This window comes from Streptomyces sp. NPDC058000 (genome assembly GCF_042886435.1).
GTDB lineage: Bacteria > Actinomycetota > Actinomycetes > Streptomycetales > Streptomycetaceae > Streptomyces.
This window is the reverse complement of the sequence record NZ_JBHVQS010000028.1, coordinates 1-110,286: the sequence shown is the minus strand read 5'-3', so window position 1 is coordinate 110,286 and position 110,286 is coordinate 1. Positions and strand designations below refer to the sequence as shown.

At 69.8% G+C, this 110,286-nt stretch carries 92 protein-coding genes and 4 pseudogenes; 54 read left to right on the top strand and 42 right to left on the bottom strand.

The window, feature by feature from the left end:
• Nucleotides 1-185: hypothetical protein (locus tag ACFVT2_RS25295; protein WP_390021568.1), on the bottom strand; the 185-nt coding region annotated here is incomplete at its 3' end.
• A 298-nt stretch (nucleotides 186-483) separates the two neighbouring features.
• Here ACFVT2_RS25295 and ACFVT2_RS25290 point away from each other — a divergent pair.
• The 4 genes from ACFVT2_RS25290 (at nucleotide 484) to ACFVT2_RS25275 (ending at nucleotide 9,441) form a co-directional block, all read left to right on the top strand.
• Nucleotides 484-2,766: a LamG-like jellyroll fold domain-containing protein gene (locus ACFVT2_RS25290; protein WP_390021566.1), complete on the top strand. Its 2,283-nt coding sequence runs from the start codon at nucleotides 484-486 to the stop codon at nucleotides 2,764-2,766.
• 125 nt (nucleotides 2,767-2,891) lie between these two features.
• Nucleotides 2,892-5,021: a glycerophosphodiester phosphodiesterase family protein gene (locus tag ACFVT2_RS25285; protein WP_390021564.1), complete on the top strand. Its 2,130-nt coding sequence runs from the start codon at nucleotides 2,892-2,894 to the stop codon at nucleotides 5,019-5,021.
• 135 nt (nucleotides 5,022-5,156) lie between these two features.
• Nucleotides 5,157-9,077, top strand: coding sequence for a polymorphic toxin-type HINT domain-containing protein (locus tag ACFVT2_RS25280; protein WP_390021562.1), 3,921 nt, complete (start codon nucleotides 5,157-5,159; stop codon nucleotides 9,075-9,077).
• Nucleotides 9,078-9,114: 37 nt separating this feature from the next.
• Nucleotides 9,115-9,441, top strand: coding sequence for a hypothetical protein (locus tag ACFVT2_RS25275; protein WP_390021560.1), 327 nt, complete (start codon nucleotides 9,115-9,117; stop codon nucleotides 9,439-9,441).
• A gap of 1,003 nt (nucleotides 9,442-10,444) precedes the next feature.
• Here ACFVT2_RS25275 and ACFVT2_RS25270 read toward each other — a convergent pair.
• The 3 genes from ACFVT2_RS25270 to ACFVT2_RS25260 all read right to left on the bottom strand — a co-directional run bounded on the left by ACFVT2_RS25270 (nucleotide 10,445) and on the right by ACFVT2_RS25260 (nucleotide 15,153).
• The gene (locus tag ACFVT2_RS25270) at nucleotides 10,445-10,753 is read right to left on the bottom strand and encodes a hypothetical protein (RefSeq protein ID WP_390021559.1); all 309 of its coding nucleotides are present in this window, start codon (nucleotides 10,751-10,753) and stop codon (nucleotides 10,445-10,447) included.
• Nucleotides 10,754-11,216: 463 nt separating this feature from the next.
• On the bottom strand, nucleotides 11,217-14,039 hold the full coding sequence (locus ACFVT2_RS25265) for a SpoIIE family protein phosphatase (protein WP_390021558.1): 2,823 nt from the start codon (nucleotides 14,037-14,039) through the stop codon (nucleotides 11,217-11,219).
• Between the two features lie 145 nt (nucleotides 14,040-14,184).
• Nucleotides 14,185-15,153, bottom strand: coding sequence for a cyclase family protein (locus ACFVT2_RS25260; protein WP_390021556.1), 969 nt, complete (start codon nucleotides 15,151-15,153; stop codon nucleotides 14,185-14,187).
• Between the two features lie 422 nt (nucleotides 15,154-15,575).
• Here ACFVT2_RS25260 and ACFVT2_RS25255 point away from each other — a divergent pair, with 422 nt between their 5' ends.
• Nucleotides 15,576-17,213: an APC family permease gene (locus ACFVT2_RS25255; protein ID WP_390021555.1), complete on the top strand. Its 1,638-nt coding sequence runs from the start codon at nucleotides 15,576-15,578 to the stop codon at nucleotides 17,211-17,213.
• 401 nt (nucleotides 17,214-17,614) lie between these two features.
• Here the strand turns inward: ACFVT2_RS25255 and ACFVT2_RS25250 are convergent, their stop codons facing one another.
• Nucleotides 17,615-18,301 (bottom strand): RES family NAD+ phosphorylase, encoded by a 687-nt coding sequence (locus ACFVT2_RS25250; protein WP_390021553.1) that lies wholly within the window; start codon nucleotides 18,299-18,301, stop codon nucleotides 17,615-17,617.
• A 3-nt stretch (nucleotides 18,302-18,304) separates the two neighbouring features.
• Entirely contained in the window at nucleotides 18,305-19,075 is a 771-nt protein-coding gene (locus ACFVT2_RS25245) for a hypothetical protein (protein ID WP_390021552.1), read from the bottom strand.
• Between the two features lie 231 nt (nucleotides 19,076-19,306).
• Between ACFVT2_RS25245 and ACFVT2_RS25240 the strand changes: the two genes are divergently transcribed.
• The 13 genes from ACFVT2_RS25240 to ACFVT2_RS25180 all read left to right on the top strand — a co-directional run bounded on the left by ACFVT2_RS25240 (nucleotide 19,307) and on the right by ACFVT2_RS25180 (nucleotide 40,916).
• Nucleotides 19,307-20,650, top strand: a complete 1,344-nt coding sequence (locus ACFVT2_RS25240) for a hypothetical protein (protein WP_390021551.1) — start codon at nucleotides 19,307-19,309, stop codon at nucleotides 20,648-20,650.
• Entirely contained in the window at nucleotides 20,640-22,745 is a 2,106-nt protein-coding gene (locus ACFVT2_RS25235; RefSeq protein WP_390021549.1) for an AAA family ATPase, read from the top strand. The genes ACFVT2_RS25240 and ACFVT2_RS25235 overlap by 11 nt, the downstream gene beginning before the upstream one ends.
• Nucleotides 22,736-23,410 (top strand): 4Fe-4S single cluster domain-containing protein, encoded by a 675-nt coding sequence (locus tag ACFVT2_RS25230; RefSeq protein WP_390021548.1) that lies wholly within the window; start codon nucleotides 22,736-22,738, stop codon nucleotides 23,408-23,410. The genes ACFVT2_RS25235 and ACFVT2_RS25230 overlap by 10 nt, the downstream gene beginning before the upstream one ends.
• Nucleotides 23,398-23,955 carry an FHA domain-containing protein gene (locus ACFVT2_RS25225; RefSeq protein WP_390021547.1) on the top strand — a complete coding sequence of 186 codons (558 nt, stop codon included), beginning with the start codon at nucleotides 23,398-23,400 and terminating at the stop codon, nucleotides 23,953-23,955. Before ACFVT2_RS25230 ends, ACFVT2_RS25225 begins: the two co-directional genes overlap by 13 nt.
• A 61-nt stretch (nucleotides 23,956-24,016) precedes the next feature.
• On the top strand, nucleotides 24,017-27,184 hold the full coding sequence (locus ACFVT2_RS25220; RefSeq protein WP_390021545.1) for a hypothetical protein: 3,168 nt from the start codon (nucleotides 24,017-24,019) through the stop codon (nucleotides 27,182-27,184).
• A complete protein-coding gene (locus ACFVT2_RS25215; RefSeq protein ID WP_390021543.1) occupies nucleotides 27,181-31,221 on the top strand; it encodes a CHAT domain-containing protein in 4,041 nt (1,346 codons plus the stop codon). Before ACFVT2_RS25220 ends, ACFVT2_RS25215 begins: the two co-directional genes overlap by 4 nt.
• A 34-nt stretch (nucleotides 31,222-31,255) precedes the next feature.
• Nucleotides 31,256-31,816, top strand: a complete 561-nt coding sequence (locus tag ACFVT2_RS25210; protein WP_390021541.1) for a hypothetical protein — start codon at nucleotides 31,256-31,258, stop codon at nucleotides 31,814-31,816.
• Nucleotides 31,817-32,326: 510 nt separating this feature from the next.
• Nucleotides 32,327-33,613, top strand: a complete 1,287-nt coding sequence (locus ACFVT2_RS25205) for a phenylacetate--CoA ligase family protein (RefSeq protein ID WP_390021540.1) — start codon at nucleotides 32,327-32,329, stop codon at nucleotides 33,611-33,613.
• Nucleotides 33,610-34,941 carry an MFS transporter gene (locus tag ACFVT2_RS25200; protein ID WP_390021538.1) on the top strand — a complete coding sequence of 444 codons (1,332 nt, stop codon included), beginning with the start codon at nucleotides 33,610-33,612 and terminating at the stop codon, nucleotides 34,939-34,941. Before ACFVT2_RS25205 ends, ACFVT2_RS25200 begins: the two co-directional genes overlap by 4 nt.
• Nucleotides 34,938-36,152 (top strand): GNAT family N-acetyltransferase, encoded by a 1,215-nt coding sequence (locus ACFVT2_RS25195; RefSeq protein WP_390021537.1) that lies wholly within the window; start codon nucleotides 34,938-34,940, stop codon nucleotides 36,150-36,152. Before ACFVT2_RS25200 ends, ACFVT2_RS25195 begins: the two co-directional genes overlap by 4 nt.
• The gene (locus tag ACFVT2_RS25190; RefSeq protein ID WP_390021535.1) at nucleotides 36,149-37,312 is read left to right on the top strand and encodes an acyl-protein synthase; all 1,164 of its coding nucleotides are present in this window, start codon (nucleotides 36,149-36,151) and stop codon (nucleotides 37,310-37,312) included. The genes ACFVT2_RS25195 and ACFVT2_RS25190 overlap by 4 nt, the downstream gene beginning before the upstream one ends.
• Nucleotides 37,312-39,981: an acyl-CoA reductase gene (locus ACFVT2_RS25185; RefSeq protein ID WP_390021533.1), complete on the top strand. Its 2,670-nt coding sequence runs from the start codon at nucleotides 37,312-37,314 to the stop codon at nucleotides 39,979-39,981. The genes ACFVT2_RS25190 and ACFVT2_RS25185 overlap by 1 nt, the downstream gene beginning before the upstream one ends.
• A gap of 254 nt (nucleotides 39,982-40,235) precedes the next feature.
• Nucleotides 40,236-40,916: an alpha/beta fold hydrolase gene (locus ACFVT2_RS25180; RefSeq protein ID WP_390021531.1), complete on the top strand. Its 681-nt coding sequence runs from the start codon at nucleotides 40,236-40,238 to the stop codon at nucleotides 40,914-40,916.
• Here ACFVT2_RS25180 and ACFVT2_RS25175 read toward each other — a convergent pair.
• Complete coding sequence (locus tag ACFVT2_RS25175) at nucleotides 40,847-42,280, bottom strand: glycosyltransferase 87 family protein (RefSeq protein ID WP_390021530.1); 1,434 nt, start codon at nucleotides 42,278-42,280, stop codon at nucleotides 40,847-40,849. The two genes, ACFVT2_RS25180 and ACFVT2_RS25175, sit on opposite strands and share 70 nt — an antisense overlap.
• A gap of 113 nt (nucleotides 42,281-42,393) precedes the next feature.
• Here ACFVT2_RS25175 and ACFVT2_RS25170 point away from each other — a divergent pair, with 113 nt between their 5' ends.
• The gene (locus ACFVT2_RS25170; RefSeq protein ID WP_390021528.1) at nucleotides 42,394-43,548 is read left to right on the top strand and encodes a molybdopterin-dependent oxidoreductase; all 1,155 of its coding nucleotides are present in this window, start codon (nucleotides 42,394-42,396) and stop codon (nucleotides 43,546-43,548) included.
• Nucleotides 43,545-43,982 carry a hypothetical protein gene (locus ACFVT2_RS25165; RefSeq protein ID WP_390021527.1) on the top strand — a complete coding sequence of 146 codons (438 nt, stop codon included), beginning with the start codon at nucleotides 43,545-43,547 and terminating at the stop codon, nucleotides 43,980-43,982. The genes ACFVT2_RS25170 and ACFVT2_RS25165 overlap by 4 nt, the downstream gene beginning before the upstream one ends.
• Here the strand turns inward: ACFVT2_RS25165 and ACFVT2_RS25160 are convergent.
• The 3 genes from ACFVT2_RS25160 to ACFVT2_RS25150 are packed head-to-tail and all read right to left on the bottom strand — an operon-like array spanning nucleotide 43,964 to nucleotide 46,052.
• A complete protein-coding gene (locus ACFVT2_RS25160) occupies nucleotides 43,964-44,641 on the bottom strand; it encodes a class I SAM-dependent methyltransferase (protein WP_390021525.1) in 678 nt (225 codons plus the stop codon). The genes ACFVT2_RS25165 and ACFVT2_RS25160 overlap by 19 nt on opposite strands.
• A complete protein-coding gene (locus ACFVT2_RS25155; protein ID WP_390021523.1) occupies nucleotides 44,638-45,261 on the bottom strand; it encodes a DUF2064 domain-containing protein in 624 nt (207 codons plus the stop codon). The genes ACFVT2_RS25160 and ACFVT2_RS25155 overlap by 4 nt, the downstream gene beginning before the upstream one ends.
• On the bottom strand, nucleotides 45,258-46,052 hold the full coding sequence (locus tag ACFVT2_RS25150; protein ID WP_390021522.1) for a glycosyltransferase family 2 protein: 795 nt from the start codon (nucleotides 46,050-46,052) through the stop codon (nucleotides 45,258-45,260). Before ACFVT2_RS25150 ends, ACFVT2_RS25155 begins: the two co-directional genes overlap by 4 nt.
• A 123-nt stretch (nucleotides 46,053-46,175) precedes the next feature.
• Here ACFVT2_RS25150 and ACFVT2_RS25145 point away from each other — a divergent pair, with 123 nt between their 5' ends.
• Together ACFVT2_RS25145 and ACFVT2_RS25140 are read left to right on the top strand one after the other, a co-directional pair.
• Nucleotides 46,176-46,889, top strand: coding sequence for a response regulator transcription factor (locus tag ACFVT2_RS25145; protein WP_390021520.1), 714 nt, complete (start codon nucleotides 46,176-46,178; stop codon nucleotides 46,887-46,889).
• 2 nt (nucleotides 46,890-46,891) lie between these two features.
• Complete coding sequence (locus ACFVT2_RS25140) at nucleotides 46,892-48,004, top strand: sensor histidine kinase (RefSeq protein ID WP_390021574.1); 1,113 nt, start codon at nucleotides 46,892-46,894, stop codon at nucleotides 48,002-48,004.
• A gap of 15 nt (nucleotides 48,005-48,019) precedes the next feature.
• Here ACFVT2_RS25140 and ACFVT2_RS25135 read toward each other — a convergent pair whose 3' ends face one another.
• Entirely contained in the window at nucleotides 48,020-49,303 is a 1,284-nt protein-coding gene (locus ACFVT2_RS25135) for an MFS transporter (RefSeq protein WP_390021519.1), read from the bottom strand.
• 139 nt (nucleotides 49,304-49,442) lie between these two features.
• Nucleotides 49,443-50,348, bottom strand: coding sequence for a S1 family peptidase (locus tag ACFVT2_RS25130; RefSeq protein ID WP_390021518.1), 906 nt, complete (start codon nucleotides 50,346-50,348; stop codon nucleotides 49,443-49,445).
• A gap of 306 nt (nucleotides 50,349-50,654) precedes the next feature.
• Here ACFVT2_RS25130 and ACFVT2_RS25125 point away from each other — a divergent pair, with 306 nt between their 5' ends.
• Together ACFVT2_RS25125 and ACFVT2_RS25120 are read left to right on the top strand one after the other, a co-directional pair.
• Nucleotides 50,655-51,227, top strand: coding sequence for a TetR/AcrR family transcriptional regulator (locus ACFVT2_RS25125; RefSeq protein WP_390021516.1), 573 nt, complete (start codon nucleotides 50,655-50,657; stop codon nucleotides 51,225-51,227).
• Nucleotides 51,228-51,326: 99 nt separating this feature from the next.
• A complete protein-coding gene (locus ACFVT2_RS25120) occupies nucleotides 51,327-52,511 on the top strand; it encodes a GDSL-type esterase/lipase family protein (protein ID WP_390021515.1) in 1,185 nt (394 codons plus the stop codon).
• Nucleotides 52,512-52,604: 93 nt separating this feature from the next.
• Here ACFVT2_RS25120 and ACFVT2_RS25115 read toward each other — a convergent pair whose 3' ends face one another.
• On the bottom strand, nucleotides 52,605-53,162 hold the full coding sequence (locus ACFVT2_RS25115; RefSeq protein ID WP_390021514.1) for a helix-turn-helix domain-containing protein: 558 nt from the start codon (nucleotides 53,160-53,162) through the stop codon (nucleotides 52,605-52,607).
• Between the two features lie 65 nt (nucleotides 53,163-53,227).
• On the opposite strand from ACFVT2_RS25115, the gene ACFVT2_RS25110 reads away from it, so the two are divergent.
• On the top strand, nucleotides 53,228-54,094 hold the full coding sequence (locus ACFVT2_RS25110) for an alpha/beta fold hydrolase (protein WP_390021512.1): 867 nt from the start codon (nucleotides 53,228-53,230) through the stop codon (nucleotides 54,092-54,094).
• 273 nt (nucleotides 54,095-54,367) lie between these two features.
• On the opposite strand, the gene ACFVT2_RS25105 is transcribed toward ACFVT2_RS25110, so the two are convergent.
• The 6 genes from ACFVT2_RS25105 to ACFVT2_RS25080 form a co-directional block, all read right to left on the bottom strand.
• Nucleotides 54,368-55,267: an aminoglycoside phosphotransferase family protein gene (locus tag ACFVT2_RS25105; RefSeq protein ID WP_390021511.1), complete on the bottom strand. Its 900-nt coding sequence runs from the start codon at nucleotides 55,265-55,267 to the stop codon at nucleotides 54,368-54,370.
• Nucleotides 55,268-55,364: 97 nt separating this feature from the next.
• Nucleotides 55,365-55,715 carry a hypothetical protein gene (locus tag ACFVT2_RS25100; RefSeq protein ID WP_390021509.1) on the bottom strand — a complete coding sequence of 117 codons (351 nt, stop codon included), beginning with the start codon at nucleotides 55,713-55,715 and terminating at the stop codon, nucleotides 55,365-55,367.
• A gap of 715 nt (nucleotides 55,716-56,430) precedes the next feature.
• Nucleotides 56,431-57,279 carry an MBL fold metallo-hydrolase gene (locus ACFVT2_RS25095; RefSeq protein WP_390021508.1) on the bottom strand — a complete coding sequence of 283 codons (849 nt, stop codon included), beginning with the start codon at nucleotides 57,277-57,279 and terminating at the stop codon, nucleotides 56,431-56,433.
• Nucleotides 57,279-57,857, bottom strand: coding sequence for a TetR/AcrR family transcriptional regulator (locus ACFVT2_RS25090; RefSeq protein ID WP_390021506.1), 579 nt, complete (start codon nucleotides 57,855-57,857; stop codon nucleotides 57,279-57,281). Before ACFVT2_RS25090 ends, ACFVT2_RS25095 begins: the two co-directional genes overlap by 1 nt.
• A 153-nt stretch (nucleotides 57,858-58,010) precedes the next feature.
• Nucleotides 58,011-59,528, bottom strand: a complete 1,518-nt coding sequence (locus ACFVT2_RS25085; RefSeq protein ID WP_390021504.1) for a cellulase family glycosylhydrolase — start codon at nucleotides 59,526-59,528, stop codon at nucleotides 58,011-58,013.
• A 371-nt stretch (nucleotides 59,529-59,899) separates the two neighbouring features.
• On the bottom strand, nucleotides 59,900-61,285 hold the full coding sequence (locus tag ACFVT2_RS25080; RefSeq protein WP_390021503.1) for an MFS transporter: 1,386 nt from the start codon (nucleotides 61,283-61,285) through the stop codon (nucleotides 59,900-59,902).
• A gap of 174 nt (nucleotides 61,286-61,459) precedes the next feature.
• On the opposite strand from ACFVT2_RS25080, the gene ACFVT2_RS25075 reads away from it, so the two are divergent.
• Nucleotides 61,460-62,911: an aromatic amino acid ammonia-lyase gene (locus ACFVT2_RS25075; protein WP_390021502.1), complete on the top strand. Its 1,452-nt coding sequence runs from the start codon at nucleotides 61,460-61,462 to the stop codon at nucleotides 62,909-62,911.
• A gap of 224 nt (nucleotides 62,912-63,135) precedes the next feature.
• Here ACFVT2_RS25075 and ACFVT2_RS25070 read toward each other — a convergent pair whose 3' ends face one another.
• Nucleotides 63,136-63,981, bottom strand: a complete 846-nt coding sequence (locus tag ACFVT2_RS25070; RefSeq protein WP_390021500.1) for an alpha/beta fold hydrolase — start codon at nucleotides 63,979-63,981, stop codon at nucleotides 63,136-63,138.
• Nucleotides 63,978-64,571, bottom strand: coding sequence for a TetR/AcrR family transcriptional regulator (locus tag ACFVT2_RS25065; protein WP_390021499.1), 594 nt, complete (start codon nucleotides 64,569-64,571; stop codon nucleotides 63,978-63,980). Before ACFVT2_RS25065 ends, ACFVT2_RS25070 begins: the two co-directional genes overlap by 4 nt.
• Nucleotides 64,572-65,153: 582 nt before the next feature.
• Here ACFVT2_RS25065 and ACFVT2_RS25060 point away from each other — a divergent pair.
• Nucleotides 65,154-66,413 carry a phophatidylserine decarboxylase associated domain-containing protein gene (locus ACFVT2_RS25060; RefSeq protein WP_390021497.1) on the top strand — a complete coding sequence of 420 codons (1,260 nt, stop codon included), beginning with the start codon at nucleotides 65,154-65,156 and terminating at the stop codon, nucleotides 66,411-66,413.
• Nucleotides 66,414-66,590: 177 nt separating this feature from the next.
• Here ACFVT2_RS25060 and ACFVT2_RS25055 read toward each other — a convergent pair whose 3' ends face one another.
• A complete protein-coding gene (locus tag ACFVT2_RS25055; protein WP_390021496.1) occupies nucleotides 66,591-66,806 on the bottom strand; it encodes a DivIVA domain-containing protein in 216 nt (71 codons plus the stop codon).
• A 476-nt stretch (nucleotides 66,807-67,282) separates the two neighbouring features.
• Between ACFVT2_RS25055 and ACFVT2_RS25050 the strand changes: the two genes are divergently transcribed.
• From ACFVT2_RS25050 to ACFVT2_RS25005, 10 genes are all read left to right on the top strand, one after another.
• The gene (locus ACFVT2_RS25050) at nucleotides 67,283-67,837 is read left to right on the top strand and encodes a nuclear transport factor 2 family protein (protein ID WP_390021495.1); all 555 of its coding nucleotides are present in this window, start codon (nucleotides 67,283-67,285) and stop codon (nucleotides 67,835-67,837) included.
• Between the two features lie 525 nt (nucleotides 67,838-68,362).
• Entirely contained in the window at nucleotides 68,363-68,530 is a 168-nt protein-coding gene (locus ACFVT2_RS25045; protein WP_390021493.1) for a hypothetical protein, read from the top strand.
• A 316-nt stretch (nucleotides 68,531-68,846) separates the two neighbouring features.
• A complete protein-coding gene (locus tag ACFVT2_RS25040; protein WP_390021491.1) occupies nucleotides 68,847-70,313 on the top strand; it encodes a radical SAM protein in 1,467 nt (488 codons plus the stop codon).
• Between the two features lie 111 nt (nucleotides 70,314-70,424).
• Nucleotides 70,425-72,308, top strand: coding sequence for a carbamoyltransferase C-terminal domain-containing protein (locus ACFVT2_RS25035; protein WP_390021490.1), 1,884 nt, complete (start codon nucleotides 70,425-70,427; stop codon nucleotides 72,306-72,308).
• 136 nt (nucleotides 72,309-72,444) lie between these two features.
• Nucleotides 72,445-73,347, top strand: coding sequence for a phytanoyl-CoA dioxygenase family protein (locus tag ACFVT2_RS25030; RefSeq protein ID WP_390021488.1), 903 nt, complete (start codon nucleotides 72,445-72,447; stop codon nucleotides 73,345-73,347).
• Nucleotides 73,340-74,704 (top strand): MFS transporter, encoded by a 1,365-nt coding sequence (locus ACFVT2_RS25025; RefSeq protein WP_390021487.1) that lies wholly within the window; start codon nucleotides 73,340-73,342, stop codon nucleotides 74,702-74,704. The genes ACFVT2_RS25030 and ACFVT2_RS25025 overlap by 8 nt, the downstream gene beginning before the upstream one ends.
• A 3-nt stretch (nucleotides 74,705-74,707) precedes the next feature.
• Nucleotides 74,708-75,637 (top strand): NAD(P)/FAD-dependent oxidoreductase, encoded by a 930-nt coding sequence (locus tag ACFVT2_RS25020; protein ID WP_390021485.1) that lies wholly within the window; start codon nucleotides 74,708-74,710, stop codon nucleotides 75,635-75,637.
• Nucleotides 75,638-75,679: 42 nt separating this feature from the next.
• A complete protein-coding gene (locus tag ACFVT2_RS25015) occupies nucleotides 75,680-76,597 on the top strand; it encodes an SGNH/GDSL hydrolase family protein (protein ID WP_390021483.1) in 918 nt (305 codons plus the stop codon).
• An 11-nt stretch (nucleotides 76,598-76,608) separates the two neighbouring features.
• On the top strand, nucleotides 76,609-76,812 hold the full coding sequence (locus tag ACFVT2_RS25010) for a hypothetical protein (RefSeq protein ID WP_390021481.1): 204 nt from the start codon (nucleotides 76,609-76,611) through the stop codon (nucleotides 76,810-76,812).
• 1 nt (nucleotide 76,813) lies between these two features.
• Entirely contained in the window at nucleotides 76,814-78,706 is a 1,893-nt protein-coding gene (locus ACFVT2_RS25005) for a carbamoyltransferase (protein WP_390021479.1), read from the top strand.
• 321 nt (nucleotides 78,707-79,027) lie between these two features.
• Here ACFVT2_RS25005 and ACFVT2_RS25000 read toward each other — a convergent pair whose 3' ends face one another.
• Complete coding sequence (locus ACFVT2_RS25000) at nucleotides 79,028-79,651, bottom strand: class I SAM-dependent methyltransferase (RefSeq protein ID WP_390021478.1); 624 nt, start codon at nucleotides 79,649-79,651, stop codon at nucleotides 79,028-79,030.
• Nucleotides 79,652-79,983: 332 nt separating this feature from the next.
• Between ACFVT2_RS25000 and ACFVT2_RS24995 the strand changes: the two genes are divergently transcribed.
• Nucleotides 79,984-81,048: a serine hydrolase domain-containing protein gene (locus ACFVT2_RS24995; protein WP_390021573.1), complete on the top strand. Its 1,065-nt coding sequence runs from the start codon at nucleotides 79,984-79,986 to the stop codon at nucleotides 81,046-81,048.
• A gap of 189 nt (nucleotides 81,049-81,237) precedes the next feature.
• On the opposite strand, the gene ACFVT2_RS24990 is transcribed toward ACFVT2_RS24995, so the two are convergent.
• The gene (locus ACFVT2_RS24990) at nucleotides 81,238-81,843 is read right to left on the bottom strand and encodes a TetR/AcrR family transcriptional regulator (protein WP_390021476.1); all 606 of its coding nucleotides are present in this window, start codon (nucleotides 81,841-81,843) and stop codon (nucleotides 81,238-81,240) included.
• 59 nt (nucleotides 81,844-81,902) lie between these two features.
• Between ACFVT2_RS24990 and ACFVT2_RS24985 the strand changes: the two genes are divergently transcribed.
• Complete coding sequence (locus ACFVT2_RS24985) at nucleotides 81,903-82,946, top strand: hypothetical protein (RefSeq protein WP_390021475.1); 1,044 nt, start codon at nucleotides 81,903-81,905, stop codon at nucleotides 82,944-82,946.
• A gap of 255 nt (nucleotides 82,947-83,201) precedes the next feature.
• Here ACFVT2_RS24985 and ACFVT2_RS24980 read toward each other — a convergent pair.
• A pseudogene (locus ACFVT2_RS24980) lies at nucleotides 83,202-83,432 on the bottom strand (hypothetical protein); the annotation flags it as partial.
• The gene (locus ACFVT2_RS24975) at nucleotides 83,350-83,682 is read right to left on the bottom strand and encodes a hypothetical protein (RefSeq protein ID WP_390021473.1); all 333 of its coding nucleotides are present in this window, start codon (nucleotides 83,680-83,682) and stop codon (nucleotides 83,350-83,352) included. The gene ACFVT2_RS24975 and the pseudogene ACFVT2_RS24980, both read right to left, overlap by 83 nt.
• 171 nt (nucleotides 83,683-83,853) lie before the next feature.
• On the opposite strand from ACFVT2_RS24975, the gene ACFVT2_RS24970 reads away from it, so the two are divergent.
• Nucleotides 83,854-84,750, top strand: a complete 897-nt coding sequence (locus ACFVT2_RS24970; protein ID WP_390021472.1) for an aminoglycoside phosphotransferase family protein — start codon at nucleotides 83,854-83,856, stop codon at nucleotides 84,748-84,750.
• A gap of 66 nt (nucleotides 84,751-84,816) precedes the next feature.
• Here the strand turns inward: ACFVT2_RS24970 and ACFVT2_RS24965 are convergent, their stop codons facing one another.
• From ACFVT2_RS24965 to ACFVT2_RS24955, 3 genes are all read right to left on the bottom strand, one after another.
• Nucleotides 84,817-84,984, bottom strand: a complete 168-nt coding sequence (locus ACFVT2_RS24965; RefSeq protein WP_390021471.1) for a hypothetical protein — start codon at nucleotides 84,982-84,984, stop codon at nucleotides 84,817-84,819.
• Between the two features lie 501 nt (nucleotides 84,985-85,485).
• Nucleotides 85,486-85,815: a hypothetical protein gene (locus tag ACFVT2_RS24960; protein WP_390021572.1), complete on the bottom strand. Its 330-nt coding sequence runs from the start codon at nucleotides 85,813-85,815 to the stop codon at nucleotides 85,486-85,488.
• Nucleotides 85,816-86,133: 318 nt separating this feature from the next.
• Entirely contained in the window at nucleotides 86,134-87,066 is a 933-nt protein-coding gene (locus tag ACFVT2_RS24955; RefSeq protein ID WP_390021470.1) for a LysR family transcriptional regulator, read from the bottom strand.
• A gap of 117 nt (nucleotides 87,067-87,183) precedes the next feature.
• On the opposite strand from ACFVT2_RS24955, the gene ACFVT2_RS24950 reads away from it, so the two are divergent.
• Complete coding sequence (locus ACFVT2_RS24950) at nucleotides 87,184-88,029, top strand: alpha/beta fold hydrolase (protein WP_390021468.1); 846 nt, start codon at nucleotides 87,184-87,186, stop codon at nucleotides 88,027-88,029.
• On the opposite strand, the gene ACFVT2_RS24945 is transcribed toward ACFVT2_RS24950, so the two are convergent.
• From ACFVT2_RS24945 to ACFVT2_RS24935, 3 genes and pseudogenes are all read right to left on the bottom strand, one after another.
• Nucleotides 87,950-88,264 carry a zinc ribbon domain-containing protein gene (locus tag ACFVT2_RS24945; protein ID WP_390021570.1) on the bottom strand — a complete coding sequence of 105 codons (315 nt, stop codon included), beginning with the start codon at nucleotides 88,262-88,264 and terminating at the stop codon, nucleotides 87,950-87,952. The two genes, ACFVT2_RS24950 and ACFVT2_RS24945, sit on opposite strands and share 80 nt — an antisense overlap.
• Nucleotides 88,155-88,391, bottom strand: a pseudogene (locus ACFVT2_RS24940) (hypothetical protein); the annotation flags it as partial. The gene ACFVT2_RS24945 and the pseudogene ACFVT2_RS24940, both read right to left, overlap by 110 nt.
• 75 nt (nucleotides 88,392-88,466) lie before the next feature.
• Nucleotides 88,467-89,366 (bottom strand): NADP-dependent oxidoreductase, encoded by a 900-nt coding sequence (locus ACFVT2_RS24935; RefSeq protein ID WP_390021467.1) that lies wholly within the window; start codon nucleotides 89,364-89,366, stop codon nucleotides 88,467-88,469.
• 312 nt (nucleotides 89,367-89,678) lie between these two features.
• Here ACFVT2_RS24935 and ACFVT2_RS24930 point away from each other — a divergent pair.
• Both ACFVT2_RS24930 and ACFVT2_RS24925 read left to right on the top strand, forming a co-directional pair.
• Nucleotides 89,679-89,850 (top strand): annotated as a pseudogene (locus tag ACFVT2_RS24930) (transposase); the annotation flags it as partial.
• Nucleotides 89,842-90,264 carry a hypothetical protein gene (locus ACFVT2_RS24925; RefSeq protein WP_390021575.1) on the top strand — a complete coding sequence of 141 codons (423 nt, stop codon included), beginning with the start codon at nucleotides 89,842-89,844 and terminating at the stop codon, nucleotides 90,262-90,264. The pseudogene ACFVT2_RS24930 and the gene ACFVT2_RS24925, both read left to right, overlap by 9 nt.
• 169 nt (nucleotides 90,265-90,433) lie before the next feature.
• Here ACFVT2_RS24925 and ACFVT2_RS24920 read toward each other — a convergent pair.
• Nucleotides 90,434-90,541: pseudogene (locus tag ACFVT2_RS24920) on the bottom strand (toxin Doc); the annotation flags it as partial.
• 45 nt (nucleotides 90,542-90,586) lie between these two features.
• Here ACFVT2_RS24920 and ACFVT2_RS24915 point away from each other — a divergent pair.
• A complete protein-coding gene (locus ACFVT2_RS24915; protein ID WP_390021466.1) occupies nucleotides 90,587-91,075 on the top strand; it encodes a hypothetical protein in 489 nt (162 codons plus the stop codon).
• 41 nt (nucleotides 91,076-91,116) lie between these two features.
• Here ACFVT2_RS24915 and ACFVT2_RS24910 read toward each other — a convergent pair whose 3' ends face one another.
• From ACFVT2_RS24910 to ACFVT2_RS24895, 4 genes are all read right to left on the bottom strand, one after another.
• Complete coding sequence (locus ACFVT2_RS24910) at nucleotides 91,117-91,359, bottom strand: hypothetical protein (protein WP_390021464.1); 243 nt, start codon at nucleotides 91,357-91,359, stop codon at nucleotides 91,117-91,119.
• A gap of 281 nt (nucleotides 91,360-91,640) precedes the next feature.
• Complete coding sequence (locus tag ACFVT2_RS24905) at nucleotides 91,641-92,510, bottom strand: IS5 family transposase (protein WP_390021462.1); 870 nt, start codon at nucleotides 92,508-92,510, stop codon at nucleotides 91,641-91,643.
• 254 nt (nucleotides 92,511-92,764) lie between these two features.
• On the bottom strand, nucleotides 92,765-93,448 hold the full coding sequence (locus ACFVT2_RS24900; RefSeq protein WP_390021460.1) for a hypothetical protein: 684 nt from the start codon (nucleotides 93,446-93,448) through the stop codon (nucleotides 92,765-92,767).
• 30 nt (nucleotides 93,449-93,478) lie between these two features.
• Nucleotides 93,479-94,287 (bottom strand): IS5 family transposase gene (locus tag ACFVT2_RS24895; RefSeq protein WP_390021459.1). Its coding sequence is split into 2 segments (ribosomal slippage): nucleotides 93,479-93,933 and nucleotides 93,933-94,287, totalling 810 coding nucleotides; the frame shifts between segments, so codons are not numbered across the junction.
• A gap of 284 nt (nucleotides 94,288-94,571) precedes the next feature.
• Between ACFVT2_RS24895 and ACFVT2_RS24890 the strand changes: the two genes are divergently transcribed.
• A complete protein-coding gene (locus ACFVT2_RS24890) occupies nucleotides 94,572-95,582 on the top strand; it encodes an aldo/keto reductase (RefSeq protein ID WP_052859355.1) in 1,011 nt (336 codons plus the stop codon).
• A 6-nt stretch (nucleotides 95,583-95,588) separates the two neighbouring features.
• On the opposite strand, the gene ACFVT2_RS24885 is transcribed toward ACFVT2_RS24890, so the two are convergent.
• Nucleotides 95,589-95,747, bottom strand: a complete 159-nt coding sequence (locus ACFVT2_RS24885; RefSeq protein ID WP_358946533.1) for a hypothetical protein — start codon at nucleotides 95,745-95,747, stop codon at nucleotides 95,589-95,591.
• Nucleotides 95,748-95,926: 179 nt separating this feature from the next.
• Here ACFVT2_RS24885 and ACFVT2_RS24880 point away from each other — a divergent pair, with 179 nt between their 5' ends.
• The 3 genes from ACFVT2_RS24880 (at nucleotide 95,927) to ACFVT2_RS24870 (ending at nucleotide 99,090) form a co-directional block, all read left to right on the top strand.
• On the top strand, nucleotides 95,927-96,766 hold the full coding sequence (locus ACFVT2_RS24880; protein WP_390021458.1) for an IS5 family transposase: 840 nt from the start codon (nucleotides 95,927-95,929) through the stop codon (nucleotides 96,764-96,766).
• Between the two features lie 355 nt (nucleotides 96,767-97,121).
• Nucleotides 97,122-97,712 (top strand): snapalysin family zinc-dependent metalloprotease, encoded by a 591-nt coding sequence (locus tag ACFVT2_RS24875; protein WP_390021457.1) that lies wholly within the window; start codon nucleotides 97,122-97,124, stop codon nucleotides 97,710-97,712.
• A gap of 382 nt (nucleotides 97,713-98,094) precedes the next feature.
• Nucleotides 98,095-99,090, top strand: coding sequence for a hypothetical protein (locus ACFVT2_RS24870; RefSeq protein WP_390021456.1), 996 nt, complete (start codon nucleotides 98,095-98,097; stop codon nucleotides 99,088-99,090).
• A gap of 632 nt (nucleotides 99,091-99,722) precedes the next feature.
• Here ACFVT2_RS24870 and ACFVT2_RS24865 read toward each other — a convergent pair.
• The gene (locus ACFVT2_RS24865) at nucleotides 99,723-100,175 is read right to left on the bottom strand and encodes a VOC family protein (protein ID WP_390021454.1); all 453 of its coding nucleotides are present in this window, start codon (nucleotides 100,173-100,175) and stop codon (nucleotides 99,723-99,725) included.
• Between the two features lie 304 nt (nucleotides 100,176-100,479).
• Nucleotides 100,480-101,391: a LysR family transcriptional regulator gene (locus ACFVT2_RS24860; protein WP_390021453.1), complete on the bottom strand. Its 912-nt coding sequence runs from the start codon at nucleotides 101,389-101,391 to the stop codon at nucleotides 100,480-100,482.
• A gap of 195 nt (nucleotides 101,392-101,586) precedes the next feature.
• On the opposite strand from ACFVT2_RS24860, the gene ACFVT2_RS24855 reads away from it, so the two are divergent.
• The 3 genes from ACFVT2_RS24855 to ACFVT2_RS24845 all read left to right on the top strand — a co-directional run bounded on the left by ACFVT2_RS24855 (nucleotide 101,587) and on the right by ACFVT2_RS24845 (nucleotide 105,391).
• Nucleotides 101,587-102,375, top strand: coding sequence for an alpha/beta fold hydrolase (locus ACFVT2_RS24855; protein WP_390021451.1), 789 nt, complete (start codon nucleotides 101,587-101,589; stop codon nucleotides 102,373-102,375).
• The gene (locus ACFVT2_RS24850) at nucleotides 102,372-104,366 is read left to right on the top strand and encodes an AMP-binding protein (RefSeq protein WP_390021450.1); all 1,995 of its coding nucleotides are present in this window, start codon (nucleotides 102,372-102,374) and stop codon (nucleotides 104,364-104,366) included. Before ACFVT2_RS24855 ends, ACFVT2_RS24850 begins: the two co-directional genes overlap by 4 nt.
• Before the next feature lie 761 nt (nucleotides 104,367-105,127).
• Nucleotides 105,128-105,391: an acyl carrier protein gene (locus ACFVT2_RS24845; protein ID WP_390021449.1), complete on the top strand. Its 264-nt coding sequence runs from the start codon at nucleotides 105,128-105,130 to the stop codon at nucleotides 105,389-105,391.
• A gap of 196 nt (nucleotides 105,392-105,587) precedes the next feature.
• On the opposite strand, the gene ACFVT2_RS24840 is transcribed toward ACFVT2_RS24845, so the two are convergent.
• On the bottom strand, nucleotides 105,588-105,740 hold the full coding sequence (locus tag ACFVT2_RS24840) for a hypothetical protein (protein WP_390021448.1): 153 nt from the start codon (nucleotides 105,738-105,740) through the stop codon (nucleotides 105,588-105,590).
• A gap of 58 nt (nucleotides 105,741-105,798) precedes the next feature.
• On the opposite strand from ACFVT2_RS24840, the gene ACFVT2_RS24835 reads away from it, so the two are divergent.
• The 3 genes from ACFVT2_RS24835 (at nucleotide 105,799) to ACFVT2_RS24825 (ending at nucleotide 108,595) form a co-directional block, all read left to right on the top strand.
• A complete protein-coding gene (locus ACFVT2_RS24835) occupies nucleotides 105,799-106,677 on the top strand; it encodes an acyl-CoA dehydrogenase family protein (RefSeq protein WP_390021446.1) in 879 nt (292 codons plus the stop codon).
• A gap of 17 nt (nucleotides 106,678-106,694) precedes the next feature.
• Nucleotides 106,695-107,879 carry an acyl-CoA dehydrogenase family protein gene (locus ACFVT2_RS24830; RefSeq protein ID WP_390021445.1) on the top strand — a complete coding sequence of 395 codons (1,185 nt, stop codon included), beginning with the start codon at nucleotides 106,695-106,697 and terminating at the stop codon, nucleotides 107,877-107,879.
• A gap of 134 nt (nucleotides 107,880-108,013) precedes the next feature.
• Nucleotides 108,014-108,595 carry a flavin reductase family protein gene (locus ACFVT2_RS24825; RefSeq protein ID WP_390021443.1) on the top strand — a complete coding sequence of 194 codons (582 nt, stop codon included), beginning with the start codon at nucleotides 108,014-108,016 and terminating at the stop codon, nucleotides 108,593-108,595.
• A 251-nt stretch (nucleotides 108,596-108,846) separates the two neighbouring features.
• Here the strand turns inward: ACFVT2_RS24825 and ACFVT2_RS24820 are convergent, their stop codons facing one another.
• Nucleotides 108,847-109,734 (bottom strand): helix-turn-helix transcriptional regulator, encoded by an 888-nt coding sequence (locus ACFVT2_RS24820; protein ID WP_390021441.1) that lies wholly within the window; start codon nucleotides 109,732-109,734, stop codon nucleotides 108,847-108,849.
• Between the last annotated feature and the right edge of the window lie 552 nt (nucleotides 109,735-110,286).

Sequence of the window (110,286 nt, the reverse complement as noted above, 5' to 3'; positions counted from 1 at the left end):
GTCCGTGAGTTCATGTCGCCGCACCATACGACGCACCTGCCCAGCCCAAGCACTGATCCACCAACCCCAGCAAGAGCCATCAGAAACGGCCTAGGGGCAAGGCTGTGCGGGGCGTGGGAGGCGATGAGTTCTGCAGACGTCCTCTTTAACTTCCCTTGACAGATTGTTGAGTCGTAGGCCAGCATGCACGAAATGTGCGCGCCGGAACGTTACGGGTCGCGGTAGGGGGAATAGGCGGTTTGACCGTGATCTGCGCCCAACCGAAGCATGCCCGAAACCTCTTGGTGCGCGGCATGTCTGAATGGTTGGGGGTTACTTATGAGATCGCATGTCAAGTTAAGACGGCCGGTTACCGTGACGTTGGCGGCATCAGTCGCGGTAGCCGTTTGGTGCGGCGGGCCATTGGCCGGCATTGCACAGGCCGCCGGTGAGGGACTGGGGTCCCTCGTAGAGGATTATGCGTACCCGGATCGAGACAAGCTGTTGGCCGAAAAGGGGCTGAAGCTACTCTCTGGAGACGGCAACATCACGCTGGCCGACTGCACCGCAGGCAACGACCTGGTGCAAATACGAAGCCGCGACGCCGGATTGGTGTGCTTCCAGGTCTCCGGCCCAGTGGGCTACCTGTCCATGGAGATCGAGAAGACCTACCTGGCAAAGTCCGAAGACCGTGCCGGCGTGACGGCCACGGTCAGCATCGAAGACGCGGCAACCAAGGAGACGAAGGTCCAGAAGGTCGACCTCGAACCTGGCCAGTGGAAGGCACTGGGCGAAGGGGGCGACCCGAAGCTCACATCCACGCTGCTGGAACTGAGCGTCGGTCAGGGCAAACCGGGAGCGGCCTTGTCGGGTGACGCCGCCCGACCGTGGCTGGCGCGCCTGACGGTGAACGACCCGGGGCACGACGGCGGGCGGAGCTGCAGCGGAGCCCTGGTCGACAGTTCCTGGGTGCTCACCGCGGCCAGTTGCTTCGCCGACGATCCCAGCACCGCAGTGCCAGTGGTGAGCACGACGACGCCCAAGGCCGTGGCGCTTCTCTCCGGACACGCTCCGGTGAATATCAAGTACCTGGTGCCCCGCAGAGACAGGGACATGGTGCTGGCCAGGCTGGCCACCCCGATCACCAACGTCCCCCCGGCCACGCTCGCCGGGAGTGCACTCCCGGACGGAACTGCTCTGAGCACCGCCGGGTACGGTCGCACCGGCACCACATGGGTGCCCTCCGGCCCGCACAATAGCGACGTGACCCAGAGCAGCAACACTGCCACCACCTTGGAGCTGGCAGGTGGCCGCATCTGCAAGGGCGATGCCGGCGGCCCGATCGTCGACGGCAGCGGACGCATCACGGCGGTACAGAGCCGCGCCAGCCACGCCGGCTGCCTGGGGCAGGCAGGAGACGGCACTACAGCAACCGCCGCCCGCATCGACAACATCACGGACTGGCTCGCGAACAATAGCTTCACCGGCACGTCACGGATGACGCTGGATGAGGGTGGGGGTTCGGGGCGTGTGTCGGGTGGTGTGCCGGAGGAGTTTGTTGCGGAGCTGGCCGGTGGTGCTGAGTTGGGTGCTGTGGGCAAGGTTGGTTCGGCGCTGAAGCTGAATGGGACGTCGGCGTATGCGGCGACGGCGGGGCCGGTGGTGGACACTACGAAGTCGTTCTCGGTGTCGGCTTGGGTCAAGCTTGACAGCAAGGACCGCAACCACACCTTCTTGTCGCAGGCCGGTGATCGTGCCAGTGGGTTGCAGCTGTATTACTCCAAGGACCTCGACAAGTGGGTCTTCAACCGCCACGCCAGCGACACCGACAGCACCACGATCGTGCGTGCGGTGAGCAAGGATGTCGCGCAGGCGGGTGTGTGGACGCATCTGACCGGTTCCTACGATGCGGAGAAGCAGAGCCTCTCGCTGTTCGTGAACGGTCAACTTCAGCAGTCGACGGCGTTCACCACTCCCTGGCGGGCCAATGGTGGCTTTCAGATTGGGCGTGTGCGTTACCGCGGTGGTTGGCAGGAGAACATGGCTGGCCTCGTCGATGACGTGCGCCTCGTCCAGTCCGCCGCCACCTCGGCCGATGCCCAGGCCCTCGCTAACGGCCAACTCCCCGCGCAACTTCAAGAACTCGCCACCTTCACCCTGGATGAAAAGTCCGGCAGCGCGCGTGTCAGCGGTGGCAAGGGCGCAGGCTCTGTCGCGACGTTGGCCGGAGACGGTGCCCAACTTGGTGTCGAGGGGAAGTTCGGCACTGCCCTGCACCTCAACGGCACTTCCGGATACGCGGCGACGGCGGGGCCGGTGGTGGACACCACGAAGTCGTTCTCGGTGTCGGCCTGGGTCAAGCTCGACAACAAGGACCGCAACCACACGTTCCTGTCGCAGGCCGGTGACCGCGCCAGCGGATTCCAGCTCTACTACTCCAAGGACCTCGACAAGTGGGTCTTCAACCGCCACGGCGGTGACACCGATACCACCGCCATCGTTCGCTCCATCAGCGTCGATGCCGCGCAGGCCGGTGTGTGGACCGAGCTGACCGGCGTGTACGACGACACCGCCAAGACGATCCAGCTGTTCGTCAACGGCAAAGCCCAAACAGCAGCCGCCTTCACCACACCGTGGCAGGCCCGCAGCGCCCTCCAGATCGGCCGCCTCTTCTACAAAGGCGCCTGGCAGGAACACTTCGCCGGAACCATCGACAACATCCGCCTTTGGGACCGGACCGTCGGGGCCGAGGACATCGCCAACGAAGGCATCCGCGTCAAGAAGTAGCGGCTAACGCACCGCATCCCTCTTCGGGGTCTGTTCCGGCCTGCTCTGTCGGAGCAGACCCCGATCCTCACAAGCGCGAGAGCATTCTCCTGCGCGCTTTCACGTGCATTCAATGAGGATTTGAAATGAAAATGCCGGGCAGGGTCAAGCTGCCGTTGATTTCGATATCGGCGCTGTCAGTGGCCCTCTGGACACTCGCGTCCTGTGGCGTAGTCGGACCTTCGACTGATGCGCAAGCCCTGGGTGTCGATGTCCCTCCGATGGTTGAGAAGGCAAATTTCCCGCTGGACGAGGTTGCGGGAACGGCACGTGTGTCGGGTGGCGTACCAGCAGAGGTTGTCGCGGAGCTGGCCGGCGGTGCCGAGCTGGGAGCTACCGGCAAATCCGCTACAGCTCTAAAACTCAACGGTACCTCTGCCTACGCAGCTACAGCAGGACCCGTGGTGGACACCACCAAATCCTTCTCCGTATCCGTCTGGGCCAAGCTCGACAACAGGGATCGCAACCACACTTTCCTCTCCCAGGCCGGTGACCGCGCCAGCGGATTCCAGCTCTACTATTCCAAGGGCCTCGACAAGTGGGTCTTCAACCGCCACGCCGCTGACACCGACAACACTGCCATCGTTCGCGCGCTGAGCAGGGATGTGGCGCAGGCGGGTGTGTGGACTCACCTGACCGGTTCCTACGACGCCGAAAAGCAGACCATCTCGCTCTTCGTGAACGGCCAACTCCAACAGACGACGGCGTTCACGTCGCCCTGGCGGTCCAATGGGGGCCTCCAGATCGGCCGTGTGCACTACCGCAGCGGTTGGCAAGAGAACATGGCCGGCCTCATCGACGACCTACGCCTCGTTCAATCGGCCGTCACCCCAGCCGACGCCCAAGCCCTCGCCAACGGCCAACTCCCCACGCATCTTCAGGAACTCGCCACCTTCACCCTGGACGAGAAGCCTGAGAGTGCACGTGTGAGCGGCGGTAAGGGCGCAGGCTCGGTCGCGACGTTGGCCGGAGACGGTGTCCAATTAGGCGTTCCGGGGAAGTCCGGCACTGCCCTGCACCTCAACGGCACCTCCGGATACGCGGCGACGGCGACGCCGCTGGTGGACACCACCAGATCCTTCTCGGTCTCGGCTTGGGTCATGCTCGACAACAGGGATCGCAACCACACCTTCTTGTCGCAGGCCGGTGACCGCGCCAGCGGATTCCAGCTCTACTATTCCAAGGACCTCGACAAGTGGGTCTTCAACCGCCACGCCAGCGACACCGACAACACCGCCATCATCCGTTCCATCAGCGTCGATGCCGCGCAGGCCGGTGTGTGGACCGAACTGACAGGTGTGTACGACGACACCGCCAAGACGATCCAGCTGTTCGTCAACGGCAAGGCCCAAACAGCGGCTGCCTTCACCACACCGTGGCAGGCCCGCAGCGCCCTCCAGATCGGCCGTCTCCTCTACAAAGGCGCCTGGCAGGAACACTTCGTCGGAACCATCGACAACATCCGCATTTCTGACCGAAGTTCACCTGCCAAATGCCACCGCAGTGACGTCGTCGGACACCGTGGCGCACCGAAGCTCGCCCCGGAAAACACGATTGCCTCACTCCAGGCGGCGATCGACCGCGGAGCGGACTGGATCGAGACCGATGTCCAGTTCACCAAGGACGGCCAGCCCGTCATCATGCACGACGCGACCGTGGACCGGATGACCAATGGCAAGGGCCGAATCGACCAACTCAGCGCCGAAGAAATCTCCAAGCTCACCGTCATCGGTGGGGGACACGTGCCCACCCTGGAAGAAGTGCTGACGCTGCTCAAGGGCAGGACGACCCGTCTCCTGCTGGAAATCAAGGGAACCCAGACCCCAGCATCCGTTGACCACGCACTCAGACTGGTCTCCGAAGCCGGACTGACCCAGCGCACGATGGCCCAATCATTCGACGAAGACGTGGTGCGCTACGCCGCCGCCTCCCCATACAAGACCAAGATCGCCTTGCTGCGCGACAACCTCGATACGGACCCCGTGGCAACCGCCCGAAAGTTCTCACTCAGCGCGTATGCCGTCAACTTCAAGGGGCTCTCCGTCTCACCTGCAGCAGTCGATCAGCTCAAGTCCGCCGGCGTCGAGGTCTTCGTATGGACGGTCGACCGCGACAGCGATTGGCAAGCCGCCACGACGTGGGGCGTCGACGGCATCATCACCAACCGCGCGGATGAACTCATCCAATGGCGGAACGCCCTGTGCACCACTAAGTAAGCCTCGATAGCTGCCACTTCGACCATGGTCCTCCAGCCGCTGCGGCTGGAATCCAGCGAGCCTCGACTCGCATAGCGGTAAAGGAGAAAGGCATTGTTAACCAGACACAGACGGGTGCCTGGCTGGCGCGGTGTGATGGCATCGTTGATAGCCCTGGGGCTCGTCGCCGGCATGAACGTGCACGCCGTCGCAGCGGAGGAAACACCCGTCTACGACAAGGCAGACGTCCTAGAGGCATGGAAAGCAGGCGGCCCGGGAGTACGCCGGGCAGCCGAGGCCGTTCTGATCGGGTCTGGCGAGGACGTGAGCACGTTCATGTCCCAGGAGCTGCCGGCCCTTGAAGAGGAGGACCTGCGTGTCCAGGTCTCCCAGATCATGGCTATGGGCGGTCCGGGGGTGGGCGAAGCCGCTAACACCGCACTCGACGGGGGCGTCAAAGAGCTACAGGACTTTCTTGACACGACCTACGTCAAAGCCTATGACGATGATCTGCAGGTCCGAGTCGCGCAGATCATGGCAGCAGGTGGCCCCGGGGTGAAGGAAGCGGCGGGCAAGGCCCTCGATGGCTCCGCCGACGACTGGTACAAGTTCATCTCCACGGGACAGTTCAAGTCGCGTGAGGACGACAACCGGGTCCAGGTCTCACAACTGATGGTGGCGGGCGGCCCCAACGTCAAGAAGCTCGCGCAGCAGGCTCTTGACGGCTCCGCTGAGGACCTTCAGGAGTTCCTCGATGATGGCTGGCAGGTGGCTGCTGCACGGGACCAGGAGACGCTCAGCGTCTCTCAGCTGGCCCAGCTCGCCGATAAGGCCCAGAAGCGGGCTACGGAACTGACCGAGAAGGCCAACGAAGAAGCTTCCAAGGCAGAGAAGGCAACAGGCCGGGCCAAACAGGCGGCGGCGGAGGCTGCCGAGGAGGCCAAGCAAGCCGAGTCCTCGGCCGGCAAGGCAGCAGCAGCGGCTCGTCAGGCAGCAGACGCGGCCGACCGTGCCGCTGAGTCAGCACGCACAGCGGTCACGGCGGCCGCAGGGGCCAACAAGGCGGCGCGGGTTGCCGCCAGCGCCGCAGCGCAGGCGGCGTATGCCGCCAGCCGGGCAGGCAGCGCCGCGGCCAAGGCCAGGTCGGCCGCCGCTGCCACAGCCAGCGATGCCTCCCGAGCAAAGGAGGCACGCGAAGCCGCGGTGAAGGCGAGAGACACCGCAGCAGGCGCCAAGAAGGCGGCAGAGGCTGCCGAGCAGGCCGGAATCGCTTCCGACAACGCCGCCAAAGCGGCTGGAGCAGCAGCCAGGGCTGGCGCCAACGCAGCTGCCGCAGCTGCATCGGCAGCCGAAGCCGGACGATGGGCCGGCCGAGCGGGCGGCAAGGCGGCTGAAGCCCAAGCGGCGGCGGCCCGGGCCAAGCGACTCGCAGACCAGGCCACGCGCGCGGCCAACGCCGCGCAGTCGAATGCCAATCGAGCCGCCGAAGCAGCCCGGCAGTCGCGCGACGCTGCCAACGACGCTGCACAGCATGCCGAGGCCGCAGCCGCTGCCGCGGACAAAGCCGCCGACGAAGCGGGCAAGGCAGTAGACGCCGCCAAGGCATCCACCGAAGCAGCGAACGCGGCAACCACGGCCGCCGACAACGCCCAGAAGGCAGCCACCCAAGCCAGGAACGTTGCCAAACTGGCCCGCGACACCGATGCCGAGCGCCTGGCCGAGCAGGAGAACGAGAACATCCTGGCGGCCGAGGAGGCCAAGAACGCCGAAGACTCCCGCATCTCTGCTGCCCAGTGGGAGGCGGGAAGGATCCAACAGCTCAACGCAGACACAAAGAAGCTGTGGCAAGAAGCCACCGAGGCGACCGACCCGAAGGTCACTACCGCCAAGGGCAGGCAGGTCGCAGTCAACCTGCTCAATTCCGGCGGAGCATGGGCGAGTGCCGCGGCCAAGACGGCTCTGACGGGCGTCGACGCCGACGTGTCCGAATTCGTCCACTCGGGGTTGGCCTTGGCCCTGGAACAGGACGACCGTGCCAGCGTGGCACACATCGCCACCACGACCGAGAAACCTGCGCAGCAGCAGGCCGCCCTTGCCGCCATCGACAAGCCGATCGATCAGGTCCGGGATTTCCTCCGCACCCGCACCTACCCCGGCAAGGAGGACGACGACCGCATCGCCGTCGCCCAGATCATGTCTGCCGGCGGTCCGGGAGTGAAAGCCGCGGCCAACAAGGCCCTCGACGGCAACGCGGCCGAACTGCAAAACTTCCTGGAAGTAGGCCAGTTCAAGGCCCGTGAGGATGACGATCGCGTCGCAGTCACCCAGGCCATGACAAAGGGAGGCGCCGAGGTCAAGGCCGCGGCACAAGCGGCGTTGTCCGGGCCAGCCTCTGGACTGCGATTATTCTTGCAGAGCGGTTTGTATAAGGCGCAGCAGCGCGATGCCAACGCCGCTGCCCACACCGCTGAGATCGACATCCTGCTGGCGGCTGCTGACAAGTCAGCAGCGATCGCGCAGAAAGACGCAGCCGAGGCACAGCGCGTCGCTGCATATGCGCGCAAAAAGGCCGAAGAAGCTGTCAAGTGGGCAGATGCTGCAAAAGAGTCTGCCGACCAAGCCTCTAAGGCCGCTGAGCGCGCCAACAACTCAGCCAACCAGGCGGCGGAATCCGCCAACCAGGCAGCGGAATCCGCCAAGAAGGCCAAGAACGCTGCCGCGGCTGCGCGGAAGGATGCCAGAGCGGCAGATCTTTCAGCGCAGCAGGCTGAGCATTCTGCGACCCGCGCATTGGTTTATTCGTCAGAGGCGAGCTTCTCGGCGTATCAGGCGGGACTTTCTGCCGAGGCCGCGGGGAAGGACGCCACGCAGGCAGCGAAGGTGACTACTGAGGCACGGAAAATTGCCGCCGAAAAACTGGCAGCGGAACTAAAAGCTCAGGTAGACAAAGAGATTCGCGAAAGCAATAAAGAGGTATCAGAGAAAGAACGCCGTGCGGCTCTGGAGAAGTTGTTGGTGGAGACGCGCTCCCAACTTATGGCGAAGGGAGAGCTTAAACCTGGCGAGACGGTCCTGGCCTGTGGAACTTACGGCGCTGGGGGCATGGAATGCATTGAGCACACTTACCTTGATCGACTGATCGCATGGTGGGTAGGTGCTGACGAGATCGAAAAATGCCTGAGCACCCCGTCGATGTCGTGTCTCCCTGATCTCGCTATGAGCGCCCTCAAGATGAAGGCGCTGAACAAGCTCGCGAAGCCCTGCCGCAAGAACAGTTTCGTACCGGGAACCAGGGTTCTGATGGCTGACCGTCGAACCAAGCCGATCGAAACCATACGTGTTGGCGACAGGGTAATTGCCACCGACCCGGATTCAGGCCGCACTATGGCTGAGCCTGTTCGGGCGACCATAATCGGCAATGGGGAGAAGGATCTCGTCAGCATCACCGTTGTCGATTCCGATGAAAGATCCAAGGGCACGCTGGTCGCCACAGACCACCACCCCTTCTGGGTGGCAGGCGGCATCAATGCGTGGCTCGATGCCGCGAAACTGAAGCCCGGCATGCGACTGCGGACCGCCGCGGGCGCCTACGTACAGGTCGCCGCAATCCAGGAACGGGCCACACCCCGCCAGCGTGTCCATAACCTGACGGTCGCCGACCTCCATACGTATTATGTACTTGCAGGCAAGACCTCGATCCTCGTTCACAACGTCGATGATGACCCGAAGGTATTCACGAACCGTATCCCGGAAGATAAGCCAGAATGGTTCAAACCGTTTGCCCCCGGGACTACGTTATCGCGATCCGGTAACTACGCGTACGTGGTACTGGAAAGTGGTGAACTCGTCATCGGAAAAAGGACGGCGGGGCATGTAAATATAGCGCGAGGTCGTCCAGTGTTGGCTGCGGGGGAATTTAGAACAAAGGGGGGCGAGGTTGTCTACCTCGATAATAAATCTGGCCACTACAGGCCCTATGGAGAGAATGCGCGGCAGTCGGCCATCGATGCGTTCAATAGAAATGGACTCAATGCTGATGGAAAATATCAAGCCCCGTGGGGGAAGCCCGATTGCTGATCCCGTAGAGGAGTTTCGGGGCATAGTCCGGGATATCTTGGATACTGCCGAGGCAACTTACGGCGTCGAGGATCTGGAATGGCTCCTGGAGCGCGCGCTTTTGGTTCTGCAGCAGAACCCCGAGCTGAGGCCGCAGTTTGAGTCTGAGCTTGTGTCCCTGCTCGATCCAATTGAGGAAGGGGCCATCGAAATCGTGTCGTACACCATGCACGAGTTGCGATGGCCAGCGGTCGAGAGCGCGATCGGGGAAAAGATTTCCGAGCCCGGTGTCGATGTCAGTTACGTGCGGCTCTATGAAGCAATGCTGGACGCTTTCTCCGATTCGTGGCGCGATCGCGATCTTTATGTAAGATTCGATCGATAGGGATCTCGTGGGTCGCTGATCCTGATCTCTAGTCGGTGATGCCTACTGCTTGTTTTCCGGGCAGTGCATCCCTTGCAGTCACGGATTTGCAGCCCCGCCAGATGGCACTTTCACTTGGCGGGGCTGCACGCAGTGTGCCTGCGGATGAGATGAACAGGTGCCCGGCCGTGGCGAAGGTGTCGGACGACAACAGAACGTCAGTGGGTGGCGACGCGAGATGTCAGTGGTCGGCGACATGAGGTGTGTCAGTAGGCGGTGTCGGCTCGGAGAGCACGTCGACGATGTCGTCGCGGGTGACCATGTCGGCGGCGGCCAGGCCTTCGCGGGCCTGGCGCTGGGCGGCGTCTTGCGTGTCGATACCGCCGTCGACCCAGACACGCAGCAGGACCTCCGCTCCGACGGGCTGGATCGGGCCGCGTACGGAGGGGTTGGGGTTCTTCCGTCTGGTGACGGCGTCGGCCTGGTCGGGCCGGAGGATGTCGAGGCGCGGGGCGGCGGTGTACCCGTCCGGCGGGACGTGGCGCAGGACAAGCGCGCCGCCGGCGTCCGGGTTGGTGCGGGCGTAGCCGAGGGCGGCACCGAGGCGGAAGCTGTTCCAGGTGAGCGCGAGGGCGATGCCGTCGGCGGTGAGGGGGGCCGTCGGCGTGGGCGAGTGCGGTGATCAGGGTGAGGGCGTCGCACGCGGCGCCAGGCGGGCGCCGGTCGAGGACTTCGCGGTGGCGGGGCCGCTCGAAGAGGTCGTCCGCGCCGGTCATGAGGTCGGCGGGGTTGAGGTCGAGGCGGCGGGCGAGTTCGAGCAGGACGCGGAGGGGCAGCTCGGGAAGTTCCTCCAGGTCGATCTGGTGCTCGTGGACGCCGAGGAGGTCGGCGACCTGCCAGGCGGTCATGTCAGCGGCGAGCAGGCGCCGTTTGACGACGTGGGAGGGCTGGGCGCTTCCGTACCGGTGCCGTTTGGGGCCCTGCTGTCGCGGGACGCGGCGGCCGAAGGCGGGTTCGCTGCTGGTCACAGGCGGCTGCGGATGTCGTCGCTGAGGGGGGAGAGGTCGCGGCCGCGGTGGTGCATCCATCCGGCCTGTTGGGCGTCGCGCTGGTCCTCATCGCGGTGGCGGCAGTGGGCGCGGTGGAGCCAGGCCGGGTTGAAGCGGATGCGGTAGCAGGTGCGGACGACCGCTTCGCGCAGGCCGGGCTCGGGGCTCTTGTCGCCGGCGCTGTCGGGGTGAACGAACAGCGGGTCGGTGTCGGTTGCGCCCTGCAATCGGCGGTAGGCGAGGTGGGCGGCGACGAGCGGGACGGCGTGGTCGGGCAGGAGCACGGCTCGTCGGATTCGAGGTGAAGGACGTCGAGGGCGGACAGTTCGAACGGACGGTGGCGGTGGCTTCTCCACTTCCACGGCACGGTGAGGAAGCGGGTCTCCTCGGTGGCGTACGGGCTGCCGGTGACCGACAGGCGGATGGTGCTGCCGTCGGGGGCGGTGTTGCCGCAGGTGCTCGGGACCGGCGAGCAGTGTGCCGCGCGGGCGGCTTCCAGTGGTGGGGAGCTGGTGGAGGCCGCGAACCACGGCCGTGGATCTGCTTGTCGGCACCGTCAGGGCCACCGTGGGACTGATGCTGACAGTTTGCTGACTTTGGGGCAGCGCATTTCCCTGTTTACCCGTATTTGATATCGCAGCGAGGTTGCTGGATTGTCAATTTCAACCGGCATGCATCGAGTTACCGGAAGGTGTGCAAATGCTCTAAATTTCCCTAAACTTTAATTGAGAAAATCAAGGACATGGATTACATGTCATCGAGGAACAGTGCGGCGGTGGCGCCGGGGTGGGTGCCGGGCATTTCCAGGGTGCACTCGGCCCAGATGGCCTTGCCGTTGGCGGTGTAGCGGGTGCCCCATGCCTGGGCGAGTTGGGCGACGAGGAACAGGCCGCGGCCGCCCTCGTCGGTGGTGGCCGCGCGGCGCAGGTGCGGGGCGGTGCTGCTGGCGTCGGAGACCTCGCAGGTCAGGGTGCGGTCGTAGAGCAGGCGTACCTGGATGGGGGCGGTGCCGTAGCGGATGGCGTTGGTGACCAGTTCGCTGAGCAGCAGTTCGGCGGCGAAGGAGACCTCCTCCAGTCCCCATGCGGCCAGTTGGTGTGTCACGGCGGCGCGGAGGCGGGAGACCAGGGCCGGGTCCGCGGTCAGTTCCCAGGTGGCGATCCGGTGTGCGTCCAGCGCGTGGGTGCGGGCGACGAGCAGGGCTATGTCGTCGGTGGGGTGTTGGGGGGCCACGGTCCGGAGGATGTCCTGGCAGGTGTCCTCGGGTGGGCGGTTCGGGTGTGCCAGGGCCCGGCGCAGTTGGCCGAGAGCGGTGTCGAGGTCGCGGTGGCGGTCATCGACGAGTCCATCGGTGTAGAGGATCAGCTGGCTGCCTTCGGGGAGGTGGAGTTCGGCGGTTTCGAAGGGGAGGCCGCCCAGGCCCAGAGGCGGTCCGGCCGGCAGGTCGGGGAAGGTGACGGTGCCGTCGGGGTGGACCAGTGCGGGTGGGGGATGGCCGGCCCGGGCCATGACGCACTGCTGCGACGTGGGGTCGTAGACGGCGTACAGGCACGTGGCACCGATGATGCCGGTGTTTCCGGCGGGCCCGGCACCGTCCTCGTCCCGGTCGAGGCGCGCCACGAGGTTGTCGAGGCAGGTGAGGACTTCGTCCGGGGCCAGGTCCAGTTCGGCGAAGTTGCGGGCCGCCGTGCGCAGTCGGCCCATGGTGGCGGCGGCGTGCAGCCCATGGCCGACGACGTCGCCGACGACGAGGGCGACGCGGCTGCTGGACAGTGGAATGACGTCGAACCAGTCCCCGCCGACTCCGGACTCGGCGGGCAGGTACCGGTAGGCGACCTCGATGGCGTTCTGCTCGGGGAAGCTCTGCGGCAGCAGGCTGCGCTGGAGGGCGAGGACCATGCTGTGTTCGCGGGTGTAGCGGCGGGCGTTGTCGATGCAGATGGCGGCGCGGGTGGCGAGTTCCTGGGCCAGTGAACGGTCGTCGTCTCCGAAGGGGGCGGGGTCCCGCGACCGGTAGAAGCTCGCCACGCCCAGGGCGATGCCGCGGGCGATGAGGGGGACGGCGATGAGGGAGTGGACGTTGTGGTCGAGAAGGTGTTGGGCGTGCTCGCGGTCTTGGGCGATCCAGCCCGCGGCGGTCCGCAGGTCGGGTTCGAGCACCGGCCGCCCGCCGGCCAGGCAACGGAGTTGGGGAGTCGTGGGGCGGAGGTCGACCGGCTCACCGGCAGGGTAGAAGGGGCAGTCCTCCCGGTAGCCGTGGAGCACGGTGCGGTAGAGGTCGGTGCGCGGGTCGGTCGGCTCCTCGCCGCGCAGTACCGCTGCGGGAAGGTCGATGGTGACGAAGTCGGCCAGGCGGGGGACGGCCATCTCGGCGAGCTCCTGGGCGGTGCGGCTGACGTCCAGGGTGGTGCCGATGCGGGTACTGGCCTCGGACAGCAACTCCAGGCGGCGCCGGGCCGCCACGGCGTACTTCCCCACGCCGGGCTCGCCGACCAGCACCAACCCGCTGGTCGTCTGAGCGGTGGTGGGTTCGACGGTGCCGGGCGTTCGGGCTGACGTCGCCGCTCGGCCAAGTGCGGCGCCGGGACCGCGCCGGAGCCGCCGGACGGAGATTTCGGGGTCAGGCTGCGCCGGGGTGCCGGGTGGGGTGTCCTGGGCGGTGGGGACAACCACGCGCTGCTGGCGCAGGGAGAGGACGGCTTCGATGGCGAGGCCCGTCACCCCGGAAGTGCTGGTGACCGGGCGGCTCAGCAAGGTCACCCGCCGTCCGCTGGGGAGGGGGACCTCTACGGCCGCCCGCTGGGCCAAGGCGATCAGGTCGGTGGCCTTCTCCTTGAGGATCATCTGGTCCCGCCAGTCCAGTCCGCTCTCGGTGAGTTCGCCCGGCTGACCGTTGCCGGTCGGGGTGCGGCGCCTGGTGTCGAGGTAGGCCCGTAGCAAGGTGCGCTCGCGCGTCGAGCTCTGTTCCAGGAGCCGTCGTTCGATGGCGCCGGCTGCCCTGCGGATCACGGTGTTCAGCGCCGCGTCCACGTCGGTGAGCGGATAGCCGAAGCAGAGGATGCCCTCGATGCGTCCGCTGAGCAGGTCCCGGACGGGGATCGCCGAGCAGGCGTTGGACTGCGAGCGTTCGGCGAAGTGCTCGGCACCGTAGACGTTGATCAGCTGCCGTTCGGCGAGCGCCAGACCGATTCCGTTGGTCCCGCCGAACTCCTCGGCGAAGACGTAGCCCGGGACGCTCTGGATCGCTGCCAGCCGCCTGACCTGGGAGGGTTCGCCGAAACGGCGTTGCAGTACGGCCCCGCGGCCATCGGCGAGGGACACGTTCATGTTCCTGTCCGCGAACATTTCCTGGAGCCGGTCCAGTACGGGCTCGGCTGCTCGGACGAGCCGGCCCTCCAGATCGAGATCAGGGCGGTAGGGGAGTTCGCATCCTTCCGGGGAGAGGCCCAGGGAGAGGGAGCGCTGCCAGGAATTGACGATCGGGCTTCTGACGGTCTCGTCAACCGACTCGCCACGAAGGAACTGGTCACGGGCACGTGCGGGGCCGATGTCAACTCCCACGAGCCCCATCCGAATCACTTCCCTTGCGGTACGTGCCGCGATGGCCGCTCGTGCGGCGGAGCAGTCGCTCGTGCGCCGGAGCAGCCGTACCGTTTGTTCCGATTGTAGGGCTTTGAGGGGGCGGCGGCGCTGGTCACAAGGGGGAGGACGGGCCTCACAGAACCGCGATCGGGGTGACGGGTGAACCCGTGCCCCCCGGGATGTTCAGGGGCGCCACCAGAAGCAGGAAGGCGTAGCGGCCCGCCTCGGCGCAGGCGGTGGAGAGCGCTTCGAGGTCGAGGTTGTCCAGGAGCGGCACTCCCATCGCGGTGATCGCCAGCGCGTGGATCGGGGAGTGCACACCCTCGACCGGCGAGGGCCGTACATCGCTGTCGCCGTCGCCGCCGAGCAGGGCGATCCCGCGTTCGGAGAGCAGGGGCATGGCGTCCACGTGGAAGCCGGCGCTCGCCGCGTCGGGGTTCCAGGCGCCCCGTTCGCGGCGGCGGCGCACGCTGCCGGACCGCAGCAGCACCGCGTCGCCGTCGCCGATCGTCACGCCGAGTGCCCGCTCCGTCGCCACGATGTCCGCGGCGTGCACCGCTCGCGCCGGCTCCAGCCAGGCGCTCCCCGCAACGGCGGGCAGGTCGAGCAGCACGCCCCGGGTCACCAGGGAGCCGAGCGCTGATACGGAGCCGAACCGGGCGCCTCGGGAGTCGATGAGCTCGTGCGCGGGGCGGCCGTCGTAGAGGTGCCCGCGGTAGGCGATGTGGGAGAGCGCGTCCAGGTGGCTGACGGCCTTGCCGTGGTAGTCGACGGCGAGGAAGTCCTTGTGCGTGGAGGGTTCCGGGGCCTCGACGTCACCGAGGTCGGACATGAAGTGCAACGCGGGCTTGCCGTTGTCCGGGCCGGCGGTCGTGTCCCACGGGCGCGCCAGCGGGATGGCCGCGCCGGCCCGGACCAGGGCGGTGGCCCGCCGTACGTGGTCCGGGGTCACCCGGTTCCAGGCGCCGCGGTCGGCGGGTGTCCAGCGGCCCCATGTGCGGAGGGTGGCGAAGACCGCGTCGAACTCTCGGCGGGAGACGGCGGGCCCGTTGTCGGCGCCGGTCGGCGGGGGAGGCGGGGCATTGCTGGGGTTGCCGGTCATCTGCTGCTCAGCGCTCCAGGGTGGAGGGGCCGTTGTCCGGCCTCGCCGGTCCACCTCCCCCAGCATGTCCCCTCCGTACGGTGCCCCGCATGTGAGCGCCGGCGGGCTCGCGGACGGAAAGCGCACGACCCTATGCGCTGGAAAGTAATGCGATTGGCGCGCCATCTCAAAGGTTTCGTCAAATTGAATTCACCGAACTGGTGGGATGAATGGGTCATCGACCGTCTCTTTTTTGGCGTCCGAATCGGCCTGCCGGCCTCAAGTCGCCCTGCCTCGCGCTGTTTTGGCGCAGTGCCGAATCTCTGAGTTCGCTATGAATTTTCCACGGAAAATAACTATTCAGTCACCGGCTATTTGCAGAGCCCTGAAAGCTCCCTACTCTGAGGCAACTTTTCGGCCAGCTGTCTTGAAAGGCCCCCCTCATGGCAAGCGTTGACGAGATCACGCCACTGCAGGCACGCCCACCAGGCTCCCTGCGCAGGGACGTAGGACTGATCGGTCTGATGTGGGCCTCGGTCGGCTCCATCATCGGATCCGGATGGCTGTACGGCGCCCAAAAGGCCGTCGTGGTGGCGGGTCCGGCCGCGATCATCTCCTGGAGCATCGGCGCGGTCGCGATCGTGCTGCTGGCGCTGGTGCACGCCGAGCTCGGTGGCCTCTTCCCGGTGGCCGGCGGTACGGCGCGCTACCCGCACTACGCCTTCGGCGGGCTGGCCGGCATGTCCTTCGGCTGGTTCTCCTGGCTCCAGGCGGCGACGGTGGCCCCCATCGAGGTCGAGGCCATGATCGGCTACGCCGGGCACTGGTCATGGGCCAAGAGCCTCCAGCATGCCAACGGAACCCTCACGACCAGCGGGTTCATCGTCGCGGTCGCCCTCATGGCGATCTTCGTCGCGGTGAACTTCCTGGGCGTGAAGGTGTTGGCCCACACCAACAGTGCGGCCACCTGGTGGAAGATCGCCGTACCCCTCGGGGCGATCTTCGTCATCGCGGCGACCAACTTCCACCCGCACAACTTCACCTCCCACGGCTTCGCCCCGTTCGGCGCCAAGGGCGTGCTCAGCGCCATCAGCACCAGCGGCATCATCTTCGCGCTGCTCGGCTTCGAGCAGGCCATCCAGCTCGCGGGCGAGAGCCGCAACCCCAAGCGTGACCTGCCGCGTGCCACCATCGGGTCGGTCGTGATCGGCGCCGTCATCTACACCCTGCTCCAGGTCGTCTACATCGGCGCACTGCCGCTGGCGTCCTTCGCACACGGGTGGGCCAAGCTGGACTACGCCGGCATCAGCGGCCCGTGGGCCGGCCTGGCCACCGTGGTGGGACTGGGCTGGTTGGGCTGGGTCCTGTACGCGGACGCGATCATCTCACCCGGTGGCACCGGCCTGATCTACACCACCTCGACCTCGCGGATCTCCTACGGCCTGAGCAAGAACGGCTACGCCCCCCGGCTGTTCGAGAAGACCGACGCCCGCGGCGTGCCGTGGTTCGGACTGATCATCTCGTTCGTGACCGGCGTGATCTGCTTCCTGCCCTTCCCGAGCTGGCAGGAGCTGGTCTCCTTCATCACCTCGGCGAGCGTCCTGATGTACGCCGGTGCGCCGCTGGCGTTCGGTGTGTTCCGCGGCCGCCTGCCGCGCCATGAGCGCCCGTACCGCCTGCCCGGCGGCCACGTGATCGCGCCGCTGTCCTTCGCCGTGGCGAGCCTGATCATCTACTGGGCCGGATGGAGCACCCTGGAGCGGCTCGGCTGGGCGATCGTGATCGGCTACGTCCTGCTCGGCAGCTACGCCTTCTACGCCACGAAGAAGCGGCTGCCGAACGCTCCGCGACTGGACTGGAAGGCCGCTCAGTGGCTTCCGGTCTACCTCATCGGCATGGGCGTCATCTCCTGGCAGGGCGGCTTCGGCGGCCAGGGCCACATCCCGCTGTGGTGGGACATGGCGATCGTCACCGTGTTCTCGGTGGGCATCTACTACTGGGCCCTTGCCACCGCCGTCCCGGCCGAGGCGATCGAGCAGAACATCGAGGAGGTCGCGGTCGTGGACGAGGGCGGTCACTGACCACCCACCTCGACCTGAAAGCCAGGAGAGCCGATGGGTCCGGCCGGTCACCCGGCCGGACCCATCGGCTTTCGCCGCCGCACAATCGGGCTGTCGGGCACCGCTTGCGCACCACCGCGTACGCATCACCGCATGCGTGCCACCATGTGCAATTCCGGCCGACGATTGGTCAAATCGCCCTCCCAGCAATGCTTTTCACCCCGTCGCCCGCGCCTACGACACAGGCACATCGACTGCCTGCGCCGACGAACGCACCGAACGCCCGATTCTTTCTGGGAATTGACCGCCGCCCGTGATCGCTCTTCCAAGGCGGAAAAGCCGGGGAAATTTCACGGCACGCGAGGCATGCGTGATTCCCTTCCAGGCCCGCAAGCAGCGGTTCGTGGCGGGGTGCGGGGTGGTCACTTGCGGGTGCGGGGCGCTTCCACCCGGATCCGCAAGGGGTCCAGGAGCGCGTTGACGTAGTCGCGGCCGGCCGTGCTGTCCAGGGGCAGCGGGTCCTGGCCGGACGGTGCGAGCCGGGCGGGGGCGTCGTCGGGCGCGTAGAGGACACAGACGTCGCTGGAGTCCGGGCCGAAGTCCTGACGGGAGGGCCAGCGGAAACCCGCGGCCCACGGGGCCTGGTTGCGTATCCAGGAGCCCCAGCGGCGGGTGCGCGGGTAGTCCGGGGCCGAGGACTGGACCAGCCAGATGTCCTGGTGGACCGCGGTCAGACCGGCCCGGTCGGTGAGGTCGACCAGCGGCAGGTCGGTCACCGCGACGACCTTGGACAGCAGCATGTCGCGCACCCGCCGCTGGGTGATGCGGCGCCGGCCGTCGGGCCGGAAGCACAGGTCACGGGCGAGGGTCTCGCACAGCGCGGCGAGCGGCGACAGTGCCGCGTACAGGTAGGGGGCCGGGCCGGCGCTCAGTTCGTCGCGGATGTCGCAGAACCGCCCACCGCCCCAGTGCAGATCGGCGGGCAGCTCCTTGAACTCGGTGGCGGCCCGGCGTGCGCTGTGCACGCGCCACAGTTCGGTACCGGCCGGCAGGACGTGCCGGCGCGGCAGGGCCCGGACGGTCGGGGCGGGGATCATCTGGTCGGGCACGCCTCACCACTCCGGGGTCTCGGCCCAGGCGGCGGACCGCAGGGCGTCGTCCGCTCCGGTGCCCAGCAGCCGCGCCGGCGGGGCGTCGAGCCAGACGTTGGAGCCCAGCCACCAGTCGGCGGCGCCCCAGGGGTCCACCTCGGCGGAGAGCAGACGGTTGATCTCGATGACCACCGGGTACGGCGCACCGGATCCCGGGTCGAACTGGAAGGTGGGGATCAGTTCCACGTCGTTCTCGTCGGTCAGCAGGATGAGGTCATGGGCCTGGTCGGCGGCCAGGTCCACGGACGCGGCGGGTACGGCGGGTTCGGCGAGCAGCCAGGCATCGTCGGCGTCCGGGCGGTACGGAGCGGTGTCTCCGGGGGCCGGTTGGGCGGTGTCCCCGGTGCCGTGCGGGCCGTCGGTCGCGGGGCGGACCGCGGTGCCGGCCAGGGCCGCCGGGCCGTGGCCGGGGGTGCCGAGCACGTCCGTGCGCAGCGCCAGGAGCAAGGGCAGCAGCTGGGGATCCGGCGGTGCCGCCGCCCCGGGTCGGAAACGCACGCCGGGCGGGGTCAGGGCCTCCCGGGCGGGGTGACTTGGCGGGGCGAACGGCTTGATCAGTTCGCGCAGGTCGCGGGCGGCGGCCACGGGGTCGTCCTCGGCCTCGGCCAGGATCTCCCACAGTTCCTCGCGCGCCGCCGGGTCCAGTCGCCCGGACAGGTCCGCCCAGTGCCGGTGGATCGCCTCGACGGCCGTGGCCAGGAACGATGCGCCCTCGTTGCGGTTGGCGGCCAACGCGACACCCCCTCTCCCCGCTGGTCACCGTAACAGCGCGGAGACGAAGGGGAGTTGAGATCGCCGAAGGGGATCCGGGGGCGGGGCGGGTGAGGCATCATGGGTACCTCGCATCGCCCGCGGAAAATCGGTGCACGTCGTCAGGTACCCGCCCCACGGGCTCCGGGCACCGCCCTGCATCGACCGTGCGCCCGTCCCGGGCGGTTCACCTACGGCCCTGGGGGAGGGGCAGTGAGCAACTCCGCGGCATACCGGTGGTCCTACGTGGACGTGGAAGCCGAACGGCGCCGGGAACTGCGCGCCCAATTGGCGCAGGAGACCGCCCGCGCCCGCGAACTACAGGAACAGGCCAGGGCACTGCGCCGGGTGCACCGCACCGCGCCGGTCGACGTGCCCGTCGTCACCGTGTCGTCGCAGGCCGGCTCCGAGGAGCTCGGCACGGCGCTGGAGTCGGCCCGCCGGACCAACCAGCGGGCCGAGGCCGAGCTCGGCCGGGCCGCCGCCGGCATCTGGTCCGTCCCACCCGAACGGAGCGACCGCCCGGCGACGCCTCCGCCCGCTGCCCGGCAGCGCGCCGCGCAGGAGGCGGAGCGGGCGCGCCAGGAACGCAGCGCACAGGTCAGGGCGGCGGCGCTGGTGGAGGCCGAGGCCCTGCTGCACCGCGACGGGCCCGCCTGCGAACCGGCCGACCTGCCCGGCTTCGCCCGCCGCCTGGAGGCGCTGCGCCGGGCGGACAGCCCTGAGGCGGCCCGCACACTCCTGGCCGATCTGGGGGTCCTGGTGCACAAGTCGGCGCTGCGGCAACGGGCCGCCGCCCGGACCGCCGCGCTCCGGGCCCGGCTGCTCGACCGCCTGGCGGATACCGAACCGACGGACCGGCAGCGGCTCGCGGCGGCCGTGGCCGAGGCACCCGACCCGTCCCACCTCCAGGACGAGGTGGAGCAGGCCGTGCAGCGCGCGGATGCGGCCCGGTACCGCTCCGCCGTCGCGGACACCGTGATGCAGGTGCTGCGCCAACGCCACTACGCCGTGGGCGAGGACTTCGCCGACCTGCTCGCCGCGGACGGCAGCGTCATCGTCCCGTTCGGCGCCGCGGCCGGGGCGCCGGGCACCGGCTCGGTCCCCGAGGGCTACGGCCTGCGGGTCGCGCTGCCCGCCGACCGGCCCGGCCTGACCACCGCGCTGGTACGCGCCCCGCAGGTCGGCACGGACGACGGCGGCAGCGTCGCGGACCCGGGAGCGGAGACCGACGACCGGGTCCAACGCTGGTTCTGCGACGACCAGTTGCCGGGTATCGAGGACGCGATCCGCGGCCACGGCGTCGGTCTGGACCGCACCTCCGCGCTACCGCCCGGCGTGCGGCGCACCGTGGTGGTCCCCGACGCCCCCTGGCCCGAGACCGGACGCGCCCGCGACGACCGTACCCATGACGACCGCACCCACGACCGGACGACCGGCGACCGGACGGCGGAGGACCGTGCGGCCGGCGATCGCGCACCGGCCCGGCGTCCGGCGAAGAAGGCCACGCCGCCGCGGACCACCGCGTACCCACAGGAGCGGCAGCGTGAGCGCTGACACCCCCACCCCGCTCCACAAACCCGACCCGCCGCCCTCGGAACCCGCACCACCCCCGGCCCCGGCCTGGATCCGGGAACTGGACATGGCACTCGCGGTGTACCCGCAGATCCTGCTGACCGGCAACGTCCGCGACCAGTTCCTGCTGCCCGAGGACGGCGACGGGGGAGTGGCCCTGCCCGAGCCGGACCGCCCCCTGATGCCCTACAGCCTGGAGGACATCGTCGAATCCGTCTGCCGGGCGCGCGGCTACGGCGCCCTGGCCCGGCAGGACAACGTGATCGACCGGGTGGTCGCCTGGCGGCTCACCGACGGGTTCACCTTCCCGCCGGCCCTGCGCCGGATGGCCGAGGAGGACGCCCGCACCGAGCGGGACCGCGCCCGGCGGGAGGACGACGGACCGGACGCCGAACAGGAGGCGGACGAGGACGACGACACCGAGGCCGGCACCGCCCGGCTGCGCGAGATCATCATCGGCACGGTCCGGCACACCGGCCCGGCCATCGGCCTGATCGTCCCCTACACCGACCGGCTGGGCTCCTCGCGCGGCCCGGTCGCCGGCCAGGCGGCGCGACTGCTGGCCACCGTCGAGGAGTTGGGACACACCGCGCGCCCGGTCGCCGGCGACGGGGGCGTCACGCCGTACAACACCCTCTTCTGGGTGGTCGAGAAGCAGGAGGACCTGCCGCTCGAATTCGCCATCGGCAGCCGCGCGCTCCGCGTGATCACGGTGCCCGAACCACCGCACGACCAGCGCCGCGAAGCCAGCCGGTACGTCGTCGAACGGCTCGCCGCCCGCCGCACGCGCGAGGGCGGCGAACCGGTGGCGGAACCCGAGCGGGCCCGGGCCACCGAAGCGTTGGCCCGCTCCTCGTACGGCCTCGGGGTCGGGGAGATCCTGGCGGTCGGGCGGATGGCCGCCGACCGGGGGTTGCCACTGGCCCGCCTGGACGAGGCGGCCCGGCTGTACCGGGTGGGCGTACTGGACAACCCCTGGGCCACCCAGGCGGTGCGCGAGAACATCCTCAACGGCGAGGACTACCTCAACGCCCAGGTCATCGGCCAACCGCACGCCGTACGGCGCACCGTGGAGATCTTCATGCGGTCGGCCGCCGGACTCACCGGCGCGCAGTCCGCCAGCTCGCCCAGCAGACCGCGCGGCACGCTGTTCCTGTCCGGCCCCACCGGCGTCGGCAAGACCGAACTCGCCAAGGGCGTCGCGAAGATGATCCTCGGCGAGGACGCCCGGCCGATCCGCTTCGACATGAGCGAGTTCGCCGAGGAACACGCCCGGGACCGCCTCATCGGGGCGCCGCCCGGCTTCGTCGGGCACAGCGCCGGCGGCGAGCTCACCAATGCGGTCCGCGCGCACCCGATGAGCGTCCTGCTCTTCGACGAGATCGAGAAGGCCCACCCGCGGCTGTTCGACCTGTTCCTCCAGATCCTGGAGGACGGCCGACTCACCGACGGACAGGGCGCCACCGTGCACTTCACCGAATGCGTCCTGATCTTCACCTCCAACCTGGGCGTCGCCGCACAGGTGGTGCGCTCCTCGGCGCAGCGCACCGCCCCCACCGGCGGTACCGGCGGCGACGCCGGCGACAGCGGTGGTGACGCGGAGAGCAAAGAAGCGGAGGAGGCCAAGCGAAAGCCCCGGCTCACCCGGCACGACAAGCCCGAAATGGTGCGGGAGGCGCTGCGCTCGGCGTTCGACACGTTCTTCAACGACCACATCGGCCGGCCCGAACTGCGCAACCGGTTCGGCGACAGCTTCGTCCCGATGGACTTCATCCAGCCCGAATCGGTGCCGCTGATCCTCAACAAGTCCCTGGAATCGGTGATCGCCCGCGTCCGGGAGGTGCACGGTGCCGAACTCACGGTCGCCGACGACCCCTGGGAGGTGCTGCGCGTCGAGGCCGCCGGCCGCCTGGACCACGGCGGCCGGGGCGTGGTGACCGCCGTCGAATCGGCGCTGGTCAACCCGCTGTCCCGGGAGCTGTTCCACCAGCCGGCCCGGCGCGGGGAACACCTGGAGGTCGAAGCCGTGGAAGGCGAGGGCGAGGCGTACACGGTGCAGGTGCGGCGATGGAACTGACGGGGGAGACGCTGCGGGTGTCCGACGTCCTGGGGCCGATCACCACCCTCGGGCCGGGCCGCCGCCTGGGCGTGTGGGTGCAGGGCTGTCCGCTCGCCTGTGCCGGGTGCATGTCCCGGCACACCTGGGATCCGCGCGGCGGCCGGGACGTCGGCGTCGGGCAGCTCGCCGCGCTGTGGCGCCAGGGGCTGGCCGACGGCTACGACGGGCTGACGGTCAGCGGCGGCGAACCACTGGAACAGCCCCGGGCACTGGCCGCGCTGCTGGCCGCCGCCGACCGGGTACGCCGCGAAGCCGGACGCCCGGACGCGGACCTCCTGGTCTACACGGGCCGGGAGGACGCCGAGATCACCGCCTCGCCGCAGGCCGTCGCGGCCCTCACCCACGCGGACGCCGTCATCACCGGGCGGTACCGCGCGGGCGAACCGACCCGGCTGGTCTGGCGCGGCTCCGCCAACCAGCGGCTGGTGCCCCGCACCCCGCTCGGCCACCGCCGCTACGGCCCCCATCTGAGCCGGCTCGCCGACCGGCCCGAGCTACAGGTACGGGTGACCGCCGACGCCGTCCACCTCATCGGCGTCCCCCGCCCCGGCGAACTCAGCTCACTGGAACGGGACTTGGCGGCCCGCGGAGTGACCTTCCAGGAGAACTCATGGCGACCGTGACCACCCGATACCGCTGTCCCGTGACGCCGGACGCCTGCCCGACGTCGCCCCGGCGCGGCTTCTGCCCGGTACACGAGTGGGAGCGACTGGTACCCGAACGCACCTTCCTCGCCGCCGAGTTGGAGGAGGAAGCAGTCGATCCGGCGGGCGATGCGGTGGACGAGCCGGCGGCCGGGGAGGCGACCGGGCACGAGGCCGGGGGCGCCACCGGTCCGCCGGTCCGACTCGCCCTGGTACTCGCCGGGGCGTTGGTGCCGGTGCGCGACGAGGGCGGGGCACCGACGCTGCTCGGCCGCGACGCCCCCGACTGCGCGCACGTACCGGAGCTGTCCGCGCTCGACCAGATCTCCCGCGCACACGCCGAACTGTCCTGGCACGCGGGCCGGCTCCTCCTCACCGACACCGGCTCAGCCAACGGCACCTACGTCGACGACGAGAGGATCACCGGCCCCACCCAGATCTGGCCGGGTAACCACCGGCTCCGACTCGCTCGGGACGTCGAGGTGACCCTCGTCGCACTCGACGAGTTCGGTGCGCCCTGCTGAACAGCACCACGACCCGCCCCCGCACGCACCCGGCACCGCGACGCCGGAACGAGGAACCCTCATGGCCGACACACCGACCGAAGACCCAGCAGGCGACGCCGGGACGCCCCACAAGCGCCCGAGCCCACCGACCCGCAAACAGCACCGCGACCCCGCGCCCCCGAAGCCGGCGAGCCCGCCGCCCCGCGCCCAGGGCCCGGACGCCGCGGGCCGACCGAGCCCGCCGACCCGCCACCAGGACCCGGACGCCGTCCCACCCCGCCCCACGAGCCCGCCGACCCGCGCCCAATACCCCGAAGTCGTCTCCCCGGACGCCCCCACCCGCCCCACCCCGCGCCGCACCGACCCGCCCACCCGCCGCGAGGCCGGCAACACCGCGCACCGCGAGTTCCCATCGGGCCTGCGGGACCGCTACGAGCCCCACGGCGTCGCCGGCGCCGGAAGTGAGGGCACCGTCTGGCACGTGCGGCGGCTGGCGGACGGCTCCGACGCGGCGGTGAAGGTCGCCCACCCGGGCCAGGCCATGGACATGGACACCCTCGAACACCTCGCGACACCGGAGTTCCGGCGCCACGTGCCCCGCATCCACGACTTCGGGGAGATACCGGTCGGCCCCGCCGTATGCGGCTGGGTGGCGATGGAGTACCTGCCCACGGCCCTCGACGACCACCTCACCCGCCAACTGCGCGGCGGCCAGCGGCGCGACGACCACACCCGAACCGAACACACCGTCCGCGAACTGGCCGACCTCCTGGACTTCTGGCAGACCCGCATCGACCGCAACCCACTGGACCTCAAGCCCGCCAACATCCTGGTCAGGGAACGGCCCGACGGCGCACCGGAGTTCGTCGTCGCGGACTTCGGCGGTATCGCCAAGTTCACCGCGAGCCAGAGCTACCGCGACTTCCAGATCACCGCCCTCTACATGGCGCCCGAACAGATCGTCCACCAGAACCTCAAGGCCACCCCCTGGTGGACCCTCGGCCTGGTGCTGTACCAGGTGTTCACCGGCCGCCCGCTGTACGTCCTCGACGACGACGCCCGGATCACCGACGAGGCATGGACCCGGGGACTGATCCTGCACAGCGAGGTCGACCTCAGCGCGGTCACCGACGCCCGGCAGAACCTGCTGCTCCAGGGCCTGTTGACCAAGGACCCCGACGACCGGTGGACCGCGGCCGAGATCCACCGGTGGCTCAAGGGCGAGACCCCGGACGTCGTCCGGCCCTCCGCTCCCACCGCCCCGACCGCCGCCCGACACGCCAACCGGCCGATCACCTTCCGCGGCCAGGCCCACCACGAAGCCGAGAGCCTGGCCGCCGCCATGGCCCAGCATTCGGAGGCGGCCGCGAAGTGGCTCATGAAGGAGGGCGGGCCGCGCCTGGCGGCCTGGCTGCGCGAGGACCTGTCGGACACCGCCTACGACAGCGAGCAACTGCTCACCCTCAACCGAGGCCGGGACGGGCAGCGGCTGATCCGTGCCTCGGTCGCCGCGCTGGCCTTCGTCGCCGTCTTCGCGCCCACCGCGACCCCGCAGTACCGGGGGCGGCGCGTGGACGCGGAGGGCATCGCCCGGATCGCCCAGGGCGGCGAGGCGGTCGGGTTCGTCGAGGAACTCCTGGCCGCCTCCGTTCCCACCGTGGCCGCCGGCTTCGTCTGCGGCCACGAGCAGTGCACCGACGGACGCTGCCAGGTGCTGCTCACCCTCGCCGACGAACTGCCCCGCACCCTCGACCGGATCCGCACCGAGGCCGGCACGCTCAAGCGCCGCGGCGACCACAGCACCGACGGCGCCCTGAACACCTACGAGACGAACTTCGCCTACGGCCTGGCCGCGGCCCTGATCGTGCACCCCGGAAACCGCCGGCGGGCCCTGGTACCGCTGGCCGGGCTGCCGGGCGTACTCGCCCCGCTGGCCACCAAGGCGCCGGTGGCCCTCCTGGTGTTCCTCGCCCACTTCAGCGCACTGCGCCACCAGGCGCTCGCCGTGCTGCGCCGCCGCAAGGAGGACGCCGGATTCCTCCGGAGCTGGGCGGACCTGCACCGCCGGGCGGCAGGCGGGGACCCGGCCACCGTGCCCGGGCGGGCGGCCCTGGTCGCCGCCGCCGCGCTCCTGCCCCGGGTGCTGCGGGCCGACGCGCTCGGCACCGACCACCAAGTGACCCTGCGCGAGTGGTGGTCGGCCTCCCGGATCCCCCTGGCACAGCGGCTGATCGCCGCCGCCACCCTGTGCACCCTGTTGTGGCTGCTGATCTGGTCCGGCGCGGTGTTCCGGTACGTCTACGACACCGACCTCGGCTGGGCGGCGCTGTGGCCCGGCGACACCCTGATCGTCCCGCTCACCCGCGCCGCTAACGCCGCCATCGCGACCCAGGCCGGACTGTGCGCGGTGGCGCTCGCCGGTGCGCTGGCCTTCGCGGCGGCCCCCGCCAGGCTCAACCGCCCCCTGCTGCTGGCCGTCGCGCTCCTCGCCGGCTACCTCGGCTACGCCCGCCCGGACCTCCCCCCGCTCGACCTGCTGCACCTGGGCGACGACCTGGCGGAACGACTGCGCCACCTGGAGGGCGGCTGGCGCAGCGGGAACGGCCTCGTGGCCCTCGTCATCTTCCCGCTGGGATGCGTGGCGTTGGGCGTCTTGGCCCGTTGGCTGCTGGGACAGGCCCGCACGGCCGAGGAGACCCAGGCCGGACTGCGCCGCGAACGGGCGGAGCGGCGGCGGGTCCGGGCCGGGCTCCCCGCGCGCCCGCACCACAACGTCCGGCAGTGGCGGACCGGCGCGGACGGCACCCGGGACCGCGTCCAGTTCGGCCTGGCCGCACTGCTGACCCTGGTCACCGTGTTGTGGGCGGCCGTCGAGATCCGGGTCGCCCTCCTCAGCGGGGAACACCGCACCCTCGCCTCGTGGGGGACCGGTCAGCAGGGCGCCTCCTACCAGTCGCAGTACCTGCTGGTCTGCGCCGCGATCTGTGCCGCGGCGGCGCTGTGCCGGCCGGCGGGCGCCCGCCGGGTGTGGGGGTGGGCCGTCGTCGCCGTCACCGCACTCGGTCTGCTTCCGCCGCCCGTTGAGCCGGCCCAGGCGCTGAGCGTGCCCGTACTGCACGACCTCTTCACCGGCCTCGCCGCCACCTGGGGGCACGGGGCGTTCTGGGCGGCGCTGCTGCTCGCCCTGCCGCTGAGCGTGTACGCGGGTGGCTTCGCCGTACGCCGCACCCGGCGTGCCGCGCGATGACGCCGCCACCCGCGCCCACCCCACCGGAGCCCGCGCCCGGTACCGCGACGTCCGCTCCGCCGGATCCGACGCCCGGTACCGGGCCGCTCCCCCTGCTCGACCTCGCCGAGCAGCTGCTCGAACACCACGACGCACAGGAGCGGCCCGAGGAAGCGGGCCGTGCCTGGAACCGCTGCCGCGCGGTGCTGCACGGAGCCCGCGACGCCTTGGAAGCCCAGGGCGCCGCCGCCGACCCGGACGCCCTGGCCCGGGCCCGGTACCTGCTCGGCCTGACCCTGTCGGTGGGGTACTGGCAGGCCACCGGCGGCCGGGCGGACGCCTACGGCATCGACGACACCTGGACGCTGCGGGAGGACGCGGCGCGGCTGCTGGCCCTGAGCCGGGCCACCCTGCCCGACGACGCCCCGGCGTACCCCACCGCATGCCTACGCCTGGGACTGCTCCTGCACGACCGGCACGAGGCCCCCGGCCAGGACGCCGCGTCGCCCGCGCACACCGCCCACCACGACGACCTGGACGAGGCCCTGGCCGCTTTCCAGGAGGGGTTGCCGCTCCTCGACGAGGCGCCCCACCCGGGAGTGTTCGTCACTTACGCCTGCGCGCTCGCCGACCGCTACGACCGCGACCGCGTCGCGGACGACCTGCGCGACGCGGCGGCCCTGCTGGCGGAACTCCTCGACGCACTCCGCCCGCCCGGCCGGCAGCCCGCGACGGACGGCGCCGGCTCCTGGGCGGACGAGGCCGACCAGTTGGAGATCGAGGCCCGCATCCGGCTGATCCGGCTCCTCCAGGAGTCCCCGGAGCCGGCCGACGCCGAACGGGCCGGCCACCACCTGGAGTTGCTGGCCACCACCGCACCCCACGACCACCCCGCCCGGATCTTCGCCAGCGGGCACCTGATCGACGCCTACCAGCAGCGGGGCGGCGGATCGGTACGGCCGGACGACGAACCCGCCTATGTCGCCCGGCTGCGCGATCTGCACCGGCTGCTCGACCCCGACGACCCCGACCACGCCCGTGCGACGGTCATGCTGGGCGGCGCACTCGTCGAGCGGCAGCCCCCGGGCCGTACGCCGCCCCCCGAACTGCACGAGGCGGTCGACCTGCTGCGGACCGCCCTCACCCGACTGCCCCCGGACGACGCCCTGAGCCCGCCCGGCCACGCCCTCCTCGGCAGCGTGTTGAGCTTCCTACAGGAGCACCAGCCCGAGCGGTACGACCTCACCGAGGCCCGGCACCACCTGGAACGCGCCCTCGACGGCTACCCCGCCGACGACCCGATGCGCGGCAACCTGCTCCACCACCTCGCGCACGCCACCCTCGTCGACGACCGTGCCACCCCCGACCTGGACGGCATCGACCGCACCCTGGCCCTGCTGAACGAATCGATGCGGATGCCGTCCCCCACGCCCGGTTTCGGCTCCCAAGCACACGGCGCGTACGCCGCCGCGCTCAGCCAGCGGCACGCCCTGTCCCACTCCGCCGACGACCTCGGCGCCTCGCTCCGCCACCTGACCGCCGCGTTCCGGCAGACCCCCGCGGACGACCCGAACCGGATCGTCTACCTGCAGAACCTCGCCGTCGGCCTCTACCAGCGCTATCTGGCCGGCGGCGACCTCCAGGACCTGCACACCGCCCACCACTACCTGAACGAGGTCAACGCCGTCCTGGCCGGCGGCACCGTCGCGCCCGACGTCCGGCACCTGGTCGAGCGGGACCGCCCCCACCTCGAACACGGCCTGGCGCAGCTCCAGTTCGCCCTCGCCTTCAACTCCCGCAACGCGCAGGCGATGACGGCGGCCATCGCGGTACAGCGCCGGGTGCGGGACGCCCTCGCCCCGGACGACCCCTGGCGCCTGCCGTTCGAAGCGGACTACGGGCTGATGCTGCTGGTGTACTCCTTCTTCGGCGGCACCCCGCGGGACCGGATCGACGGCCTCCTCCTCATGGTCGAAGCCGTCGAGTCCCTGCCCACAGAGGACCCGCACCGCCCCCGACTCCTGCTGCGGACCGCCGGCGCCCTGCTGATGACCTCCGCCACCCCCTACCGCGCCCGCGGTATCGCCGCGGCGGAGAAGATGCTCCAGGACACCCTGGCGGCCGTCGTCCCCGAGAGCCAGGAAGGGCTCCGGGCCAGTGCCCTGTACGCGCTGCTGCTCCACCACCGCTTCCGGCACACCGGCGCCCCCGGCGACGCCGACCGCGCCGTCGAGGTGGCGCAGGCCGCCCGTGACCGGATCCGCACCCGCGCCCCGTCCCCGGTGAGCACCCTGCTCGGCAACGTCCTCGCCGATGCCCTACGGGCCCGCTCGGCCCCCGGGGACGCCGCCGCCGCCCGACGGACCGGCATCGCCGCGCTCCAAGAGGCCGCCACCGTCGTCCTGCTCCAGGCCGCCGCCGAACCGGCCCTCCAGATGGCCCGCACGGCCGCCGACCGGGCGTTGCAGATCGCCCGGTGGTGCCTGGCCGACGGCGACCTGCCCGGGGCCGTCGAAGCGCTCGAACTGGGCCGCGGTCAGGTCCTGCACGCCTCCATCACCACCGCCGACGTCCCCGCGCTGCTGCGCGCGGCGGGCCGCGCCGACCTCGCCGACGAGTGGGAGGGCCGGGCCGGCCGACGCCGGGCACCGGCCACCCCCGACCTGGGGGCACTCCTGGGCGGCGAGGGCGCCCTCCTCGGCACCCTCGCCGAAGGCGCCGAACCACCGCTCCCGGACGACCTGCGGCACCGCGCACTCACCGCCCTCGCCCAGTCGGACGCGGGCACCGCACTGACCACCGCACCCACCCCCGACGCCATCGCCGCCACCCTGCGGGCCGCCGACGCCCGTGCCCTGGTCTACCTGCTGCCACCCGGCGGCGCCGGCTCCCTCTCCGCCGAAGTGGCCGGCAGCGGTGCCGCCGTCATCCTCACCGACGACGGACGGCTCGACACCCTCGACCTCGGCCTCCTCCGCCCCCAGGGCCTCCAGCACCTCCACACCTACCGGGAGGCACACCGCCACCGCCAGAACGCCCTGGCACAGCTGCCGCACGATGACCCCGAACACCAGGTAGCGCACGCCCGTTGGCAGGCCGCACTCCAGGAACTGTGCGACTGGGCCGGGCCCACGGTGATGGGGCCGCTCACCCGCGCACCCCTGATCCGCGCCGCCGGCCCCGAACCCCACCTCGTCCTGGTCCCGTTCGGCGAACTCGGCGGCATCCCCTGGCACGCCGCCCTGCTCAGCAGCGGCCTGCGCCACGGCGGCCGCCCGGTCCGCGCCGTCGAACGCCTCACCCTGTCCTACGCGGCGTCCGCCCGCCAGCTCCAAGAAGTCCTGGGCCGCCCCCGCCTGCCCCTGCACACCGCGCCGGCCATCGTCGGCAATCCGGACGACTCCCTCCCCGGCGCCGCCAGCGAGGCCCGCCAGATCCACGCCGCCCTCTACCCCCAGGGCCTCCTGCTGGGCAAGGTGCGCGGCGCCGACGGTCCCGGCACACCCACCGACATCCTGGCCGCCCTCCCCGGCCGCGAACGGGCCGGCGCCTCCGTCCTCCACCTGGCCTGCCACGCCTTCCCCTCCGCCAGCTCACCCCTGGACGCCCACCTCGCGCTCGCCCCCGATGGCGCGGGGGGCAAAGAGGACGCCGGTCACCTGTCGGTCCGGGAGATCCTGCACCAGGCCCAAGGCCGCCCACCCGGCGCGCCGGGCGGCCTGGTGATCCTCGACGCCTGCGTCAGCGACCACACCGCCGGCGACTTCGACGAAGCCCTGACCCTCTCCACGGCGTTCCTCGCCGCGGGTGCCACCGGCGTCATCGGCTCACGCTGGGAGGTCCCCGACGGACAGACCGGCCTGCTGATGTACGTCCTCCACGACCACCTCCGCGGCGGCGCCACCCCCGTCCGCGCGCTCCGCCAGGCCCAGTTGTGGCTGCTGGACCCCGCCCGCCGCATCCCCCCTGACATGCCGCGGCGGGTGGCCGACATCCTTGACGACGGCGATCCGGCCGCCCTGGAACTGTGGGCGGCATTCGCCTGTCAGGGACAGTGACCGGATCGGTCACCACACCAGAGGGGGAGGCACCATGGACGCGGCCGTAGCCGGCCTGCTGGCAGCGCTGGTGGGCGTGGGCGGCACCCTGGGTTCGGCCTGGCTCACCCAGCGCCGCAGCGACGCCGACCGACGCGAGGAACGGGAACACCTCGAACGCACCCGCCGCGCCGAACTGGCCGCCCAACACACCCAAGACGGCCTGGCCGCCCGCCAGTCCACGTACACGGCGTTCAACGCCGCCGCCCGGAACTACCTCGCCTGCCTCAACGACCACGCGCACGCCCTGCAACGGGACCCCGTCGAGCCCGACGAGACGCTCGACGCCATGGAAACCGCGCGTATCGAATTCCGCCAGCGGTACGCCGAGGCGCAAATGGTGGTGCCGGACACCGTGTTGGCCGAGGTACGCCGGGCCAACACCGCCCTGGGCGGGATCTACGGCATCCTCGTCCGCCTCACCCGTGGAGCCGCGGCCGACGGCGACACCCTCGGCACCGCCCGGAACCGGATCAAACAGAGCTGGCGGGTGCTGTCCGACATGCGGGCGACCATGCGAGCGGACCTGAGGGTGACCGGCCCGTCCCACGAATGACCGTTCGCGAAGGGTGCGCGCCTTGTGCGGCGGGACATCCTGCCCGGCTTCCGCGTCCGAACTCCTCGCGATGCACGGGGCCGACCCGAAAGCCGTGCGCATTCCGGCGCCGGTGTAGCCGGAGCACGGTCTCGCCGCGAGGCTGATTCTCTTACCAGGCACTCGACCCAAGAATTACTAGAATAGTCAACTGAAGCTCAAAAACCGGTACCGCGCCCGGCCGAAAAGCTACGTGGTGAGGCACGTCACCGTGCATAGTGGAACCGGTTGGATGCGTAGGGCATCCAGTGCGATCCCGGTTGGTAAAAATACCGTTTGCGACCCCACCGTGCGTTAGTCGGCACTTCGGCCATGACATACCATCACTGAGCGAAGTACCCAGCGCGGAAAGGTGCGCAGGAACGACCCTGACCGGGTTTTCCCACACCACCCGTCGCTGCCCCCACCTCATGAGCTGGTGCCGCACACCCCGCGGTACCGGTTCTTCGGAATGCGAAAAACAGGAATGCAATGCCCGTTCAACAATTAACGGAACTCATACGCTTCGTGCGTCGCAACTCACCCTTCTATCGGGAGCTCTACGCCGGCCTCCCGGACCGCCTGGACGAGTTGACGGACTTGCCGGTCGCCCCGCACGACGCATTCTGGCGAGCCAACACTCCCCGCAACAACAGCCTTTTGACCGGACCGCTCGACGAGGCGGTGGTTTTCAAGAGCGGCGGCACGACCGGCGCGCCGAAGTTCTCCGTCTATACCCGGGAAGAATGGCGGGAATTCACCTCCGCGTTCGGCAGTGGACTCGTCGAAGCCGGGCTCCGCCCCGGACACCGGGTCGCCGACCTCTTCTACGCAGGTGAGCTCTACGCGAGCTTCACCTTCATCCTGGACTCCCTCCACCGGGCACCCGTCGCCAACGTCCGGCTGCCGATCGGCGGCGCCGCACCGCTCGAATCGACCGTGCACACGCTGACGGAATTCGACGTCGACGTCATCGCCGGCACCACCACGACACTCTGCGGCCTCGCCGACCACCTCGTGCGGAACGGGCGTCAACTCCCCGACGTGCGGATCCTGTTCTTCGGCGGCGAGGGACTCTTCGACGACCAGCGGCCGCTGCTCCGCAAGGCGTTCCCGCATGCGGAGGCCCGCTCCATCGGCTACGCCGGTGTCGACTCCGGGCTGCTCGGACAGGCCGTCCCGGGGGCCGACCCCCGCGTCCACCGCGCGTTCACGCCGTACACCGTCGTCGAGATCCTCGACGAGCACACCGGTGAGCCGGTCACCCGCGAGGGCGTTGCCGGCCGCGTCGTCGTCACCGACCTGCGCCGACGGCTGATGCCGATCATCCGGTACCCCGTCGGCGACCGGGCGGAGTGGACCGATGCCGCCGCCGGGCACTTCCGCATCCTCGGCCGGGCCGAGGAAGGCGTGCGCATGGGCGCCGTGTCCCTCTACACCCAGGACGTGTACGACCTGGTGCGCGCCGCCGACCCGACCGGCCGGGTGATCGGCACACAACTCGTGGTGCGCCGCTGGGACGGTCGGGACGGACTGGTCCTGCGGCTGGCGGTGGACGGAGACCCGACCGCCGATGGTGCCGGGGGCCCGAGTGAGCTCGGACACCTCGCCGCCGCCATAGCCAAGGAGATCCTCGCCGCCCGCCCGATGTACGCCGAGGAAGTCGACGCGGCCCGCATCCACCCGATCGCCGTGGAGTGGGTCCGGCACGACGAACTCGTCGTCAACGCGCGCACCGGCAAGCTGATGCGGGTCATCGACGAACGGCCGCACTCATGACCGCGACCTCGACCCCGCGCCGTCTCCCGGTGGTCCTCCGCAATCGGGCCTTCGGCGCCGTCTGGGTCGCACAGGTCCTCACCCAGGCCGCGGGCCGGATGTTCCAGGTTGGCGTGGTGTGGTGGCTGGTCGGCCACGCCATCGGCGGCGAAGGCGACCGCGGCCTCGCTTCGGGGGTGTTCCTGGCGGTGAGCACGCTGCCCGCGGTGGCGCTCGCCCCGCTGGTGGCCTCCGTCATCGCCCGCTGCCAGCACCGCACCGTGCTGGGTGCGTCGGCCGCCGTGGCGGGCCTGGTCGCCGCCGCCACCGCCGGATGGACGTACCTCGGCTCGCCGCCCATGGTGGTGGCCTACGGGGCCGCGCTGCTGCTGGCCGGCTGCCAGGCCCTCTTCGACCCGTGCCTGACCACCTCCGTTCCCGAACTCGTCGACGACGCCGACATCGAGGCCGCGACCGGGTTCGAACTCGCCACCCAGTCACTGGCCGGCCTGGCCGGCGGGCTGTTCGGACCGCTCGTGGTGGATGCCTGGGACCTGACGGGCATCGTCTCCGGGTGCGCCGGCGCGTACCTCGTCGCGGCCGGGTTGGTGGCCGTCACCCGCTTCCCCCGGGGCGGCGCGGCGCGGGACGGCGACGCCCCGGCCGACGGCGCACCGCCCCGGCGGACGCTCCGTCAGATCCTGGCGGACCACCCCTTCATCCGGCGGGTGCTGCTCTGCTTCGCCGCGGTCAACGTCTTCTCCACCGCCCTCTACATTGTCATGCCCCTGTATACGCGCGCCGTGCTGCACGCGCACGGTTCCACGGCGGCCGCATTGGAGACGGCACTGGGCATCGGCACCCTGCTCGGGTCGTTCACCGGCGCGCGCCTGCCCGGATCGGCCACCACCGTCGGCGGGGCCTGCCTGGCACTGCTGGCCGTGGCCCTCGGGACGCCGGGCCTGATCGCGGACCGCGGCGCGGTCGTCGGAGCGCTGGTCGTCGCGGGCTGGTGCGTAGGAGCCATCGGCGTGCGGTTCGTCGCACTGTTCCAACGACTGGTCCCGGCCGCGGACAAGCCCGGCTTCTTCGCCGTGATGCAGGCCCTGCTCGGCGCGACCTTCCCGCTGTCCTCCCTCCTCTTCGGCGCGCTCGGCGACCACCTGTCACCGCGGATCCTGTGCCTGATCCAAGCCGTCGGGCTCCTCCCGCTCGCCGCGGCGCTGTGGTGGACCGGACGACGCGCTGACGCACCGCCGGAGGCCGCCGAACGCGCACCGGCCGCGTCCGGCCCCGCCGCACCCACTCCCGCGCCCGCCGGCAGCACGCCGCTGGGGGAGGCCCGATGACCACCACCATCCGCCCCGCCGCACCCCAGGACATCGCCGAACTCCGGCAGTTGTACTTCGAGGTGTACGGCCACGGTTACCCGGTGGCCCTCGGCAGCGACCCGACCGAGATGCACCGCCTGATCACCGACCCGCACAGCCACTGGCTCACCGCACGCCGCACGGACACCGGCGAACTGGTCGGCTCAGTGGTCGTACAGACCGACCCGGGCAACCGCGTCGGCAAGCTCGTCGGCCTCGCGGTCCACCCACGCCAACGCCAGTGCGGACTGGCCGGCCGACTGACCGGCGCGGTCACCGCCGACGCCTTCGCCGCCGGCACCCTCGACTCCATCCACACCACCGTCCGCATGGTCACCCAGGCGCCGCAACGCGTCGTCGCCCGCAACGGATACCGTCCGCTGGGCCTGCTGCCCAACGCCGCCGACGTCTCCGGCTGCGAGACCCTGGCCCTGTTCGCCTGCTACGCCGAAGGCGTCCTCGAACGCCGGGAACAGGTGACCGCCGTTCCCCGGGCCCTGCTGCCCCTGCTGGAAGCGGCCGAGGAGAGCATCGGCATCCCCTGCACCGGGGTCCTTCCCCTGGCCGACGCGGACATCGCTCCGCCACTGCCGCACCCGGGCAACCCCCCGGCGACCGACCCGTCCCCGGGCGCCCTCCTGACCGCCCCCGTGGCCACCCGGCCCAGCACCCGTATCCCCATCGAGGTGATCACCGCACCCGGCTTCGTCCGCCGCCGCTTCCGCGACCTGTTCCCCGACCCCGCGGGCGCCTACTCCCCGCTGCGTACCCCGAACACGGTACTGACGACGCCGGACGGCGAGTTCGAGATCTACGCCGACCTCGATCCGGCGGCCAGCAGCTGTGCCCTCGTCGCCGTGCACCCGTACCCGTCGGCCGCCACCCGGGCCCTCGATTCGCTGATGACAGCGCTCACCCGGGCCGGCGCCGACTACGTCGAGACGCTGGTGCCGCTGTCCGACACCGCCGCACTGCACGCCTTCCTCTCCGCCGGCTTCGTCCCCAGCGCCGGCTACCCGGCCATGCGCCGGGTCGACGACCGCTTCCACGACTACGTCGTCCTCTCCCGCACCGACCGACAGATCGACTTCCGGACCACAGCCGTCAGCCCGCTGATCCAGCCGTACCTCAGCGCGTACCTGACCGCCTGGGCGTCGACCTACCTGCCCCAGCACGAGGTTGTCCGATGAACCCGCATCTCGCCCCCGTCGAGGTCCCCGACCCGACGGCCCTCGCCACCGTCCAACGCCTCTGCGACCTCCCGTCGCCCTACGCCACCGGCCCCGAGACCGACGCCCTGTTCGCCGCCGCGATGGCCGAGTCGCATGCCTGGCACGCCGAGCGCTCCCCGCTGTTCCGCGCCCTCCTCGACGACGCCCCGGAGGCTCCGGCGCCCACCGTCGGCGCGCGGACCCGCACCCCGCTCCTGCACGCCAACTTCTTCAAGCGCCACGAAGTGCTCTCCATCCCGCGCGACGAGGTCTTCCTGCACCTCACCTCCTCCGGCACCACCGGCCAGAAGTCGCAGATGTTCTACGACCGGTGGACCATCCGCGCCGCCCAGCGCATGGTGGCCCGCATCTTCGACCACTACGGGTGGATCACCCCCGACCAGCCCGTCAACTACCTCCTCTACAGCTACGAGCCGGCCCCCGAAGTGCGCCTGGGCACCTCCTTCACCGACAACTACCTCTGCGACTTCGCACCCGCCCGGCACACCACCCACGCCCTCCGGCACACCGGCACCGGCCACGCCTTCGACGTGCACGGCTGCATCGAAGCCCTCCGCCGCTACGTCGACGACGGACTGCCGGTACGGATCCTGGGCTTCCCGGCGTTCCTGCACTTCACCCTGGAACGCATGCGCGCCGCCGGCGTCCCGCCGCTCCAGCTCCCGCCGGGCTCCCTGGTCATCCTCGGCGGCGGCTGGAAGGGGCACGCCGACCGGCAGATCGCCAAGGAGGAGTTCTACGACGAGGTGACCCGACAACTCGGCATCCCCCAGGAGCGGATCCGGGACACCTACGGCTCCGTCGAACACTGCGTGCCGTACGTCGAGTGCACCCACCACCGCCTGCACGTGCCGGTCTGGTCCCGCGCCGCGGTACGGGACACCCGCACCCTGCAACCACTGCCGTACGACCGACCCGGCTACCTCCATCTGGTCTCCCCGTACATCACCTCGGTGCCGGCGCAGAGCGTCGTGATGGGCGACCTGGCCTCCCTGCACCCCGGGGACGCGTGCCCCTGCTCCCTGGACACCCCGTGGTTCACGATCCACGGCCGCGCCGGGGTGAGCCGCAACCGCAGCTGTGCGGTGGCCGCCGCAGAACTCCTGAAGGGAATGTGATGATCCGCGAACTCCACTTCTGGCAGGGCGAGTTCATCGGTGAAGCCGACGCGGCCGAACGTCTCGCCGAGCTGCCGGGCCTCGTCGAACGCGCCCTGGCGGAGCCGCTGTCCACCGAGACGGTCCTGGTCGCCTGCGACACCGTCAGCCGCGCCCTCCAGCAGCCGCACAGTGCCGTCCACACCCGACTCCTGGCCCAGCTGACCGGCCCCGGAGGCGCAACGCCGCCCGATCCCGAGGAGGCCGCAGCCACCCTCGCCGAGATCGCGGACGCCCTCGCCCGGCCGGCCCTGGAGCGCAAACTCCGGCGCGAACTCGGCGGCCCGCGCCCGGAACGGTTCACCCGCCCCGACGCCCGCGAGACCGTCTACGAGGCATGGGCCCCGGTCGGCCTGCTCGTCCACATCGCCCCCGGCAACGCCGCCGCGGTCGCCTCGCTGAGCGTGGTCGAGGGCCTCCTCGCGGGCAACATGAACGTGCTGAAGACCAGCAGCAGCGACACCGCACTCGCCCCGCACCTGCTCGCCGAACTGGCCGCCGCCGACCCCACCGGAGCCGTCGGCCGCCGGATCGTCGCACTGCGGTTTCCCTCCAGCCGCCAGGACCTGATGCGGTTGATGTGCGAGCCCGCCGACGCCGTGGCCGTATGGGGCGGCGAGGACGCGGTGCAAGGAGCCGCGGCCCTCATCCCGCCCGGCTGCCGGCTCGTCGAATGGGGCCACAAGATCTCGTTCGCCTACCTGACCCGCGAGGTCGTCACGGACCGGGCCGCCCTCGCCGCGCTCGCCTCCGACGTCTGCCGGGCCGAGCAGCAGGCGTGTTCCAGCCCGCAGGTCATCTACCTGGACGTCGAAACGGGCGGCGACGCCGAGGCCGCCGCCACCCGCGACGAACTCTTCGCCTTCGCGGAGCAGTTCGCCGCCGTACTGGACGAGGTCTCTGCCAAGTTCCCCGGCCCGTGGGGCGCGGCCGACGCGGCGGCGGACGGGACCGCCGGCCCTGACCGGACCACCATCACCGACCGGAATTCTCACGCTGACCGGATCGACAGCGCGGCCCGCGCCGACGCAGCCGAGCAGGCCGAGATCACCACCACCGAACTGGTCGCCCGGGCCGAGCAGCACCTCGGCCTGACCAAGGTCATCACCGCCGACGACGGGAGCTGGCGGGTCTTCGCCGACACCCGCCCGGCCCTCACCGCCTCCCCCCTCCACCGCACCATCTGGATCAAACCGCTGCCCCGCCGCGACATCCTCGCGACCCTGCGGCCCATGCGCCGCTACCTCCAGACCGCCTCCGTGGCCGGCACCCGCGCCGACATCGCCCAGCTGTCCCGCACGCTCATCACCGCAGGCGTCCAGCGGATCACCCCGCTCGGCGCCATGCTCGACAGCTACCACGGCGAACCCCACGACGGTGTCTACGCCCTCCAGCGCTACAGCCGACGGGTCAGCGTCCAAGCCACCGGCACGGAATTCGCCGCCACCCCGTGCCTGGACGACCTGATCGCACCCACCACCCCGCCCGCCGCACCCACCGGCCCCCTGATGGACAAGGCAGCGGCCCAGGCCCAACTGCGCTCGCTCGCACCGCACCACGCCCAGCTGTACTTCCGCAGCGGCGGAACCACCGGCGCGCCGGCCCTGTCGGTCTTCACCTGCGACGACTACGACACGCAGATGCGCGCGTCGGCGCACGGCCTGCTCGCCGCCGGCTTCGAACCGGCCCACGACCGCGCCGCCAACCTCTTCTACTGCGGCGGCATGTACGGCAGCTTCATCAGCTTCTTCTCCATCCTCGAACGTCTGGGCGCCACCCAGATCCCGATGGCCGCCGGCCCCGACCACGAGGCGATAGCGGAGGCCCTCGTCACGTACCAGGTGGACACCCTCTTCGGGATGCCGTCCTACCTGTGGCAGCTGTTCCACACCCAGGCCGAGCGGCTGCGGTCCTACGGCGGCATCCGCAAGGTGTTCTACGGCGGTGAGCACTTCACGGGCGAACAACGCCGCATCCTCACCGAAACCTTCGGCGTGGACGTCATCCGCTCCGCCGCCTACGGAAGCACCGACCTTGGCCCGCTCGGCTACCAGTGCACCCACGCCCAAGGCACGGAACACCACGTCCTGACCGACCTGCACACACTGGAGATCCTCGACCCGCAGGAGGACCGCCCCGTCCCCGAGGGCCAGCCGGGCAGGCTCGTCTTCACCACCCGCACCAGGGCGGGTCAGCACCTGGAGCGCTACCAGATCGGCGACCTGGGCCGCGCCGTCGACGGGGTGTGCCCCTGCGGTAGCCACACCCCGCGCATCGAACTCCTCGGCCGCTACGGCGAGGTGTTCCGCATGGGCACCTACCACTTCAACTACCGCCGCTTCACCCAGGTCGCCGAGGAACACCTCGGGTACCGCGGCGAGTTGCAGCTCGTCCTGACCAATGGGACCGGCCGCGAACACCTCACTGTCCGCCTCGACGAGCGCTACGCCCCCGAACCGGACACCGCCCGCACGGCACTGCTGGCCCACATCCCCGAACTCGGCTCCGCGGTCGGCCCGGAGGCCCTCCTGACCTGCACCGTCGATACCGCCCCCACCCTCGCCTTCGAACGCACCCCCACCAGCGGCAAACTCCGCACCGTCATCGACCGCCGCACTCCAACTGCCTGACCCCTCACCGACGCAGTGCCTGGGGGCTGTGGCATCGCGCCGCAGCCCCCAGTGCTGTGCATTGATCTCGCTACCGGTGTCCCGGGTCGGAACGCGTCGTCCGGTCGCGGGGTGATGTCGAAACGTGGCCAGATCGGCCCTCCGGATCGGAAACCGTTGCCCCGGCAAGGTTGACTGGTGTCCGCAAGGCAGTTCGTCCGCGACGAGGACGGCCACGGGGCCGGCCGGCGGACAGTTGCGATGTGGAGGCGGACATGGCGAACGTCGTGCTGGTGCACGGAGCTTGGAGTGACGGGTCGAGTTGGCAGGCGGTGATCCCCGCCCTCCAGGACGCCGGCCACCAAGTGCGTGCAGTCCAGCTGCCGTTGACCTCACTGGAGGACGACATCGCCTGGACGAGGCGGGAGATCGCCGCCCTCGACGGGCCGGTGACACTGGTCGGGCACTCCTACGGCGGGGCGGTGATATCCGGGGCCGCGCACGCCAACGAGCAGGTCGCCGCGCTGGTGTTCGTCGCGGCCTACGCCCCCGACACGTCCGAGACGAGCGCGGCACTGAGCAGGCGTGGTGCGAGGACCCCTGGCTCCGGTGCGATCCGGTTCGCCGAGGACGGCTGGACGAGCCTCGACAGTGAGCTGTTCGGGGTGGCGTTCGGCGCGGACCTGCCGGCGGCGACGACCCGGATGCTGGCGGCGGTCCAGAAGCCGACCCACGACACGTGCTTCTCCAGTCCCTCAGGGCGCGGTGCCTGGCACGATCTGCCGTGCGGCTACGTCCTCGCCCTCGACGACCAGCTCCTGGACCCCGGACTGCAACGATGGTTCGCCGAACGGACCGGTGCGAAGGTCACCGAACTGCGTTCCGGTCACTTCCCCCAACTCTCGCGTCCCGGTGACGTGGTTGCCGCCATCTGCGACGTGCTGCGGGCCGGATAGTCGACGGCAGTCGTCCGGCGCCGCACCAGCCAAACCAGCAGCACAACGGCCGCCGCCAGGGCGTACGCCGTGGTCCCCACCGCACCGTGAGCCTGGAAGGCCCGGGCCGTGACGTACGCGGCCGGGCCCGCCGCGGCGACGGCGAGCCATTCCCACCGGCCGTCCAGGGCGACCAGGCCGATCAGCAGCAGCGCGTACCAGGAGTAGCCGGGGGTGAGGAGCAGGAAGGCGGTTCCGGTCACCAACAGGGCGCCGCTCCAAGGGCGTTCGGGATCGCCGCGCCACAGGACGTAGCCGCACAGTGCGGCCAGGACGACCACCAGGACCGGCAGCGCCCAGGCATCCGGCAGGAGCAGCCGGAGCAGCGCGTACCGGCTGCCGGCGGACGCGTCGCCGTAGCCCTCTTCGCTGACGTATCCGGTGAGGTAGCCGAGGACGGAGCCGTGCGAGGTGAGCAGGTACGGGAGGTAGGCGAGGGCGAGCAGGGCGGCGGCGGGCAGCAGCACCGCCGCCGCGTCGCGGGGGCGGCGCACACCGGACAGGGCGCCCGGCAGGACCACGGCGGGCATCAGCTTGGCGGCGACGGCGGCACCGAGGAGCGTGCCGCCGCGCGCCCGCCGCAGCGCCACCGTGCCCAGTCCCGCCACGGTGAACAGCACGCCGACCACGTCCACGTGGGCGTTGTTGACGGCCTCGACGGGAACGGCCGGACACCAGGCCCAGAAGGCCGCGGTACGGGGATCTCCCCGACGGCGCAGGACCAGCAGCAGGGCCCCGGTGACGGCGACGGACAGCAGCGCGCCACCGACTTGGAGCGGCTTGAGTCGGGACCCTTCGGGGGAGAGCAGGTGCACGCCGTAGAAGTAGGTCTCCGCCAGAGGCGGATAGATGGTGTGCACGGTGGGGCGGTTCAGCCGGGTGCATTGGGGCGTGGTGGTGGGGGAGGGGAGACGTGCGCGGTCGGGGCCCGCGCAGGCGGCGCCGGTGGGGAAGAGCCAGGGGTCGCGGAGCGGGCTGAGTTCCGGGGCGGCCGGCGCGTAGTCGTAGGGGGAGGTACCGGATGCCTGGACGCGGCCGTCCCAGGCGTACCGGTAGGCGTCGGTGCTGGTGCGCGGCGGGGCGAGGAGCCCGGTGGCGGCCACGATCGCCGACCCGGCGAGGATCAGGGCGCCCGCCCGGCGCACCGGGGCCCGCCGCACGGCCCAGGCGGCGGCCGCGAACAGTGCCCAGCAGACGGCGTACCGCCAGGACAGCCCGGCGGGGTCGCGGCGGTAGCCGTCGTAGCCGACCGTCCACACCAGGGCGGCGGCGAGGGCGGCGGTCAGGGCGGCGGCGAGGAGGAGACGAGTACGCGGCTTGATCACGCTTGCAGCCTCGCAGCGGCGTCCGGCCGTGCCGAGGGCGCACGGCCCACCGTCCCTGTTTCGTAAGGAGTTCAAGGCCCTCGTACCGGCCTGTGGGCGGTGTGATGGGAGGCATGGAAACGTCACCGCGCCGCCCGCTGCACCGGCTGCTGTCCGCGCCCGCCCGCTCCGCTCCGCTGCACGATGCCCGGACCGCGACGGTGGTGGGCCGCTGGCTGGGTCTGGCCGTCGGCCTGTGCTTCGCCACCGGCCTGCTCAGCCACGTCCTCCAACACCCGCCGCACTGGCTGGTCGACCACCTGCCGAGCCGACCCGCGTGGGGCTACCGACTCACCCAGGGACTGCACGTGGCCAGCGGCACCGCCGCGCTGCCGTTGCTGCTGGCCAAGTTGTGGACCGTGTATCCGAAGCTCTTCGTGTGGCCGCCGGTGCGGTCCGCACGGCACGCCCTGGAGCGGATCTCGGTGGCGGTGCTGGTGGCGAGCGCGGTCTTCGAGTTGCTGAGCGGGCTGTTGAACATCGTGCAGTGGTACCCGTGGCCGTTCCCGTTCGTGCCCGTGCACTTCGCCGTCGGCTGGCTCCTCATCGGAGCGGTGCTGCTCCACATCGCCGTCAAGTGGCCGCAGATCAGCGACCATTGGACCCGCAACGCACCGGGAACGCGCGAGCTGCCGGCCGAGGACGGCCCGGACCGGCGGTCACTGCTGGCCGGACTGGGGGCGGCGGTCGGCGCCGTGACGCTGACCACCGTGGGCCAGTCCTTCACCCCGCTGGGCACACTGGACCTGCTCGCACCCCGCCACCCCGACCACGGGCCGCAAGGGCTGCCGGTCAACCGCACGGCGCGGGCGGCCGGCATCACCACCGTCGGCCCGGACTGGCGGCTGACCGTCGTCGGCCCCCGACCGTACGACCTGAGCCTGGCCGCCTTGCGGGCCCTGCCCCAGCACGATGTGCAACTGCCGCTGGCCTGCGTGGAGGGATGGAGCGTCTCGGCCCGCTGGACGGGAGTCCGGGTGCGCGACCTCCTCCAACACGCCGGGGCCCACCCCCACGCCCGGGTCCGCGTCGTCTCGCTGGAACGCCACGGCGCCTACCGGGTCACGGACATGGGCCCCACCTACGCCGCCGATCCGCTGACGCTGCTGGCGCTACGCCTCAACGGCCAGGAGCTCTCCTTGGACCACGGCCACCCCGCACGCCTGATCGCACCCAACCGCCCCGGAGTCCTCCAGACCAAGTGGGTCACCCGACTGGAGGTCCTGTGACCACGACACGGATCCGTTACGCGCTGGGCCTCCTGGGCGCGACCGGCATGGCGGTGGGCGTGCTCCTGGTCACGGGCACCGGGTGGGCGGGCCACGTAGTGCTCTGGTTGGCCGGGGCGGTGGCCCTGCACGACGGGGTGCTCGCGCCGCTGGTGCTGGGGGTCGGACTACCGCTCGCGGGCCGGGCGGGGCGACGGGGGCCCGGACCCGTTCGGGGTGCGGTGCGCGGTGCACTGATCGCCGCGGGCGCCCTGACCGCGGTGGCCCTGCCGGCCCTGCTCCGCCCCGGCGCCCCCGCCAACTCCTCGGTCCTGCCGCTGGATTACCCGCGCGGATGGCTGGTGTCGGTACTGGCCGTAGCGGCCGGTACCGGGGCCCTCGTCGGGGTGCGGCTCCTCGTGCGGCGGCGGACGGTTCAGCGCCGGCGCAGCTGAACGAACCGGCGCCCGTCCACCCGCCACTGCTCGACAGCCTCCCAACCGGCCCGGCCGCCGTAAGCCAGCAGCGCCCGGCTGCCGAGCCGGGCCCATGGGAACGGCGTACCGTGCCCGCCCCGGCCGTCGTCCACCCGCACCACGACCCGCTCGTCGAGGTCCATCCCGGCCGTCTCCACGATCAACGTGCCGTCCGGCGCGGCGAGTTCGAGGGCACGCGTCAAAAGGGCCGAAGGATCGCCCCCGATGCCGATGTTGCCGTCGATGAGGAGCACCGTCGTCCACCGGCCCTCACCGGGCAACGGATCGAACACCGAACGGCAGAGCGCGGCGCCGCCCGCCCGCACCGCCCGGTCCACGGCGTGCCGGCTCACGTCGATGCCGAGCGCCGGGCGGCCCCGCGCGGCGAGAGCGGCCACCAGCCGGCCCGGCCCGCAGCCGACGTCGAGGACCCCGCCCCGGCAGCGGGCGAGCACCGTGGCATCGGCCTCGTCCGGCGGGGCGCACCAGCGCTCCACCTCAAGGGGCAGCAGCCAGCCGTCGCCGCGCCGCAGGAACAGCGGCCCACGGCCGGTGCGCAGGGCATCGGTGTACGGATCGGCGTGCCACTCCCGGGCCCCGGAAGCGGTCCCGGCCACCGCGGTGCGCGCCGCCCTCATCGGACACCCACCCCGGCCAGTGCGGTGTGCAGAGCGCCGAAGCGACTGCCCGGGACCAGGCCGGCCACGCTCCGCGCGTCCGCCGCGGTGTCCACGTCCCGCAGCACCGGCAGGTCGGACACGGTCAGCCCGGCCGCAACCAGGCGCCGCCGCTGCGTCCGTCCGGTCTCCGGTACGGACATCGGGACACCGCGCAGCAGTGCGGGATCGGGCACCTTCAGGCCCAGACCCCAGAATCCGCCGTCCGCCGCGAGACCGAGACGCGCGTCGACCCCGGCGAAGTCCAGCCCGGCGGCCAGCAGTTCGGGGGTGACCTGCGGCGTGTCCATGCCGATCAGGAAGGCCGGCCCGGTGCAGCCCGCGAACGCCGCGGCCAGCCGCACGTCCAGACCCCCGCCGCACTGCGGCACCACCTCGATGCCGTCCGGCAGCCATGGCCCGGGAGCGCCGGCGAGCACCAGCACCCGGCGGTCCACCGGCGTGCGCAGCACCGCTTCCAGCGTGTCCGCGAGGGCGGCGCGCGCCAGGTCGGCGGCCTGCCGCGGGGTGAAGGGCGGAGTGAGCCGGGTCTTGACGCGCCCGGGGACCGGCTCCTTGGCGATGACGAGCAGCGTGCTCACCGGGCGACCCCGTCCCGCACCGCCACCGGAGGCTCGGCCAGCACGCGGCGCATGTCACGGACCGCCTGCCAGGTGCCCCGCCAGGTCCCGGTCACCTTGGACCGGCCGGTACGCGGCAGGTACGCCACGTCCCGCTCTGCCACCCGCCAGCCCGCGTCCGCGGCACGCACCACCATCTGCAACGGGTAGCCGCTGCGCCGGTCGGTCAGGTCGAGCCCGAGCAGCGCCTCGCGCCGGGCCGCCCGCATCGGCCCGAGATCCCGCAGGCGCAAGCCGGTGCGCCGACGCACCATCCGGGCCAGGGCGACATTGCCGGCCCGGGCGTGCACCGGCCAGGCACCCCTGGCCTGCGGCCTCCTGCGCCCCAGCACCAGATCGGCCTCGCCCGCCACCACCTGACCGACGAACGGCACCAGGTGGCCGGGGTCGAGGGAGGCGTCGCAGTCGCAGAAGCACACGATGTCCGCGCGGGCGGCGAGCAGCCCGGCGTGACAGGCGGCCCCGAAGCCCCGCTGCGGCTCGCTCACCACCGTCGCGCCCCACGACCGGGCGACCTCGGGCGAACCGTCGGTGGACCCGTTGTCGACGACGATTGCCTGCCAGCCGTCCGGGATCCGCGCCAGCACCCAGGGCAGCGCACCGGCCTCGTCGAGACACGGCAGCACCACGGCGACCGACCCTGCGGCGGGCGAGGCCGGGGGAGGGGAGCCGGGGGAGGGAAGACGGCGCGGCGCCGCGGCACGGGACGTGGCGGGAGCGCCCGCCACCTGCTGTTCCATCGAGTCGTTCACGGCTCTCACCGTACGAACCGCGAAGCGCCCCGTGGGGCTCCGAGACCTTACGAAACACGGACGTCGACGCCGTGTGGCCGCCGGGCCCGACGCTGCGCCCCACCGGGATGGGAGGCTGGACGCATGAAGAACGTGCTGGTCGTGGACGACGACCCCACCGTCTCCGAGGTCCTGGCCGGCTACCTCGAACGCGCCGGCTTCACCGTGCGCCGGGCCGCCGACGGCCCCGCCGCCCTCACCGCGGCCCGCGCACACCGCCCCGACCTGGTGGTCCTCGACCTGATGCTGCCCGGAATGGACGGCCTGACCGTCTGCCGGGAACTGCGGTCCCACGGCCCGCTCCCGGTGATCATGCTGACCGCCCGCAGCGACGAGGAGGACCGCATCCTCGGTCTGGAAGTGGGCGCCGACGACTACGTCACCAAACCGTTCAGCCCCCGGGAACTGGTACTGCGCGTGACATCCGTACTGCGCCGCGCAGGCACCGCAGGCACACCGGGACCCGCCCTGAGCGGTGCCGGACTCGACGTCGACCCGGCGGCCCGCCGCGCCCTGCACCACGGCCGGGAACTCGCCCTCACCCTGCGCGAATTCGACCTGCTCTGCTACTTCCTCCGCCACCCCGGCCAGGTCTGCGGCCGGGAGCGCCTGATGCACGAGGTGTGGGGCTGGGAATTCGGGGACCTGTCGACGGTCACCGTCCACGTGCGCCGACTGCGCGCCAAGATCGAGGACGACCCGGCCCGCCCCCGACTGATCCAGACCGTGTGGGGCGTGGGCTACCGCTTCGACCCCCGGCCCGAAGAATCCGCCCCCCACCCCGACGAGAGGCCGTGACCGTGCGGGACATGCTGCTCATCGCCCTGTACGCGTCCGCCGGTGCGGCCGGCGCCGGACTCCTCGGTGCCGGCGTTCTGCACCTGTTGCGGCGCCGCTCGATCGCGGTGTCCCTGGCCGTCGTCGCGGCCGTCGCCGTCGGGGCGATGCTCGCCGGGACGCTCGCCGTCGCCTGGGCGATGTTCCTCTCTTCCCACGACCTGAGCGTGGTCACCACCGTGGTCGCGGTGGCCACCGTCGTCTCCCTGGTCACCGCGCTCGCCCTGGGCCGCCGGGTCGTGCTCGACTCCCGCGCACTGGCCCGGGCCGCCCACGACTTCGGCGAGGGCGGCACCTTCGTCCCGCCCAACCGCCCCGCTGCCGCCGAACTCGCCACGTTGAGCGCGGAGTTGACGGCGACCAGCGCCCGCCTGGCCGCCTCCCGAGACCGCGAACGCGCCCTGGAGGAATCCCGCCGCGAACTCGTGGCCTGGATCTCGCACGACCTGCGCACCCCGCTCGCCGGCCTGCGGGCCATGTCCGAGGCCCTGGAGGACGGCGTCGCGGACGACCCGGCCCGCTACCACCGCCAGATCCGTACCGAGGTCGACCGCCTGAACACCATGGTCGGCGACCTCTTCGAACTCTCCCGCATCCACGCCGGCGTACTGGCCCTCGCCCCCTCCCGGGTGTCGGTCTACGACCTCGTGGACGACGCACTGGCCGGCGTCGGCCCGCTCGCCCGGGAACACCGGGTGCGCCTGGTGGGCGACCGCGTCGAAGCGGTCCCCATCGAAGTCGACAGCAAGGAGATGACCCGAGCACTGGCCAACCTCCTGATGAACGCGATCCGCCACACCCCGGCCGACGGCACCGTGGCGCTGACGGCGGAGCGCCGCGCCGACACCGTCGTGCTGTCCGTCACCGACGGCTGCGGCGGCATCCCCGAGACCGACCTGCCCAGGGTCTTCGACACGGGCTGGCGCGGTACGACGGCCCGCACGCCACCGGCCGGCGCCGGTCTGGGCCTGGCCATCGTCCGCGGCATCGTCGAGGCCCACGCCGGACGGGCCGCCGTCCACAACGTCGCGGGCGGCTGCCGCTTCGAGGTCACCCTCCCCGCCGCCCAGACCTGACCCACCGCCGCCGCGCTATCCGGCGGCCTCCTCACCCACCGCCCGCGGCTCCGTGCCACGACCGGCGGACGGTTGCTCGACAGGCTCGGCTGCGCGAAGCCCCCGCACCTGCGGGGCGAGCAGGGCCGCGCCCGACGCGACGACGATCAGCGCGGCGCAGCCGAACAGCATCGCGTCGGTGCCCCAGGCAACCGCGGCCGGCCCCGCCACCAACAGGCCCAGCGGCGCGAAGGCCAGCGAACCGAACCAGTCATAGGAACTGACCCGCGACAACGCGGCCTCGGGCACCTCGCGCTGCACGGTCGTCGACCACAGGACCGCGAAGACGTCCGAGGCGACGCCCGAGCAGAACATCGCCGTCACGATCAGCCAGACCGGCGCCCCGGCTCCGAGCAGCGCGAGCGGCACGGCCGACGGCAGGGTGGCCAGCACCGCCACCAGGATCGGCCGCCGCACCCGGATCCTGGCCGCGAGCCCCGCGCCGAGCAACGCGCCCAGTGCCTGCGCGGCCACGATCACCGACCAGGCGCGGGCGCCACCCAGGTGTTCCTCGGCGGCCAGCGGCCCCAGCACGCCCGCGTTGGCGTTCAACGCCGCCACGACCACCGCGTATTGGCAGACCACGACCCACAACCACTGTCGTGCGGAGAACTCCTGCCACCCCTCGCGCAGATCCGCCCACCCGGACGCCTTCTTCCGCGGACCCGCATCGACCCGAAGGAACCAGGTCAACACCGCACTGAGCACGAAGGAGCCGGCATTGAGCGCCAACGCCCACCCCGGACCGAGCCAGGCCACCGCCACACCCGACAGCGCGAGTCCCAGCAGCAGCGAGACGTTGGTGCCCACCCGCAGCAGCCCGTTGGCCCGCTGAAGCCGGCCGGCCGGCACCACCAGCGGCACCACGCCGTCCATCGCCGGCGCGAACAGCGCGGTGGCGGTGCCCGCCACCACCGCCAGCAGACACATGAGCACCAGCGGCGCACGACCGATCAGCACCGCTGCCGCCAGACCCGCGTAGGCCAGGGCCCCCACGACGTCCGCCGTCACCATCAACCGCGAGCGCGACATCCGATCGGCGATCACCCCACCGATCAGAACGAACGCCAACTGCGGTACCGCCTGACACGCCAGCACGAGCGACAACCGGCCCGGGCTCGCCCCCGGCAAGGACAACACCGCGAACGCCAGCGCCACTCGGGCAAAGCCGTTCCCGAGCACCGAAACGATCCGGGCGGAGAGCAGCAGCGCGAACTGTCGGTCACGCCACAGCGATATCTGGTCCAAGGCGGCAGGCATGGTCCCGGACTCTACGGTCCGCTCGCCGTTCACCGACCCCATCCGGCCAGCACTCCGTCGTCCCCGCCCCGCTACCCCGTCGCTTCGTTACGCCGCCAGTCCGCCGCTCCGGCACTCCGCCAGGCACTTGGCCAAAGCGTCAGCTCAGTGCGCCGACGAGCGCGGGGACGTCGGCGAACGCGGCGTCGGCCGGCTGTCCGCAGACCTTGCCCGCCGTCTCCCCGGCGAAGCTGAACACCCCGACCAGTTCCGGGCCGCGTCGCCCCCAGGTGACCAGGGGGCTGCCGCTGTCCCCGAAGCACATGGTGGTCCGGCCGCTGGGCAGATCGCGGGCACAGAAGACCGATGCCTCATCGACGACGGCCGGGGTCTGGGCGGCGCATTGGGCATGGGTCCGGACGGTCAGGTCGCCGCGGCGCAGCACATCGCCGCGGATCTCCTTACCGGGCTGGGACGGGTCCGGTGCGGCCGTGGTGCCGTGGCTGAAAATCGATACGGGGGTGCCCGGGGCCGGCCGGTGCTGGGCGAGGGGAAGGGGTGAGGTGCCGGGTACCGGGGCACTGAGCCGGATTTCGGCCAGGTCGTAGGCGGCCGACGACAGCTCCGGGGCATGCGGATCGACGGGTGAGGGGAGCAGTTTGTACCGCGGGTGAAGGGTGACACCGCTGATGTCCCGTACGGTGCCGAGGTCCCGGGAGAGGACCGAGGAACCGATGTGCACCTCCGCCTTCCGGAAGTCCAGGCCGTCGAGACAGTGCGCGGCGGTGAGTACCCGGTCCGGGGCGATGAGCGCCCCGCCGCACGAGGCGCGGTTCAGGAAAGGGGCGTCGCCCTTGATCGCCAGTGTCGCCAGCCACGGTGCGGCCCCCGGCTGCGGTAGCTGGGTGCCGCCCGACATGGCCTGCGCCGGACCGGCCGTGCCCAGCGCCGCGGCCACGCCGACCAGGGCCGCGCCGAACGCCACCCCGGCACGCGCCCGCCGGCCCCGCCGCGCCTTCCGCCGCCGGCCCGCCGCGCCCTCCGCACGTACCGCTTCGTTGCTCATGTCGCTCCCGTACTCGGCTGTGCCGGATCGATCTCTTCTGACTGAACGTCAGCGTCTGAACGTCAGCGTCTGAACGTCAATGCCTGAACGTAGTAGCGGGAGTTGGTGGGCGTCGTCAGACCACGGTCGCGTCCGCCGTCATCCTGCGGTCGCACCCACCCTGACTCTCCTCAGGGTGGGTCCCGACCCCGCTCCGCCCGTCCCAAGCGATCACGCCGCCTCGACGAGCACGAGAATGAACATTCGCCATTTGCCTAATGCTTTTAGGCATGTGCATAATCAATACAGGTAAACGAAAGGGTGGACATGGCGGCGAGGGTAGGACTGACCACGGAACGCCTGACCCGGGCGGGAGCGGAGTTGGCCGACGAGGTCGGCTTCGAGCAGGTGACCGTGTCCGAGCTGGCCAGGCGGTTCGACGTCAAGGTCGCGAGCCTGTACTCGCACCTGAAGAACTCCCATGACCTCAAGACCAGGATCGCCCTCCTCGCCTTGGAGGAGCTCGCCGACCGGGCCGCGGAAGCCCTGGCCGGCCGGGCCGGCAAGGACGCTCTGACCGCCTTCGCGAACGTCTACCGCGACTACGCCCGGGAGCACCCCGGCCGCTACGCCGCGACCCAGTTCCGGCTCGCCCCGGAGGCGGCGCTCGCCAGCGCCGGCGTCCGGCACGCCCAGATGACGCGGGCGATCCTGCGCGGCTACGACCTGCCGGAACCGGAGCAGACCCATGCGGTCCGGATGCTGGGCAGCGTCTTCCACGGCTACGTGAGCCTGGAGCTGGGGGGAGGGTTCAGCCACAGCGCCCCCGACCCGCAGGAAACGTGGTCACGCATCGTGGACGCCCTCGACGCCCTGCTGCGGAACTGGCCCACGCCCTGACCACCAGGGCGGTCACGCCCGCCGGAGCCGGCGGCACCCCCGCGCCGCACTGCCGTATCCGAACACACCCCGCCACACTGCGACGAACAGGTTGAGGCGATGAACGCCAAACACAACTGGATCACCACCCCGCTCACCGCCGAGATCCTGCGCGGCGCCCTGGAGTTGGAGCGCACCGAGCGCGGAGTACTCCCGCACCGGCTGCCCGCCCGGGCCCGCGCCCAGTGCGACGACGGGCAGCTCGCCATGGCCGAATCCCAGACCTCCGGCGTACGACTGGTCTTCCGCACCCGGGCCACCGCCATCGAACTGGAAACGCTCCCCACGAAGCGGGTCTACGTCGGTGCCCCGCCCCGCCCCGACGGCATCTACGACCTGCTCGTCGACGGCCGCCTGGCCGGCCAGGCAAGCGTGACCTGCGGCAACACCCTGACCATCGACATGGCCAAGGGGACCAGTCACCTCGCGTCCGGCCCGAGCGGAACCCTCCGCTTCACCGACCTGCCCGACGGCGTCAAGGACATCGAACTCTGGTTGCCGTACGACGAGACGACCGAACTTGTCGCCCTGCGCACCGACGCCCCGATCGAGCCCGTGCCGAACCGGGGGCGCAAGGTGTGGCTGCACCACGGCAGTTCGATCAGTCACGGCACGGACGCGGCCAGTCCCACCACCATCTGGCCCGCACTCGCGGCCTCCCTGAGCGGTGTGGAACTGATCAACCTGGGCTTCGGCGGCAGCGCCCTGCTGGACCCGTTCACCGCCCGAGCCCTGCGGGACACCCCCGCGGACCTGATCAGCATCAAGATCGGCATCAACCTGGTCAATGCCGACCTGATGCGCATGCGCGCCTTCACCCCCGCCGTCCACGGCTTCCTCGACACCATCCGCGAGGGGCATCCCACCGCGCCACTGCTGGTCATCTCGCCCATCCTGTGCCCCATCCACGAGGACACCCCCGGCCCCAGCGCCCCGGACTTCGCCGCCCTCAGCGCCGGACGCCTGCGGTTCCGGGCCGCGGGCGATCCGGCGGAGCGCGCGAGCGGAAAGCTGACCCTCACCGGCATCCGGGACGAACTGGCCCGGATCGTGCAGCGGCGGGCGGCCGAAGACCCCAATCTGCACTACCTCGACGGCCGCGACCTCTACGGTCGTTCCGACTCCGCCGAACTGCCCCTGCCCGACGAACTCCACCCGGACGCCGCCACGCACCGCCGCATGGGCGAACGCTTCGCCAAACTGGCCTTCACCGCCAACGGCCCCTTCGCCGACCACGGCGCCTGAGACCGGGCCTGCTCACCCCGTCCACGCCCGGCCGCAGGACCCCGGATCGGCCGTCGGGTCGCAAGTCCTCACCCGTGCGGTGCGTCCTTGAGGCTACGACCGCGCCTCGGCCGGGTGCTCCTGCTCGGTCTCGGTCGGGAAGAGGATCGGGCTGAGCAGGTACGGTGCGCGGTCCGCCGCCGGCTGGTTGGCGAGCCGTGGCGCCAGGACCGTGAACAACTCACCGCTCAGCTCGGCGAGTTCGTCCGGGCTGAGCCAGAACGTGCCCTGGCGGTAGGAGACCCCGTCGGCGACCGGGTCGGCGCCGTCGCGGTCGAGGTACGCGTCGAATTCCGCGATCAGCACGGCCATGGCGGCGACGAAGCCCCGCCGGTGGTCGTCCAACGACATCGCGGCGGCGGCGTCCGCGTCGACGACGGGTCGGTTCGGACGCAGCCGGTAGTGCCGCTCGACGGCACCCCGTACCCGGTGTTCCTCGGCGACCTCCAGGAAATCCGCCTCGACCAGCAGACCGACCTGCCGGTACATGGTCACCTTCGGGACCTCGGGCATGCGCTCACACAGCTGCGCGGTGGTCAGCACCCGGCCGCCGGAGAGCGCGTGCACCACGCGCAGGCGCACCGGGTGGAGAAGCAGTTCGGTGATGGCCATGGCCCTACTGTTCCATGAGCGATACCATTATCTAAATTGGAAATGGAAGCCTGTGGGAGGGGAACATGCGCCGGGAAACGGGGCGGGCAGTACAGGTGAACGGCCGGACCGTGCACGTCGAGGAGTCCGGAGAGGGACCGGACTGGGTGGTCTTCGAAGCGGGTCAGGGTCTGGGACGTACCAGCTGGGACGCGGTGCTGCCGCTGCTGACGGATCGCGCACGGCTGGTCGCCTACGACCGGGCCGGCTTCGGCCGCAGTGGCCGGACGACTGCGCACCTGAGTATCGACGACCTGGCCGCGGACCTGGTCGCCATGGTCGAGGCGGTCGTCCCCGACCGGTTCGTGCTCGTCGCGCACAGCATGGGCGGGCTGGTCGCGCGCCGCGCGGCGGAGAGCCTGGAACCACGGCTCCGCGGGCTGCTGCTGGTCGACCCGACCCCGGAGAGCGCGCCGGTCTACGACACGTTCGACCAGACCGTCGCGAAGGTGGACCGCGCACTGAGCCTGACACAGCAGCTGGTCCGTTTCCGCCCGCTGGCCCGGATGGCCAGCGGGAACATCCGCCGGGTCTTCCCCGCGGACACCTACGAGGCCATGCTCGCCGAAGACTTCGTCCCCGACGGCATCGCCCAGACACGGAAGGAGTTGCAGGCCGTCGCCGCAGCCATCCCGCAATTCCGCAGCGCACCGCCCGCGCTCCCCACCTGCCCCACGGTCCTGCTCTCGGCGTCCCGCCCCGCCAAGGGCCGGGCCCAACAGCACGCCGCCCTTGCCGAGCACCAGCGACGTTGGATCGACACGCTGCCGGACGGACGGTTCGAAGAGGTCGACTCCGGCCACTTCGTCCAGGCCGAGCGGCCAGGCACCGTCGCGGACCGGGTCGGACACCTCCTCGACCGGGTCCCGGACCGGCCCGCCCCACCGGCCTGACGGCTCGCGCCACCGTTGGCGGATGCGAGCGGGCCGGCGAGATGAACGGACAGCAGGGGAGCGCGTGGGCTGGCCGCCAGCAACTCTCAGCGCCACAGCAGCAGTTATCGCGGACCTCGGGCGTGCGTAACGCCAGCCGCAGCCCAGTCACTACGGAGTATCGTCCCAAGTCGCTACGGGCCGCCGTCTCAAGTCACGATGGGCCACCGCCCCATGCCGCTACGGGCATCGTCCGCGTAACCGCGTAACCGCGTGCTGGAGTGCCGGCGGGCGTCAACGCTCGCTCATTACCGCCCGGATCACGTGTCGGGCGTTGTGCGCCATCGCCGCGTTCGTCCGCCGGTAGTACGGCAGCGCGATCAGCGCCTGGGAGAGCGTGCGCGCCCGGCCTCGGTTCCAGGTCGCGTCGTCCACGCCGAGCGCCGCACGGAAGACCTGCCTGGCCTCGGCCGGCAGCAGATTCCACGCCGGGAACAGGTCGCAGGCCGGATCGCCCACCCCCGTGCACCCAAAGTCGATCACTGACGTCAGCCTGCCACCGTCCACCAGGAGATTGCCCGGCATCAGATCGGCATGCAGCCACACCCGTGGGCCGTCCCACTCCGGGGCCCGCAGCGCGTCCTCCCAAACGGCCAGCGCGGCAGCGCAGTCGACGCCCTCCTGTGGGATCCCGCGCAGGTCCTCGATCGCCGCCCGGGTCGCCGCGTCGAGCGAGGAGATCGCCCCTCCGCGGTGGGCCGCCGGCGCGTCGGGCAGGGTGATGCTCCGCATCGCCGCCACGAACGCGGCCAGATCCTCGGCCAGTCGCACCGGCTCGCTCAGCGCCCCTACCTGCGGGACTTCCCCCACCAGCCATCCGTACACCGCCCACGGCGACGGATACCCCTCGGCCGGCTGCCCGGCTCCGAGCACCTCGGGGATCGCCGCGGGCAGCCGGGGCGCGAGGCGGGGCAGCCACTCCTGCTCCATCACGACGTCCTCGGCTCCGCCCTGCGTCAACGGCAGCCGTACGACCATGCCGTCGCCCAACCGGTACATGGCATTGACCGTGCCACCGGAGGGGATCCGTTCCACCGCCAACTCCGCCCACTGCGGGAACTGCCCGGCGACCAACCGCCGTACGAGGTCGTCGTCGATGGGGTGCATGCCCGGATGCATCTGCCCTGCGCTCATGGCGCACCATCCGATCGCCGGCCGCCGCCGGGTGTCAAACATTTTTCCGGCGGGGACGGCAGCCCGCAGGCGGGGAGGGCGGCGCAGGCCGGGTCCCTCAGTGCCGCATGGGGTTGAGGCACAGCGTGGTGTCCCCGAGGCGACCGCCGCGTTCCTCGTACTGGTCGTATTGACCGGGGCAGGTTCCTCGGTAGCCCGGCCTCAGGGCGATCTGGTAGTCGGCCTTGGCGTCCTTGCACTCGATGGTGAAGAGCACGGGTTTGCTGTGTGTGCCGCGGTTCTCCAGACAGTCCCCGATACTGGCGTCGCGGGCGACCTTCACCGGGGGTTTGCCGTCGTCGGTCAGGACGGACAGGACCCAGAAGCCCGTACCGAGCGTTGCCACGACGGCGAGCGCGATCACTGGCCGCAGCCAGGGCCGCCGCGGCGGCCCCGTCGGCGTGAACATGGGTTCAGCGGGCCGCTGTGCCGTCCATGGCTGCGGACCTGCGGGACCGTATGCCGGCTGCTGGCCGTAGGGGAACGCCGCGCCCGGGGGCGGGTTGTGCGGAGCGGGGCCACCGTGGTTGGCGGGCGGTCCGGCCGGCGGACCGTACGGGGCGGGGCCGGGCTGACCGTAGGGCGTGGGGCCGTTGGGTGGCGGTGAGTAAGCGGACATGTGGATTCCCCCGGTTGCTGTGCTGCTGGACCGTCGCACACCGGCGACGTTCGGTTCGACGTTCGGTACAGCAGGCTACGAGGTCCCCGTGCAGGAGTGAGAACAGGGGGTGGCGTGAGCCGGTCAAGGTGGGGCGCCACTTCGTCGGACGGTGCCTGACGCAGCGGGAGGAATGCGCGGATGGGCGCGCAAGTTCCTTGCTCAGCAGGCGCCTTGCGATGCCATGAGCAGGGCGAGTCCTTCGCCGAAGCCCACCATCAGGGCGCCGTCGGGAAGCGGGGCCAGCGCGTGCACCCCGTACGGGAACGGGACAGGCGGTCCGGCCTGGCGCGCCCCGACTCCACGTCCCAGGCACGCACGGACCGGTCGTCGCCGCCGCTGACCGACACGAAGGTGTGCGCCAGGCGCTGGTCATGGGCGAGCCGCAACCGTTCGCGGCCCTCGACGGGGACGGTCCGAAGCTCGCTCCGCGCTGCCCGTCAACGGTCGGGTCGGGCCGGGTCGGTCAGGTGGCGGTGGCCTTGGACGGTGTGCCGGCGTGGTGGCGGTATTCGGCGGAGTTGTGTGCCGAGAAGATCTGGACGCGGCCGCCATGGTCGCGGGCCAGTTCACGCAGCCGCTGCTGGTTGTGCAGCCGCGCTCGTTTCTCGGTCTGCATCATCGACTCGAACAGGGCGAGCGCGGGCGGGCAGTGCGGTCGGACCGGGTCGAGCTCGCCGGGGTGGAAGTAGGCGTCACCGGCATGCAGCAGCCAGCCGCCGCCCGTGTCGATGGCGACCCCGGCGTGGCCGCGGGTGTGGCCGGCGAGCGGGACGAGCAGGATCTCCGGCGGCAGGCCGTCGAGTTCCCGGACGGCTTCGAGGCCCAACCACGGTTCGCCGACGCCCGCGTGGGGCGCCCACTTCGGCTTGTGCGCGAACTGGGCCGCCCGGTACCGGCTGCGGTCGAGCGTGGTGCGGGGCCGCTCGGCCGCACGGAGTTCCTCGGCGTAGACGTGCACGGTCGCCTGGGGGAAGTCCACCAGCCCGCCGGCGTGGTCGAGGTCGAGGTGGGTGAGGACGATGTGCCGCACATCGCCCGGATCGAATCCCAGCCGTGCGATCTGCCGGACGACTGGCTGCTCGGCGTCGATGTCCGGGCTGCTCACCCGCAGGAACCGCCGGCCGAGCCACTCCTCGGGCCGATGGGTGGCCTGGGTGCCGAACCCGGTCTCGACGAGGACCAGGCCCGCATCGGTTTCCAGCAGCAGACAGTGGCAGACCATCTCGGCGCGCCGAAACAGCCCTGCCTCGCCGTCGAGGAGTCGCCCGCCGAGCGGACGGAGGGTGCCGCCGTTCAAGTGGTGGACGCGCATCAGGAAAGCTCCTTCTCGATCGTGGCGTACAAATGGTCGGCGACCGCGTGCAACGGCGCGGGGTCGTGACTGGCCTTCGCCAGCAGCAGGCCACCCTCGATGGATGCGAGCACAACGGTTGCCAGGGCGCCCGCCCGCTCCGCGGCCAGTCCCTGCTCGGTGAAGAATCCGGCGAGCAGCTCGCGCCAGGAGTCGTAACCCTCGGCACATGCCTGCCGGATCGGTGCGCTGTCCGCCGCGGCGTCCAGCGTGACGGCCGCGAGTGGGCAGCCACGCTGGAAACCGGACCCGGTCAGCGCACCGATCAAGAGTTCCACGACCGCGCGGACCGCACCCACCGCGTCCGGAGCCTCCGCGATGACCTCCCGCAGCACCTCGCAGAGTTGGCTGCCGGACATCCGGAGGGCCTCGGCGGCCAGTTGCTCCTTGCCGCCCGGGAAATGGAAGTACAGCGAGCCCTTCGGGGCCCCGCTGGTGGTGACCACCTGGTTGAGGCCGGTGGCGTGATAACCCTGCGTGTGAAAGAGCTCGGCAGCGGACTCAAGCATCCGCCGCCGGGTGTCGGTTCGGCGAGCCATGCCCGTCACGCTAACCCAACTATGACGACCGGTCTAGTTATTACGGTCCAGTGATTACGGGTCCGTCGAAGGGGGCGTCCGCCCCTTGCTCCTCTGTCTGGCCGGCGGGCGGTTGCATCAACTCCAGTCAAATGTCTACGTAGTGATGGCAAGTCAGTGAGCTGAAACAGTGACCCGCACCCTGGCTCCCGGTCGCGCCGCGGGCAGCCGCAACTTCGCCCGGCCAGATCCGCCCGCGACCACTTCGACGGCCGGGCCGGCCCCGGTGACGGTTACGCGTACTCCGTGGGGGAAGGCCGTGACCGGTAGGGACAGGAGCGTCCAGGCGCGCCGTGTCGTGCGGTCGGCGGTCAAGGCGAGGGTGTAGGTCCGCGTGGCCGGGGCGTAGGACTCGGTGCCGGGGATGCCCGCCACCGCGGGAGCGTACGGGGCGAAGGCGGGCTCCTTCCCGGGGGCGGGGCTGCCGTCGCGGTCGTAGGCGCAGTAGCCGCCGCCGTTGTCCGCGCGGCAGTCGTACCACAGCGCCCACCCCGAGGCGAAGCCGTCCATGGACGCTACTTGACGCCGTATCAGCTCTGCGTTCCCGGGCGTGTGCGCCTGCGGCGGGCCCCATTCACCGACCAGTACCGGGAGTCGGTGGGTGGTGGGGTAGCGGCCGATGGCGGTTTCGTACTGCTCGATGAAGCGACCCGAGGGGTCCCAGTCGGCACCCGATTCGACCGCGGTGTCGTAGTAGTGCGGGGCGTAGCCCAACCGCGCCGCGCCGGGCCGCGGGTCGTGGAAGCCGGGCAGGCTGGTGGGGACGCCCTGACCGACCAGGACGGTGGGTTCGACGAAGAGCCACGCGTCGGGGTCGGCGGAGCGGACGGCGCCGATCAACCGCCGGTACATGGCCGCCAACCGCCCGCGCTCCAGGGTGGCGGAGGCCCGGATCTGGTCATCGGGGTCGGTCGGATCGCCGGGAACCGGTCCGAAGGGCTCGTTGAACAGGTCGTAGCCCAACAACGAGCGGTGTCCCCGCAGAGCGGACGCGACCTCGGTGTAGGCGGCCCGCTGGGCGGCGCGCAGGTCGGGGTCGTCGTACAGGTGGGTGAAGGCGGCCTGGACGGCGGGCTGGAAGTAGTCCGCGAACCAGTCGTCGGGGTTGGGCTGGAAGGGCAGTCCGTCGGTGCGGGTGGCCCAGGTAGGGATGCCGTTGTGGCCGAACGCCGGCCCGAAGACGTCCTGGTGCCAGTCGATCAGGACCAGCACCCGGTAGCGGTCGGCCCAGTCCAGCACCCGGTCGAGGTAGCGCAGGTAGCCGGTGTCGTAGCGGCCGCGGTGCGGTTCGACCTTCTCCCACTGGATGTTGAGCCGCACGAGGTTGAAGCCGTCGCCGGCCAACTGGGCGATGTGCTCCTCGGTCACCGTGTCGGTCTTGCCGAGGTTGAGGCCGCGCGGTCGCACGACCCGGCCGTCCCGATCGGTGAAGAATGTACGGCCGTCGGGCGCGGTGACGGTGCCGGAGGGGGCGGCCCAGGCGGCTGCCCGCCCGTCCCGCGCGGCCAATGGCGCGGACCAGGCGGCTGTCCGCGCGGCCGTTGCCGGCCCCTCGGCAGGGCCGGCAACCATGACGGCACACAGCAACGCCAGTCCGAGGGAAAGGGGCATGGCGGCGTGGCGCAGGCGCATGACAGCCTCCCGTTGGCAGGGATTTGACGCTCAGTCAGTTTTAACGGTCGTCGCCCGCCGGCTCGGATTCTGCGCCATGCACGACGCAGAAGGAAGGGATGTGACGGGGCACTCCTGTGAGTCGAATCTGACACCCCGTAGGAATCGGGGAGTTTGTCCCCGGTCCCTACGGCCGGTCTCGGCTGAGAGGTGGGAAGCGCGGGGAGGGGGGCTTCTGCTGCCGCTCGTCGGTCGGGCGATCACTTCGGTGCCGCGTGATGGTGCTCCCGCCCGGCGCTTCGACGAGCATCCGCATGGTCGCCGGAGCGCCGGGCCTGTTCGCACGTTGCCCTGTGCCTGTGGGGTGACGACGCCGCACGCACGCCGTGGCGTCAGTCCAGCGCGGCGCCGCTCGTCTCGGGGGCCCACAGCAGGGACACCAGGGCGCCGATCAGGAGGATCACGGCCAGGGCGATCATGGTCGGCGCGAAGCCGAAACTGCCCAGGCTGACCGGGAGCAGGAAGGTTCCGATGGCCGAGCCGACGCGGCTCATACCGTTCAGCAGGCCGACGCCGGAGCTGCGCAGTTCCGTGGGGAAGAGCTCGGGCGGGTAGACCTGGTCGAGGTTGGTGGCCGCGGACATGGTGAAGGTGAAGACCAGGAACAGCGGGAAGAGGACCGCGGCCGGGGCGTCCGGCCAGATGCCCATGGGCGCGAGGGACGCGGCGAGCACGGCGAAGGAGCCGATGGTCAGCCGGCGTCGGGTCAGCCTGGCCACGCACCACAGCCCGGCGACACCGCCCAGCAGCAGGAACAGGTTGAGCAGCGCCTCGCTGAGGAATCCCTGGCCGTCCAGGCTGATCTTGACGAGGACGAGCGGGAGGAAGGTGTAGATCGCGAAGTACGGGATCACCTGGCAGTTGTAGAAGAGGACGCCGAACGCCGTGTTCCTCCAGTGCTGCCGGCCGAAGAGTGCCCGGTAGGGAGCCGGCTTCCGCTCGGTGCGCTGCTGCGCGGCGAAGGCTTCGAAGTCGACCTGGCCGCCCACGTGCCGGGCGATGACCTGGCGGGCCTCGTCGATCCGGCCCTTGCCGATCAGCCAGCGCGGGGATTCCGGTGTGCCGATCCGCAGCAGGAGCACGACGATCGCGGGCAGGGCGCTGCTGGCCAGCAGCCAGCGCCAGGAGTCGCCGCCCAGGCCGACGAGGTACGTGCCGAAGAAGAAGGCGGCGATGTAGCCGACGGTCCACAGGACGGTCAGGGACGCCAGCAGACCGCCTCGGTAGCGACGCGGTACGAACTCCGCGACGAGCGTGGGCCCGAGCGCGTAGTCGGCGCCGATACCGAATCCGATCAGCAGCCGCAGGACGAACAGTTCGACGGGTCCGGAGACGAAGAACTGGAGGACGGAGGCGAGGGCGATGAGGAGGAAGTCGAGCATGTAGAGCCGCTGCCGGCCCATGCGGTCGGCGGCCCAACCGATGACGATGCTGCCGACGAAGACGCCGATGAGGGCGGAGGCGCCCATCAGGCCCTGCCACAGTGGGCCGAGGTGCATCTGCGGGGCCATCGCGGTCAGGGCGATGCCGATGATGCCCAGTTGGTAGCCGTCGGAGAAGTTCGCCCCGAAGGTCAACGCGGTGATCTTGAGGTGGAAGCGGTTGAGCGGCACGTCGTCGAAGGAGGCGCCTGCCGAAGGCGGAGTCGGGCGGCCGGGGGTCTGCTCCGAGGGTTCTGTGAGGCTGGGCGTAACGGGGCGGAGCCTGTCTTGGGGCATGGCTGACGAGCTCTCCGTTCAGGGGGACGCAGGAGCCTTGCGGCCACGGACGGGGCGGGACGGGCGCAGTGTGCGGAGCCCCGGATGCGGTGGGTGGAGGCTCTTGCCAGCGTGACGAATGGAAGGTTTCATGCAGCCTGCGAGGTGAATAGCAGCTTGTCAAGAGGAGTCTTCATGCCGGACACCGTTCCCCTCCGTATCACCGGTACGGACCTCGGTTGCATCGACGTCGTACACGCCGCGCGGCAGCCCGCCCCAGTGGAGTTGGACGAGAAGGCGCTGGAGCGCGCTGAACGGGCCTACGGGATCGCCCGGGACAGCGGGGCCAAGCGCGCGGTGTACGGCAGGACCACCGGGGTCGGCGCCAACCGCCATGCCGTCGTCGACCAGGACGCCGCCGACCAGCACGGATTGCGCTTGCTGCGCAGCCACGCGGGCGGTAGCGGCGAACGGCTGCCCGACGACGTCGTACGCGGCGCGCTCCTCGTCCGACTCAACCAGTTGGCGGCCGGCGGCAGCGGCGTGCACCCCCGACTCCTGCGGGCGCTCCAGGCCGCACTGGACGCGGACGCACTGCCCTCCGTCCACGCCCGCGGCGCCCTCGGCACCGGGGACCTCACCACCCTCGCCGAGATCGCACTGACCCTGGCCGGCGAACTGCCGTACGCGGGACGGGCCCTGGAACCGGTCCCGATCAGCCCCGGTGACGCGCTCGCCTTCATCTCCAGCAACGCCGTCACCCTCACGCAGTCCGTACTGGCCTGGTACGACCTGCGGCAGCTGCTGCGCGCGAGCCATACGGTCACCGCGCTGTCCTACTGCGCGCTCGGTGGCTCCCCCGAGGCGTATGCCGCAGCGGTGCACGAGGCCCGCCCGCACCCCGGCTCGGTGGCCTGCGCCGCCGCGATGCGCCGCCTCCTCGGGCTGGACGAGGACGCCCCCGCGGGCCGCAGGCTCCAAGACCCCTTCGGACTGCGTGCCTACCCGCAAGTGCACGGGCCCGCCCTCGATGCCGCCGACACGCTCGAACGCGTCCTGACCATCGACATCAACGCCGCTGCCGAGAACCCGCTCATCGACATCGCACGCGAACAGATCCATCACCACGGCCAGTTCTCCACCGCCCATCTCGCCCTCGCCCTGGACGGCCTGCGTGCCGCCCTCCACCACGCCGCCGAACTCTCGGCGGCGCGCCTGAGCGACCTGGTGGAGCCGGACCTCACCAAGCTGACGCCGTTCCTCGCCTCGGGGCCCGCCGGCAGCTCCGGCATCATGATCCTCGAATACGTGGCGCACGACGCGCTCGCCCAACTCCGGCACGCCGCCGCCCCGGTCACCCTCGGCACGGCGGTGATCTCGCGCGGCCTGGAGGACCACGCGAGCTTCTCCACCCACGCCGCACGCTCCTCCGCCGCGGCGGCCGACGCCTACCGCACGGTCCTGGCCTGCGAACTGATCGGCGCAGTAAGGGCGTTGCGGCAGTCCGGCGCGCCGCTGCCGCCCGCGCCGGTCTCCCGCGCCTTCGCCACCGCCGCGGACCGCCTGCCGTACATCGCCGAGGACCACACCCTCAGCAACGAGATCGCCGCCGCCGAACAACTGCTCGCGGAACTGGCCACGTACTGATCAACCCCCACCGTGACACGGCCGCACTCCTGCGCCGACCAGAGCCGCGACGTGCGGATGGAGGATGAGCGTGGCGTCCGCGACATGCGGATGAGTGTGACGGTGGACGTCGGCATAGGGGAGCGGGCAACGCCCCGGCCCCGCGGGCCTGTGGGAAGGACCTCTGGCCCCGACAACGAATCCACGGACGCACCGCCACATGACCGGGCGGACAACCGCAACCGCTAGGCGCGGGTGGCCCGGATGGCCCGGTGCAGGAGTTCGCCGAACTCGGCGGGGTGTGTGGTCAGTCCGGTGTGGCCGCCGGGGAAGTGGAGGAGTTCCGTACCAAGACGCTCGGCCAGGAAGGCGGCCGGACGGTAGGACAGTTCGCCGGGTGAGTCCTGACCGACGGCGAGCACGAGTCGGCCCGACAGCGCGTCCAGCCGGTGGATGTCCGGGGCGTAGGACATGAAGCCGGGGACGATGCGCCCGACGAAGTACGGCAGGTTGGCCATCGTCTGCTCGGCCCGCGCCGCTGCCTGCGGCGGGAGCTTGACCTCGGCCTTCGGCTCAGTGGTGTCGCCGTCCTTCTTCAGACCTGCGGCGAAGACGGCCATCGCCGGCATGAGCCCCTGGGTGCGGAACGTCTCCTGTACGCACGCGATGAGCACGCGATGTTCGGCGGCGTCCGGGAGGACCTCGACCACCGGGGGCTCGTGCACCACGACGCGTTCGACACGTTCGGGATGGGCGGTGAGCAGGTGCAGCGCGGCGATCGCACCCGAGCTGGCGCCGAACACCCGGGCGGGCGCACCGGGCGACAGCAGTTCCAGCATGCGGAACGCGTCATCGGCGTGCTCGGCCACGTGCTGCTCGGCCTCGGGGTCGTCCAGCGTGCTGCGGGACATGCCGCGCGGGTCGTAGGTGGCAACGGTGTACGCGGCGGCCAGATCGTCGACGACACCGTCGAAGGAGGCCGCGCCGCCCGTCCCTCCGGGGATCAGCAGCAAGAGCGGTCCCCGGCCGCGTACTTCGTAGTGCAGGGTCGCGCCGTTGACGCGCAGGTTGCCGATGGTCGGGTCGGTCACGAGGATTCTCCTTCTTCGGACGGGGGCCAGTGCGCCAGGAGGGCGTGCAGGGCGTCGAGGGCGCGGACCCAGGAGCGCTGCGACGGACGCTCGTGCGCGAATCCGCCCGCGGCCTCCAGGGCGACGAACCCGTGGAACGTGCTGCGCAGCAACCGGACCGCGTCGGTCAGGTCGGGCTCGGCCAGTCCGTAGCCGCGGAGCATGCCGTAGCTCAACTCGACCGCGCGCCGCGGTCCGGGCGCCTTCGCAACCAGCTCGGGGTCGATCTGGATCGGGGTCTGCGTCGCCGTGTAGCGGCCCGGATGCTCGCGGGCGTACTCCCGCCAGGCGTTCGCGAACGCCACCAGCGCGTCCTTGCCCGCCCGCCCCGCGGTCGCCTCCGCGATACGGATGGTCTTCTCGTCCGCCGCCAGCAGCGCGATCCGTCCGCGCAGATCCTCCAGGCTGCGGACATGCGTGTAGAGGCTCGCGTCCTTCACGCCCAGCCGCCGCGCCACCTGAGACATGGTCACGTGGTCGAGCCCGACCTCGTCCGCCAACTCGGCGCCCGCGATCGTCACCCGCTCCGCCGTCAGTCCGGCCCGCACCATGTGCCCTCCTTACGCTCCTAGGGATCCTAGGTTTATCCTAGGGGTCCTAGGGATGGCAAGCGGGTAGTGCGTGCACGCGAGGACGGCGTCCGGGTCCGCTTCCGCAGCGGGGGCGAGCGGCGCTTCAGGCGCGTCGTGGGCGCCGACGGCCAGTGGGGCTGCGTGGCCATGACGGTGCGGAACAATGCCGAGTTGCGCGTCTTCCCCCGCCTTCGCCGCCTACGGGGAGCGGCTACGCGGCCGCGTGAACGCCAATCAGGCCCCACGCGCCCACGCCCACACCCACATCCACGTCTCAGGCCGCACCGCGGCAACCGTCGGCGCGGCCAGGCGGGCCCATGCCTGCTCGACCGGCCACGTCGAGGGCGCCGCACACGCCATCGGTTCGTACCGCCCGTTCGTACCGCCCGTTCGTACCGCCCGTTCGTACCGCCCGTTCGTGCCGCCCGTTCGTGCCGCGACACATAACCGATTTACTCGAATTGCGACGCATTACCCGATCGGGCGATGCGGGGAAGCAAGGCGAGACGTAGGTTCGCGTTCATATTCCAGACGAATAGGACGATCGAAAGGGCGCACTTCATGAGCGACGACATCCTGCAGGCCACGCTGGAGGCGCGGTACCAGCACTCCTTCGGACGGCTGGCCGGCTATCTGCCGGAGAGCCGGGCCGCGATCGACGAGTGGCAGGCGGGGCTCGTCCAGAAGGTCGCGGACTACAAAGAGGAATTCAGCCCCGCGGTCCAGGCGTTGGCAGACCTGATCGAGCTGGACGGGACCGTCAGACAGTACGTAACCGAGATGATCGAGCAGGTCCCACCGGACCAGCGGAGCGTCGTCGACATTCCGCAGCTGCTGAATTGTCTCAACTACATCACCGGGACGGCCCCGGAGTACAACCCGGACAAGGCCAAGCGGATCGCCTTCCCGATGTCCGCCCTCTTCGTGCACATGATGGAGACGAATGCGGGCGAGGTCGCCTTCCGCCTCCAGCCGTTCAACAACGCACTCAGGGCGATCCTCGCGGAGTGGTGCGGCTATCTGGACAGCCAGAAGAGTCGCTCGGTCCTCAACAGGAGCGAGTTCGGCTGGCTTTCCCCGGCTGCCTGGAAGGAGTTCAACCTCGACGACTTCGTCATTCCCAAGCCCGAGCAGCCCGACGGCGGTTTCGCGTCCTACAACGCCTTCTTCCACCGCGAGATCAAGGAGGAATGCCGTCCGGTGGATCAGGCGCCGAATGCCATCGTCTCGCCCAACGACGGCCAGGTATGGACGTACAAGCAGGTCACCTCGCCGAACGACCGGTTCTGGCTCAAGGCTCAGCCGTACTCGCTGACGGACATGGTGCACGGGCGTAAGCGTGCGGAACCGTTCGTCGGAGGTTATGTGTTCCAGTCGTTTCTCTCGGGCGCCGACTATCACCGGTGGCGCTCGCCGGTCAATGGCACCGTCACGCACATGGAGCTCATCCCCGGGCTGATGTTCAGCGAGACCGTTCGGCCGGACAAGGACGCGGGTGTCCTGTCCCAGGGATACGAGGCATCGGTCAACACCCGCGGACTGGTCTTCATCGACAGCGACTTCGGCAAGAAGGTCTGCGTCATGCCCATCGGGATCACGGAGATCTCCTCGGTCGTTCTCAGAACCGATCTCATCGGAAAGTCGGTCAGCAAGGGCGATGAGCTCGGCATGTTCAGCTACGGCGGTTCCAGCATGTGCGTGCTCTTCGAGAAGGGCCTGATCAACGAATTCACCGTGCGGAACAACGACCCGATCGAGCACCCCTGGGGCGGGGACCCGATCCGGGTCAATGCTGAGATCGCGAGCGGGAACCTGCTGTGAGGACGCGTATCACTCACCACGCACGCTAGACAGTCGAGGTGTTCTGCTCATGGATGGGGCCGGGCCAGGCAATTTCGTTTGTTTCCTGGCCGCCCCGGTCGGTGAAGGCCGCCGGTACCCAGTACCGCCTCAGCGGCGGTGGCGGCACCGGCCTGCCGATCACCGGTTGTGCGGCGACTATTCTCCGGGGTTCCTACGTGCCCGCAGTTCTTCGATATAGGCGTCGACCTGCTGCCGGTCGTATCCCCGCCGGGCCACGTCGAACGCCGGCGGTTCGGCCGGCGGCCCTGCCGGGGACAGTCGCTCGACGTACGCCTCGACCTGCTCGCGGTCATAGCCGCGCCGCACCAGGGAGAACCTGAAACGGCCGTCCGGACTCCCTGCTTCACTCACTGCCTTGCGCGAGAACACCGTGCGCAACCCCCATCCGTTCCGGTCTTGTCTCTTCCTGACGGAAGGAAAAGTACTCCTGCGCACCGACGCTTCGGAACGGCCACCAGCCGTTTTCCCCCGTGAGAAAGCGCACCGCGGAACCGACTGTGGAACCGACCGCAGCCGCTCCCGCGCCAAGCACAGAAAGCTGCCTGGCCCTTGCTCCTTGGCCCTTGGGGAGAGCTCTTGCGCGACACGATGCCGCTCCTGCGCCTACGGCCCGTGCGGTCCTGACCGCAACCCGGGCGACGGTCGTACGCGCCGCTCTTCCCGGTCGGCAGGAGGGTGTCGCCGGCCGCCGGAGTCGACGACCAGGCGATGGTGCTGCTCCAGGACCGGCGCCTCATCGCTTGACCTCAAGTTTGATTGAGCTTCTATGTTCGGGGCAATGGCCGTCGACCAGGCGACTGTTGACCGAACGAACGGAGCACGCCGCCATGACCGCTGTCACCACCACCGATGCCCTGGCCCTTCAGCAGCAGGTCGCGGTCCTGGTGGACCGGGCCGAAATCACCGGCCTCATCGACCGCTACCTGTTGAGCCTCGACACACTGCCCGGTGGTGACGGCTTCGACGACGACTGGGCGCGTGGCCTGTTCACCGAGGACATCGTGATCACCTCGCCGGTCGGGAAGCACCGCGGCATCGACGGGCTGGCCGAATCCGAACGAGCGACCATGGCGAAGTTCGAGCGGACGCAGCACCTCGGTTCCAACTACCTCATCGACCTCGACGGCGACCGGGCAACCGTGCGGTGGAACGCACTGATGACCCATGTCCACCTGGCCGTGACGCAGGCCGCCCGCGGTGCGGAACCAGGCGGCCACTTCGACGTCGGAGGCACGTTCACCGGCGAGGTCGTCCGGAGCGTCGACGGCTGGCGCTTCCGGAGACTGGACGTCCGTGCCGTGTGGACGACCGGCCAGGGACCGCTCGTCCTGACACCGAAGGCCGAGGAGACACTGCGGGAGCTGGAGCCGCAGGCTGCATGACGAACCGCCAAGGGCGTCGAGGAGGGCAGATCGGCGGGGGTGTGACTGGTCGCCCATGAATTGCCGTTCGGTTAACTGCCGTCACATGAAGTCACGTTGATGGCTTCGGGGAGAGTGGCGACGATGCGAGCCTCGGGCCGTGAGCCCGAGGCTCGCTCGCGGGCGTCGGCTTCGGCGGCATCCATGACTGTGGTGGCCACCGTGAACGGAGTGACCGCCACGGGCCCGGCCTTCCTTGTTCCCGTCGTCTGTCGCCGTTGCCCGTCGCCCCGCCTCCTGGCCGAATTCATTCTGTGCAAGGGGATTTGAGGGAGCCCGGTGGCTGGCCCGGACATTCCGGATCATGCGGGCCGGCGGGCGAAGTGGCAGATAAATGCGGCAGGCGTCGAATGGGTGAACGATCAATTCTCTTCGGATGCCTCGGCGGAACATGATTTCTCACCGTGACTGGTTGGCGTCTTATTTAGTGTGGTTTCTTCTGGTTAATTAGAACGCGTTGTGTGTCGCACCTACCGAGGAGGCCACATGGCCGAAGTCAAGAAGGTCGTCCGCCCTGCGGTCACCGCGTCGTCCCGCCCGTGCGCGTTCGTCTCGCCGGACAAGGGCAACGCTCCGACCATCACGCCCGCCCGTAAGCAGATGGAGGCCGCCCCGGCCCCCGCTGAGCAGCGGAAAGAGCGTGCGTCGGCCTAAGGGCTGAGGTTCCGCCGGGGCCCTGCCCACGGGCCGGGCCCCGGTCTGTCGCGCGGGCCGGGCCGACGGTCGGGATCGGTCCGCGCTCAACGGCTCCGCGCCCGGGGGCCTTTCGCCGACGCCGTGCCGCACGCCGCGCAGCCAGGGCCGAGCCGTACGTCGTGTCGGAATTCGTAAGATGCAGGGAGAAGTCTCAGCCATGCAGAATTCGATGTACCAGTCGTCGCGCTACGTCCGCACCCTGCGTGCCACGGGCGACCGGGATTTCACGTCATTCGGAGGTCGGCTCCATTCCTATGAGGGTGACGAGCAAACCATGGCCTTTCATTCACTCTACGGAAATGCGCGGCTGATCGACCGGGACATCGTCGGACTCCTCAACGAGGCTTCCCAGGGCATCAGTTGGGACCGACTGCGGGAGCGGGTCGACGACGACTCCCTGCGTGACCTCGTCGAGGCCCGGTTCCTCGTCGAGGCGGGGCACGACGAGGCCAGAGAGATCGACGGACTGCTGGAGAGCCGGCAGAGCGCACTCGGGAGCGGCGTGTTCCACTCCTCCATCCAGCTCGTGCTCACCAACGCCTGCAACTTCTCCTGTCAGGGCTGTTTCGCGTACAACTTCGACGGCGGCGTCGAGGAGCGCAACACCTCCGGCGAGTCGGTGAAGCCCGGACCGGTCCTGGTCGAACTGCGCCGCTCGCGCGAGGACCAGGGCCCCGCCCGCCACGACTCGGGCCCCACGCTCGCCAAGGGTGACTGGAACCATGGCTCGGACCAGGGCCGCAACCCCTCGATGCACATGTCGCGCGAGGTGGCCGAGAAGACCATCAAGGAGGCCATCGAGCTGCGCAAGGCCAACGGCGGCGGCCATCTGACGGTGTCGTTCTTCGGCGGCGAGCCCACCCTGGCGCGGGGCACCATCCTCCACGTACTGCGCACCTTCGGCGACAGTCACGACGGGGTCACCCTCTCCTACGACCTGACCAGCAACGGCTCCCGCATCGACGACGAACTGCTGGCGGTGCTCGCCGAGCACCACGTCGACACCACCGTCTCCATCGACTACCTGGTCCCGGAGACCGGCGAGTTCCGCGGCGGACAGCAACAGCGCACCCCATGGGCCGTGGTCCGCAAGGCGATCCTCGACATGAAGGCCGCCGGCGTCCCCGTCAACATCACCTCGGTGCTCTCCCAGTTCACCTGGGACAAGTGGGGCAACCCACTCATCGACTTCGTCGCCGAGGCCGGCCTGGACACCCTCGACGTCATCGTGTCGTTCCAGGCCAAGGAGTTCTTCCAGGCACACAGCCCGCACGACGTGGCGCAGCGGCTGCTGGCCGCCGTCGACTACGGGCGCGAGCGCGGCGTGCAACTCAGCGGCTACTGGTACCAGACCTTCCAGATGATCACCGACGAGGCCAAATGGGCCGAACAGGCCGACTACAAGACCTGCCCGGCGGTCGGCCGCCAGCTCTCCATCGAGCCCAACGGCAGCGTCTTCGCCTGCAAGGCCACCGCCCGCAAACTGGGCACCATCGATGACTGGCGCGGCATCTTCGCCTCTCCCGCGTACCAGGACTACGGCATGCGGGCTTACACCAACGGCCCCGGCTGCCAGGGCTGTGAGCTCCAGGGCACCTGCTCGGGCGGCTCCGCCGGAGCACTGGAGGAGGAGAACGGATCGATCCAACTGATGTCGCCCGGCTACTGCGCCTACATGCGCGAGGTGGTGCAGGGCCTCCTGGAGCGCCATCACCTCCAGAGCCTCGCCAGCCCGTCCTGACCCGGCCCTGTCCCGACGACCTCCGCAACGGCCCGCCCCGCACGAGGCGGGCTGTCGATCCACGAACCGGCCCCGCGAACCCCGCCGGGCCGAGGAAGGGTGACTGGTTCCATGGCAACGATTGGGATGCACTTCGGCCATGACGCGGGCGCCGCGCTCACCGACGAGAGCGGCTATCGCGTCATCGAGGCCGAGCGCCGCCTCGGCCTGCGCCATGTGTGCGGCGGCAACGGCGACTTCCCCCGGGCCGCCGCCGAGTGGCTGGCGGAGCTACGGCAGCGGGCGGCGAGCCCGGTGACCCGCATCGCGGTGGCCGACTGGTACACGCCGATGTGCCAGGCACTGCCCCCGGCGCTGGTCGAGCTCGTCAACGAGGACGCCCGATGGACAGCCACCGGCGGCACGCGCCTCGCCGACGTCGTGACCCGCGTGATCAAACCCCTGGACTGGCCGCTGGCCAAGGAGTTCGGCGACATCACCCTGACCGCGGTGCGCCACCACTACGCGCACGCCGCCCTCGCGTACTACACCTCCGGAACCCACAAGGCCCTGGTGCTCGCCCTGGACGGGACGGGCAACTACGCCGAATGCGGCATGGTCTGCCTCGGCGACGGCGACCAGCTCACCCCGGTGATGTCCTTCACCAACCGCACCGGCCCGCGCTTCGGCCTGGTCTACGAAGCGCTCGCCCGACGCATCCACGGCAGCCAGTTCGACACCGGGAAACTGCTCGGGCTGACGGCCACCGGGCAGACCGACACCTCCCTGCTGCCGGTGCTGCGCGCCATGCTCGTCCCGCAGTCCACCCGGAACGCCTCACCGGATCTGTACGAGCAACTCGAAGATGACCAACTGACCGGCACCGCACTGCGCTACGCCGACACCTGGTGGGAGTACGACCCCTACAGCGGCGGGTATCTGGACGCGGGCCTGGACGACTCCTCGGACGACGACGTCGTGCACTCCTTCGGCTCGGTCTTCCCCGACGAGATCCGCACCGCCGACGGCCGAACCACCCTTGTCGGGACCTCCCCCGAAGACCGCACCTGTCGGGACCTGGCGGCCACCTTGCAGACCGCCGTGGAGCACGACCTCACACGACTGGTCACCGGCATCAGCCGGCTCTTCCCGAGCTACGCCACGCTCTGCTACGCGGGTGGCTGCGCGCTCAACATCACAGCCAACAGCCGCTTGGCCGAGTGCGGACAGTTCACCCGGGTGTCCATTCCCACCTGTTGCGACGATTCGGGCATCGCGCTCGGTGCGGCACTGGCCGTCGCCGAACCGGCCGACCGCCCGGCCCTGCTGGGCCGCTCGGGAGGTGCGCAGCTGGCCTACTCAGGGCCACTGCTGGCGGGCCTGGACGCAGTGGACCGAGACGACGCGGCCCCGGCCGGCGACCTCACCCGCCGATTGAGCGGCCGCGGGCTGACCGTGCGCCGCCCGGCCGACGTCGAGGAGTTCCTCCGGACCGTCGCCGACCTGCTGGCCGACCGACGTTGCGTGGCCTGGCTGGAGGGCGGCCTGGAGACCGGACCACGGGCGCTGGGCCACCGCTCGCTGCTGGTCTCGGCCCACTGGAGCGGCGCCCGCCGATACGTCTCCCAGACCATCAAGCACCGGGAGTGGTTCCGGCCGGTCGCGCCGATCTGCCCGGAGGAGGTGGCCGACCACTACTTCACCGGCCCCCTGGACCACACCGAGACCATGCTGTTCGCGGTACGGGTACGGCCCGACCGGGCCCGGCAGCTCGCGGAGGCCAGGCACATCGACGGCACGGCCCGCCTCCAGACCGTACGACCCGACACCCATCCCCTGCTGCACCGTTTGTGCCACGCGGTCGCCGCCCGCACGGAGTTGCCCGTGCTCATCAACACCAGTGCCAACGGCGGCGGCCGCCCCCTCCTCAACCACCTCGACGAGGCACTACAACTGCTCACCGAGACCGAACTGGACGCCGTGGTACTCCCCGAACACCGCCTGATCGTCGAGTGATCCCCGCCCTCCGGCCAACACCCCGTACCCGCTTCCCCCGACACCCCGACCAGGCGAAGTCCAGCCGGAACGGCGATGTCGGGGCCGGCCCGTCCCACCCGACCATGTGCAGGCGTCGTGTCCCTGGAGAGTGCCCGTGGCCGCCATCCCCTTGCGAGACATCCACAAGACGAAACCACTGCGCGTCCTGTCCCCGACGGACTGGCAACAGTGGCTCACCCAAGGCTATGTGATCGTCCGTCAGGCAGTGCCGGCGCAGACGATCGCCGCCCTCACCGAGGGCCTGTACTCCTTCCTCGACATGTACCCCGACGACCCCGCCACCTGGACCTCGCCGCACACCGGAAACGACCGGCTGCCGGGCCACAGCGGGCTCGTCGAGATGTACAACCACCAAGCCCAGTGGGACGTCCGACAGACACCGCGGGTGTACGGGGCCTTCGCCGACATCTGGGACCGAACCGACCTGTGGGTCACCATCGACTTCGCCAACGTCAATCCGCCCAACCGGGGAGCGCGCGCCTTCGACGGATTCATCCACTGGGACGTGGACACCGCCACCGACCCACTGCCGGTGAGCTGCCAGGCGGTGCTCTCGCTGACCCACGGTGACCAGGAGATCGGTGGCTTCCAATGCGTGCCCGAGATCTTCACCGAATGGGAGAAGTGGGTCGGCGGCCAGCCCGCCGACCGCGACCCGTGCACGCCGGACATCACCGGCTACCCGATCACCACGCCGGAGGTCGCACCCGGCGACCTCATCATCTTCAACAGCCTGTTGCCGCACGGGGTGCACCCCAACGTCTCCCGCACCCGGGTGCGCATGGCCCAGTACCTGACCATGGCCCCCGCCTGGGAGGAGAACGCCGACCTCCGAGCGGCCCGGGTGCGGTTCTGGCGGGACCGGATCCCCCCACATCCCCCTCAAGGCGGGGTGCGCAAGGCCGAGGCCGAGCTGTACGGACCGGCGAGGCTGACGGAACTGGGCGAGCGGCTGCTGGGCCTGCGCGCCTGGTCCGAGGGGAGCGCTGTTGGCTAGCACCGCCCGGTCCGGCACCCGCCCGGCTCGCCAGGTGGACCTGGGCCGCCCGTTCCGCTGGCTGTGGGCGTCGACGGCCGCCTCCAACGCGGGCGACGGCATCACCCGTACGCTGCTCCCGCTCCTGGTGGTCGCGCACCACCCTGACCCGGCGGCGGTCGCCGGACTGACCACCGTCAACATGCTGCCCTGGCTGCTGTTCGCGCTCCCCGCGGGTGTCCTCGCGGATCGGGTGGACCGGCGTCGCATCGTGCTGGGCAGCAACGTGATCCGCGCAGCGGCCCTGCTCGGCGCGGCCCTCGCGCTCGCCGACAACCGCCCGCTGCCCCTGCTGTACGCGCTGGCGTTCCTCCTGGGCATCGCCGAGACCTTCGCCGACACCGCGGCGCCCGCGATGCTGCCGTGCCTGGTCGACGAACGGCACCTGGAACGCGCCAACGGCCGACTGCTGACCGCGCAGATCGTGCTCAACGAGACGATCGGACCGCCCCTCGCGGGCCTGCTGGTGGGCCTGACCGCCGCCGCGGCGCTGGCCACCGGCGGGGTGCTGTACGCCGTGGCCGCGCTGCTGCTGTTCGGCTTCGCCCCACTCGTCCGCCCCCGCCGCGAGGCGACACCGGGTGCGTCACACGGCGGGGTGCTGCGCGACATCCGGGGCGGACTCGGCTTCGTCCTGCACCATCGCACCCTGCGGCTCACCCTGGCCGCGAGCGCCCTGTACGGCCTGGTGTTCTCGGCGACCTTCTCGATGCTGGTGCTGCTGAGCGAGGACACTTTGGGGCTGAGCGAGACCGGGTACGGGCTGCTGCTCACCGCCGGATCACTGGGAGCCGTCGCCGGCAGTTGGCTGGCGCCCCGGGCCGCGGACCGGTTGCCCACCGTGCGACTGGCCCGGTGGTCCCTGGTGGCCTCCGGGGCCGCGTACGCCGCGCTGGGCCTGGGCCGCCACCCGGTCCTGGCCGGGCTGGCACTCGCGGTCAACGGCGTCTTCATGATGGGTTGGAACATCCCCGTGATGTCGCTGCGCCAGCGGCTCACACCGGAAGATCTCCAGGGCCGGGTGATGAGCGTGTCCCGGCTGTGCGCCTGGGGCACCATGCCGGTCGGCGCGACGCTCGGTGGACTGCTCGCCGAAGCCCTGTCCGTGCCGGCGGTGTTCGTGGTGTGCGGAACGGTCCTGGCCGTGGGCGCACTGGTGCTGCTCGCGCCCCTGCGCGAGGACCACTCCGCGGCCGGCCCCCGGCCCGCGCCCACCGCACCACCACAGCCGTCCGACCCGCCGCCTTCCGACCCACAGTCCTCCTCTTCGCCGCCATCCGATCCACCGCCGCACGGCGACCTTCTCGACAAGGAGTGACCATTGGACACACAGCCCTACGACACGGTGATCGTCGGAGGAGGCCCGGCCGGCCTCAACGGGGCGCTCTACCTGGGCCGTTCGCGTCGCCGCGTGCTGCTGATCGACTCCGGCGACGCCCGCAACATGGCGGCGGGCGTCATGCACAACGTCCTCACCAACGACGGGGCCACCATCGCGGACTTCCGGACCCGCTCCCGCGCCCAACTCGCCGCGTACGACGTGACGTTCCGCGAGGACGAGGTGCTGTCGGCCGAACTCGACGGCGACCACGTGGTGGTCACCACCAAGGAGTCCGGCACCCACCGCGCCCGCACCCTGCTCTACGCGGCCGGGGTGCGCTCGGTGCTGCCGCCGGTCCCGGGCCTGGCCGACCTGTGGGGCCACACGGTCCTTGAGTGTCCGTACTGCCATGCCTGGGAAGTGCGCGACCGCAGCTTCGCCGTGTACGGAGGGAACGTACCCAGCGAATGCCTGGCCGCGACCCTGACGGTGTGGTCCGACAGCATCACCTACCTCACCGACCGGCGCGAGCTGCCGCAGGACGAGCGGGACCGGCTCACCGCGGCCGACGTGCCTGTCGTCAGCGACGAAGTCAGCGAGGTCAAGCCACATGCCGAGGGGATCGAGGTCGTCTTCGAGGACGGCCGGTCCGCGAGTTACGGGGCACTGTTCCTGCACCTGGACATCGAACCCCGGGTGGCCCCGCTGCGCCCCTGGCTACAGGCCCCGGACCTGGAATCCGTACAGACCGACGAGCGCGGCCGCACCAGCCTGCCCCGGCTCTACGTGGCCGGGGACCTCGGCCGGAACATGCAACAGGCCGCCATGGCCGCGGCCAGCGGAGGGCTGGCCGGTATGGCCATCAACGCCGACCTGATCCGCGAGGACCGCCCCGGCTCCCTGCCCGAGCCGCCACCCCCGACCCCCTGAGCACCCGCCACCCACCCGCACACCGACGGGAGCCCCGCTGCGATGACGTCACCCCGCGCCGAGTTCACCCCGCACATGGAGCACTACACCTTCGTCCTGGAGGACCAGCCCTATCTGGGGTACTTCCAGTACGGCAATGAGAAGACCCCCGTCCACAGCACCGACCGGCACGGCTTCCGGGTCACCCCCGGCCCCGACGGACTCCGGGCGACGGTCGGCGACGACCGCCCCGACGGCCCCGTGCGGGTGCTCGCCGGCAGTTCCGCAGTCTTCGGCGTGGGCGCCACCGGTGACGCGGCCACGATCACCGCCCGCCTGTGGAACGCCCACGCGCCCCGACTGCCCTGGCTGAACATCGCCGGACAGAGCCACAACTCGACGCAGGAACTCCTGCTGTTCACCCTGTTCCAACACGAACTCCCGCCCGTCGAGGACATCGTGCTGCTCTCCGGGGTCAACAACCTGGTGCTCAGCCGGCTGCCCGAGGACAAGCAGGGCCGGCACGGCGCCTTCTTCGACTGCGGTCCCGCCCTCGACGTCGTCCCACCACCGGAGCAACGGGTCGCACACGCAACGGAGTTGACGATCCGACACCTCGGCGGGTGGAAGGCGCTCGCGCAGGCACTGGACGCCCGGCTGACCTTCGTGCTCCAGCCACTCGCGCCCTGGGTGCGCGAGGAACCGTTGCCCCGCGAGAAGCTCCTCTTCGAAGAGTTGGACGAGGTGTCCAACTTCCGCCGGTTCCACAACGACATCTCCACCATGACTGTGGGCCGCGCCTACGCGGACCGGCTGGCCGCCGGGTGCGCCCGGCTCGACGTGCCGTTCCTGGACATGAACGTGGCACTCGCCGAAGCCGCCGGGCTGTCGGACTGGCTGTTCATCGACCGTGTGCACTGCACCGATCTGGGATACGACCTGGTGGCCCGGCAACTGGCGGACCGCCTTGACCTGGTGTGAGGAGCCCCGCCATGCACGACGACACCACGGCCACGTCGACGGCCCGCACCCTCGCCCCCCGGCTACGACACCGCCTCGCTGCCTGGCTACGACGCCGAGGCCGACCCACCCCGTCCCCCAGCGCCCCGCCGGACCGGCTGGCCACCAAGGCCCCGCCACCGTCCCCGCTGCGGCCGCAGCCCGAGGACGACGCGTCCATCTACCCCCTGTTCTGACATGAGGAACGGCAAGCGCGGAGCGCGCGCCGACCGCTCGGGCCCCAGCCGGCCGGACGGCCCCGTCCTGGGCATCTCCGCCTACTACCACGACAGCGCGGCCGCCCTGGTGGCCGGCGGTACCCCGCTCGCGGCGGCGCAGGAGGAGCGCTTCACCCGCCGCCGCCACGACCCCGGCTTCCCCGCGCACGCCATCGTCTTCTGCCTGCGCGAGGCCGGCCTGCGCCTCGACGAGCTGGCGGCCGTGGCCTTCTACGAGGACCCGGCGCTGAAGTTCCGCCGGGTGCTGGCGACCTGGCTGGCCACGGCCCCGCACAGTCTCCCGGTGTTCCGTCGGACGTTCCCCCAGTGGGCCACCTGGAAGCGGCGCGCCCTGAACGACGTACGGGCGCAGCTGCGCGACCTGGCGCCCGGACAGTCACTGCCCCCGGTGGTGGCCCACCGCCACCACGCCTCACATGCCGCGTCGGCGTACTTCCCGAGCCCGTACCCGTCGGCCGCGGTGCTGTGCGTCGACGGCGTGGGGGAGTGGGCGACGACGACGCTGTGGCACGGCCGGGGCACCGAGCTGGTCCCGCTCGCAGAACTGCGCTTCCCGCACTCGCTCGGCCTGCTGTACTCGGCATTCACCTACTTCTGCGGCTTCAAGGTCGACTCGGGCGAGTACAAGCTGATGGGCTTGGCGCCCTACGGAACACCGCGCTACGCGCCGCTCATCCGGGAGCGGCTGATCGACGTCAAACCAGACGGCTCTTTCCGCCTGGACCTGCGCCACTTCACCTTCCTGTACGGGCAGACCATGGTCGGCCGGGCCTTCGAGGAACTCTTCGACGGGCCGCGCCGGACACCCGAAGGTCCGCTCACCGGCCGGGAGTTCGACCTGGCGGCCTCCGTGCAGCAGGTCACCGAAGAGGTGATGTTGCGACTGGCCCGGACGGCGCTGGAACGCACCGGGGAGCGACGACTGTGCCTGGCCGGCGGTGTGGCGCTCAACTGCGTGGCCAACGGTCGGATCCTGGCCGACGGGGTCTGCGACGAGCTGTGGGTCCAGCCGGCGGCCGGGGACGCGGGCGGGGCCCTCGGCGCGGCCCTGGCCGAGTCGCACCGCTGGGGAGCGCCCCGTACCCATGTCACGCGCCGCACGGACGCGATGGCGGGGGCGCTGCTCGGCCCCGGACAGTCCGACCGGGAGGTCGAGGCGTTCCTGACCCGGGGCGGATACCCCGCCGTGCGGCTGCCGGAGCGGAAGTTGGTGGAGCGGGTCTCGGCGGAGCTCGCGGAGGGAAGGGTGGTGGGTTGGTTCCAGGGGCGGATGGAGTTCGGACCGCGGGCGCTGGGCAACCGGTCGATCCTCGCGGATCCGCGCGATCCCACCATGCAGTCCACCCTCAACCTCAAGACCAAGTTCCGGGAGTCCTTCCGTCCGTTCGCGCCCGCGGTGCTCGCCGAGGACGCCAAGGACTGGTTCGACCTGCCGCAGGAGAGCCCGTACATGCTGCTGACCGCGCAGGTCGCCGCGGCCCGGCGGCGGGAGTGCGGTGCCGCAGCGGAGGAGGCGATGGGCCTGGACCTGCTGCATGTGCCGCGCTCGACGATCCCGGCCGTCACCCACGTCGACGGCTCGGCTCGGATCCAGACCGTGACCGCCGAACACAACCCGCGGTTCCACGCGCTGCTCACCGCGTTCCGGGACCGCACGGGCTGCCCCGTACTGGTGAACACCTCGTTCAACGTCCGAGGGGAACCGATCGTGCGGGACGCCGAGGAGGCGTACGCCTGTTTCATGCGCACCCGCATCGACCTGCTGGTCCTCGGCGACTTCCTGTTGGACAAGCGGGACCAGCCCCAGCGGCGGGAGGAGGATGACTGGCGTGCCGCGATCCCGATGGACTGAGCGGCTACGGTGCCTGGGCCTGGCCGCGCTGTACTTCGCGGTGATCACCCCGGCCGGGCTGTGCGCACGGGCGGTGCGGGACCCGCTGCGGCGTTCCTGGGACGCCCGCCGGACGAGCTACCTGGATCGCCCAGCCCGTTCCCCGCGCCCTCCGAGGAGTTCCTGAGCGGACCGCAGCACCCCCAGGTCCCGCCCGCACGAGCGTCCCGCGAGTCCCCTCGCCCGTGAGCCCTGCTCCGCCGTAGATCACGGGCGAGGGGACTCGCGGGCTCACGGGCCTCCGGGGTTCACCGGCCGCTGGGCCTCACGAACCGTTGGGGCTCATGGGCCGTCGGGGCTCGTCGCGGAGGTCACCACCACGCGACGCGTTCCCAAGACATGGATGCGGGAATCGACCCCGGTGAATCCGCAGGTCGCCGTCCACTCGCTCGCCTCCTGTGCCGTATGCGGCAGCGGCACGTCATCGGCGACGTGACGTGAGAAGCGTTCCGACGGCCGGAAGTGCGTGGCCAGAGGCAGTGTGAAGCCCACCCGACACCCCGGACGGAGCGCGCGTCGCCAGTCGGCCAGCGCCCGGCGCCCCAGGAAGTGCAGCGAGGAGGCGCAGAGCACGACATCGAGGGAGTGAGCGGCAACCGGCAGCGGTACGGCATCGGCGACCCGCCAGTCGATCGCCGCGTCACCTCCCGGGCCCGTGGCGAGTGCCCTGCCCACCGCGACCATCCCGGGAGACAGGTCGATGGCCAGGATGGGTCGGGCGGTCTCCGGCCGGTTCGGCGCGAGTTGCCGGGCGACGGCTCCCGCTCCGCACGCCACGTCGGCGACCGCGTCGGCCGCACCAGGCACCACCCACGCGATCAGGGCCCGCGCGATCTCCTCGTGGTGCCGGTGATCGTAGCTGTCGGCCAGATCGTCGAAGGCCCCGGCCAGCGTTGCGCTCTGCATCACCATCCGATCCTAGCCGTCGACTCCCACCGACCGTCGGCGGACATCACACCAAACGACGCCGCACAGCACAGGAGTTGAGCCAAGGCCCGAGCAAGGACGACGGCGGACGCGTCGGGGGTTAGCCCTACCTGGAGCTGGGCGGGTAGCAGGATCGTCCCGGGCGGTCGCATCCGGAAATGCTGGGCCGGCACATACCACTGGTTTCCCCACGATTCCGTAGGAGTTGGCTCGTGCGTGAGCAGGCATGGCAGAGTTCTCGTTCTTCCAGGCGGCATCCGAGTGGTCGGCGCAGAGCCGTGCCGGCCGCGGTGGCCGTCGGCGTCTTGACGATGACTGCCCTGGCGCCGCCCGCCGCGTCCGCTGCCGCCCGGCCGGACACCGTTCGGCAGGGCCTGAACGCGCTCGTGCACACCGACGGTCTGCCCGCGGCGCTGGCGAGCGTCAAGGACCGTGACGGCCGCACCCGCACCTACACCGCAGGGGTCGGCGACGTGGCCACCGGCTCGAAGGTGCCCACGGACGGCCAGGTGCGGATCGGCAGCAACACCAAGACGTTCACCGCGGTGGTCGTGCTGCAACTGGTCGGTGAAGGGAAGATCGGCCTCGACGCCACGGTCGACACCTATCTGCCGGGCCTCGTACGCGGGGAGGGGATCGACGGACGCCACATCACCGTTCGCCAGCTCCTCCAACACACCAGCGGACTCCCCGAATACGAAGACCTCGTCAGCGACGACATCCTTCAGCACCGGTACTTCGACCCCCGCGACCTCCTGGACATCGCTCTCCAACACAAGGCCGACTTCGCCCCCGGGACGAAATGGGCGTACAGCAGCACGAACTACGTGGTGGCCGGCCTGATCATCCAGAAGGTCACCGGCCGACCCCTCGCCGAAGAGATAGAGCAGCGCATCATCAAACGCATCGGGCTGCGCCACACCTACTTCCCCGCCCCCGGCGACATGACCATCCGAGAACCCCACCCCAAGGGCTACCACAGGGCTTCAACAGGCACACCCCTGCGCGACTTCACGGAAATCGACCCCTCCGCGGGCTGGGCGGCAGGCCAGATGATCTCCACCAACTCCGACCTCAACCAGTTCTTCACCGCGCTCCTCGCCGGCCGCCTCCTCCCGGCGGCCCAGCTCACCCAGATGCGCACCACCGTCCCCATCGGGGACACCGGCGCCGGCTACGGACTGGGGCTCATGAGCAGGCCACTGTCGTGCGGCGGCGTCTACTGGGGCCACGGCGGTGACATCACGGGATACGAGACCCGGGGCGGCGTCACCGACGACGGCCGCGCTGCCAACGTCGCAGTGACCAGCATCCCGACCGACGCGGCAGCCACGAAGCACGTCGAGAGCGTCGTGGACACGGCCCTGTGCCGCTGAACCGCGCCTCTTAAGGCATAGCCGATGGTTCATGCGGCTGGGCTGGGCTGGACTGGACTGGACTGGCTGGGCTGGGGTGGATTGGGTTGGGGTGGCGCCCTCCGCCGTGCCTGGCTCCGGCTGGCCGCGTGCAGAACCCGCGCAGAACCCTGTTCAGGGTCCGGTCCAGGGCTCGCTCCACAGTCTGTTTCAAGGGTGTTGTCCCCGCTGGTGTGTGACCAGTGGGAGGAACAACTGGTCCACGATTTCCTCCAGGTCGGCATCGGTCGGGGTCCGGCGGGCCATGAAGAGGTCGTGGACGACCAGCACCACCGGCAGCGTGACCAAGCGGTCCGGGAGGGCGTCCGGGGCGTCGATCTGACCGCGTCGAGCCGCCCGTTCCAACGCCATCCGCATCCAGGCGTGGCCCGGTCCCTGGTTGCGTGAGGCCAGGTATGCGGAGAGTTCCGTCGCCTGTCCCTGTTCCGCGGCCAGTACCTCGCGGACGGGAGCGAGTTCCTGCGTGCGCGTGACGACGCGATGCAGCAGGGCCAGGACGTCGCCGCGCAGGTCGCCGGTGTCGGGCGGTTCGTCCGGCAGGGGCGGCGTTCGGTGGCGCAGCGCGGCCAGGACCAGCTCCCGTTTCGAGGGCCATCGACGGTAGAGCACCGGGCGGCTCGTGCCGGCGCGGTCGGCCACCGCCTCGTATGTCAGTCGCTCGTAGCCGACCGCAACCAGCTCTTCCCAGGCCGCCTCCAGGAGTGCCGCTTCCAGCTCGGCCCCTCGGCGGCGCTTGCGCATTGACTCTTTAGACACGTTGTGTATCTTAATCTCTGCCATAAGATACACAGCGATTCTTATTGGAGGCGTTGGTCATGCGTGGCAAGGGCATCCACTACGACACGGGCACCTTCCCCAACGGGGACACCTCCCGCCCCGTCTTCGACCCCCGCACCGTCGAGCGGGAGATGCGGGTCATCGCCGAGGACCTGCACTGCACTGCGGTCCGCATCACCGGCGGCGACCCGGACCGCATCGAGACCGCCGCCCGGCACGCCGCGGACGTCGGCCTGGAAGTCTGGTTCTCGCCGTTTCCCTGTGAGTTGACGAACGAGCAGATGCTTCCGTACTTCGTCGACTGTGCCGAACGCGCCGAACGGCTGCGTCGCGACGGCGCCGACGTCGTCCTGGTCACCGGCTGCGAACTGAGCCTGTTCGCCCGCGGATACCTGCCCGGCGACACGTTCAACGCCCGCGTCCCGGTCCTGGCCGGCCCCGGCCGCGAAGCCGCGCTCCAGGGCATCCCCGACAAGGTCAACGCCTTCCTGGGAGACGTCGTCACCGCCGTACGGCCCGTTTTCGCCGGCCCCGTCAGCTACGCCTCCTGCCCCTTGGACGGCGTGGACTGGAGCCCGTTCGACATCGTCGGCCTGGACGCCTTCCGGAGCCTGCGCAACGCCGCCACCTACCGCGACGACCTGCGCAAGGCGTTCGCCCAGGGCAAGCCCGTCGCGATCACGGAGGTCGGCTGCTGCACCTTCCGGGGAGCGGGCGACCACGGCGGCGCGGGGTGGTACGTGGCCATGGGACCGGACGGGGTCACCCCCAAACCGGACCTGGTGCGCGACGAGAACGAGCAGGTCCGCTACCTCGACGCCCTCCTGCCCGTCTTCGAGGACGAGGGCGTCGACTCCCTCTTCTGGTTCAGCTTCGCCGGCTACGCCACCCCCCACCGCTCCTGCGGACCGGACCCGGACCTCGACTTGGCTTCTTACGGCATCGTCAAGATCCTCGACGAGCAGAGCGGCATCTCCACCTCCGCGCACAGCTACCCCGACCTGCCCTGGCAACCAAAGAAGGCGTTCCACGCACTCGCGGACCGCTACCGGGCCCTCGGGCAGCAAAGCACCGCCGAGTAACACCATTGATGGCCGATGGCCGATGGCCGATGGCTGGTGGCTGCCCCGCCCGGGTACATCGGGCCGGGCCCCTACTGCTCGTTGGCTTCGTTCCGGCTCACTGTTGCGCTTGCTACGGCTATAGGGACGGCCATGGCTATGGACGTGGCTATGGCTATGACTTGGGCTCCGGTGTGGGTGAGACGTTGGCAAACCGCAGGCCCTGTGGCGGCCGCCGGCGCATCCGATGGCGATGCTGCGGGGGCCCGTGGGCAGCATCGCGTAGGACACCAGGTTGTCGAGTTCACGGGCCCCGGGAGTGTTGAGGACGATGTCCTGAACGCGGGGGTGGAAGCCGTCAAGGTCGAGGATGTCGCGGGCGGCGGCCGGGTCACGGAGTCGATCGCGAACGTCCTCGACGCGGTCAGCGGCCGGCGGGATCGGCCTCCCTGTCGGGTCCGTCGGCAAGTGAAGGTAGCCGAACGAGATCAGGCGTATCGGATGCATGGCTGGGTTTTCCTGTTCCTGATGGGGGTTCGCTCGTGGTGTCGGTGAAGACGGGGATGCCGAGGTCGACCAGTTGGGGACGCCCATCGGTGCGGCTGTTCTTGAGGCTGTTGAGCTTGGCCATCGCGGCGTCGAAACTGACCTGGAGTCCTTCGACCTCCCCGAGCCAGCCGTTCCCGCGGGCTTCGGTGATGCGCTCGCGGAGGTTCTGAATGATCTCGATGAGGCGGGGCCGCTGGCGGGGGTCCATCTGGAGAACGGGGCAGCGGATGCAGGCTTCTCTGAACTTTGGTGTCGTTCCGTCCCAAAGCCTCTGGCCTGCAGCTTTCTGAAACCGAATCGGTGATGTCAGAGGCATCACAGCGAGATGTTCCGGAGAGCGAGAGCCGCTCCGCCTGCCGGCTCAGTACTGTGACTTCGCATGACCGACACCGAGATCGAGATCACCGCAGACCTGGTCCGCGACCTGCTGCAGGAGCAACATCCAGACCTTGCAGGGCTGGCCATCCGCGAGGTGGCGGGCGGGTGGGGCAACCAGATGTGGCGCCTCGGGGACGAGTTGGCCGTGCGCATGCAGCGCATGGACCCCACCCCGGAGCTCCAGCTCAAGGAGCGGCGGTGGCTACCCGTGCTGGCCCCGCGCCTGCCGCTCCCAGTACCGACCCCGGTGCGGTTCGGCGAACCGTCCGAGCGCTTCCCCAAGCACTGGACCGTGATGACGTGGGTTCCCGGCGAGCCGCTGGACCACGGTTCGATCAGCCGCGGCGCCCACGCGGCCGACACGCTGGCGAGCTTTCTCCGGGCGCTCCATGTGGAGGCGCCCGCCGAGGCGCCGATCGCTACGGACCGCGGCGCCCATCCCAGGAACTGCACGGACGGCTTCGAGAACTTCTTCCAGGCCGTTGCCCCCGACGACATCGCTGCCGACGTCCGGGCCGTCTGGGACGACGCCGTTGCGGCCCACGCGTGGGAGGGCCCGCCGGTGTGGGTGCACGGCGACCTCCATCCCGCGAACGTCGTCGTCTCGGACGGAACGCTCTCGGGCATCGTCGACTTCGGCGACATGTTCGCCGGCGATCCGGCGTGGGACCTCGCCGCCGCATGGGTGCTGCTACCCGCGGGCACGGCCTCACGGTTCTTCGACATGTACGCGCATGCGGACGAGGCGGCGATCCGGCGCGCCCGCGGGCTGGCCGCTATGAAGAGCCTCTTCCTGATGCTCATGGGACAGAACGGAGATAGGGGCATTCCCGGCGGCAAGCCGAACTGGGGACCTGCAGGCCGGGCGGCACTTGATCGTGTTCTGAAGGGCGTTTGATGCACGCTTCTTTGAACTCGTTCTCGATCTTGGTTGAAGGCCATGCGGCAGCCCACCTCCGTGAGTTCATCGATCACCACGCATGGTCGGGATGCCAAGGTCCACGGCCGTATGCCGCCCGTGGCTCCGATCGAGCTGGCGGAGCTTCTCCTCAGCGCCAGCCAGGCTGACCTGGAGACCTTCGACCTCGCCGAGCCAGCCTTCCGTCTCGGCTTCGTCGATGCGGGCGATCAAGTTGTCACGGATCTCGGCAAGCCGCGCCCATTGGGCCGGGTCAGGTCGCAGGAGCGAGCATCTGACACAAGCGTGCTCATGCATACAAGGGGACCCGAAGGCGCATGCGCAGGTGCCGATGGACACCTTCCGCTTCTCGAAGTGCGGGAGGAAGGCGTCCCACTCCTCTTCGGTAGGGGTCCGGTACTCCTCGCTGGGGCGAGAGGCACGACGGCGGGCGATGAACGCTTGTGCCCGCAGATCACCTGGGCAATGTGCGGGGGCAGGCCGTTCATGATGGCGTCGGTGACGAAGAAATGTCTTGTGTCCGCAGAGGCCGTGTGCGGACCATCCCGTGTGGCGATTGAGCGGGCGCGTCGGCGGGAGGAGTTTCGCGACGCTGAGAGCGGCATGTGTTGCATTCCAGCGTTCCCGGTGTGACGCAGTCAACTTCGTTGGTGTGGGTCTCGACACCGCAGTGCCCGCCGATGTCGAACTCGTCGGGCACTGCGACTACGTCGGTTATCCAGCAGGCACGAAGCCCTGGGATTGGTCGAGCAGGAAGGGGGATCCGGGCTCGTCGGGTGTCCAGCCTTTGGCGCGAGCCGTGCGGATCGTGGCGGCCACGTCCGCGGGCAACACGGGCCTGGCGGGGATCTCGAACCAGTTACTCGGATGCGGTTGGTTGGTAGTGACCACCAGGGTGGTGCCTGGCGTCTCGGCCTGCTCGACGGCGTAAGTCAGCGGACTCCAGACCAGCCCCTGGTCATAAGTCGGTCGCCCTCGGGCTCTCCATCGATAGGTGACGCCGTCGACGGTGATGCGGCGTGAGCCCTTCTTGACCAGTGCCATGGCCTCCTCATTTCTGCCCGATGGACAGTAACCGACGGTTCCTGCTGTGTCGCGTGGATTCCCGCTGGCGAAGAAGCCCAGCCTCTCCGTCTCTGCCCGTGTCAGCTGCAGGTTCCGATCACGGTGGTCCGTGGTGCGGGAAGGTGGCTGACTCGGCTCGTGCCGGCGGCCCGGACGCGGCAGGGCCGGACCGTCCTCGAAGCACAGTTCGTCGTCGACGAGCACGGGCATCCCCTCGTGTACGCCGTGCGCCTCACGCCGAAGCCGACCCGTGCCGGAAGGCCGGAGACGCGCATACGAAGGGATGACCGGCCCGAATCAAGTGTGGGGCCGGAGCCGGTCGTTGAGTGCGGCACCGACGTCGGGGCAGTTCTTCCGGATGGTGTCGAGGAAGGCGCGCAGCACCGGGGAGTGATCGCGGGCCGCGAAGGACAGGACGAGATCGGGCAGGGGCGTGCGCGGGGTCACTTCACAGAACCGCACTCCCGGACGCGGGACCGCCCTCATGCGGGACGGCCCCAGGCCGACGCCCACGCCCGAGGCGGCGAGGCCGATGATCGTGTGCACGTCCCTCGCGAAGGTCGCGCCGCCGAGAGCCGATGAGTCCGTGCCCAGCAGGGTGCGCAGTCCGGCGACTACAGCGGGCTCGTCCTCGCCGGCCGACACGATCAGCGGCTGTCGCCGCAACTGGTCGGCACTTACCGACTGTTGACCCGCGTACGGGTGCACCGTACTTACCACAGCGATCACGTGGTCGCGTCCGATCGGGACGGACACGAGATGCTCGGCTCCGGCACCCCGTGGCGGGCCGAGGGTGAGGGCCACGTCCAGCTCCCCGGCGACGAGAGCTGAGCTGCTGCGGCTGGTCGCCATCTCGTGCAGTTCCAGTCTCACGTCGGGCCGTTCACGGCCGAACCGGCTCAGGACGCCCGGCAGCGGGTCGAGCAGCGCCGAGGCGATGAAGCCGAGGCGCAGACGTCCCGTCTCGCCGCGCGCGGCCCGGCCCGCGTCGACCGTGGCCGCCGCGATCTCGTCGAGCGCCCGGCGTGCCCGCGCGAGGAACGCCTCACCGGCGGCGGTCGGGAATACCCCCTGACGTGTGCGGTCGAACAGCCGGGCCCCGACCTCGCGCTCCAGGTCGGCGATCTGCTTGGACAGCGGCGGCTGCGCGATGCCCAGCTTGCCGGCCGCCCGGCCGAAGTGTTCGTGCTCGGCGAGAGCAACCGCGTACCGCAGGTGTCGCGCTTCCATGACTCGCCCTCCATCCCATCGATCCCATCGGCTGCCGACAAGACCTCAAAGATATTGCCATGCCACTTACCAGATCTATGAATGGATGGCGTTGTGGTTCCTGTCTGGAATGGAGCCATGAAGAACGTATCTCTGACCGACACCGTCTTCGTTTTCGTGCACGGCGCCTGGCACAGCTCCGGACAGTGGGCAGCGACGCAGCGCGCGCTGGCCGGACTGGGCGCTGCGAGCGTGGCCGTCGACATGCCGGGGCACGGCTTCGACGCACCCCTGCCCACCGGATACCTGCTGCCCGGCCAGCCGGGCCTGCTGACCGAGAAGTCACGGCTCGCCCCCCTGACGATGGACGACTGCGCCGAGGCAGTACTGAGCGTCCTGCTCCAGGTCCGTCACCATCACACTGTCGTGCTCGTCGCGCACAGCGCGGGCGGCGGTCCCGCGTCCCTGGCCGCGGAGCGGGCGCCCGAGTTGGTGGACCGGATCGTCTACCTGTCCGCGTTCGTCCCGGGCGGGCGGCCGCGGTTCTTCGACTACCTGGGCTCACCCGAGAACGCCACCGCGCTGGGCCAGAACCTGAACCTCGGCGACCCCGAGGCGCTGGGCGCCGTACGGATCAATCCGCTCTCACCGGATCCCGCCTACCTCGACGAACTGCGGGAAACCCACTACCACGACACCCCGCTGGACCGCTTTGACCGGTGGCGGTCCGCGCTGAGCCCTGATCTGCCCCTGGCGATCCCGACGGCTCCGGTCACCCTGACCGCGGCACGGTGGGGACGAATTCCACGAACTTTCCTGCGCTGCGCCGAGGACCGGGCGCTGGCACCGGCCGCGCAGGACCTGATGATCGCGGAAGCCGACCGGGCCTTCCCCGGTAACCCGTTCACTGTGCATACCCTGCCCGGCAGCCACAGCCCGTTCGCAGCCCGGCCGGGCGAGCTCGCCGCGGTCCTCGCCTCGTGAGCCGGCATCGGCCCGTGAAGGGTTCCCCGTTCCTGAGCGCGGGACGGCTCGCCGCACCTTGCTCCCCGGCCCGAGGGCCGAGGAGTCTGACGGGTGCTCGGCGGGCGTTTTGCGTCTCCCCACTATCAGAGGCGACGTTGGGTGTTTCGGTGTGCCGTTCGATGTTGAGGGCCGCGTTGAGGTCCCGGTCCATCGTCAGGCCGCAGTTGGCGCAGTGGAACGTCCGATCGGACAGCGTCTGGCGTCTGCCAGATGATGTAGCGGCGGATCATGCTGCCTTGCTCTTTGTGGTTGGCGTGGTCGGTGCCGTCGAGAGCGAAGTAGCGCAGGGCGGTGCACTGGGCCTCGATGCGGTTGAGCCACCTATCTCAGCCCGACGACTTCTCGATCGGCGGGCACCGTGGCCCAGCATCGGGATCGGGCGGTGCCCGGTCGGGTCATGCTTGGGTGAGCACGATCTTCTTACCGCCGGCCCGTCCGGTAACCACCCGGGCGAACGCAGCCGGTCCCTCGCTCAGCGGCAGGGGTTCCGGTGCGAGTTTCAAGGTTCCCGCGGCGGCCTGCTCCGCCAGCTGGACAAGCTGCGCGGTGTTGGGCTCGACGTAGAGGTCCCAACTCGTGATGCCTCGTTCCTCCGAAGGCGCGTCCGAGGTCAGGGAGCAGAGTCGGCCGCCGTCCCGCACCAAAGGCAGGGCGGCGTCCGCCGTGCTGGTGGCGATGATGAGGGCGGCGTCGAACCCGCCGCGTACCTTGGCCGACCAGTTCGGGTCGCGATAGTCGACGACCTCCATCGCTCCCAGACCGAGCAGGCGCTCCGCGGCGGCAGCAGACGCGGTCGCGGTCACCTCGATGCCCTTGGCCGCGGCGAGCTGGATGGCCAGGGCTCCGGTGGCCCCGCCTCCGTTGGTGATCAGGAGCCGCTGTCCTCGGCTGAGGTCCAGCTTCTCCAGGGCCTGCAACGCGGTGAGCCCGTTGACCGGCAGTGCCGCTGCGTGCACGGCATCCAGCCCGGGTGGGCAGGCTGCCGCGTGATCCGCGTTGATCAGAACGCGTTCCGCCCAGAAGCCGCTTCCCCCGGGCAGCGGGGCCTCGTGTGCGAGCACCCGGTCGTCTACGGCAAACCCGGTGACACCCGCGCCGACAGCCAGCACCTTGCCCGCGCCCTCCACTCCCAGCGCCGCCGGGGGGCGCAGCCCCACGTCCCAGCCAGCGCCGTTTAGCAGTTCGTCCCACGGGCCGACCCCGGCCGCCTCAACCGCCACCAGGATCTGACCGGGCCCGGGAGATGACGGTTCGGGCAACTCCAGCAGGGCGACTTCCTTCTCGGCCCCGGACACTCCGCATGCCTTCACAGCAGATCTTTGTCCTCTCACTCAGTCCGGTCGACCGGGAGGTACGGGCCGGAAACCCAAAGCAGGCAGCAGTGTCGACCTCGGGATCCCCTACAGAGGTCGCTCGTGGTCTCAGCCGCATTGGTGTCGAGCCTATGCAGCTAGCGACCCGGACATGTGGTCCATTTCGCGCAAACGGGTGGCGAGCCAGCCACATAAATGGTGCCCACGAGTTGTCGGTCTTCTCGGGGCACAGGCACTGGCAGCCAAACGCTTGAGCTGGGCGGGTAAGTGGTTCACGCACTGGCTGGCAGTTGCGCCGCGATCATCACCAGCTTCCCCGGCCTGGGCGCCCTCACCGGTGCCCGGATACTCGCCGAGACCGGAGGCGACCGGTCCCGCTTCGCCGAGGCCAAGGGCCTCAAAGCCTTCGCCTGGGGCCGCCTCCGTCACCCGGGCCTCCGGCAAACACCTCGCCGTCATGGCCCGCGACGAGGAGGAATGGCAGCCCGCCAGGATCCTCGTCGAGGAACCCGAGTTCGGCCCCACCCAGCGACAGAACGTCACCGTGCTGCGTGAGCTCGCCGAACCGGAGGAAAGCGGCTTCGGCTGGGGCTACAACGGCGGTGGTACCAGCGTGGCGGCCGCCGCGATCCTCGCCGACGCGCTCGACCTCGGCGACCCAGACAAGTGCGGCATCGGCTACCTGGCCTCTCCCGAGGACGAGGTGCTGGCCCAGTTGCGGGAGGACTTCTGCGACGACGTCCTCTCTCAGCTCAGCGACCAGTGGCGCCTGCGTCGCGGCGTCGTCCTGCGCTGGTCGCTGGCCTGGTACCTGCAGCAGGGCAACGACGAGCTGCCCGCCGCACTGCGGGAACTCCCGCCGCTCCAGAGCCAGATCTGACCGATGGGCACGCCGAACACGGCGCGACCAGGCGGATCCCTGTGGGCCCGCCCGGTCGCCGCCTTCCACGGCCGGGACACCACGACGCCGGCGCCGGACATCCCTACGAAGATGTCGCCGGCGGCCGCCGCCCATCGTTCGCGTCCCGCGTTCCCGGCCGGCGCGCCGTTCAGATCCGCCAGGTCCGGAGGCGCCCCCCCGTCTGATAGACGGTGGCCTTGCCGGCCTGGATGGCGCGAACGATGTCCACCAAGGCCCCGTAGGGCGGGTCGACGCCTTCAAACCGCAGCTCGGGAGCACCGAGATGCCATACCGTGGCTCGGTGGGGAACGTATTCCGTGGTGGGGACCAGCGCCTGTACCTGTCCAATAGCGGCACGGAGGTGTTCATCGACGTGCTGATGCTGGCGGTATCTGACCTCGCCGAAGACGTGTGGGACTACCGCTTCGCGGCTCTTCTGACTCTGCAGGACCAGAACGTGATGGGGCGAGGCGCTGTCGGATTCGACCTGCAGGACATTGTGTGGGGCTCAACTCCGCGGGGCCGTGCCCGGTCGAAGGACTTCGTACTGCGCGCCACAACACTCGCATTGACCAGCCACCGCTGGAGCGAGCTTGGGTACGCCCCTGCGTTCGCCCGCGACTACCTGAACCAGTTCAAAGCCATGGTCGAGTCCTTCGTGCCGGCCGACGACACTCATCTCGTCGGAGACTTCCCCGGACCGGACGAACGCGCGATGGCCTCATGCACACAACACCGGATCCTTAGCGCGCTCCCGCACTGGGAGGGGTGTTTCCTCTGCGTGCGGTGAGCTCGGGTAACCGGTCCGTCCACGGCGCGGCCGCGGCTTGCTCAGTCCGGGCGGCGGCCCGCTCGCGCAGTTGCTCCAGTCGCGCCGCGAGCAGGTACTGCGCGGTGTGCTCCCTCGCCGCATCGGCGGCCTTCGGCGAAGTGCAGGAGCATGTCGTCGTTGCCCTTGACCTCCGAGAGCAGCGTCGGATGGACCCGCACCAGCGTGGCCTTGGCCAACCGCTCGACGCTGACTCCCGCGTCCAAGAGGAAGACCTCGGTCTGCCCCTCCGCGTGGGCGCCCATGGGCAGGTGCGCAAAGTCCCGGGCACCGGATAACAGACACTCAAACGTGATCGGCGATCCCATGGCACGACGGTAGCGACCAGCTGGGCACGCCCGCAGGTGGTTTCCACCAGGGCCGCGAGGCTGAGCGACGGCCGCACAGCACGGGCCCGGGGCCAGGCCTGCAACGACAGAGTGAGACGGCGGCTTAGAGATCCCGCGGGTAGGGGCGCCGTCGCGAGCGCCGCGATACCGCCGCCCGGACCAGCGGAATCTCTTAGAGGTCGTTTTCTCCCGTTGTTTCATCCCGGAATCTGTGGTTGATGCTGGTTTATGGGGTCGTGCCAGGAGACGGTGGCTTCGCCGGTGAGGCGGCGGGCCATGAGGTCGGTCATGGCCAGGTGGATCATGGCTTCGGAGCGTGCGGGGAGGGCTTCGTAGTCGCGTGCCAGGCGGCGGTGGAACATCAGCCATCCATAGGTGCGTTCGACAGCCCATCGTTTCGGGATGGGGATGAAGCCCCTGGCTCCGGGGGTGCGCTGAACGATTTCCACGTCGATGCCCAGGCGGGCTGCGTGTTCGACGAGATGTTGGCGGTAGCCGCCGTCCACCCAGACTTTCCGAATGGTGGGATGGGCGGCGGCCACGGCGTTGACCAGGTGTGTGCCGGCCACTGAGTCCTGCACACTCGCGGCCGTGACAACAACCGCCATGAGCAGGCCGAGGGTATCGGTGACGATGCTGCGCTTGCGGCCCACGATCTTCTTCCCCGCGTCAACGCCCTGACTGGCCGCGGGGACACCGGTGGAGGTTTTCACGCTCTGCGCGTCGATGACACAGGCCGAGGGTGCGGCACCTTTGCCTGCCTGCTGGCGAGCCAACCCCCGTAATAGCCCGGTGAGCTGGGAGAACACGCCGTCCTTCTCCCACCTGGCGAAGTAGCCGTAGACGGTGTTCCACGGAGGGAAATCGTGCGGCAAGTAGCGCCACTGCACGCCGGTGCGATCCACGTACAAGATCGCGTCCATGATGTCGCGCAGGTCATGCTCAGGTGGGCGACCGATATCCAAGGCATGCCGACGTCGCTCGGCCCGCCAGGCAGACAGTACCGGCTCGACCAACTCCCAACGGGCATCGGATAGATCGCTCGGATAGGGACGACGCTCAGTCATGTCCTGGATGTACCGCTGGAGAACACGTGCGCCCAGGCGTGCGGCGACCGCGTTGGGGCACGGTTCCGCGCTGGGGCACTTTGGGATGAGACAGGCGCAAGCCGCCTTTCACTCCAGCCGTCACCCCACCTTCCCCTCAGAACTCAACCGCACCAGCACGGCAATCCCGCACACGCAAACCCAGGAAATACCAGCGCATCACAGATGAAAACGACCTCTTAGACATCGTTTCTTTTGGTGCCTGGCGGCGACTGTTACGTGGAAGGTCGTCCTGGCACCCCCAGCACGTCCGTCAGGTAGTGCTGGGCTTGGGCGTGTCCCTCCTGAGCATTGAGTGTTCCTACATCCAGGCTCAGAACATGCCACGGGTTCTGCGCTAGGAGACGACGGGTCAGGTCAGCCTCGAAGCGGAGATGAGCGGCGGCCGACGAGAGGTCATGGACAGCCCGAGTGCCAGGGGAGCCAGAGAGTTTCCGCACGTACCAGTCTTCCCAGGCATCGCCTTCTCGCTCGACTGCGCGCCGCAGCGCCGTCTCCGGATTGTCGTGGACGTACACGACGGTGACCTGGGCTGGCTTCACAGCCCGGGCCAGCTCTTCCATGATGTGGACGAGAGTCTTCTCGTCGTGGCCCCATGCCACAAGGGACGGAATGTAGGGCAGAAGGGCATCCGTCACCAGGTAGTCCTTGCCCGCCGCGAGTGACTCCGCGACGTAGGCGCGGGTGCACTCAACTAAGGTCGCAGGCTGGACGGCGGCAGCCTCACCGGCGAACTCTTCAGCCACGGGCCGGAAGGCCGGCCGTGTGAGAATGTCGGCCTCCTCGAAATGGTCGACCGATGCGCCGACGCTGGTAAGCCACTGGGCCACCGCACGACACAGGGTGGACTTGCCGACGCCAGGGCTACTCCCGATGACGGAGATGAGATGCATAGTCATGGCGGCAGTCTCGCACCCGTGCGAAGTCCTTCACCCGGTGAGCCGACGGTAGTTGATGAGGGCTGCGGCGATGCCGACGAAGGCGAGGAAGTGCTTGGCCTTGCACTCGTAACGGCGGTGCAGGCGTCGGCAGCCGGCCAGCCAAGACACGGTCCTCTCGACCACCCAGCGATGCCGTCCCAGCCGCTGTGAGGACTCGATACCCTTGCGAGCGATGCGGTGGCGGATGCCACGCTCTCGGAGCCACCTGCGCAGGTAGTCGTAGTCATACCCTTTGTCGGCGTGGAGCTTGGCCGGGCGCCGGCGGCGCGGACCGCGACGGGAGCGGACAGGCGGGATCCCGCGCACGAGCGGCTGAAGACCAAGACTGTCGTGCATGTTGGCGCCGGAGATGCCCAGGGACAGAGGCAGTCCATTCCGGTCCGTGATCAGGTGGATCTTCGATCCGTTCTTGCCACGGTCGGTCGGATTCGGTCCCGTCAGCGGCCCCCTTTTGCCGCCCGGACGCTCACAGAGTCGATCGCACACCGCGACCAATCCAGTTCACCAAGGGCGCCGAGTTCGTCGAGGATGACGCGGTGGAGCCGGGCCCAGACCCGGCCCTGGCTCCACTGGGCGAAGCGCCGGTAGACCGTCTGCCAGCATGGCCCGAAGACTGGTGGAAGCTGCCGCCACGTACACCCAGAGGTCGCTACGAAGATGATCGCGGCCAGAGCCTCGCGGTCACCCGCCCGACGCCGACCCCCGCCCTGCGGTCGCTTTACTTCCGTCGGCGGCACCACTCGTCGGAACAGTACCCATAACTCGTCCGGCACCAGCCGTTCAACCAGGTCCACCATGACCTACCCAACGACCACCAGACACCAAAAGAAACGATGCCTTAGTGATCGAGCGATGCTCGGTCGTGGCGACGGACCCGCGAGGGCGGTTTGCCATCGGGGGGCTGAGTAGTGCCCCACGCGCTCGGCCGAGAATTGACAGTTTGTTACTCGCTACCACTGGGTTCTCTGGTACTCCTGGCCGAAACGGTCGAAACCTGACAGGGCGCGCATGCCCCACGCCTCCGAATTCCAGACCGAGACGTATTGCGTTAGAGCGCACTCCAACTCCTAGGTTCGGAAGCATGCGATACATCAAACTCGGAACGACCGGACTGGAAGTCTCCGCCATCACCCTCGGCTGTATGAGCTTCGGCGAGCCGGACCGGGGCGGCGAGCCCTGGTCGCTGGGCGCGGACGCCAGCCGGGACATCATCAAGCAGGCCCTCGAGGGCGGCGTCAACTTCCTCGACACGGCCAATGGGTACAGCGCCGGAAGCAGCGAGGAGATCGTCGGCCAGGCGGTCAAGGACTTCACCCGGCGCGAGGAGGTCGTCCTCTCCACCAAGGTCTGGATGCGGATGCGCCCCGGCCCGAACGGCGCCGGGCTGTCCCGCAAGGCGATCTTTGCCGAGCTCGACGCCTCCCTGAAGCGACTGGGGACCGACTACATCGACCTGTACCAGATCCACCGCTGGGACTACGACACCCCGATCGAGGAAACCCTTGAGGCGCTGCACGACGTGGTCAAGTCCGGGAAGGTCCGCTACATCGGAGCCTCTTCCATGTACGCCTGGCAGTTCGCCAAGGCCCTGTACCTGGCTGACCTGAACGGCTGGACCCGGTTCGTGTCGATGCAGGACCACTACAACCTCATCCACCGGGAGGCAGAGCGGGAGATGCTCCCGCTCTGCGCCGACCAGGGCATCGGCGTGATCCCGTGGAGCCCGCTGGCGCGGGGCAGGCTGACGCGGGCCCGGGACACCGCCACGGCGCGTGCCGAGACCGACGAGGGCGGCAAGATCCTCTACCGCGACGGGGACCAGGCGGTGGCCGAGCGCGTCCACGAGATCGCGGGCAAGCGGGGTCTGTCCGCGGCCCAGGTCGCCCTGGCCTGGGTCATACGCAACCCGGCGGTGACCTCGCCCATCGTCGGGGTCACCAAGCCGGCCCAGTTGGCCGACGCGGTCGCCGCGGTGGACGTCGAACTCGACGAAGACGAGGCCGCCTACTTGGAGGAGCCCTACCAGCCGCACGAGGCCGCCTACCTGGAGGAGTCCTTCTACAAGTCGCGGCCTGTGGCGGGCTCCCGGTAGTCCGGGCTACCGTCGGGCCTTCGACGAGTCCTTGGCCTCGGCCTTCACAGCCCTGTGGTCGGCCCGGCGGTGCTTGCGGGCGGTCGCGCGCAACTGCATGATCCGCGCGCTGCCCGCCAGCGCAGTGAGCAGGATGCCCGTTACCGCGGCCAGCAGCAGGGCCACGCGCAGCGGCAACGTGCCCGTGGGTATCGAAGTAGCTGACGTCCACCGACTGCTCCTGAGTTTGGTCAATTGGTAAGAGATTTCGCAGGTAGGGGCGTCAGGCTGATGTGACGTGGGCACCGGGATCCGTTTTGACGTGGGACTCCTATTACATCTCTACATCTGAAAACGGAGCACCGGTGCCCGCCGTCGAAGCATGGGCGATCGAGCCCTTGTGGGTCCAGTTCGAGGCCCTCCTCCCACCGCATCTCGAGACACATCCGTGGGGCTGTCACAACCCACGGATCCCGGACCGGATCGTGTTCGACAAGCTCGTCGCGAAACTCGTCTTCGGCGGCTCGTACGCGAAGCACGCCGATCAATCGTGCTCGGCAACCACGATGAGAACCCGACGCAACGAGTGGATCGCGGCCGGTGTCTTCGCAGGGCTGGAGCAGATCGTGTTGGAGACCTACGACCGTGTCGTGGGCCTGGACCTGGCCGACATCACCGTCGACGGGCAGATCACCAAAGCGCCCTGCGGTGGCGAGGTCGCCGGGAAATCACCGATTGACCGGGGAAAACTCGGAATCAAGTGGTCGCGGATGACCGACGGACGCGGGATCCCGCTGGGCTGTGTGGTGACCGGCGCGAACCGGCACGACTCCCCGTTCCTGCGCCCGACGCTAGAGAAGCTGGGGCGTTTCGAGCTCGCGTTGCCTGAGCAGATCACGGTGCACCTCGACGCGGGCTACGACTCCACGGTCACCCGCAAACTGCTGACCGACCTCGGCTGCGAGTGGCGGATCCAGCCCAAGGGCGTCGTGATCCCGATCAACCACACTCGCCGCTGGGTCGTCGAGCGCACCAACTCCCGGTACAGCCGCGGCTTCAACTTCACCCTGTCCTGCACAGAACGTCGAACGGTCGTCATCAACGCACTGCTCGCGTTGATGACCGCGATCATCGTGATCCGACGCCTCATCCGCGAAGCCTGGACCAGCCAACGCTGGGACACACGGCCAGCCCGCCGACCATGACGCCTTGTCCTCTACCCGCGGGATCTCTTAGGGAAGATATCTCGGCTACGTGGCCCACGCCCGCAAGGTTGCTCGATCGTCGAGAGGGGCTGTGTGACCTGCTTCGGGTTGTCCCTGCGGTTGCGGGGGAGTTGGGCTGTGGCGTGCCCCGCGATGTGGCGGCGCTCGATCTCCTGCAGCCACGACCGACCAATGACGCTTGCCCCCTCTCCCATCCCACCCATTGTCAACTCCTGCGTACTTTGAGCCAACTTGACAGCGACCGGGCCCGATCACCGACAGAGAGGTTGTCGTGTTCGCGACGAACTCGTTTACTGCGGGCAGCAGCTGAAACTCAAGGAGGCGTACCAGTCTGATGATCAAGCGAATAGCCGCCCTGGCAGCGCTCATCCCGGCCATGTTGGGCACTACGGTCGGCGCCGCTTCGGCGCACCCCGCGGCGCACACGACCCCCTCTGTGGTCACCCTGACCTACGACGCCAGTGGTGCCGGTCAGTGGGCGGGCCCGATCAAGCAAGCCGTGCAAAACTGGAACGACGCGGTGCACAACGTGCGCTTAGTGCCGGCGAGTACCTACCGCTCGGCCGACTACGTCTACGAGGCGACCAGCGGATGGCCGCAGACCACGTTGGGGCCGATCTTCCCCGGCGGCAACGGTGACGTGCAACTGGGCCAGCAGGCGGTCGACGAGGGCTACGACACGACCCGGATCGCGGCGCACGAAACCGGGCACATCCTCGGGCTGCCCGACGACTACAGCGGGCCCTGCTCAGAGCTCATGTCCGGCCACGGCCCCGGCACGTCCTGCACAAATGCCAAGCCGAACGCGGCCGAGGCGGCAAAGGTCGACAAAAACTACGCCGCTGGCACGCCAGCCGTGCGCCCGCATCACCGCCAGGTGGTGATCGACATCTGGTCCGGCCGGGTGCTCACCGGCTCGCGTTGACTGGCCAGCAGGTCAGGCCCACTCAACACCGGTGGCCTCGTCGTCCTCGCACGTGCGGGGGTAGTTCGCGGACACCGTCTCGATCTGCTCTGCGTGCCGGGTCGTCCCCGCGCCCGCGGGGGTAGCTCGCCCCTGGAGGGAGGTGCACCGTGTCCGACGTCGTCGTCCCCGCACGGCTCGGCCAGGAACGCCCCCTTCCTCCGGAAAGTGATGTTGCCGAGTTCCGAGCACGCCTCAGTACTTGCTTCAGGACCGTGGTTGTGCTCGACACGACGTGCTGAGGAGAACTCGGCCTGATGTGACCGGGCGCCGTGTGCCCTCGTCGGACGGGCGAGCGGCAATCCGTTCGCGTGGCGTCTTCCCGGCCACGTACGGTCTGCGCATGACCAGGACCACGCCGGCCAGACCGGTATCCGTGGAGTCCGTGTTCCCGGAACTGGCCGCTCACCGGGGCCGGACGACCCGGCTGCACCCCAGGCCGGGGCGGCCCGGCATACGCGACAGTCATGTCGGCGGGCCGATGCTTTGGCCCTACGGCGAGCCGTGGCCGGTCTGCCGTGAGCCCCACCAGCACGAAACCCAGGGGTATGTGCCGGACGAGATCCGCAGTGCCCGGGCCGCGGGCCTATGGCCGCGGAGCCGGCCATGGCCTGGCACCAGCACGCCTGGGGAGGACGGACCGGTCCCGTTCGTCGGGCTCGCCCAGTTCTTCCGCCGGGACGTCCCGGGCCTGGCAGCCGGGCCCGACAGTGCGGACCTGGTACAGCTCTTCCGCTGCCCATTCACCCATGGTCCGTACCTGGAGCGCCGCTACCACCTGCGGTGGAGGCGGGCCACAGAGACCGAGCGCGCGGAACGTTTCCTCGCCGCTCCGCCCGAAGTGCCCCTGCTGCGATGGGAGCACGAACTTCCCGAGCCGTGCGTTCTGCACCCCGAAGAGGTGGACACCTTTCCCTGGGCGGAGGACGACACGCTCCCCGCCCCGCTGATCGCCCTCACCGACGCATGGGACGACGCCCAGGCGGCGGAAAACGGCCCCGATGCCCCGAGCTACCAGTCCGACCTGTCGATCCCGCCCGGCTGGCGGGTCGGCGGCTTTCCCAGCTGGGCGTCGACGGGCCCGATGGCCCTGGGCTGCGCGTCCTGCGCGACCCCAATGCGGCTGCTGCTGACCGCCGGGAGCGACGAGATGGACGCCGGCTCGCACAGCTGGGTACCGCTGGAAGACCGCGACCCGTCCCTGCAGGGGAAGGCCTCGATCCGGGGCGGCCCGTCCGTTGCCCAACCCACTCGGCTCCGCTTCGGCCGGGACCGGGACCTGCACGTTTTCACCTGCCCGGCCGACCCCGGACACCCGCCCCAATGGGTGCTCTCCTAGGGCGCTCCGGGGCGACGAACTTGACCAGCGCGTCGTCCCCGCGCACGCGGGGGTAGTTCGGCCGTCATGGGGGACCAGACCATCAGCGGCCGGTCGTTCCAGCGGTCGCGAGGGGAGTTTCGCCGTGGGTCTTGGTCCGTCGTGCTGGCTGTGGTTGCCCAGTGCTCCGGTGCCGCGCATGTGGTGGTTCCCGCTTTCGTGGGCCGGCGGTGCTGGCTCTGGGCTGCAGGCCTCGACTGCTGAACCTGGTGAAGGGAAACTGTCGCTGCTGCTAGCATCCGCGCAGGTCAAGAAGTAATCGTCCCCGCGCTCGCGGGGGAGTCCGTTCCGGCTGCGAAGCACCTCCACCACGAGGTGGTTGTCCCTGCATGCGCGGGGTTGTGGCGGGGCTAGTTGAGGACTTGGACTTCGGCGACGTTGATGTCGACGGCACTGCTGCGGGGCTGGGTGAGTTAGCCGCTTTCACGGAGACCACGCCGGACCGGCGCAGCGCCGGCAGCACAACAGAGGCGACGTAGGACGCGGACAGCCCCAGCCATCGGCCCAGCTCGCCGGTACGGATCTCGACCACTCCGGACTCGCCTCGCCGCCGGTCTGTTCGTTCGGTGAGGTCGAGGCGAACGGGCCTTGGCCTACGCGGCGCAGAACTCATTGCCCTCCGGGTCCTGCATGACCCACCAGCGCCCAGCCGGTCCCTGGTCGACTTCGCGGATACGGGTTGCCCCCAGGTCTTCCAGCCTGGCCACCAGTTCGGCGAGGTCGCCAGGCCCGCTGTGGACGTCGAGGTGCAGGCGGTTCTTTCCGGACTTGGCCTCGGGTACGTCCTGGAAGAGCAACCGTCGACCGCGGCCGACGCCGCTGGTTTCGTCGAACGGGTCCTCGGGGTGGCGGATCGCGGCGTAGCCACGGAAGGTCTTGCGGCCGCGATGCTCGACGACCGCCTCGTCACTGAGGTGACCAGCGGTCAGCAACTGCTCGATGAGTGCGCTGGGATCCTCCACTTCGTAGCCCAGTGCAGCGGCCCAGAAGTCTGCGAGGGCAGCTGCGTTCGTGCTGTCGATGACCAGTTTCCAGTTCAATGCCATGTCACTGGTTATATGGCATGGACACCCCTCAGCACTGCCTGTTCGGCCCTGTAGTGCGGCAACGAATCCAACGGACCGCGGGGCAATGACTGGGCGGTGGCATGCTCGGCCGTGCACGTGGCTTTCGATGTGGACTCGCCCGCAGAGGGGTTACACGCCGCTGCGAAAGTTGCCTGGGTTCCGGTATCAATCTGAGGGCTGGCGCCCCACCATCCTGCGGGTGGTGGGGCGTCGCTCTGCCTGTCGAGGTGGATCGGAGTGGATAGGGGTGGGGTGGGGCTGTCGGGTGGGCAGCTGGGGTGAGTCAGTCAGCTGTTGTTGGTGTGCCCGTGTCTGTGTCTGTGTTGGTGTCTGGGGTGGGTGGCGTGTTGGTGGTGCGGTAGGTGTGCCAGGCGGTGTGGGCGAGGCGGGTGGAGAGGGGGTGGGTGCCGTGGGTGGGGAAGGCGAGGTGGGTGGGGATGGGGGGTGCGTTATGGAGGGGGATGAGGCGGACGTTGGGGTGGGTGTTGCGGCGGGCGGCGGTCGTGGGGGCGGTACCGAAGCCGGCGCCGGCGGCGATTTTCTCAAGCCATTCGTCGTAGTTGCGGCAGTGGGCACCGATGGCGGGTTGAGCGTGGGGCGGCCAGAGGTCGGGGAAGGTCGTGCCGCTGACTGTGTTGACGACAAGGGGGTGATCGGCGAGTTGGTTCCAGTCGATGTGGGGGAGTTGGGCGAGGGGAGAGGCGGCGGGGACGGCAGCGATGCGTTCTTCCTCGTAGAGCTGGATGCAGCGGATGCCCTTGGGATTTAAGTGGCCGCGGAGGAGGGCGACGTCGGTGTCGCCGGTGTCGAGTCCGGCCAGGGGGGTGTCGTGGCGTACCCATTCGATGTGGGTGTGGGTTTCTTGGGCGAAGCGGTTGGCGAGGGTGGAGAGGGTTTCGGGGAGCCCCCAGGCGAAGCCGATGCGGAGGGTTTCGCTGCCGCGGGCGTCGGCCAGGGTGGCGTCGAGTTGCTGGATGATCGGAATGAGGGATTCCCGAAGGCGGGTGCCTTTGGGAGTGAGGTCGATGCGGCGTGTGGTGCGGTCAAAGAGGCGGACGCCCAGGGCTTCTTCGAGGGTGCGGATGTTGCGGGTGAGTGTGGGTTGGGTGAGGTGGAGTCGTTTGCTGGCGGTGGTGAAGTTGCGTTCTTCGGCGAGGGTGAGGAAGTGGCGGAGGTGACGGAGGTTGATATTCATACGTGTGGAGCATAGGTGGGTGGGGTTTGGTATTTCCTCGGGGGTGTTGGGGTTGTTTAGTCTCGGGGTGTTGTTGGGGTAGTTGGATGTCTGTGGGGGTGGGTTTTCTGCTGGGTGTGTAGATGTTTTTGCGTCATGTTGTGGCGTGTGTGGATTGTGATCTCTTTGCTGGTGTTTGGGTTTAGGGAGGTTGTTGTGGCTGAGGTTGTGACGCGCGACGGTGTGGTGGAGTACACGTTTGTTGAGGGGGATGCGTCGTTGGCTCCCTTGGTGTTTGTGCATGGAGGGACGGGGTCGGTTGCTACGTGGAATCGCTTTCCGCGGTTGTTGGCGGCGCGGACGGGGCGTCGGGCATTGTTGTTTTCTCGTTTGGGGAATGGGTTTTCGTCTCCGTTGGTGACGCCGCGCACGTCGCGTTATGTGCATGAGGAGGGGCAGGAGAGGTTGCCTGAACTGTTGGATCTGTTGGGGGTTGAGCGGCCGGTCGTGGTGGGGCATAGCGATGGAGGATCGATGGCGTTGTTGTGTGCATCGGTGCGGCCGGTGGAGGCGGTGGTGGCGCTTGGTCCGCATCTGTATTGCGAGGAGTCAACGGTGCGGGGGGTTCGGGCCGCGCGTGCCTCGTTTGATGCTGGTGGGGCGTTCGCTAAGCGGGTGGCGTTGATGCATGCCAATCCGCGGTTGGTTGTTCAGGGGTGGAGTGACGTGTGGCTGTCGCCGGAGTTTGCCGGGTGGAGCATCGAGGGGGATGTGGAGGTGGAGGCGCCGGTGTTGTTGATCCAGGGCGATCAGGATGAGTACGGCTCGTTGGCGCAGTTGGATGCGGCGGAGCGGGTGCTGCGGGGGCCGGTGCGGCGTGAGGTGATTGAAGGGGGTGGTCACTACCAGCACATGGCTGAGGATCCCGAGCGGTTGGTGGAGGCCATCTGTTTGTTTTTGGCTGAGCATGCGTCCAGCCGCGGCGCGGGGAAGGCCCACGCATGAGCGCGGCAGCCTCCCGCCAGTCCACCGGCCCCACCACGCCCGTCGAAGCGGCCTGCACCGCCAACCTTGCCGACGTCGTGAACCGTGAAGACACCGTCGACGTTGCAGGCGCGGTCAACCGTGCGGACACCGTCGACGTTGCGGATACGGGCAATTGTGCCGACGTTGTCAGCCTTGCCGGTCGGGTTGGTGCTGCGGGCATGGGTGGGGTGCGGCAGTTGGATGGGTTGTTGGCGCGGGCTGCGGCGTTGTTTCCTGATCGGCCGGCTTTGGTTGGCGCGGGGGAGTGTTGGACGTATGCGGAGGTGGAGCGGGCTGTTGAGGGGTTGGCGTCGCAGCTTGCTTCGGCTGGTGTGGTTCGGGGGGATCGGGTGGGGGTGTACGCCGCGAAGTCGCCTGCTGCGGTCTTAGCCATCTATGCCGGGTTGCGGGTGGGGGTGGTGGTTGCTCCTTTGGACCCTGCGGATCCACCGGCCCGTACGGCGCGGATGGTGCAGGCCGCGGGGCTGCGTGTGTTGCTGACCCCTGACCGTAGTGTGTCTGCGTGCCGACGAGCCGCCGCCGAAGCCGTCAAAGCCGCTGCCACGAACGAAGTTGTCGCCACGAACCAATGTGGCGGCACCGTGCCGGGCGCGGCCACACGTGGGGGTGCCGCTACCACTGAGGGCGTGCGTGCCGTCATGGAGGCCGGTGTCAGTGAGGGTGTTGGCGTCAGTGAGGGTGTCCTTGACTTTGGGTTGAATTGGGTTGCTCTGGGAGTGAGGGAGGGGGAGGGACGTCGGGCTGTGTTGCCTGCGCCTGTGGATCAGGGTGGCTACGTTCTGTTTACCTCCGGCAGTACGGGGTGGCCTAAGGGCGTGTTGCTCTCGCATGCCAATGTTGCTCATTTTGCGGTGTGGGCGGCTGGTGAGTTGGGTTTGCGGGAGTCCGACCGGGTGGGTTCGCAGGCGTCGCTGACCTTTGATTTGACTACGTTTGATGTGTTCAGCTCTGCGGCGGTGGGCGCCTGTGTGGTGTTGATGCCGGATGTGCTGCGGGCGTTTCCCCGTGATGTGGTGGGTTGGTTGCGGACGCAGGAGATCACCGCGTTGTATGCGGTGCCGTCGCTGTATCACGGCATGCTGCAACAGGGTGGGATCGGTGAGGAGGGCCTGCCGTCGTCATTGCGGGTGGCGGCGTTCGCGGGGGAACCTTTCGTCCCGCAACTCCTGGAAAAATACATGGAGTTGATGGGCCAGGAGGTGCCGTTCTACAACCTCTATGGGCCCACCGAGACCAATGTGTGTACGTATCTGCGGGTGCCTGCTGACTTCCGGGCTGATCGGGAGTTGAGTGTGGGTGGGGCGATCGCAGGTGATGTGGTGGAGGTGTTGGACCAGGACGGTAACCCCACCGAGGGGGAGGGGGAGATTCATGTCGCGGGGCCGACCGTCTTCCAGGGATACCTGGTCGATGGTGTCCTGCGGGACCCGACCGTAACCGTCACCTTCCGTGACGGCACGGTGCGTCGCGCCTACGCCACCGGGGATGTGGGCTGTTTCGATGCGCAGGGACGTGTGGTGTTGCGGGGGCGGCGGGATTCCCAGGTCAAGCGGCGCGGCCACCGTATTGACCTGCTGGATGTGGAGAGCGCTGTGCTGGGCCTGCCGCAGGTTGCCACTGCTGCGGTGGTGGCGAAGGACGGTGCGCACCGCGGTGAGATTTGGGCGTATGTGCAGAGCGGCGGTGCCGTCCTGACGGATAGGGGTGTTCTGGCGGATCTGCGGGGGGTCTTGCCGAAGCGGATGTTGCCGGATCGGGTGGTCTTGGTGGCTTCGTTGCCGCTGACCGCCCGCGGCAAGGTCGACCGCCTCGCGCTAAGCACTCAAGGCATGGCCCCTCACACCACCGAGGAGACCGCCAACCAGCACACTGACCAGCACATCGACCAGCGCACCAATCAGCACATCGATCAACACGTCGACCAGCGCGGCGATCAACATGTCGGTTAGGGCCGGCCTGCGGACCGCCGACGAGAGCGCCCGCCAGCATGCCGATCTGTGCAATGGCCCGGCTCAACGGCCGCCCGTCCAACAGCCCGTTCAACGGCCCGGCTCAAGAGGCTAGTCCAAAGTCTCGGCCCAACAACTTGGACACCAACGATCGGCGCACAGACCTGGGCGTCGAGGAGAGCACGGCCGACCGCCAACGTACCCAGCAGCGCATGGACGAGGGTACGCACCAGAATATGGAGCGGCGGGCCGACGGAGGCACGCACTGGCCTGACCATCGCCGACGCGCGGGCGAGCGTCGACGAGGGTGTCCGTCAAAGCCCCGGCCGGCGCGCTGACGAGGAGTTCAGCGGGGTAGGGACCTGACTCCTCGGCCGGTACGCCGATGGGAGCATCGCCCGGGCATCGGCCGGCGCGTAGGCATCATCCCCCCATCCACGGCGAGACCTCGGCCGGCGCCGAACACAGCAATGACCGGCGCATCGATGCACGCATCAACCACAGCACCCGCCAGCGTGCCGATCTGTCTATGCATCAACACATCGTCGAGGCCATCGACCTGGGGCCGACCAGGGCACCGACTGGTGCCGAGGAGATCACCGGTCGGCGTGTCTGCCAGTGCGTTGTCGAGCCTTGCAACGGGCCCATCGACGGGCGCGCCGACCAGTCCAGCCCAACCAGTCCAGCCGGTCCATTCCAATCCAGTTCAGTCCATTGAGTAGTGCGTCGAGCTGCGCACTGAAGGTTAAGGAGATATCGGTATGAACAGTGTTGAGGACCTGTGTGGCGTGATCGGTAGCAAGATCACGTGGGGACGAGGGGAGGACCCGCAGCAGTTGACGGCTGATACTCCGTTGTTGGAGATGGGGTTGCTGGACTCGCTGGCCATCATGGAGATCATTTCCGCGCTGGCCAACGAGCACGGTGTGGAGCTGCCTGACACTGAGGTGGTGGCCGCTAACTTCCGTACGCCCAAGGCGTTGTGGGCGGTCATAGAGGGTCTTTCTGCGGGGGCCGCGAAGTGACCGCACCTGTTGATCGCCTGCTGCGCAGCGGCCCGGATGAGGTCGAGGCGTTGGTGGATGAGTTTCGTAGGCGGGCGGAGCCGGTTGTTGAGCAGGTGCGGGATAAGGATTTCCGTACGCAGTGGCAGGCGATGGCTGATCTGGGGGTGCTGCGTCTGACGGAGCCCGGCCCCCCGCCCCCCACCCACCCGCACAGTCAGCCCAGGCCCAACCAGCCCCAGAGCCAGCCCCAGCCCCAGAGCCAGGCCCAGGGCTTGGCCTCGGTCTCCGCCTCTGCCCCGTACTCGGCCTCGGGGGCGGTGCTGGGCGTAGGTCCGGTGACGCGTTCTTTGGCGATGGTGGAGGGCATCGGGCTGGCCGGTCTCGATGAGGGGGTGTGTTACGCGTTGGCGTCCCAGGTGTTTGGGATGCAGTTTCCCCTGCGTGCGGTGTTGCCTTCCTCGGCATGGGAGGCGATCGCGCACATCCAGTCCGGGCGCGAGGTGTTGTGCCATGCACTGACCGAGCGCGGTGGGGGCAGTGACCCGCTGTCGATGGATACCTGCGCCCGGCGGGAGGGGGAAGGCTATGTACTGACCGGGGCCAAGACGTTCATCACGGCTGCGCCGGTCGCCGATCATGCCATTGTCTTTGCCCGCACCGCGGCAGGCCGTCATCCGTTCGCGCTCTCCGCGTTCTTGTTCCCTTTGGACCTGCCGGGGGTCACGCGCAGTGAACCGTTCGCCAAGACGGCCCTGCCGAAGGTCCCGATGGGGGAGTTGGTCTTTGACCAGGTGCGCTTGCCGGCCGGCTCACTGATCGGTGAGGAGGGCTCGGGCCTTGCGTTGATGGCGTCGACGACCGCCTGGGAGCGGGCTGTGCTGCTGGGCTACGCTCTGGGCCCGATGCGTCGCACGCTGGGTCGGATCGTGGCGTGGGCTGCGGACCGTGAGCAGTTCGGCCGACGGATGGGGGCCAGTCACCAAGTGGCGTCCCGCGTCGCGGAGATGGCGCTGGTGCTGCACCGTTCCCGGGTACAGGTGTACGCGCTGGCGAGCCGGTTGGATGCCGGCACGCCTGCCAGGCAGCTGGCGGCCGAGGCCGCGCTCACCAAGATTTCGATCTCTGAGGACTTCGTTCGGCTCACCGAGCACGCCACCACGCTCTCGGGCGTGCGGGCCTTTATCGCCGACTCCGACCTCCCGGCCGATCTGCACAGTCCGATGGCCGCCCTGACGTATGCGGGCACCAACGACCTGCTGCGGGTGGGGATTGCCCGCCAGCTCGGCCTCCCGGTTGAAAACTGATGTGAAAGGGACTTTCGATGACGCTGCCGTCGCATATCGACGATCTGCTCAAGCTCGCCGCTCAGACCGGTGAGGCCCTGGAACCGCTGGCTGCCGACGTCGACGCCGGCCGGTCAAGTGGCCACGAGGCGTATCACCTCGTACGTGAGGCCGGGCTGTTGGGCCTGCTCATCCCGCAGGACGCCGGCGGCGCCGGCCTGGGATTCGGTGCCTATACCCGTGTGCTGGAACAGTTGGGGATCCGCAACGGCGCCGCGGCGCTGGGTTTCAACATGCACAACGTGGTCATCGGCGGCCTCGCCGAGACCGCCGGCACTCCGCTGCCACCGGCCGCCGACGCCTTCCGCTCCTGGGTGTTCGACCAGGTCATCCACCACCACAAGATGTTCGCCTCCGCAGTCTCGGAGGCCGGTAACGGCGCCAAACTGCGCGGGATGCGCACCACCTACCGACTCAGCAAGGACCGCGAGCACTACATCCTCAACGGTGAGAAGTCCTTTGTGTCGCTGGCGGGAGCCGCTGACTACTACGTGGTGGCGGCCCGCGCCGAGGACGGCGAGTCCAGCGAGGTCTCGCACTTCGTGGTCGCCGCCGACGACGTGGGCGTGTGTTTCGGTACCGTCCACAGCATGGCGGCGATGAACGGCACCAGCACCGCCGGGATGACGCTGAAGGACGTGACCCTTCCCCGTTCCCGCCTCTACCTCAACGTGGAGGGCATGTCGTTGTTCAAGCTGGTGCGGGAGCCGCACTGGATGACTGCCGGCTACACCGGCGCCTACCTGGGCATCGCCGAGGCCATCTACCGCTTCACCGTGGACTACGTCACCGCCTCTCCGCAGCGCGCGGAGAATCCGGTCATCCAGCACGACCTGGGGCGGATGTCGGCTCGCCTGCGGGCGGCCCGGGCATTGGTCCATGAGGCCGGTGACCTCATCGAACGCGAGCGGGGCAGTGTGGAGGCCAACGCCATGGTGCACGCCGCGAAGTACGTCATCGGCGAGGTCGGGCCGAAGTTGGGGCGCGATGCGGTGCGGGTGTGCGGATCGGCGGCGGTCAGTAAGAAGGCTCCTCTGGAGCGGCTGATCCGCGAGGCGTCGTTCTCCTCGGTGATGCCTGCCAAGCCGTATGACTGCCTGGAATACCTCGGCAAAGCCGCCGTCGGCGTCAACCTGCACGACGCCCGGACCTTCTCGTGGTGACGCCCGTGACCTCTCTCACCCCGACCCCCGCCCACTCCACGCCCCGTACCCCCAGCCCCGCCCCGACCCTGGCTCCGGGCTCTTCGGCCCTTCCCACGGTCTGTGCCTCCGCTGTGGTGGGGGAGGAACAGGCAGTGGGACCCGAGACCTTCCGCGCGCTGATGGGTTCGCACCCGGGGGCCGTGGCCGTGATCACCACGGCAGATGAACGGGGCAACCCCTACGGTTTCACCTGCACCGCACTGTGCTCGCTGTCCCTGGACCCACCGCTGCTGCTGGTCTGTGCATCGAACACGGGCAGCACACTGCCGGTACTCGTCGAGCGCGGCGAGTTCGCGGTCAACTTCCTGCACAGCCAGGGCCGCCGGGCCGCCGAAGCCTTCGCCAGCCGCACCGCGGGCCGTTTCGCGGCAGTGCCCTGGCAGGCGGCCCCCGGCAGCGGACTGCCCCTCCTGCCAGAAGACTCCCACGCGCTGGCCCGATGCCGCCTGGACCGGCTGCACCCGGCCGGGGACCACACCATCGTCATCGGCGAAGTGGTGTGGACCCACACCCCACCCCACACCCCAACGGGCGCCTCAACCCACACCCCAGCGGTCATCTCAACCGATGTCTCGCCCCACACCGCAACGGGTGCTCGAACCGACGCCGCGCCAACGGTCGGGCCCGGCCCGCTGCTGTACGGCCGGCGCCGCTACGTCGCCTGGCCCGACTGAACACCAGCCACCACCCAGCCGTTCGCCACCACCTCCCTCACACACCACACACCCCCAGCACCACCCCAACACCCTTCCACCGGCACGAGACATCCCACACCGTGGGCACTGGTTGCTCGACACTTGCCGGCGGCTGGCTGGTGCCCGACATCGGGCATCGGCCTGGGCGCTGGGCTTCGGCCGTTGGGCATGGCGCTGGTGACCCTCTGTGCTTCTGCCCTTCTGCCCCTCTGCGCCTCCATGCTTCTGCGCTAGGTGTGTTCTGTGCGTGGCGGGTTGGAGGGTTGGGTGTTTGCGGTGAGGTGGTGTAGGGCTGTCTTGGTGTGTTGATTGTTGGGGAGGTAGCACAGGAAGTGGTGACCGGGTTCGTCGAGGGCGGCTAGTTTTACGTAGCGTAGGTGGAGGTTGCCTGCGGTGGGGTGTTGGAAATGCCGTATTGCGGGCTGGTAGATCGCGGTTTCGCGTTGGCTGTACCAGCGGGCTGCGTCGGGGTCTTGAGTGATTTCGGAGATGATCTCGGAATAGCGCCGGTCGCGCGGGTGGCGGGCCGCGTTGGCGCGGAACTGCCCCAGCAGATACCGCGCTTCGAACTCCCAGTTGACGATCAGGTCGCGGGCTGGTGGCCACCGGAACACCAGCCATGGCAGATTGCGTTGTTTGGATGGTAGGCGTGCTGGGTCGGTCAGCAGTGCGGCGTAGCCGGCGTTCCAGGCGAGTAGGTCCCAGTGCGGGTCGATGACCACGGCTGGGTTCGGTGCGACCGATTCCACCAGTGAGAGTAGGTTGGGCGACACCCAGCCTGGTGACTGCTGCTCATGTGCGGCGTCGTCGATGAAGGACAGCACGTGTGCGGTCTCGGCCTCGTTGAGGTGTAGGGCTCGTGCTACTGACCGCAGTACTTGCTCGGAGGTTCGTACCCGTCCCTGCTCCAGCCAGGCGTACCAGGAAGCGCTGATGCCGGCCAATTCGGCTACCTCACCCCGACGCAGCCCCGGGGTGCGCCGCCGCGGCGCGACTGGCAGGCCCAGTTGCGCTGGGGAAAGCCGCTCGCGCCGCGACCGCAAGAATGCCCCGAGCTCCTTGCGCAGTGCCTGCGCGGCGCTCCCTTCACCAAAGGACCGAGCGATCCCGTTCACCATGCTTCCCCTTCCCGCACCAACAGCCCATCACAGCCACCCACAACACTGAGCCGCTCACGACGCGCGGCTGCCCAACACTGCCAGCTGCCCACGAGGCAACGCTCTCCACCCCACCACAGACACCCACGACGCACAGTCATCCTCGCGCATACGTCTCCCCTACGGCGGTCACCTGTTCCGGTCCGCACCGGCCCCGCCCCCCGGATCTCCTGGCGGCCCTGCGGCTGGCTGGTCCCGGCTGCCTTCGTCGTTGGCTGGTCTGGGGTGTTTTTTCGCCGGTGGGTTGTGGGTGTGCTGATGGGTCCGCCTTCACTGGCTGGCTGGTTGTTGGTGGCCCTCGCTATCGCTGGCGGGGTTCTTGCCGTTGGCGGGCTGGTCCTTGCTGTTGGGTCTGTCTTTGCTGGTGGGCTTGCTGTGGTTGGTGGGGGCAGGTGGTGCTGTCGGGCGGTTGTGGTGTGTTGGTGGGTGTGGTTGGTGTTAGGTGGTGGTGTTGTGGGTGTTGTGGGTGTTTTGGCCGGCGGTGATGTGCCATTGGTTGTTTTGTTTGGTGAG

Coding starts and splice junctions, on each gene's coding strand:
- ACFVT2_RS25285 (WP_390021564.1), top strand. CDS start 2,892: ATGAAAATGCCGGGCAGGGTCAAGCTGCCGTTGATTTCGATATCGGCG.
- ACFVT2_RS25280 (WP_390021562.1), top strand. CDS start 5,157: ATGGCATCGTTGATAGCCCTGGGGCTCGTCGCCGGCATGAACGTGCAC.
- ACFVT2_RS25265 (WP_390021558.1), bottom strand. CDS start 14,039: ATGGGGCTCGTGGGAGTTGACATCGGCCCCGCACGTGCCCGTGACCAG.
- ACFVT2_RS25260 (WP_390021556.1), bottom strand. CDS start 15,153: ATGACCGGCAACCCCAGCAATGCCCCGCCTCCCCCGCCGACCGGCGCC.
- ACFVT2_RS25255 (WP_390021555.1), top strand. CDS start 15,576: ATGGCAAGCGTTGACGAGATCACGCCACTGCAGGCACGCCCACCAGGC.
- ACFVT2_RS25230 (WP_390021548.1), top strand. CDS start 22,736: ATGGAACTGACGGGGGAGACGCTGCGGGTGTCCGACGTCCTGGGGCCG.
- ACFVT2_RS25225 (WP_390021547.1), top strand. CDS start 23,398: ATGGCGACCGTGACCACCCGATACCGCTGTCCCGTGACGCCGGACGCC.
- ACFVT2_RS25220 (WP_390021545.1), top strand. CDS start 24,017: ATGGCCGACACACCGACCGAAGACCCAGCAGGCGACGCCGGGACGCCC.
- ACFVT2_RS25215 (WP_390021543.1), top strand. CDS start 27,181: ATGACGCCGCCACCCGCGCCCACCCCACCGGAGCCCGCGCCCGGTACC.
- ACFVT2_RS25210 (WP_390021541.1), top strand. CDS start 31,256: ATGGACGCGGCCGTAGCCGGCCTGCTGGCAGCGCTGGTGGGCGTGGGC.
- ACFVT2_RS25205 (WP_390021540.1), top strand. CDS start 32,327: ATGCCCGTTCAACAATTAACGGAACTCATACGCTTCGTGCGTCGCAAC.
- ACFVT2_RS25200 (WP_390021538.1), top strand. CDS start 33,610: ATGACCGCGACCTCGACCCCGCGCCGTCTCCCGGTGGTCCTCCGCAAT.
- ACFVT2_RS25195 (WP_390021537.1), top strand. CDS start 34,938: ATGACCACCACCATCCGCCCCGCCGCACCCCAGGACATCGCCGAACTC.
- ACFVT2_RS25190 (WP_390021535.1), top strand. CDS start 36,149: ATGAACCCGCATCTCGCCCCCGTCGAGGTCCCCGACCCGACGGCCCTC.
- ACFVT2_RS25185 (WP_390021533.1), top strand. CDS start 37,312: ATGATCCGCGAACTCCACTTCTGGCAGGGCGAGTTCATCGGTGAAGCC.
- ACFVT2_RS25180 (WP_390021531.1), top strand. CDS start 40,236: ATGGCGAACGTCGTGCTGGTGCACGGAGCTTGGAGTGACGGGTCGAGT.
- ACFVT2_RS25170 (WP_390021528.1), top strand. CDS start 42,394: ATGGAAACGTCACCGCGCCGCCCGCTGCACCGGCTGCTGTCCGCGCCC.
- ACFVT2_RS25160 (WP_390021525.1), bottom strand. CDS start 44,641: ATGAGGGCGGCGCGCACCGCGGTGGCCGGGACCGCTTCCGGGGCCCGG.
- ACFVT2_RS25145 (WP_390021520.1), top strand. CDS start 46,176: ATGAAGAACGTGCTGGTCGTGGACGACGACCCCACCGTCTCCGAGGTC.
- ACFVT2_RS25135 (WP_390021519.1), bottom strand. CDS start 49,303: ATGCCTGCCGCCTTGGACCAGATATCGCTGTGGCGTGACCGACAGTTC.
- ACFVT2_RS25130 (WP_390021518.1), bottom strand. CDS start 50,348: ATGAGCAACGAAGCGGTACGTGCGGAGGGCGCGGCGGGCCGGCGGCGG.
- ACFVT2_RS25125 (WP_390021516.1), top strand. CDS start 50,655: ATGGCGGCGAGGGTAGGACTGACCACGGAACGCCTGACCCGGGCGGGA.
- ACFVT2_RS25120 (WP_390021515.1), top strand. CDS start 51,327: ATGAACGCCAAACACAACTGGATCACCACCCCGCTCACCGCCGAGATC.
- ACFVT2_RS25115 (WP_390021514.1), bottom strand. CDS start 53,162: ATGGCCATCACCGAACTGCTTCTCCACCCGGTGCGCCTGCGCGTGGTG.
- ACFVT2_RS25110 (WP_390021512.1), top strand. CDS start 53,228: ATGCGCCGGGAAACGGGGCGGGCAGTACAGGTGAACGGCCGGACCGTG.
- ACFVT2_RS25105 (WP_390021511.1), bottom strand. CDS start 55,267: ATGAGCGCAGGGCAGATGCATCCGGGCATGCACCCCATCGACGACGAC.
- ACFVT2_RS25100 (WP_390021509.1), bottom strand. CDS start 55,715: ATGTTCACGCCGACGGGGCCGCCGCGGCGGCCCTGGCTGCGGCCAGTG.
- ACFVT2_RS25095 (WP_390021508.1), bottom strand. CDS start 57,279: ATGCGCGTCCACCACTTGAACGGCGGCACCCTCCGTCCGCTCGGCGGG.
- ACFVT2_RS25090 (WP_390021506.1), bottom strand. CDS start 57,857: ATGGCTCGCCGAACCGACACCCGGCGGCGGATGCTTGAGTCCGCTGCC.
- ACFVT2_RS25085 (WP_390021504.1), bottom strand. CDS start 59,528: ATGCGCCTGCGCCACGCCGCCATGCCCCTTTCCCTCGGACTGGCGTTG.
- ACFVT2_RS25080 (WP_390021503.1), bottom strand. CDS start 61,285: ATGCCCCAAGACAGGCTCCGCCCCGTTACGCCCAGCCTCACAGAACCC.
- ACFVT2_RS25075 (WP_390021502.1), top strand. CDS start 61,460: ATGCCGGACACCGTTCCCCTCCGTATCACCGGTACGGACCTCGGTTGC.
- ACFVT2_RS25065 (WP_390021499.1), bottom strand. CDS start 64,571: ATGGTGCGGGCCGGACTGACGGCGGAGCGGGTGACGATCGCGGGCGCC.
- ACFVT2_RS25060 (WP_390021497.1), top strand. CDS start 65,154: ATGAGCGACGACATCCTGCAGGCCACGCTGGAGGCGCGGTACCAGCAC.
- ACFVT2_RS25050 (WP_390021495.1), top strand. CDS start 67,283: ATGACCGCTGTCACCACCACCGATGCCCTGGCCCTTCAGCAGCAGGTC.
- ACFVT2_RS25045 (WP_390021493.1), top strand. CDS start 68,363: ATGGCCGAAGTCAAGAAGGTCGTCCGCCCTGCGGTCACCGCGTCGTCC.
- ACFVT2_RS25040 (WP_390021491.1), top strand. CDS start 68,847: ATGGCCTTTCATTCACTCTACGGAAATGCGCGGCTGATCGACCGGGAC.
- ACFVT2_RS25035 (WP_390021490.1), top strand. CDS start 70,425: ATGGCAACGATTGGGATGCACTTCGGCCATGACGCGGGCGCCGCGCTC.
- ACFVT2_RS25015 (WP_390021483.1), top strand. CDS start 75,680: ATGACGTCACCCCGCGCCGAGTTCACCCCGCACATGGAGCACTACACC.
- ACFVT2_RS25010 (WP_390021481.1), top strand. CDS start 76,609: ATGCACGACGACACCACGGCCACGTCGACGGCCCGCACCCTCGCCCCC.
- ACFVT2_RS25005 (WP_390021479.1), top strand. CDS start 76,814: ATGAGGAACGGCAAGCGCGGAGCGCGCGCCGACCGCTCGGGCCCCAGC.
- ACFVT2_RS25000 (WP_390021478.1), bottom strand. CDS start 79,651: ATGCAGAGCGCAACGCTGGCCGGGGCCTTCGACGATCTGGCCGACAGC.
- ACFVT2_RS24995 (WP_390021573.1), top strand. CDS start 79,984: ATGACTGCCCTGGCGCCGCCCGCCGCGTCCGCTGCCGCCCGGCCGGAC.
- ACFVT2_RS24985 (WP_390021475.1), top strand. CDS start 81,903: ATGCGTGGCAAGGGCATCCACTACGACACGGGCACCTTCCCCAACGGG.
- ACFVT2_RS24975 (WP_390021473.1), bottom strand. CDS start 83,682: ATGGACCCCCGCCAGCGGCCCCGCCTCATCGAGATCATTCAGAACCTC.
- ACFVT2_RS24970 (WP_390021472.1), top strand. CDS start 83,854: ATGACCGACACCGAGATCGAGATCACCGCAGACCTGGTCCGCGACCTG.
- ACFVT2_RS24960 (WP_390021572.1), bottom strand. CDS start 85,815: ATGGCACTGGTCAAGAAGGGCTCACGCCGCATCACCGTCGACGGCGTC.
- ACFVT2_RS24955 (WP_390021470.1), bottom strand. CDS start 87,066: ATGGAAGCGCGACACCTGCGGTACGCGGTTGCTCTCGCCGAGCACGAA.
- ACFVT2_RS24950 (WP_390021468.1), top strand. CDS start 87,184: ATGAAGAACGTATCTCTGACCGACACCGTCTTCGTTTTCGTGCACGGC.
- ACFVT2_RS24925 (WP_390021575.1), top strand. CDS start 89,842: ATGGCCCGCGACGAGGAGGAATGGCAGCCCGCCAGGATCCTCGTCGAG.
- ACFVT2_RS24910 (WP_390021464.1), bottom strand. CDS start 91,359: ATGGGCGCCCACGCGGAGGGGCAGACCGAGGTCTTCCTCTTGGACGCG.
- ACFVT2_RS24905 (WP_390021462.1), bottom strand. CDS start 92,510: ATGACTGAGCGTCGTCCCTATCCGAGCGATCTATCCGATGCCCGTTGG.
- ACFVT2_RS24900 (WP_390021460.1), bottom strand. CDS start 93,448: ATGACTATGCATCTCATCTCCGTCATCGGGAGTAGCCCTGGCGTCGGC.
- ACFVT2_RS24890 (WP_052859355.1), top strand. CDS start 94,572: ATGCGATACATCAAACTCGGAACGACCGGACTGGAAGTCTCCGCCATC.
- ACFVT2_RS24875 (WP_390021457.1), top strand. CDS start 97,122: ATGATCAAGCGAATAGCCGCCCTGGCAGCGCTCATCCCGGCCATGTTG.
- ACFVT2_RS24870 (WP_390021456.1), top strand. CDS start 98,095: ATGACCAGGACCACGCCGGCCAGACCGGTATCCGTGGAGTCCGTGTTC.
- ACFVT2_RS24865 (WP_390021454.1), bottom strand. CDS start 100,175: ATGGCATTGAACTGGAAACTGGTCATCGACAGCACGAACGCAGCTGCC.
- ACFVT2_RS24860 (WP_390021453.1), bottom strand. CDS start 101,391: ATGAATATCAACCTCCGTCACCTCCGCCACTTCCTCACCCTCGCCGAA.
- ACFVT2_RS24850 (WP_390021450.1), top strand. CDS start 102,372: ATGAGCGCGGCAGCCTCCCGCCAGTCCACCGGCCCCACCACGCCCGTC.
- ACFVT2_RS24845 (WP_390021449.1), top strand. CDS start 105,128: ATGAACAGTGTTGAGGACCTGTGTGGCGTGATCGGTAGCAAGATCACG.
- ACFVT2_RS24840 (WP_390021448.1), bottom strand. CDS start 105,740: ATGCCCTCCACCATCGCCAAAGAACGCGTCACCGGACCTACGCCCAGC.
- ACFVT2_RS24835 (WP_390021446.1), top strand. CDS start 105,799: ATGCAGTTTCCCCTGCGTGCGGTGTTGCCTTCCTCGGCATGGGAGGCG.
- ACFVT2_RS24830 (WP_390021445.1), top strand. CDS start 106,695: ATGACGCTGCCGTCGCATATCGACGATCTGCTCAAGCTCGCCGCTCAG.
- ACFVT2_RS24820 (WP_390021441.1), bottom strand. CDS start 109,734: ATGGTGAACGGGATCGCTCGGTCCTTTGGTGAAGGGAGCGCCGCGCAG.